117 protein-coding genes (2 of these 117 cut by a window edge) are annotated in these 115,343 nt (G+C 66.3%); 72 read left to right on the top strand and 45 right to left on the bottom strand.

Translation table 11 applies throughout. The annotated features are described in order from the left end of the window. Positions 1-493 carry the start of a zinc-dependent alcohol dehydrogenase gene (locus L1080_RS24385; protein WP_250766000.1) on the bottom strand. The gene continues 656 nt to the left of window position 1, outside the view, so 493 of the gene's 1,149 nt are visible here — the first part of the coding sequence; its start codon is at positions 491-493; its stop codon lies beyond the left edge, outside the window. A gap of 243 nt (positions 494-736) precedes the next feature. On the opposite strand from L1080_RS24385, the gene L1080_RS24380 reads away from it, so the two are divergent. The 10 genes from L1080_RS24380 (at position 737) to L1080_RS24335 (ending at position 11,498) form a co-directional block, all read left to right on the top strand. Further along, on the top strand, positions 737-2,119 hold the full coding sequence (locus L1080_RS24380; protein WP_308202102.1) for an MFS transporter: 1,383 nt from the start codon (positions 737-739) through the stop codon (positions 2,117-2,119). Continuing rightward, positions 2,116-3,624: an aldehyde dehydrogenase gene (locus L1080_RS24375; RefSeq protein WP_250765995.1), complete on the top strand. Its 1,509-nt coding sequence runs from the start codon at positions 2,116-2,118 to the stop codon at positions 3,622-3,624. The genes L1080_RS24380 and L1080_RS24375 overlap by 4 nt, the downstream gene beginning before the upstream one ends. Positions 3,625-3,799: 175 nt before the next feature. Beyond that, positions 3,800-4,729 (top strand): VOC family protein, encoded by a 930-nt coding sequence (locus L1080_RS24370; RefSeq protein ID WP_109325875.1) that lies wholly within the window; start codon positions 3,800-3,802, stop codon positions 4,727-4,729. Next, positions 4,726-5,508 (top strand): alpha/beta fold hydrolase, encoded by a 783-nt coding sequence (locus L1080_RS24365; protein WP_250765994.1) that lies wholly within the window; start codon positions 4,726-4,728, stop codon positions 5,506-5,508. The genes L1080_RS24370 and L1080_RS24365 overlap by 4 nt, the downstream gene beginning before the upstream one ends. A 14-nt stretch (positions 5,509-5,522) precedes the next feature. Next, positions 5,523-6,029, top strand: coding sequence for a cupin domain-containing protein (locus tag L1080_RS24360; RefSeq protein WP_109325877.1), 507 nt, complete (start codon positions 5,523-5,525; stop codon positions 6,027-6,029). A 2-nt stretch (positions 6,030-6,031) separates the two neighbouring features. Then, on the top strand, positions 6,032-6,781 hold the full coding sequence (locus L1080_RS24355) for a 3-oxoacyl-ACP reductase family protein (protein WP_250765992.1): 750 nt from the start codon (positions 6,032-6,034) through the stop codon (positions 6,779-6,781). 16 nt (positions 6,782-6,797) lie between these two features. After that, complete coding sequence (locus L1080_RS24350) at positions 6,798-7,580, top strand: SDR family oxidoreductase (RefSeq protein ID WP_109325879.1); 783 nt, start codon at positions 6,798-6,800, stop codon at positions 7,578-7,580. Next, positions 7,573-9,222 (top strand): thiamine pyrophosphate-binding protein, encoded by a 1,650-nt coding sequence (locus L1080_RS24345; RefSeq protein WP_250765987.1) that lies wholly within the window; start codon positions 7,573-7,575, stop codon positions 9,220-9,222. Before L1080_RS24350 ends, L1080_RS24345 begins: the two co-directional genes overlap by 8 nt. Next, positions 9,219-10,349 carry an FAD-dependent monooxygenase gene (locus L1080_RS24340; RefSeq protein WP_250765985.1) on the top strand — a complete coding sequence of 377 codons (1,131 nt, stop codon included), beginning with the start codon at positions 9,219-9,221 and terminating at the stop codon, positions 10,347-10,349. The genes L1080_RS24345 and L1080_RS24340 overlap by 4 nt, the downstream gene beginning before the upstream one ends. Beyond that, positions 10,350-11,498, top strand: coding sequence for an MBL fold metallo-hydrolase (locus L1080_RS24335; RefSeq protein ID WP_250765981.1), 1,149 nt, complete (start codon positions 10,350-10,352; stop codon positions 11,496-11,498). A 25-nt stretch (positions 11,499-11,523) separates the two neighbouring features. Here L1080_RS24335 and L1080_RS24330 read toward each other — a convergent pair whose 3' ends face one another. Beyond that, positions 11,524-12,273: an IclR family transcriptional regulator gene (locus tag L1080_RS24330; RefSeq protein WP_250765979.1), complete on the bottom strand. Its 750-nt coding sequence runs from the start codon at positions 12,271-12,273 to the stop codon at positions 11,524-11,526. A gap of 292 nt (positions 12,274-12,565) precedes the next feature. On the opposite strand from L1080_RS24330, the gene L1080_RS24325 reads away from it, so the two are divergent. From L1080_RS24325 to L1080_RS24260, 14 genes are all read left to right on the top strand, one after another. Continuing rightward, on the top strand, positions 12,566-13,600 hold the full coding sequence (locus L1080_RS24325; protein WP_250765977.1) for an NrtA/SsuA/CpmA family ABC transporter substrate-binding protein: 1,035 nt from the start codon (positions 12,566-12,568) through the stop codon (positions 13,598-13,600). A gap of 5 nt (positions 13,601-13,605) precedes the next feature. Continuing rightward, a complete protein-coding gene (locus tag L1080_RS24320; protein WP_250765974.1) occupies positions 13,606-14,457 on the top strand; it encodes an ABC transporter permease in 852 nt (283 codons plus the stop codon). After that, complete coding sequence (locus L1080_RS24315) at positions 14,454-15,260, top strand: ABC transporter ATP-binding protein (RefSeq protein ID WP_109334792.1); 807 nt, start codon at positions 14,454-14,456, stop codon at positions 15,258-15,260. The genes L1080_RS24320 and L1080_RS24315 overlap by 4 nt, the downstream gene beginning before the upstream one ends. Then, positions 15,257-16,300 (top strand): ABC transporter substrate-binding protein, encoded by a 1,044-nt coding sequence (locus tag L1080_RS24310; RefSeq protein ID WP_250765964.1) that lies wholly within the window; start codon positions 15,257-15,259, stop codon positions 16,298-16,300. Before L1080_RS24315 ends, L1080_RS24310 begins: the two co-directional genes overlap by 4 nt. Further along, on the top strand, positions 16,297-17,397 hold the full coding sequence (locus tag L1080_RS24305; RefSeq protein WP_250765961.1) for an LLM class flavin-dependent oxidoreductase: 1,101 nt from the start codon (positions 16,297-16,299) through the stop codon (positions 17,395-17,397). Before L1080_RS24310 ends, L1080_RS24305 begins: the two co-directional genes overlap by 4 nt. Continuing rightward, positions 17,394-18,548 (top strand): LLM class flavin-dependent oxidoreductase, encoded by a 1,155-nt coding sequence (locus L1080_RS24300; RefSeq protein WP_250765958.1) that lies wholly within the window; start codon positions 17,394-17,396, stop codon positions 18,546-18,548. The genes L1080_RS24305 and L1080_RS24300 overlap by 4 nt, the downstream gene beginning before the upstream one ends. Beyond that, a complete protein-coding gene (locus L1080_RS24295) occupies positions 18,545-19,252 on the top strand; it encodes a class II aldolase/adducin family protein (RefSeq protein ID WP_250765955.1) in 708 nt (235 codons plus the stop codon). The genes L1080_RS24300 and L1080_RS24295 overlap by 4 nt, the downstream gene beginning before the upstream one ends. Before the next feature lie 40 nt (positions 19,253-19,292). Continuing rightward, a complete protein-coding gene (locus L1080_RS24290; RefSeq protein WP_250765953.1) occupies positions 19,293-20,234 on the top strand; it encodes an ABC transporter substrate-binding protein in 942 nt (313 codons plus the stop codon). Between the two features lie 111 nt (positions 20,235-20,345). Beyond that, positions 20,346-21,080: an oxygen-binding di-iron domain-containing protein gene (locus L1080_RS24285; protein WP_250765919.1), complete on the top strand. Its 735-nt coding sequence runs from the start codon at positions 20,346-20,348 to the stop codon at positions 21,078-21,080. 132 nt (positions 21,081-21,212) lie between these two features. Next, on the top strand, positions 21,213-23,354 hold the full coding sequence (locus tag L1080_RS24280) for a catalase (protein ID WP_250765917.1): 2,142 nt from the start codon (positions 21,213-21,215) through the stop codon (positions 23,352-23,354). A 141-nt stretch (positions 23,355-23,495) separates the two neighbouring features. Then, positions 23,496-24,455 (top strand): PDR/VanB family oxidoreductase, encoded by a 960-nt coding sequence (locus L1080_RS24275; protein WP_250765915.1) that lies wholly within the window; start codon positions 23,496-23,498, stop codon positions 24,453-24,455. Positions 24,456-24,467: 12 nt separating this feature from the next. Beyond that, a complete protein-coding gene (locus L1080_RS24270; protein ID WP_159918720.1) occupies positions 24,468-24,683 on the top strand; it encodes a recombinase-like helix-turn-helix domain-containing protein in 216 nt (71 codons plus the stop codon). Positions 24,684-24,685: 2 nt separating this feature from the next. Then, a complete protein-coding gene (locus L1080_RS24265; protein ID WP_159918721.1) occupies positions 24,686-25,717 on the top strand; it encodes an aromatic ring-hydroxylating oxygenase subunit alpha in 1,032 nt (343 codons plus the stop codon). Between the two features lie 42 nt (positions 25,718-25,759). Beyond that, entirely contained in the window at positions 25,760-26,425 is a 666-nt protein-coding gene (locus tag L1080_RS24260) for a TetR/AcrR family transcriptional regulator (protein WP_250765912.1), read from the top strand. A 36-nt stretch (positions 26,426-26,461) separates the two neighbouring features. Here the strand turns inward: L1080_RS24260 and L1080_RS24255 are convergent, their stop codons facing one another. Both L1080_RS24255 and L1080_RS24250 read right to left on the bottom strand, forming a co-directional pair. Then, positions 26,462-26,989 (bottom strand): MarR family winged helix-turn-helix transcriptional regulator, encoded by a 528-nt coding sequence (locus tag L1080_RS24255; RefSeq protein WP_250765910.1) that lies wholly within the window; start codon positions 26,987-26,989, stop codon positions 26,462-26,464. 138 nt (positions 26,990-27,127) lie between these two features. Further along, positions 27,128-27,493 carry a RidA family protein gene (locus L1080_RS24250; RefSeq protein WP_109325915.1) on the bottom strand — a complete coding sequence of 122 codons (366 nt, stop codon included), beginning with the start codon at positions 27,491-27,493 and terminating at the stop codon, positions 27,128-27,130. A gap of 102 nt (positions 27,494-27,595) precedes the next feature. Here L1080_RS24250 and L1080_RS24245 point away from each other — a divergent pair, with 102 nt between their 5' ends. Together L1080_RS24245 and L1080_RS24240 are read left to right on the top strand one after the other, a co-directional pair. Further along, positions 27,596-28,240, top strand: coding sequence for a UdgX family uracil-DNA binding protein (locus L1080_RS24245; protein ID WP_250765908.1), 645 nt, complete (start codon positions 27,596-27,598; stop codon positions 28,238-28,240). A gap of 111 nt (positions 28,241-28,351) precedes the next feature. Beyond that, a complete protein-coding gene (locus L1080_RS24240) occupies positions 28,352-29,269 on the top strand; it encodes an NADP-dependent oxidoreductase (protein ID WP_374432773.1) in 918 nt (305 codons plus the stop codon). A 32-nt stretch (positions 29,270-29,301) separates the two neighbouring features. Here the strand turns inward: L1080_RS24240 and L1080_RS24235 are convergent, their stop codons facing one another. From L1080_RS24235 to L1080_RS24215, 5 genes are read right to left on the bottom strand one after another with little or no spacing between them, the layout of a single operon-like run. After that, positions 29,302-30,240, bottom strand: coding sequence for a CopD family protein (locus tag L1080_RS24235; RefSeq protein WP_250765906.1), 939 nt, complete (start codon positions 30,238-30,240; stop codon positions 29,302-29,304). A 5-nt stretch (positions 30,241-30,245) separates the two neighbouring features. Further along, entirely contained in the window at positions 30,246-30,770 is a 525-nt protein-coding gene (locus L1080_RS24230; protein ID WP_250765904.1) for a copper resistance CopC family protein, read from the bottom strand. Beyond that, on the bottom strand, positions 30,767-31,432 hold the full coding sequence (locus L1080_RS24225) for a YcnI family copper-binding membrane protein (protein ID WP_159918727.1): 666 nt from the start codon (positions 31,430-31,432) through the stop codon (positions 30,767-30,769). Before L1080_RS24225 ends, L1080_RS24230 begins: the two co-directional genes overlap by 4 nt. Before the next feature lie 45 nt (positions 31,433-31,477). Further along, positions 31,478-31,996, bottom strand: a complete 519-nt coding sequence (locus L1080_RS24220) for a hypothetical protein (RefSeq protein ID WP_250765902.1) — start codon at positions 31,994-31,996, stop codon at positions 31,478-31,480. Positions 31,997-32,015: 19 nt separating this feature from the next. After that, positions 32,016-32,669 (bottom strand): DUF6474 family protein, encoded by a 654-nt coding sequence (locus L1080_RS24215; RefSeq protein ID WP_159918729.1) that lies wholly within the window; start codon positions 32,667-32,669, stop codon positions 32,016-32,018. Positions 32,670-32,831: 162 nt separating this feature from the next. Between L1080_RS24215 and L1080_RS24210 the strand changes: the two genes are divergently transcribed. Continuing rightward, positions 32,832-34,388: a TM0106 family RecB-like putative nuclease gene (locus tag L1080_RS24210; protein WP_250765900.1), complete on the top strand. Its 1,557-nt coding sequence runs from the start codon at positions 32,832-32,834 to the stop codon at positions 34,386-34,388. A gap of 37 nt (positions 34,389-34,425) precedes the next feature. Continuing rightward, a complete protein-coding gene (locus tag L1080_RS24205) occupies positions 34,426-35,100 on the top strand; it encodes a YoaK family protein (protein WP_250765898.1) in 675 nt (224 codons plus the stop codon). A gap of 76 nt (positions 35,101-35,176) precedes the next feature. On the opposite strand, the gene L1080_RS24200 is transcribed toward L1080_RS24205, so the two are convergent. Both L1080_RS24200 and L1080_RS24195 read right to left on the bottom strand, forming a co-directional pair. Then, positions 35,177-36,790 (bottom strand): AMP-binding protein, encoded by a 1,614-nt coding sequence (locus L1080_RS24200; RefSeq protein ID WP_250765896.1) that lies wholly within the window; start codon positions 36,788-36,790, stop codon positions 35,177-35,179. 86 nt (positions 36,791-36,876) lie between these two features. After that, the gene (locus L1080_RS24195; protein WP_159918733.1) at positions 36,877-38,421 is read right to left on the bottom strand and encodes a flavin-containing monooxygenase; all 1,545 of its coding nucleotides are present in this window, start codon (positions 38,419-38,421) and stop codon (positions 36,877-36,879) included. 70 nt (positions 38,422-38,491) lie between these two features. Between L1080_RS24195 and L1080_RS24190 the strand changes: the two genes are divergently transcribed. The 3 genes from L1080_RS24190 (at position 38,492) to L1080_RS24180 (ending at position 41,672) form a co-directional block, all read left to right on the top strand. Beyond that, positions 38,492-39,508, top strand: coding sequence for an AraC family transcriptional regulator (locus L1080_RS24190; RefSeq protein ID WP_250765894.1), 1,017 nt, complete (start codon positions 38,492-38,494; stop codon positions 39,506-39,508). Between the two features lie 144 nt (positions 39,509-39,652). Then, positions 39,653-40,528 (top strand): SDR family NAD(P)-dependent oxidoreductase, encoded by an 876-nt coding sequence (locus L1080_RS24185; RefSeq protein WP_159918735.1) that lies wholly within the window; start codon positions 39,653-39,655, stop codon positions 40,526-40,528. A gap of 34 nt (positions 40,529-40,562) precedes the next feature. Next, positions 40,563-41,672: an alcohol dehydrogenase catalytic domain-containing protein gene (locus L1080_RS24180; RefSeq protein WP_250765892.1), complete on the top strand. Its 1,110-nt coding sequence runs from the start codon at positions 40,563-40,565 to the stop codon at positions 41,670-41,672. Positions 41,673-41,740: 68 nt separating this feature from the next. Here the strand turns inward: L1080_RS24180 and L1080_RS24175 are convergent, their stop codons facing one another. Next, the gene (locus L1080_RS24175) at positions 41,741-42,199 is read right to left on the bottom strand and encodes an acyl-CoA thioesterase (RefSeq protein ID WP_250765891.1); all 459 of its coding nucleotides are present in this window, start codon (positions 42,197-42,199) and stop codon (positions 41,741-41,743) included. 104 nt (positions 42,200-42,303) lie between these two features. Between L1080_RS24175 and L1080_RS24170 the strand changes: the two genes are divergently transcribed. From L1080_RS24170 to L1080_RS24115, 12 genes are all read left to right on the top strand, one after another. Beyond that, on the top strand, positions 42,304-42,900 hold the full coding sequence (locus tag L1080_RS24170; RefSeq protein WP_250765889.1) for a QsdR family transcriptional regulator: 597 nt from the start codon (positions 42,304-42,306) through the stop codon (positions 42,898-42,900). After that, positions 42,897-44,036, top strand: coding sequence for a serine hydrolase domain-containing protein (locus L1080_RS24165; RefSeq protein WP_250765876.1), 1,140 nt, complete (start codon positions 42,897-42,899; stop codon positions 44,034-44,036). Before L1080_RS24170 ends, L1080_RS24165 begins: the two co-directional genes overlap by 4 nt. A gap of 87 nt (positions 44,037-44,123) precedes the next feature. Further along, the gene (locus tag L1080_RS24160) at positions 44,124-44,891 is read left to right on the top strand and encodes an MlaE family ABC transporter permease (protein ID WP_159918740.1); all 768 of its coding nucleotides are present in this window, start codon (positions 44,124-44,126) and stop codon (positions 44,889-44,891) included. After that, complete coding sequence (locus L1080_RS24155; RefSeq protein ID WP_159918741.1) at positions 44,892-45,755, top strand: MlaE family ABC transporter permease; 864 nt, start codon at positions 44,892-44,894, stop codon at positions 45,753-45,755. Next, on the top strand, positions 45,752-46,936 hold the full coding sequence (locus L1080_RS24150; protein WP_250765873.1) for an MCE family protein: 1,185 nt from the start codon (positions 45,752-45,754) through the stop codon (positions 46,934-46,936). The genes L1080_RS24155 and L1080_RS24150 overlap by 4 nt, the downstream gene beginning before the upstream one ends. Further along, the gene (locus L1080_RS24145; RefSeq protein ID WP_250765870.1) at positions 46,933-47,946 is read left to right on the top strand and encodes an MCE family protein; all 1,014 of its coding nucleotides are present in this window, start codon (positions 46,933-46,935) and stop codon (positions 47,944-47,946) included. The genes L1080_RS24150 and L1080_RS24145 overlap by 4 nt, the downstream gene beginning before the upstream one ends. Then, positions 47,943-48,965, top strand: a complete 1,023-nt coding sequence (locus tag L1080_RS24140) for an MCE family protein (protein ID WP_284707356.1) — start codon at positions 47,943-47,945, stop codon at positions 48,963-48,965. Before L1080_RS24145 ends, L1080_RS24140 begins: the two co-directional genes overlap by 4 nt. Further along, positions 48,962-50,158, top strand: a complete 1,197-nt coding sequence (locus L1080_RS24135; RefSeq protein ID WP_250765865.1) for an MCE family protein — start codon at positions 48,962-48,964, stop codon at positions 50,156-50,158. The genes L1080_RS24140 and L1080_RS24135 overlap by 4 nt, the downstream gene beginning before the upstream one ends. Then, a complete protein-coding gene (locus tag L1080_RS24130; protein WP_250765863.1) occupies positions 50,155-51,291 on the top strand; it encodes an MCE family protein in 1,137 nt (378 codons plus the stop codon). Before L1080_RS24135 ends, L1080_RS24130 begins: the two co-directional genes overlap by 4 nt. Then, a complete protein-coding gene (locus L1080_RS24125; RefSeq protein ID WP_250765861.1) occupies positions 51,291-52,502 on the top strand; it encodes an MCE family protein in 1,212 nt (403 codons plus the stop codon). The genes L1080_RS24130 and L1080_RS24125 overlap by 1 nt, the downstream gene beginning before the upstream one ends. 13 nt (positions 52,503-52,515) lie before the next feature. After that, positions 52,516-53,028 (top strand): hypothetical protein, encoded by a 513-nt coding sequence (locus L1080_RS24120; protein WP_250765859.1) that lies wholly within the window; start codon positions 52,516-52,518, stop codon positions 53,026-53,028. Next, a complete protein-coding gene (locus tag L1080_RS24115; protein ID WP_250765857.1) occupies positions 53,025-53,540 on the top strand; it encodes a hypothetical protein in 516 nt (171 codons plus the stop codon). The genes L1080_RS24120 and L1080_RS24115 overlap by 4 nt, the downstream gene beginning before the upstream one ends. Before the next feature lie 222 nt (positions 53,541-53,762). Here L1080_RS24115 and L1080_RS24110 read toward each other — a convergent pair whose 3' ends face one another. From L1080_RS24110 to L1080_RS24080, 7 genes are all read right to left on the bottom strand, one after another. Beyond that, entirely contained in the window at positions 53,763-54,515 is a 753-nt protein-coding gene (locus L1080_RS24110; protein ID WP_250765855.1) for a hypothetical protein, read from the bottom strand. A gap of 31 nt (positions 54,516-54,546) precedes the next feature. Next, entirely contained in the window at positions 54,547-56,832 is a 2,286-nt protein-coding gene (locus L1080_RS24105) for a TPR repeat region-containing protein (protein ID WP_250765852.1), read from the bottom strand. Beyond that, positions 56,829-57,164, bottom strand: coding sequence for a hypothetical protein (locus L1080_RS24100; protein WP_159918752.1), 336 nt, complete (start codon positions 57,162-57,164; stop codon positions 56,829-56,831). Before L1080_RS24100 ends, L1080_RS24105 begins: the two co-directional genes overlap by 4 nt. Before the next feature lie 53 nt (positions 57,165-57,217). Next, the gene (locus L1080_RS24095; protein WP_159918753.1) at positions 57,218-57,847 is read right to left on the bottom strand and encodes a class I SAM-dependent methyltransferase; all 630 of its coding nucleotides are present in this window, start codon (positions 57,845-57,847) and stop codon (positions 57,218-57,220) included. 86 nt (positions 57,848-57,933) lie between these two features. Further along, positions 57,934-58,701 (bottom strand): SDR family NAD(P)-dependent oxidoreductase, encoded by a 768-nt coding sequence (locus L1080_RS24090; protein WP_159918754.1) that lies wholly within the window; start codon positions 58,699-58,701, stop codon positions 57,934-57,936. 102 nt (positions 58,702-58,803) lie between these two features. Continuing rightward, positions 58,804-59,289: an LppA family lipoprotein gene (locus tag L1080_RS24085; RefSeq protein WP_250765849.1), complete on the bottom strand. Its 486-nt coding sequence runs from the start codon at positions 59,287-59,289 to the stop codon at positions 58,804-58,806. Positions 59,290-59,411: 122 nt separating this feature from the next. Continuing rightward, entirely contained in the window at positions 59,412-61,052 is a 1,641-nt protein-coding gene (locus L1080_RS24080) for an alpha/beta hydrolase (protein ID WP_250765847.1), read from the bottom strand. Between the two features lie 98 nt (positions 61,053-61,150). On the opposite strand from L1080_RS24080, the gene L1080_RS24075 reads away from it, so the two are divergent. From L1080_RS24075 to L1080_RS24065, 3 genes are all read left to right on the top strand, one after another. Then, on the top strand, positions 61,151-61,441 hold the full coding sequence (locus L1080_RS24075; protein ID WP_250765844.1) for a type VII secretion target: 291 nt from the start codon (positions 61,151-61,153) through the stop codon (positions 61,439-61,441). Positions 61,442-61,558: 117 nt separating this feature from the next. Beyond that, positions 61,559-62,149, top strand: coding sequence for a dihydrofolate reductase family protein (locus L1080_RS24070; RefSeq protein WP_159918758.1), 591 nt, complete (start codon positions 61,559-61,561; stop codon positions 62,147-62,149). Positions 62,150-62,207: 58 nt separating this feature from the next. Continuing rightward, positions 62,208-62,561 carry a hypothetical protein gene (locus L1080_RS24065; RefSeq protein WP_159918759.1) on the top strand — a complete coding sequence of 118 codons (354 nt, stop codon included), beginning with the start codon at positions 62,208-62,210 and terminating at the stop codon, positions 62,559-62,561. Positions 62,562-62,570: 9 nt separating this feature from the next. Here L1080_RS24065 and L1080_RS24060 read toward each other — a convergent pair whose 3' ends face one another. The 5 genes from L1080_RS24060 to L1080_RS24040 all read right to left on the bottom strand — a co-directional run bounded on the left by L1080_RS24060 (position 62,571) and on the right by L1080_RS24040 (position 67,659). Then, positions 62,571-62,918, bottom strand: a complete 348-nt coding sequence (locus L1080_RS24060; protein ID WP_159918760.1) for a UBP-type zinc finger domain-containing protein — start codon at positions 62,916-62,918, stop codon at positions 62,571-62,573. Then, a complete protein-coding gene (locus L1080_RS24055; protein WP_250765841.1) occupies positions 62,911-64,359 on the bottom strand; it encodes an ATP-binding protein in 1,449 nt (482 codons plus the stop codon). Before L1080_RS24055 ends, L1080_RS24060 begins: the two co-directional genes overlap by 8 nt. A gap of 13 nt (positions 64,360-64,372) precedes the next feature. Continuing rightward, positions 64,373-66,049: an NAD(P)/FAD-dependent oxidoreductase gene (locus L1080_RS24050; RefSeq protein WP_250765838.1), complete on the bottom strand. Its 1,677-nt coding sequence runs from the start codon at positions 66,047-66,049 to the stop codon at positions 64,373-64,375. A 99-nt stretch (positions 66,050-66,148) separates the two neighbouring features. Then, positions 66,149-66,847: a TMEM165/GDT1 family protein gene (locus tag L1080_RS24045; RefSeq protein WP_250765835.1), complete on the bottom strand. Its 699-nt coding sequence runs from the start codon at positions 66,845-66,847 to the stop codon at positions 66,149-66,151. A gap of 284 nt (positions 66,848-67,131) precedes the next feature. Then, positions 67,132-67,659 (bottom strand): peptidase, encoded by a 528-nt coding sequence (locus tag L1080_RS24040; protein ID WP_109325944.1) that lies wholly within the window; start codon positions 67,657-67,659, stop codon positions 67,132-67,134. A 216-nt stretch (positions 67,660-67,875) separates the two neighbouring features. On the opposite strand from L1080_RS24040, the gene L1080_RS24035 reads away from it, so the two are divergent. Then, a complete protein-coding gene (locus tag L1080_RS24035; protein WP_250765832.1) occupies positions 67,876-69,240 on the top strand; it encodes a YhgE/Pip domain-containing protein in 1,365 nt (454 codons plus the stop codon). Here the strand turns inward: L1080_RS24035 and L1080_RS24030 are convergent. After that, positions 69,225-70,661, bottom strand: coding sequence for an amidase (locus L1080_RS24030; RefSeq protein WP_250765829.1), 1,437 nt, complete (start codon positions 70,659-70,661; stop codon positions 69,225-69,227). The genes L1080_RS24035 and L1080_RS24030 overlap by 16 nt on opposite strands. 124 nt (positions 70,662-70,785) lie before the next feature. After that, positions 70,786-71,409, bottom strand: a complete 624-nt coding sequence (locus tag L1080_RS24025) for a superoxide dismutase (protein WP_109334800.1) — start codon at positions 71,407-71,409, stop codon at positions 70,786-70,788. Between the two features lie 255 nt (positions 71,410-71,664). Here L1080_RS24025 and L1080_RS24020 point away from each other — a divergent pair, with 255 nt between their 5' ends. Together L1080_RS24020 and msrA are read left to right on the top strand one after the other, a co-directional pair. Beyond that, a complete protein-coding gene (locus tag L1080_RS24020; protein ID WP_159918766.1) occupies positions 71,665-72,858 on the top strand; it encodes an acyltransferase family protein in 1,194 nt (397 codons plus the stop codon). Continuing rightward, complete coding sequence (msrA, locus tag L1080_RS24015) at positions 72,818-73,528, top strand: peptide-methionine (S)-S-oxide reductase MsrA (protein ID WP_250765826.1); 711 nt, start codon at positions 72,818-72,820, stop codon at positions 73,526-73,528. Before L1080_RS24020 ends, msrA begins: the two co-directional genes overlap by 41 nt. A gap of 1 nt (position 73,529) precedes the next feature. Here msrA and L1080_RS24010 read toward each other — a convergent pair whose 3' ends face one another. Both L1080_RS24010 and L1080_RS24005 read right to left on the bottom strand, forming a co-directional pair. Continuing rightward, the gene (locus tag L1080_RS24010) at positions 73,530-73,997 is read right to left on the bottom strand and encodes an anthrone oxygenase family protein (protein ID WP_250765823.1); all 468 of its coding nucleotides are present in this window, start codon (positions 73,995-73,997) and stop codon (positions 73,530-73,532) included. Then, the gene (locus L1080_RS24005) at positions 73,997-74,827 is read right to left on the bottom strand and encodes a Rossmann-fold NAD(P)-binding domain-containing protein (RefSeq protein ID WP_250765821.1); all 831 of its coding nucleotides are present in this window, start codon (positions 74,825-74,827) and stop codon (positions 73,997-73,999) included. Before L1080_RS24005 ends, L1080_RS24010 begins: the two co-directional genes overlap by 1 nt. Before the next feature lie 82 nt (positions 74,828-74,909). Here L1080_RS24005 and L1080_RS24000 point away from each other — a divergent pair, with 82 nt between their 5' ends. Both L1080_RS24000 and L1080_RS23995 read left to right on the top strand, forming a co-directional pair. After that, positions 74,910-75,881, top strand: a complete 972-nt coding sequence (locus L1080_RS24000; RefSeq protein WP_250765818.1) for an AraC family transcriptional regulator — start codon at positions 74,910-74,912, stop codon at positions 75,879-75,881. A gap of 100 nt (positions 75,882-75,981) precedes the next feature. Beyond that, positions 75,982-76,575 (top strand): Rv1733c family protein, encoded by a 594-nt coding sequence (locus tag L1080_RS23995; protein WP_250765815.1) that lies wholly within the window; start codon positions 75,982-75,984, stop codon positions 76,573-76,575. Positions 76,576-76,587: 12 nt separating this feature from the next. Here the strand turns inward: L1080_RS23995 and L1080_RS23990 are convergent, their stop codons facing one another. Further along, positions 76,588-77,079, bottom strand: a complete 492-nt coding sequence (locus L1080_RS23990; protein WP_109325958.1) for a metallophosphoesterase family protein — start codon at positions 77,077-77,079, stop codon at positions 76,588-76,590. Positions 77,080-77,107: 28 nt separating this feature from the next. Further along, positions 77,108-78,037 carry an LLM class F420-dependent oxidoreductase gene (locus L1080_RS23985; protein WP_250765812.1) on the bottom strand — a complete coding sequence of 310 codons (930 nt, stop codon included), beginning with the start codon at positions 78,035-78,037 and terminating at the stop codon, positions 77,108-77,110. A gap of 41 nt (positions 78,038-78,078) precedes the next feature. Here L1080_RS23985 and L1080_RS23980 point away from each other — a divergent pair, with 41 nt between their 5' ends. Continuing rightward, positions 78,079-78,948, top strand: a complete 870-nt coding sequence (locus tag L1080_RS23980) for a S49 family peptidase (RefSeq protein WP_250765809.1) — start codon at positions 78,079-78,081, stop codon at positions 78,946-78,948. Between the two features lie 17 nt (positions 78,949-78,965). Here the strand turns inward: L1080_RS23980 and L1080_RS23975 are convergent, their stop codons facing one another. Further along, on the bottom strand, positions 78,966-80,753 hold the full coding sequence (locus L1080_RS23975) for an immunoglobulin domain-containing family protein (RefSeq protein WP_250765806.1): 1,788 nt from the start codon (positions 80,751-80,753) through the stop codon (positions 78,966-78,968). Between the two features lie 462 nt (positions 80,754-81,215). On the opposite strand from L1080_RS23975, the gene L1080_RS23970 reads away from it, so the two are divergent. From L1080_RS23970 to L1080_RS23960, 3 genes are read left to right on the top strand one after another with little or no spacing between them, the layout of a single operon-like run. Continuing rightward, positions 81,216-82,187, top strand: a complete 972-nt coding sequence (locus tag L1080_RS23970) for a DUF4328 domain-containing protein (RefSeq protein ID WP_250765803.1) — start codon at positions 81,216-81,218, stop codon at positions 82,185-82,187. Beyond that, the gene (locus L1080_RS23965; protein WP_250765801.1) at positions 82,184-82,945 is read left to right on the top strand and encodes a glycerophosphodiester phosphodiesterase; all 762 of its coding nucleotides are present in this window, start codon (positions 82,184-82,186) and stop codon (positions 82,943-82,945) included. The genes L1080_RS23970 and L1080_RS23965 overlap by 4 nt, the downstream gene beginning before the upstream one ends. 33 nt (positions 82,946-82,978) lie before the next feature. Further along, entirely contained in the window at positions 82,979-83,893 is a 915-nt protein-coding gene (locus tag L1080_RS23960) for a DUF5926 family protein (RefSeq protein ID WP_250765798.1), read from the top strand. Between the two features lie 68 nt (positions 83,894-83,961). Here L1080_RS23960 and L1080_RS23955 read toward each other — a convergent pair whose 3' ends face one another. The 5 genes from L1080_RS23955 to L1080_RS23935 form a co-directional block, all read right to left on the bottom strand. Then, positions 83,962-84,507, bottom strand: a complete 546-nt coding sequence (locus L1080_RS23955; protein ID WP_159918778.1) for a ferritin — start codon at positions 84,505-84,507, stop codon at positions 83,962-83,964. A gap of 144 nt (positions 84,508-84,651) precedes the next feature. Beyond that, positions 84,652-85,203: a ferritin gene (locus tag L1080_RS23950; protein WP_159918779.1), complete on the bottom strand. Its 552-nt coding sequence runs from the start codon at positions 85,201-85,203 to the stop codon at positions 84,652-84,654. 24 nt (positions 85,204-85,227) lie between these two features. Further along, entirely contained in the window at positions 85,228-86,451 is a 1,224-nt protein-coding gene (locus tag L1080_RS23945) for an LCP family protein (RefSeq protein ID WP_268962533.1), read from the bottom strand. A gap of 264 nt (positions 86,452-86,715) precedes the next feature. Further along, a complete protein-coding gene (locus L1080_RS23940) occupies positions 86,716-87,528 on the bottom strand; it encodes a CPBP family intramembrane glutamic endopeptidase (RefSeq protein WP_250765795.1) in 813 nt (270 codons plus the stop codon). 37 nt (positions 87,529-87,565) lie between these two features. Next, a complete protein-coding gene (locus L1080_RS23935; RefSeq protein WP_250765792.1) occupies positions 87,566-88,330 on the bottom strand; it encodes a DUF2470 domain-containing protein in 765 nt (254 codons plus the stop codon). A 93-nt stretch (positions 88,331-88,423) separates the two neighbouring features. On the opposite strand from L1080_RS23935, the gene L1080_RS23930 reads away from it, so the two are divergent. From L1080_RS23930 to L1080_RS23915, 4 genes are all read left to right on the top strand, one after another. Further along, complete coding sequence (locus tag L1080_RS23930; RefSeq protein WP_250765790.1) at positions 88,424-89,125, top strand: hypothetical protein; 702 nt, start codon at positions 88,424-88,426, stop codon at positions 89,123-89,125. 53 nt (positions 89,126-89,178) lie between these two features. After that, positions 89,179-90,096, top strand: coding sequence for a prephenate dehydratase (gene pheA, locus L1080_RS23925; RefSeq protein WP_250765778.1), 918 nt, complete (start codon positions 89,179-89,181; stop codon positions 90,094-90,096). Continuing rightward, positions 90,093-90,764, top strand: a complete 672-nt coding sequence (locus tag L1080_RS23920; RefSeq protein ID WP_250765775.1) for a histidine phosphatase family protein — start codon at positions 90,093-90,095, stop codon at positions 90,762-90,764. Before pheA ends, L1080_RS23920 begins: the two co-directional genes overlap by 4 nt. A gap of 64 nt (positions 90,765-90,828) precedes the next feature. Continuing rightward, a complete protein-coding gene (locus tag L1080_RS23915; RefSeq protein WP_250765772.1) occupies positions 90,829-92,223 on the top strand; it encodes a lipase maturation factor family protein in 1,395 nt (464 codons plus the stop codon). A gap of 17 nt (positions 92,224-92,240) precedes the next feature. Here L1080_RS23915 and L1080_RS23910 read toward each other — a convergent pair whose 3' ends face one another. From L1080_RS23910 to L1080_RS23890, 5 genes are all read right to left on the bottom strand, one after another. After that, entirely contained in the window at positions 92,241-92,990 is a 750-nt protein-coding gene (locus tag L1080_RS23910) for an ESX secretion-associated protein EspG (RefSeq protein WP_250765769.1), read from the bottom strand. 38 nt (positions 92,991-93,028) lie between these two features. Next, entirely contained in the window at positions 93,029-94,234 is a 1,206-nt protein-coding gene (locus L1080_RS23905) for a PPE family protein (protein WP_250765703.1), read from the bottom strand. 34 nt (positions 94,235-94,268) lie between these two features. Further along, positions 94,269-94,574 (bottom strand): PE family protein, encoded by a 306-nt coding sequence (locus tag L1080_RS23900; protein ID WP_159918788.1) that lies wholly within the window; start codon positions 94,572-94,574, stop codon positions 94,269-94,271. A 151-nt stretch (positions 94,575-94,725) separates the two neighbouring features. Further along, positions 94,726-95,076 (bottom strand): metallopeptidase family protein, encoded by a 351-nt coding sequence (locus L1080_RS23895; protein WP_109326000.1) that lies wholly within the window; start codon positions 95,074-95,076, stop codon positions 94,726-94,728. Between the two features lies 1 nt (position 95,077). Beyond that, positions 95,078-96,184 (bottom strand): septum formation family protein, encoded by a 1,107-nt coding sequence (locus L1080_RS23890; RefSeq protein ID WP_250765700.1) that lies wholly within the window; start codon positions 96,182-96,184, stop codon positions 95,078-95,080. A gap of 82 nt (positions 96,185-96,266) precedes the next feature. Here L1080_RS23890 and L1080_RS23885 point away from each other — a divergent pair, with 82 nt between their 5' ends. The 5 genes from L1080_RS23885 (at position 96,267) to L1080_RS23865 (ending at position 100,111) form a co-directional block, all read left to right on the top strand. Continuing rightward, positions 96,267-96,686: an ankyrin repeat domain-containing protein gene (locus L1080_RS23885; protein WP_250765697.1), complete on the top strand. Its 420-nt coding sequence runs from the start codon at positions 96,267-96,269 to the stop codon at positions 96,684-96,686. Between the two features lie 33 nt (positions 96,687-96,719). Beyond that, positions 96,720-97,976 carry a serine--tRNA ligase gene (gene serS, locus L1080_RS23880; RefSeq protein WP_250765694.1) on the top strand — a complete coding sequence of 419 codons (1,257 nt, stop codon included), beginning with the start codon at positions 96,720-96,722 and terminating at the stop codon, positions 97,974-97,976. Positions 97,977-98,070: 94 nt separating this feature from the next. After that, on the top strand, positions 98,071-98,253 hold the full coding sequence (locus tag L1080_RS23875; RefSeq protein ID WP_159918792.1) for a (2Fe-2S)-binding protein: 183 nt from the start codon (positions 98,071-98,073) through the stop codon (positions 98,251-98,253). A gap of 77 nt (positions 98,254-98,330) precedes the next feature. Beyond that, positions 98,331-98,816 (top strand): bacterioferritin, encoded by a 486-nt coding sequence (bfr, locus tag L1080_RS23870; protein ID WP_109326014.1) that lies wholly within the window; start codon positions 98,331-98,333, stop codon positions 98,814-98,816. Positions 98,817-98,926: 110 nt separating this feature from the next. Beyond that, on the top strand, positions 98,927-100,111 hold the full coding sequence (locus L1080_RS23865; protein WP_250765691.1) for an MFS transporter: 1,185 nt from the start codon (positions 98,927-98,929) through the stop codon (positions 100,109-100,111). A gap of 51 nt (positions 100,112-100,162) precedes the next feature. Here L1080_RS23865 and L1080_RS23860 read toward each other — a convergent pair whose 3' ends face one another. Both L1080_RS23860 and L1080_RS23855 read right to left on the bottom strand, forming a co-directional pair. Beyond that, positions 100,163-101,743 (bottom strand): Rieske 2Fe-2S domain-containing protein, encoded by a 1,581-nt coding sequence (locus tag L1080_RS23860; protein WP_250765688.1) that lies wholly within the window; start codon positions 101,741-101,743, stop codon positions 100,163-100,165. Positions 101,744-101,854: 111 nt separating this feature from the next. Then, positions 101,855-102,733, bottom strand: coding sequence for a hypothetical protein (locus L1080_RS23855; RefSeq protein ID WP_250766537.1), 879 nt, complete (start codon positions 102,731-102,733; stop codon positions 101,855-101,857). Between the two features lie 90 nt (positions 102,734-102,823). On the opposite strand from L1080_RS23855, the gene L1080_RS23850 reads away from it, so the two are divergent. Next, positions 102,824-103,579, top strand: a complete 756-nt coding sequence (locus L1080_RS23850; protein ID WP_250765685.1) for a lysophospholipid acyltransferase family protein — start codon at positions 102,824-102,826, stop codon at positions 103,577-103,579. A 244-nt stretch (positions 103,580-103,823) separates the two neighbouring features. Beyond that, positions 103,824-104,645 carry an HAD family hydrolase gene (locus tag L1080_RS23845; RefSeq protein ID WP_250765681.1) on the top strand — a complete coding sequence of 274 codons (822 nt, stop codon included), beginning with the start codon at positions 103,824-103,826 and terminating at the stop codon, positions 104,643-104,645. A gap of 33 nt (positions 104,646-104,678) precedes the next feature. Here L1080_RS23845 and L1080_RS23840 read toward each other — a convergent pair whose 3' ends face one another. Further along, positions 104,679-106,829, bottom strand: a complete 2,151-nt coding sequence (locus L1080_RS23840) for an N-acetylmuramoyl-L-alanine amidase (protein WP_250765674.1) — start codon at positions 106,827-106,829, stop codon at positions 104,679-104,681. Positions 106,830-107,066: 237 nt separating this feature from the next. Here L1080_RS23840 and L1080_RS23835 point away from each other — a divergent pair, with 237 nt between their 5' ends. Then, positions 107,067-108,629 (top strand): SpoIID/LytB domain-containing protein, encoded by a 1,563-nt coding sequence (locus tag L1080_RS23835; protein ID WP_250765670.1) that lies wholly within the window; start codon positions 107,067-107,069, stop codon positions 108,627-108,629. On the opposite strand, the gene L1080_RS23830 is transcribed toward L1080_RS23835, so the two are convergent. Then, positions 108,626-109,735, bottom strand: a complete 1,110-nt coding sequence (locus L1080_RS23830) for a glycosyltransferase (RefSeq protein ID WP_159918799.1) — start codon at positions 109,733-109,735, stop codon at positions 108,626-108,628. The two genes, L1080_RS23835 and L1080_RS23830, sit on opposite strands and share 4 nt — an antisense overlap. Positions 109,736-109,882: 147 nt before the next feature. On the opposite strand from L1080_RS23830, the gene glf reads away from it, so the two are divergent. The 5 genes in view from glf to zomB are tightly spaced (at most 1 nt apart) and all read left to right on the top strand, a layout consistent with a single transcriptional unit that may run on beyond the window. Further along, complete coding sequence (gene glf / locus L1080_RS23825) at positions 109,883-111,130, top strand: UDP-galactopyranose mutase (protein WP_374432658.1); 1,248 nt, start codon at positions 109,883-109,885, stop codon at positions 111,128-111,130. Then, positions 111,127-113,043 carry a glycosyltransferase gene (locus L1080_RS23820; RefSeq protein ID WP_250765666.1) on the top strand — a complete coding sequence of 639 codons (1,917 nt, stop codon included), beginning with the start codon at positions 111,127-111,129 and terminating at the stop codon, positions 113,041-113,043. The genes glf and L1080_RS23820 overlap by 4 nt, the downstream gene beginning before the upstream one ends. Beyond that, positions 113,024-113,542 (top strand): phosphatase PAP2 family protein, encoded by a 519-nt coding sequence (locus L1080_RS23815; RefSeq protein WP_109326028.1) that lies wholly within the window; start codon positions 113,024-113,026, stop codon positions 113,540-113,542. Before L1080_RS23820 ends, L1080_RS23815 begins: the two co-directional genes overlap by 20 nt. Further along, on the top strand, positions 113,539-114,444 hold the full coding sequence (locus L1080_RS23810) for a decaprenyl-phosphate phosphoribosyltransferase (RefSeq protein ID WP_109326037.1): 906 nt from the start codon (positions 113,539-113,541) through the stop codon (positions 114,442-114,444). The genes L1080_RS23815 and L1080_RS23810 overlap by 4 nt, the downstream gene beginning before the upstream one ends. A 1-nt stretch (position 114,445) precedes the next feature. Further along, a protein-coding gene (zomB, locus tag L1080_RS23805) for a flagellar motor control protein ZomB (RefSeq protein WP_308202101.1) crosses the window boundary here: on the top strand, positions 114,446-115,343 show its beginning. Its footprint extends 1,019 nt past the window's final position; the window shows 898 of its 1,917 coding nt (coding positions 1-898); the start codon lies at positions 114,446-114,448; its stop codon lies off the right edge, out of view.

Here is a 115,343-nt window from a genome sequence, read left to right as displayed (position 1 = left end):
TGGCGAGGGCGTCGGTGAGGAGTAGCGCGTCCTCGTCGTCCATCCATTCGGGGATTTTGGCGGGGCCCACGTCGGCGAACGGCACGCGCACGAACTCCGCTTGTCCACCGTCGTAGCCACCGCACGTGTGGGAGTACCCGTAGATGCCGCCCACGGCGGTGGCGTTCGGGTTCACGTTGTGACAGTTCGAGTAGAGGCCGCGTGCGCAGAAGTAACACGAACCGCAGTACACGTTGAACGGGACCATCACCCGGTCGCCGCGCTGCAGGTTCTGTACCGACGGGCCGACCTCCTCGACGACGCCGATGAACTCGTGGCCGAACGTCATGCCGACCCGGGTGTCGGGCATCATGCCGTGGTACAGATGCAGGTCCGATCCGCAGATCGCCGCCAATGCCACCCGCACGATCGCGTCGTTGGGGTGCTCGATGGGCGGGACTGCCTTTTCTTCGACGCGGACCTTGTACGGCCCCCGATACACCATCGCTCGCATCACGCCTCCTCGTCCGCGCCGATAACCTTGTTGAGACCCCGACAGCGGGAGCAAGTACCCGAGTCGGCCCGAACAAAACACGGACGTGGCGCGGCGGGGCGGCCCAGCGTTCACGGTGGGTGAATGGATGTGAACAACATGTTTCTTCTAAAGTCAAGGGTTGACGGATGTCTTGTGCGTGAGATTACATCTTAGCGGTAAGCCTTTGAGGGCTTAAGTAAATGCCTCGACACAACCCTGAGGATGCTCATGACGACGGTATCGCCCGCCATGGCTGCCACAGCTGAGATGATCAGCGCCCGACTCGAACGCCTGCCCATGAGCAGGTGGCACGTCAAGGCGCGCGTCATCGTCGGAGCTGTCACGTTCTTCGACGGCTTCGACCAGCTGATGATCGCCTACTCGCTTCCCGTTCTCACTCCCAAGTGGAACCTCACTCCGTCCTCGATCGCCTGGGTCATTGCGATCGGCGGTATCGGCATGCTGGTCGGCGCACTCGCCGGCGGCTGGTTCGCCGACCGCGTCGGACGTCTCAACGTCATCATCGCCTCACTCGCCCTGTATGCGGTGATGAGTCTCGGGATGGCGTTCACCGACAGCCTGATGCTGTTCCTCGTCTTCCGATTCGTGCAGGGTATCGGCCTCGGCGCCGAAGTCCCGGTGGCCGCAAGCTACATCGGGGAGATCACCAAGGCCCACAAACGTGGACGCTTCGTCCTCCTCTACGAGGTCATCTTCCCTGTCGGCCTCGTCATGTCGGCCGTCGTGTCGGCCTGGGTGGTGCCGAACTTCGGCTACAAGATCCTGTTCGCCCTCGGCGCGCTGCCCATCCTTCTGCTGCCGTTGCTGTGGAAACTCCCCGAATCGCCGCGCTGGCTGGCTTCCCGCGGACGCTTCGAAGACGCGAACAAGGCGATGACGCAGATCGAACGTGAGATCACCGACAAGTACGGCAAGACTCTGCCTACCCCGCAACCGCTGCCCGCTGTCGCGGTCGACGTCCGCCGCGGCCGGTTCATCGAAGCCTTCCAGGGCGTCTACCTGCGCCGCACGCTGATGCTCGCCGCGATCTGGGGATGCGCCTACTTCGTCAACTACGGCATCGCCTCCTGGCTGCCGTCGCTCTACCACTCCGCGTTCGACGTCAGCGTCGACACGGCGCTGCACTACAGCATCGTCACCAGCGTCGCCGGTCTGCTCGGCTGTGTCCTCGTCGCGTTCCTCATCGACAACCTCGGACGCCGCATCTGCATCACCGCATCGATGGTCCTGTGCTCGTCGCTGCTGTTCCTGCTGGCCGCGACCGGTGCGGACACCGCAACCAAGGTGCTGTTCTGGTCCGCCGGATCCGCCCTGTTCGTCTTCGCCGTCAACATGGCGCTGTACGTCTACACCGCCGAGCTGTATCCCACCCGGATGCGGGCCATCGGCTGCGCCATCGGCGGCGCGAGCGGTCGCCTCGGCATCATCGTCGGACCGCTGGTCGTCGGCGGCATCCTCGGCGGCGGCGGCTCCCTCACCATGGTCTTCGGAATGTTCGCGGTCGTCGCCCTGATCGGTGCCCTCGTGGTCGGCTTCTTCGCCGTCGAAACCCGCGAGAAGACCCTCGAGGAGATTTCACAGTGACCGCTCTCGACTTCCGTGAGGCGACGCTACCGTTCGCGCCGATCGCCGATCGCATCTTCGTCGCCGGAACCTGGCGGCAGGGGACCGGGCCGGCCTTCGAGGTCACCGACCCGTCCACCGGCGAGGTCCTGCAGGTCGTGCACCAGGCCACGACCACCGACGTCGACGAGGCGGTCCGTCGGGGTCGCGCCGCCGCCGAGGACCCGGCCTGGCGCAGCCTGCTGCCGCATCAGCGGGCGAAGTTCCTACACCGCATCGCCGACGCGATCGAGGCGAACACATCCCGGCTGGCACTGTTGCAGAGCTACAACACGGGCAAGACCGTCGCGGAAACTACTGCGCTGGTCGGCAGTGCCGCGGGTACGTTCCGGTACTTCGCTGCGGTCCTCGAGACCGCCGACGAAGACCTGACCACGCCGCGGGGCAACTACCTCACGATGAGCGTTCACGAACCCATCGGCGTGATCGGTGCCATCGCACCCTGGAACTCGCCGGTGGCCAGCGACGCCCAGAAGATCGCGCCCGCCCTCGCCGCGGGCAACGCCGTCGTCCTCAAGCCCGCCGAGTGGACACCGCTGGTGTCGCTGGAACTGGCTCGAATCCTCGACGACAGCGGTCTGCCCGCCGGACTGCTGTCGGTGCTCCCGGGCAAGGGCTCGGTGGTCGGTGACGCGATCGTCCACCACCCCGGTATCGGGAAAGTGACGTTCACCGGCGGCACCAACACCGGCCGCGCCATCGCCCATGCCGCGGCCGAGAAGTTGATGCCCGTATCGCTCGAGCTGGGCGGTAAGTCGCCGACCATCGTGCTGGACGACGCCGACATCGACGCGGCCGTCAACGGGGTGATGTACGGGATCTTCTCGTCGACCGGGCAGAGCTGCATCGCCGGGTCTCGGTTGTTCGTCGACCGCCGGATCTACGAGGAGTTCCTCGCGAAACTGGTGGCCAAGACGCAGCGACTGCGACTCGGTCCCGGCCGCGACCCCGACACCCAGGTGGGGCCGATGGTCCACCGCAAGCACCGCGACAGCGTCGCCGCATACGTCGACCTCGCTCGCGAAGAGGGCGGACGGGTGCTGTGCGGCGGGGCGATCCCCGACGACGAACGGCTCCGTGACGGCGCGTACTACCTGCCGACGATCATCGACGGGCTCCCCAACACGTCACGCACGTGCCAGGAGGAGATCTTCGGGCCGGTGCTGGTGGTCCTGCCGTTCGACGGCGAGGCCGACCTCGTCGAGCAGGCGAACGACTCGGTGTTCGGGCTGGCGTCGGGAATCTGGACCGGCGACTATCGCCGGGCCTGGAAACTCGCCCGCCGACTACAAGCCGGGACCGTGTGGATCAACACCTACAAACAGTTCAGCATCTCCACGCCGTTCGGCGGCGTCAAGGAAAGCGGGCTGGGAGTCGAGAAGGGGCGCAGCGGTATCGCCGCCTACTCGCGGCAGAAGAGCATCTACTGGGGCCTCGACGAAGAACCCAACCCGTGGGCTGATTGAGCGACCCGCTCGTGGGCAAACTGAGCGACCCGCTCGTGGGCTGACTGAAGCTTGCTCGTGGGCTGATTGAGCGACCCGCTCGTAGATAGGGCCTACAGAAAAATCTCCCGCCAGCTCTGTACGCCCTAATACTTTAGCGCTAAGATATTGAGACCTAAGCAACTGGAGGCACGCGATGAATCAACCCATAGCCCGGCTGCGGTGCCTGCGCTCCGTGGAGCTGCGGACGCAGGCCAGCACGGAATCCACCGAGTTCTATTCGGAGGTCTGGGGCCTTCGCGTTGTCGATCAGGGCGCGACCGGCGCCTGGCTGCGGGGAACCGGTGAGCACCACCACGCGCTGCAGCTCACCCAGGCCGAGCGGAACGGCCTCGGCCGCATCACCTTCGCAGTCGCCACACCCGCAGAGGTCGACGAGGCCGCCCGCCGGCTCGAGTCCTGGGGTGTGCCGATCGTCAGCGGGCCGGGCCCCGTCGACGACCTCGGTGGTGGATACGGTGTGAGCCTCGTCGACCCCGAGGGTCGCGTCGTCGAACTGCTCGCCGATGCGCTGGCGGTCCCGAAGCTCGGCCGGGAGGACGCCGTCCCGGTGGGCGTCACCCACGTGGTCCTCAACACCGTCGACATCGATGCCGCGGTGAAGTTCTACTGCGACGTCCTGGGCATGCGGGTCTCCGACTGGTCCGAGCACCAGATGGCGTTCCTTCGCTGCAACACCGACCATCACAGCATCGCGTTCAATCAGGCCGAGTGGACGTCGGTGAATCACGTCGCCTACGAGATGCCCACCGTCGACCACTTCATGCGCGGCATCGGGCGGCTCCGGCACCACGGCACCGTGCCGCTGTGGGGTCCCGGCAAGCATGGCCCCGGCGACAACACCTTCTCGTACTTCGCCGACCCGGCGGGGCTGGTGTGCGAGTACACCTCCGGCATCGCGCAGGTCGACGAGGACCGGTGGCTCTGCAAGGTGTGGCGACGGGTGCCGGAACTCTCCGACCTGTGGGGCACCGCGGGCCCGCCGTCCAAGCAGGTCCGCGATCACATGGCCGGTATCCCCGACCCCGGCGCGTTCGAGCGGTTCGACCTCGGGCGGGCGTCGTGACGCACGTCGTCGAATCCGGTTCCGGCCCCGCACTGCTGATGCTGCACGGCATCGGTGGCAGTGCAGACAGTTTCGCGCCGCAGTTCGACGAACTGTCGGACTCGCTGCGACTGCTCGCCTGGGACGCTCCCGGGTACGGCCGCAGTGAGGACCCGGGCCGTCCGTTCGACCTCGACGACTACGCCGACGCAGCGGCCGACGTGATCCGCGACCGCTGCGGTGACGCCGGAGCGCACGTCCTGGGCATGTCGTGGGGCGGGGTGATCGCGACCCGCATGGCCCTGCGTCATCCCGACCTCGTGCGCAGCCTCCTGCTCGGCAGCTCGACCGTAGGTTCGGGGGCCGACGACGAGGCTGCCGGCCGGATGCGGACCCGGGCTGCAACGCTCGCTCAGCAAGGCGCCGAAGCCTTTGCGGCGGAACGTGCCCCACGCCTGGTGTCCGGAACGGCCGGCGCCGAACTGACAGCGAAGGCCACGGCGATCATGGCCGCGTCGATCCGGCTCCCCGGCTACGGGTACGCCGCCGACTCCATGGCAGCCACCGATCACACCGCCGATCTCGCGAAGATCGACATCCCGACACTGGTCCTGAGTGGAGACGAGGACACCGTGACGGGAATTCCTGCGAGCCAGGTGCTGGCCGGCGGTATTCCGGGCGCCGTCTTCGTGACCGTCAGGGGCGGAGGACATCTCGCGAACCAGGAGCGACCGGACGCGTTCAACGCCTGGGTCGAATCCTTCATTTTCATCACCGAACGCCTACGCAACCACCTCTAGAGAAGGAGCACGACATGACACTCGACTACGGCACCGCCGACCTGAAGGAATTCACCGATTCGCTGATCCTGACCCGTGGCTCCCGCCACGAGGACTGGGACACCCTCGGGTTCCAGGCCAAGGCCGGTGACCAGTTCAAGCGCGCACAGATCCGCTACGTCGGTTCCGGAGCCACCGGGAACCACGACAACGACAACCGGACCATCCCGTCGCGCGGATTCACCTTCTCCAACATGCTCCTTCCCCCCGGCGCCGAGGGCCCCGAGCACACCCACCACGACGCCGAAGAGGCTTTCTTCGTCCTCGAGGGTGAGGTGGAGGTCGGTGTTCACCGCGACGGCAAGGTGGAGAAGCGCACCCTCGGTTACCGCGACATGATCGTCGTCCCGGCCGGGGTTCCGCGCAGCCTGAAGAACAACGGCGACAAGGACGCCCTGTTCTGCGTCATCATCGGCGCGCAGAAGCCGCAGATCCCGACGTACCCCGAGACGTCGGCCATGCACGGTGTGACACGGGACTGATCGTGAATCTCGACGGGAAATCCATCGTCGTCACCGGTGCCGGGCGCGGCCTCGGTCTGGCCATCGCCCGCCGGCTCGGTGAGGACGGCGCCGACCTGTGGCTCGCCGACATTCGCGAGGACTGGGGAGAGTCGGCGGTGGAGAGCCTGCGCGCCGACGGCGTGAAGGCACAGTTCGTTCACGTCGATCTGCGCGACGCCGAATCCGTCTCCGCGATGGCGGCCACCGTCACCTCCGGTGGCCCTCTGTACGGGCTCGTCAACAACGCGGCCCTCGCGGATGGAGTGGGCGGCAAGCCGATTCACGAACTCGATATCGACGAGTGGGACAAGGTGCTGGGCGTCAACCTGCGCGGCACCTTCCTCGTGAGCAGGGCGATCATTCCCGCCATCATCGGGAACGGAGGCGGACGAGTCGTCACCATCGGCTCCGACGCCGCCTTGTACGGCTCACCCCGTCTCGCGCACTATATCGCCTCCAAGGGTGGGGTGGCCGCTCTCACCCGGGCCATGTCACGCGACCTCGGCCCGCACGGCATCACCGTCAACACCGTCTCGCCCGGTCTGACCGAAAGCGAATCGGCGCAGAAGGTTCCGGAACACCGGCACGAGCTGTACCGGCTCAACCGGGCACTCGAGCGGCCGCAGCAGCCGTCCGATCTGGTCGGTGCCGTCGCGTTCCTGATGGGGCCCGAGGCGTCGTACATCACCGGTCAGCAACTCGTCGTCAACGGCGGATTCGTCCTGCACTAGAGAAGGGGACCACGTCGTGGACCTGCAACTGAAAGACCGCACCTACCTGGTGACCGGCGGAAGCTCGGGAGTCGGGCTCGCCACCGTCGCGATGCTGCTCGAGGAAGGTGCCAACGTCGTCACCTGCGCGCGGGACCGCGACCGGCTCGACTCCGTCATCGCACCCCTGCCCGGCAGCGACCGCGTCCTTACCGCGTCCTGCGACGTCCGGGACCCGGCCGCGGTCGCCGCACTCGTCGAGGCGGGGGTCGAGCGGTTCGGCGGACTCGACGGTCTGGTCAACAACGCAGGCAAGTCCCGCATGGTCCCGCGCGGCGAGGCAACCCTCGACGACTGGCGCGACGAACTCGACCTCAAGTTCTCCAGCGTCCTCAACACCGTCGAGGCGGCCTTGCCACTGCTGCGCAAGTCCGACGCCGCGGCCATCGTCAACATCTCGGCGGTGCTCGCGCGGCAGCCCGAGCCGCGGCTGGTCACCACCAGCGCCGCCCGGGCCGGACTGCTGAACCTCAGCAAGTCGCTGTCGCTGGAACTCGCCGCCGACGGCATCCGTGTCAACTCGGTGTCGCTGGGACTGGTCGACACCGGCCAGTGGCGGCGCCGCTACGAGGAATCCGGCACCGACGCCACCTTCGCCGAATGGGAGGCGGAGATCGCCCAGGACCGCGGCATCGGACTCGGCCGGTTCGGCCGCGCCGACGAGGTGGCGGCAATGATCGTGACCCTGCTGTCTCCCCGCTCGTCCTATGTGACGGGCACCAGCCTCGACGTCTGCGGAGGCGTCGCCCGTTATGTCTGAGAGGAACACCATGTCTGTGGGTAATGGGGGCGACCTGCTCGTCCAGGTGCTGCGCGAGGCCGGTGTCGACACCGTGTTCGGCATCGTGAGCGTCCACAATCAGCCATTGGTGCAGGCGGTCAGCAAGCACCTGCGGTTCGTGCCGGTCCGGCACGAGGCCACCGCGGTCAGCGCGGCCGACGGGTATGCCCGGGCCACAGGCGGACTCGGCTGCGCCCTGACGAGCACCGGCACCGGTGCCGGCAACGCGGCCGGCTCGCTGATCGAATCGCTGAGTGCCGGAACGTCGGTGCTGCATGTGACGGGCAACGTCGAGAGCCGGTACCTCGGCTCGGGTCGCGGGTTCATCCACGAGACCAAGGATCAGCTGGGGATGCTGACGGCGACGTCGAAGCATGCCGCCACCATCCTCGACACCGACAGTGCGGCAAAGACGCTGCGGGAGGCGGTCGCCCAGGCTCTGGCAACGCCCGGCGGCCCGGCGAGCATCGAGTGGCCGATCGACCTGCAGTACGCCGAGCACGACATCGACGTTATGGAGGCGGCGCAGGAGAGCCCCCGGACTCCCGACGCCGACGAACTCGCTGCGGCACTGTCGTTGCTGGCTGCGGCCGAGCGCCCCGTCATCTGGGCCGGCGGCGGCGTCGCACGAGCCGGTGCCGAGCTAACTGAACTGGTGGAGCGGTGGGGAGTCCCGTTACTCACCAGCAACTCCGGTCGTGGAGCCGTGCCCGAGGACCATCCGCTGTGCATCGGCAACTACGGCAACACGCCGGTGGGCCGGGAACTCCTCCAGAACGCCGACCTGCTGCTGTCGCTGGGAACCCACTTCCGGTCCAACGAGACCGGCGACTACTCCATGCCCGTCCCCGCCGTGCACGTGCAGGTCGACGTCGATGCCACCGCGCTCGGCCGCGTGTATCCCGCGCAGGCCGGTGTAACCGCCGACATCGGAACATTCCTTCGGACACTCACCGATCTGGCTCCGGTCGACGCCGCCTGGACCGAACGTGCCCGCACCACCCGCGAACTCGTCCGCAGCAAGCAGCGCGCCGGACTCGGAGATCACGCAGTACTGTGCGACGCCGTGCGTGCCGCGTTCCCACAGGATTCTGTCATCGCCCGCGACGTCACCATTGCGTCGAGTTCCTGGGGTAACCGGCTGCTCCCGATGTTCGACCCCAAGTCCAACGTTTTCCCCCGCGGCGGCGGCATCGGGCAGGGCCTGGGCATGGCAATCGGTTCCGCACTGGCCGACGAAACCCGGCCCACCCTGGCGCTCGTCGGCGACGGCGGCCTGGCCGTCCACTTCGGCGAGATCCTCACCATGGCGCAGGAGAAGCCGTGGCTGGTGCTGCTCGTGTTCAACGACGGCGGCTACGGCGTGCTCCGCAACATGCAGAAGGGCGGAGGTGACGACACCTACGCGGTCGACCTCGTCACGCCCGACTTCCCGCTGCTCGCCCAGTCGATCGGGGTGCCGTACCTGCGGATCGGCGGTGCCGAAGAGGCCCACGCCGTGCTCGAGGACGCCGTCTCGCGGCAGGCGCCGGTGATCGTCGAGGTGGACCTCGCCGCGTACGGCGACATGCCCGCACCGTTCACGCCGCCCGTCACGGTGCCCGGAAAGGCTGCACAGTGACTACGGTCGCCGTCTGCGGCGGCGGCATCGGCGGCCTCGCCACGGCGATCGCCCTCCACAAGTTTGGTCTCGACGTCACGGTCTACGAGCAGACGAGGCAGTTCGCCCGCGTCGGCGCCGACATCAACCTCACCCCGAACGCGGTCCGCGCACTCGACGGACTGGGCGTGGGTGCGGAAATCCGCGAGTCCGCGGCCCGGCCCCAGTTCCGGCTCAGCCGAACCTGGGACACCGGAGTCGAAACCTCACGGCTACCGATGGGTGATACAGCGGAACAGCAGTACGGTGCACCGCAGTTGACGATGCACCGCGGCGACCTCATGACCGCCCTCGAGAATCGGCTGCCCTCAGGTGTCGTGGAAATGGGCCGGCGGGTCAGCGGCGTCGGTGACGGTCGCATCGAATTCACCGACGGCAGTACGGTTTCCGCAGACGTGATCGTGGGTGCCGACGGTATCCACTCCGCGGTCCGGACCGCTCTCCTCGGGCGGGACCAGCCGACGTTCACCGGAGTCGTGGCATTCCGTGCCGTCGTCCCCACCGAACGCGTCGGCGAACTCCCGAACCTCGACTGCTTCACCAAGTGGTGGGGACCGGATCCATCGACGCAGATCGTCACCTTCCCCCTCAACCAAGGCAAGGACATCTTCGTCTTCGCCACCTGCGGTCAGGAGGAGTGGACCGAGGAATCCTGGACCACCCCGGGCTCGGTCACCGAGCTGCGGGACCTCTACCGCGGCTTCCACCCCGACGCACGAGCCCTGCTCGACGCCTGCGACGACGTCCTGAAATCCGCTCTCTACGTGCGTGACCCGCTGGAGTCGTGGACGGACGGAACCTCGGTGCTCCTCGGCGACGCGGCACATCCGATGATGCCATTCATGGCACAGGGCGCCGGCATGGCCATCGAAGACGCCGTGGTACTGGCCCGCTGCCTCGGCATGTTCGACGAACCCACGGCCGCGCTGCAGACCTATCAGCACACCCGCCTGCAGCGCACCTCACGCATCCAGCGCGGCTCCCGGTCCAACGAATGGCTCAAAGTCGCAGGCAACGGCGACTGGGTATACGAGTACGACGCCTGGCGGGTGCCGCTCGAGTCGGCCACCGTGCGGGCAGGAGCGTGAATGGAAACATCACGACGGCACCAGATTTCCAGACGAGGTGCACTGGCTCTGCTCGGCTCCGCTGCGGCGGCCGTCGCAGCGACGAGTTGTGCGTCCCACACCTCGGACGCGCAGCCGAGTGGTGCGACGCCACCGGACGCCTACGAGCTGTCCGGTGACGTCGACGGATACACGACGAAGCTGATTCTGCTGGGAACAGCGGCGGGTCCCATTGCGGTACCCGGGCGTAGCGGCACAGCCAGCGTGCTCGTCGTCGGGGACAGGCCGTATCTCATCGATGCGGGTCCGTGGTCGAGTCGAAAGTTGATTCAGGCAGGTATCGATGCGGATTCTCTGGGTGGAGTGTTCATCACACACATGCACAGCGATCACATTGCCGACCTGTTCAACGTCTTCTGGCTTCCGGGCGGCACTCCGTCGTACACCTTCCGCAACGTCGTGCCGGTGTACGGTCCCGGGTCGGCGGGAAAGCTGCCCGTCCCGCGTGGTGGCGCGAGCATTCCCGTCCAGAGTCCCGGTGCGCCGGCTCCCGGCCTGACTCAGCTGTTCTCCGGAGTGCTCGACGCGTACGCCTACGACATCAACATTCGCAATGCCGAGAAGGGTGCGCAGTCCGACTACGGGCAGCGGCTCACCCTGCACGACGTATTGCCCCCGGTGTCGGCGGGTGCGTCCGCCGACAACACGTCGCCGGACATGGAGCCGTTCCCCGTATTCGAAGACGACCGGGTGCGTGTCACCGCGACGTTGGTGCCACACGGGCCCGTCTTCCCGTCGTACGCGTACCGTTTCGACACCGAGGACGGAGCGGTGACGTTCTCCGGTGATACCGCGAAGTCACTCAACGTGGTTCGGCTCGCGACGGGATCCGACATCCTGGTCCACGAGGTGATCGACGTCGATTTCTACGCCGCCACCTCCGGTCCCGCCCTCGTCGAGCACATGATTCACGCACATACCACCGCTCAGGACGTAGGACGTGTCGCGACCGAAGCAGGAGTCCGCCAGGTGGTGCTCTCGCACATCGGACCGGGCGACCCCCGTCAGGTCACCGACGATCAATGGACCAGCGGCGTGTCATCGACGTATTCCGGCACTGTGACCGTCGGGCACGATCTGGTGCAGGTCGGCGTCGGGCAGCGCCGCTGAGCGATTCTTGTCTGCCCCTGCCCTCTCACAAGAGGACGGCGGCGATCTCCCCGGCTGTGACGCGGGCGAGTTCCACGAAGAACGGTATGCGCTGGTCGATCATGAGTTCGGTGGGTCCGCGCAATCCGAGAGCGAACCGGACGACTCCATTGGAGTCGCGAATCGGCAACCCGATGGTGCGGAAGTCGGGGGTCAGCTCCTCGTCGTTGAAACCGTATCCACGCTCACGAGTGCGGTGCAGTTCCTCTCGAATACCGGCGACGTCCGTGATCGCGCGGGACGTGGTGGCCGCCCGCGGTAGCGAGGCGAGTTCGGCGTCGTCGGTGTCCGACCACGCGAGGAACACCTTACCCAAGGCGCTGGCGTGCAGGGGAAGCCGAACACCCTGCAGCACATGCCCGTCGCTTTCCCGCCACCGGCTGAAGCCCAAGAGCACGACGTCGTGACCGTGCCGCATGGCCAGTGAGGCGGACGCCCCCGTGGTGGCCGCCAACTGCTCGAGATAGGGCTCGGACAGATAGATGCGGTGCTGCCGGTAAGAGATCTGACCGTACGCGGCCAGGGCACTTCCCAGGCGGTACCGGCCCGACGTCGCATCCTTGTCGAGAAAGCCGGCATCGACCAGGGACTGGAGCAGCCGATGGGTGGTGCTCACCGCGAGGTCCTGGCGTTTGGCGATCTCCGAGACGCCCAGCTCCTCACCCCCACCGAAACAGGAGAGCATCGTCAGGGCCCGCGACACCGTCCGAACTCCCACAGCACGTGAGTCGGTCACCAAAGGTCCTTTCGTCGAGCAATGCGACCGTGCGCCTTTCTGGTTGTCCCAGCTACCAGAAAGGCGCACGGGCCGGAACGGCGTCCGGCGCAGAAGGCACCATACTTTCCGTCTGCCGGAAAACGGTGGGGCCCGCATGTGCCGAATCCCCAGCGCACGCCGGTGAACTGGGTTTCCGGAACTTGTCAAGGTTTCCGATCTGTAGAAAACAAACAGGAGGAAATTTGGGGTGGGGGACATAGCGTCAACGGTCGTCACACCTGACGATTCATCCGTTGAAGGAGTTCACCACATGTCCCGCTTACGCCGACTGCCACGAGCCGCCGCCGCGCTCGCCATGATCCCGCTGGCCGGGTTGGCGGTGGCGTGTGGGTCTTCCGAGGAGCCCGGAGGAGCCAGTGCCGGTGCGGACGTCACTCTGAAGGTCTTCGATCCGGGCAACTCGGGCGCCATCGCTGTCGGAAAGCGCGACGGAACCTACGATGATGCCCTTGCATCACTCGGTGCGAAGATCGAATGGGTCAAGACCACACCCGGATTCAGTTCCAACCTCAAACTTTTCAACACCGGTGAACTCGACATCCAGACCGGCGCGTACAGCCCGGTGGTGGGGGCGCTGTCCAAGGATGTGGGCGTGCGGATCTTCGCGACCTCCGACCCGTACAACAAGGATCAGGCAGGCATCATCGCCCGCCCCGAATCCGGGATCACGACCGTCGCGGATCTCGCCGGAAAGCGGATCGCGGTGAACCCTGCCGGTAAGGGCGAGTACATCACCCTCAAGGCGCTGACCGAGGCGGGCGTTCCCATCGACTCCGTCGAGCGGGTGCCGCTGCAGCAGGCCGACGCCGCGTCGGCGTTCTCCACCGGGCAGGTCGACGCCTGGGCGTCGTTCCTGATCCCGTACCAGGAGGCGAAGGCGAAGGGGGCGGTCGAAATCGTCACCGAGGCGAGCATCGGCTCGGTGGACAGCACCATCATCGCCGGCCGTACCGAGGTGCTCGAGGAACATCCCGAGGTGGTCGCGAAATTCCTCGAAGTGACGCAGCAGCTCACGGAGAAGCAGCGCCAAGACCCTGCGTCGTTCGAGAACGTCTTCGAGAAAACCGGGCCGCGCGCGCTCTCGGGTCAGCGACTCGACGACGCGATCGAGCTGGGCGGCCGCATCACCAACTTCCGGTACCCGACGGCCGCCGATGCCGCCGACCTGGAGTCCATCGCGGCGTTGTTCGCCGAGAACGGAGTCATCCAGCGGCCGCTGAAGGGCAGTGACGTCATCTTCGATCTCCCTGCCGCACTCGGCAGCGCGTCGGCCGAGGGCAAGTGAGTTCGGTGGTGACCCTGACGGAACCCGCGCGCGACACGGCACCGGGAACCCTGACACTGGAGACACCCCGCTATCGCCGCACCCGGGAACGGCCCCGGTGGATCTCGATTCCCCTCCGATTCCTCGTCCCCGCGCTGCTCGTGGCCGGGTGGTGGATCGGGTCTTCCACCGGCATCCTCAGCCCCGAGATCCTCGCCGGACCGCCTGCGGTGTGGCAGGCCTTCGCGGAGCTGTACGAGTCGGGCCAGCTACTCGACTTCGGGATCGCGTCGCTGCAACGCGCTGCGCTGGGTGTGGGCTGCGGTGTCGTCATCGGGCTCGTGCTCGGAGTGCTGTCCGGACTCTCCGCGCTCGGTGAGGAGCTCATCGACTCCACGATGCAGATCAACCGGGCGGTGCCGTTCCTGGCGCTCGTTCCGCTGTTCATCGCGTGGTTCGGCATCGACGAGACGTTCAAGGTCGTCCTCATCACCGTGGCGACCCTTGCTCCGATGTACGCGTACACCTACCTCGGAGTGCGCGGCGTCGACCGCAAGATGGTCGAGGCCGCCCGCGGGTTCGGGCTCACCGGCTGGCGGCTGGTGTTCGGCGCAATCCTGCCGACCGCACTGCCAGGAGTGCTGATGGGGTTGCGTATCTGCCTGTCACTCAGCATCACCGGGCTCATCGCCGCCGAACAGGTGGGCACCCGCGAAGGCATCGGGTACCTCGTCACCCTCGCGCAGGAATACAACCGCACCGACTACATGGTTCTGTGCATCGTGTTGTATGCGGGTCTCGGGTTGATCTTCGACGCCGTCGTCCGGGTGATCGAGAAGTTCGCGATGCCGTGGCGGCAACTGTCGGCGACCCGATGAACACCACCGAGGCGCCGTTGCCGCCGCTCGCCCCCCGCGAACGCACCGCGACCACCGCAGCGGAACGACGAGCCGGGTCCCCCCTTGCCGTGTCGCTGAAGGGTGTGCGGAAGTCGTTCGGCGACAAGCACGTACTCGCCGGAATCGACCTCGAGATCACCCGCGGCGAGTTCGTGGTCCTGCTCGGCCCGAGCGGTACCGGCAAGACGACACTCCTGCGACTGCTCTCGGGGCTCGAGCCACCGGACAGCGGCGACGTTCTGGTACCGCGGCAACGCACGGTGGTGTACCAGGAACCGCGTCTGATCCCCTCCAAGCGTGTCCTGGCGAATGTGTCGGTCGGGCAACGTCGGTCACGCGTCACCCGCGAAAACGCCCAGCGTGCGCTGGCCGAGGTCAATCTCGGCGACAAACAGCGAGCCTGGCCCGCCACCCTGTCCGGCGGCGAAGCACAACGGGTCGCGCTCGCCCGTGCCCTGGTCCGCGAACCGGAACTGCTGCTGCTCGACGAACCCTTCGCCGCGCTCGACGCGCTGACCCGGTTACAGATGCAGGACCTCGTCGGCGACCTGGTGGCCCGGCACCGCCCGGCCGTTCTGCTCGTCACGCACGACGTCGACGAAGCGGTGCGCTTGGCCGACCGGGTGCTGATCCTCGACAACGGCGGCTTCGCGGTGGACGTCGACATCGATCTCCCGCGTCCGCGGGACAGAAACGATCCCGACTCGCTCCGCTACCGCGCGACCTTCCTCGCCCAACTGGGAGTGGGACGCCATTCCCCACCAGATAAGGACAACTCATGACTGTGACGACCGGACCTGCGCTCGACACCCTCTGGTACACCCGCTGCCCGGTACCCACGGCGAGCGGCCTCGCGAACAATCTCGGCTGGCTCGGTCGGACCGCGGACGCCGCCGGAGTCGAATTCGGTGTCCTGCAGGATGCTGGTCCCGAACTGGCCGTGCGACATTTCGATCACCGACTGCCGGGCCTCATCCGGGAAGGCGGCAACGTGCCGGCCCTCGCCGCACGCGCCGAAGGTTCACCGACCCGGCTGATCGGACTCACCTGGATCGACGAGGCGCAGGCGATTCTCGTGCGCCCGGAGTCCGGTATCCGCGCGGCCGCCGAGCTGGCCGGGCTGCGGGTCGGCATCCCCGCCTGGGCCGCCGACCGGGCGCGGAGCTTCCCGCGTGCGATGGCACTGCACGGTGTCGCCTCCGCGCTGCGCCTCGGCGGGCTGTCCTTCGCGGACGTAAAGCTGGTGGAGGTCGCGACGACGGTGGCTCCGCAGGTGCGCACCGCCAATCCCGACCGCAACACCACCTGGGGCATCGAATCACTGCTGGCGGGTGATGTCGATGCCGTGTACGTCAAGGGCGCCCGCGCCCAGGACGTGGCTCGGCAGCACGGGCTGGTCGTCGCGGTCGACCTCGATTCCACTGCCTCGCTGCGAGATCGGGTGAACAACGGAACCCCACGCCCGGTCACCGTGCACGCCGACCTCCTCGAACACCGCCCCGACATCGTGATCGGCTTCCTCGCCGAGAGCCTGCGTGCCGCGAACTGGGCGGTGGCGAACGTGGAACAGGTACGTGCCGTCTTCCAGATCGAGACACAGTCCGGGCCGGAAGGCGTCGTCGCGGCGTACGGCGAGAACTTCCACGAAGGGCTCCACCTGAACCTGTCCGAGGAGCGGGTCGACCTTCTCGGCGTCCAGAAGCAGTTCCTGTACGCCCACGGCTTCCTCGCCAGCGATTTCGACCTCGAATCCTGGGTGGCGCGCGAACCCCTCGAGCAGGCCAAGGCACAGCTCGCCGCGGAGAAGGAGCCCACGACGTGACGGATTTCTACTGGGAGTTGCCGTCCCGCGGTGACGGGCGCCGGGTCGCATCCGAGCTGAACACTCGCGGCGGCTTCGGGGCCGATCGTCCGGCGACGGTCGCCACCGACCTGCGTCCGGGCAAGCTCGGGCCCTTCGACGAACTCGCCCAGGTGATCCACGCCGCGGAACTGTCGGGAGTCGACGGAGTGATCGCTCCCTACGACCCGTCGGGTGAAGAATCCTGGGTGGTGGCCGCAGCGGCACTGCGGCAGACCCGGCACGTGCGGGTCGCGGTCGAATTCCATCCCGCATTCGGCACTCCGGTGTACGCGGCGAAGATGTCCGCGACCCTGCAGAGGCTTTCCAGTGGACGGCTCGAGTGGCGACTGAAGGTCGAGACCGACCCGGCCGACGCCCGCGCCCGCGGCGACCAGGTGACCGGTCGAGACCGTTACGCTCGTGCGGACGAGTTCCTGACCGTGGCGCGCGGTGTCTGGAACGACAGCGAAGTTCTTCCGGGCGGATTCGGCGGCACCGGATACGAGTTCGCCGGGAATCACTACGACGTGATCGACGGCGGATTCCGCGGCATCCTCTCCGGGCTTCCCTTCCCCGTCGTGCACCTCACCGGGAATTCGGACGAGGCTGTGACGTTGTCTGCGAAACACGGTGACGTCCACCAATTCGTGCTGACCGACACTGGGTACGAGACGTCCGCGCGCACCCTGGCCGACCGTGCACTCGAGCAGGGCAGGTCGGTGCGAAAGCTGTTGCGGCTGCCGATCATCGCGCGTGAGACGACGGACGAGGCGTGGGCGCGCGTCGAACGGCTGTGGCGGGAGGCGCACCCGGACGGTGTGAGCGGCGACAGCCGCGCTCTCGCACGCGAGAACTCCCAGTGGTCGGGGTTCGACCGCCTCGGCTACGACCAGCCCATCGGCCTGATCGGCAGCTATGAGGACGTGGCCCGCGAGTTGTCGTCGTTCCGGCATATCGACGGCTTCGTCCTCACCGGCCGACCACACATCGAGGAACTTCACCGGGCGGGCGAACACCTGCTCCATCTCGTCGACCCCGCCGGACGCACCCTCGCCGGTCAGGAGGCACACGCATGAGTATCGACTTCTACTGGCGCATAGGCATGGAGGGCGACCACGCGTCACTGCGCACGCCGCGGCGCTACAACCGTGGCGACGCGGGCGGATACGGTCCCGGCAACATCGCGCCGGCGATCCGGAACGGTGAACTCGACGGCTACGGGTACATCGACCACATGGCGGCCGTCGCGAAAGCGTCCGAGTCTGCCGGCTTTCTCGGCGGTCTCCTGCCGTCGTTCCCCATGACGGACGATCCGTGGGCCACCGCGGCCGCGCTGGCCGCCGAGACCACCACATACCGATTCATGGTCGCCTTCCAGCCCGGGTTCCTCCACCCCCTGCAAGCGGCGAGGATGTCGGCGAGCCTGCAGCGGGCCACCGGTGGGCGACTGGTCTACAACATCATCAGCGGCGGTGGCGGCGCCCCGCAACTGTGGTGGGGTGACAAGGTCGATCACGACGACCGCTACACCCGGACCTCGGAGTTCCTCGACGTGCTCCGGGGCGTGTGGGACGGACGTCCGTTCGATTTCGACGGCCGCTTCTTCCGCACGGAAGGCGCCGCCCTCCCGCCCGGCCTCGCCGGCCAACCGTTTCCCGAGGTGTACTTCTCCGGTTCCTCCGGCGCCGCGGTGGCTGCCGCGGGACGGCACGCGGACTACTACCTCTCCTGGCTCGAGCCGTACGCCGACCTGCGAGCCAAGTTCGACGGTGTGCGTGAGCATTCCGCGAAGCTCGGCCGCACACCGAAGTTCGCGGTGCGCATCGACGTCGTCGCTCGTCACACCGAGGAGGCCGCCTGGGCCGAGATCGAGAAGGGCTGGGCGTTCGTCGACAAGGGTGCCGCCGACCGTGCGGCGCAGGGTGATTCCGTCGGTGCGGCCCGCATCAAGGGGTGGGTGCCCGAACACATCACCGGGTATCGCGATCTCGAAGTCCAGCCGAACGTGTGGTGTGGGTTCAGCCTCATCCGCGGCGGCCCGGCGTTCGGACTGGTCGGCAGCTACGAGCAGGTCGCCGAACGTCTCGACGAACTGCGTGAGCTCGGCGTGGACGCCTTCATCCTGGCCGGCAACCCTCACCTCGAGGAGGCATACCGCGTCGGTGAAGAAGTTCTTCCCCTCCTGCAACGCCAACCACTTCCCACTTTCGGACAGGACACACCATGACTACAACCGAGAATCGCGTGAACTCCGACGTCACCACCTTCGTGGAGGCAGCGCGGCGCGACGCAGACAAGGCCTTCGCCGTATTCCGGAGCACCGGTACCGTGTCGGCCAACGGCACCGTCAATTTCGTCGAACGGGTCCCGGGCACCGAGATCGCCGTCGCGTTGAACGATCCCGGCCCGTGGGCTGATGATCCCCACGTGTCACCGGTCGTGGCGACCTTCGACGGGGACGTGCTGTCGGGTAACGGTTCCGCCGGATTCGTCACCGGTTACGCCGCCGTCTTCCGGCAGCATCCCGAGATCACCAGCGTCGTCCACATTCACACACCGTGGCTCGGCGGCTGGGCGCAAACCCATCGCACCTTGCCGATCCGGTATGCGGCGTCACAGCGACTGACGCTCTCGCGTGAGATTCCGCCGCACATTGATCGTTCGCAGTCGGCGGGCGACTTCATCCTCGAACGCCTGCAGGACGACCCGGACCTCGTGGCCATCTTCGAGGCCAACGGCGGTGTCAACGTGATCGGCCGCAGCGGCCTGCTCGAGCTCGCAAAATTCGTCGTTCTCCTCGAAGAGGGCGCACAATTCCAGGCCATCGCCGAATCTCTCGGCGGTTCGGTCGAATTCGACCCCTCGAACCTCGCCGTGCAGTGGGGACGCTCGGGCCTCGCCGACGAGGCCCGCCGACGCGGCCTCCTCTGATGTCCTCACTTTCCTCAACCGAACAGAACAGGTAACGGCCATGACAGTCCGTGTCGGATACTTCCCGCACAACAACTCGCTCTTCGTGCTGCGGCACACCGGAATTCTCGAGCGTCGGCTACCCGACGTCGAATGGGTGGATCTGCGCGCCCTTCCGTCGAAGCCGCCCGTCGATCCCACCAACGCCCTTCCGACCCTGCATTCCGACTGGCTGTTCGAGGACGGCGGATACGACGTCATCGGCACCGGCTTCACCCCGCCGATCACCGGCCTGGCGCACGACCGCGACCTCGTCTACATCGGCATCTCCGGGCCCCGCATCGAAAATGGCCGCCTCGTCGTGAAGGCGGAGTCCGGCATCGACGCTGTCGAGGATCTTCGCGGAAAGCGCGTCGGCATCGCACACGGCTCATGGCAGACGACGCTGCTCCTGTTCGCGCTCGACCGGGCAGGGCTCACCTGGTCCGACATCGTGCCCGTCGACACCGACGTGCGCGGAGGCGGCGCCGAACTCGTCAGCGGAACCATCGATGCGTGGGTCGGCGCATACCCGGGGCTGGCGGAGATCGAAGCCGAGCACGCACTGCGCACGCTCGTCGAAACGGACGGACTCTTCAGCCACCCCTCGCTGTGGTTCACCCGCCGCGACTTCGCGGAGAACAACGCCGAACAGCTGCGGGCCGTCGTCGAGGCGCTGCAGGAGTCGGACGCCTGGATCGAGGCACACCCGCGCGAAGCGGCGCAGTTCTTCGTCGACGACGTCGAGCGGCGCGGCGGCACCGCCAGTCTCGATGCTTGGGAAGCGGCGCTACGCGGCCGGCCCTTCGGCATCCACCCGGTGACCGACGAGTTCCTGGACGAACAGCAGCGCGCCGCCGACCTCCTGCTGGCCAACGGACTCCTCCCACGGTCGATCCGGGTCCGCGACGCCGTGGTCCCGGAGATCGGCGAGTTGGTCACCGCCGATCGCGCCGCCGTGTAGGCGGGGCTCCGGGCACGCAACTCGGCGAGTCGTGCCGATTCCCTTGTCTCCGCGAACGGGGAGGGGGAGGGTGGTGTTCCAGGACACCGTCACCCCTTGCGGAGGCCGGACATGGACACCACGATCACCGAGATCGCACCCGACATCTACCGCATGTCGACGTACATCGACGACGCGAACCTGATCATGAACCAGTTCCTCGTCGACGGTGAGGAGCCGCTCCTCTTCCACACCGGACAGCGGTTCCTCTTCCCGTCGGCATCCGAGGCGGTCGCGCGGCTGATCCCACTCGACCGATTGCGATGGATCACGTTCGGCCACGTCGAGGCCGACGAGTGCGGCGCGATGAACTCGTGGCTCGGGGTGGCGCCGCACGCCGAGGTCGCGCACGGGGCGATGGGCTGCTTCGTGCAGGTGAACGACCTGGCCGACCGTATGCCGCGGCCCCTCGACGACGGCGACGTCCTCGAGACGGGGACGCGGCGGGTGCGTCACATCGACACTCCGCATGTCCCGCACGGTTGGGATGCGGGACTGATGTTCGAGGAGACGACGTCGACCCTGTTCTGCGGAGATCTGTTTACCGCGTTCGGTCATCATCCCGCCCTGACCGAAGAGGAGTTGCTCGGTCCGGCGCTGGAGGGTGAGGACAACGGGAGGGCGACGTGCCTGACACCGGCGCTCGAACCGACCATCCGCGCACTGGCGGATCTCGAACCCCGAACCCTGGCACCCATGCATGCACCGGCCTTCACCGGCGACTGCGTCCAGGCGCTGCACGACCTCGCTTCCGCCTACGAGCAACGGTTCGAAGCCGAACGCGAACGGTACGTCGGCCGGCACTGACCCCCGCGTCCCACGGGTGCGACCAGGGGATGGGTTGCGCTGCTCCCGTCTGGGCACTCTGCCTCGAGAGCGGCGCCGTACAACAGCGATGCGGCACCGGCCTTGCTCGAGCGACAGCGAAGGGGAACTTACGTGTCCGAGAAGAAGCCGCTGATCCCAGGAACACCCGGATCGGGAACACCGTCGGTCGACGAGCCGACCGAGCCCAAAGAGCCGCTTCCACCGAAATCCGATCAGCGGTCGCCTGCATTGCGGACCGCGACGGGTGAGCCCGTCAAGGGTGCGGAGACGGCGAGGGGACAGAAGGGCGAGTACCTCACGACCGCGCAGGGTGCGCGTCTGTACGACACCGACCACTCGCTCAAAGCGGGGAAGCGGGGACCGACCCTCCTTCAGGATCACCATCTGCGGGAAAAGATCACCCACTTCGATCACGAACGGATTCCCGAGCGGGTTGTCCACGCCCGGGGCGCTGCTGCGCACGGTGTGTTCCGCGGCTACGGCGCCGCCGAGCCGATCAGTAAGGCCGCCTTCCTCGGCAAGGACGTCGAAACTCCCGTCTTCGTCCGGTTCTCGACTGTTCTCGGCTCGCGTGGTTCGGCAGACGCCGTCCGGGACACCCGCGGTTTCGCCACCAAGTTCTACACCAGCGAGGGCACCTTCGACCTGGTGGGAAACAACATTCCGGTCTTCTTCATCCAGGACGGAATCAAGTTCCCGGACATCATTCACGCGGGCAAACCGCATCCCGACCGCGAAATTCCGCAGGCCCAGAGCGCCCACGACACGTTCTGGGACTTCGTGTCCCTCCACACCGAGGCGACGGCGCACACGCTGTGGAACATGTCCGACCGGGGCATCCCGCGGTCGTATCGGATGATGGAAGGCTTCGGCGTCAACACCTTCCGCATGATCAATGCAGACGGCGAAAGCACTCTGGTGAAGTTCCACTGGAAGCCGAAGCTTGGCGTGCACTCGCTGGTCTGGGAGGAAGCGCAGATCATCAACGGCATGGACCCCGACTTCCATCGACGCGATCTGGCCGATGCGATCGAAGCCGGTGCCTACCCGCAGTGGGAACTGGGAATCCAGGCGTTCCCGGACACTCCCGACCAGATGTTCGACGGAATCGACCTCCTCGACCCCACCAAGATCGTGCCGGAAGAATTGGCTCCGGTGCAGCCGATCGGCGTCATGACGTTGACCGCGAACCCGACCAACTTCTTCGCCGAGACGGAGCAGGTGGCGTTCCATCCCGGCCACCTCGTTCCCGGCATCGACGTGACCGACGATCCGCTGCTGCAGGCCCGGTTGTTCTCGTATCTCGATACACAGATCAGTCGCCTCGGTGGCCCGAACTTCGGGCAGATACCGATCAACCGTCCCCACACCGAGGTCAACGACATGCTGCGCGACGGCATGCACCAGACCGGAGTCCATCCCGGGGTCGCGCCGTACCGGCCCAATTCGCTCGACGGGGGATGCCCGTTCCTGGCCGGAGCGGACACCAGTGCCTTCGTCGAGGTGCCGGTGCCGATGCCGGAGTCGACGAAACTCCGGGGCGCCCCCGCAAGTTACGACGACCACTTCTCGCAGGCCCGGCTCTTCTACGCCAGCCTCACCGACATCGAACGCGCCCACGTCGCGCAGGCGTACACGTTCGAACTCGGGAAGTGCTACGAGCAGGCCATCAAGGAGCGGACACTCCGCGTTCTCGCCGAGATCGATACCGGCCTGTGTGCGGAGGTTGCTGCCGGGCTCGGACTCCCGGCCCCCGAGCCGACCGTCGCCCACGAGGCGCCGCCGATCGTCAGTCCCGCGCTGTCCCAGGTGGGCGCCGAGTGGCCGGTCGACGGCCGGATCATCGGCATCGTCGCGGACGAGACGTCGGACCTGGCCGAGGTGGCCGCCGCCGTGAAGACGATCGATGCGGGCGGGATGGTTCCGCTGGTCATCGGACCCCACGGCGGTGAACTCGGGTCGGGGAAGGAGGCGGTACCGGTGTCGCGCACGTTCCTGACGATGCGTTCGGTGGAATTCGACGCGATCCTCCTCGCCGCATCCCCGTCCGATCCCCGGCTTCTGGTGCTCGTCTCCGAGGCATTCCGCCACTGCAAGGCGATCGGCGGGTGGCCTGCCGGCCGCGATCTGCTCGTCAGCGCCGGCATCTCGGCCGATGCCCCCGGAATCGTCGTGGCGGACGAGACCGAGGGGCTGCTCGACGGCATGACGACGCTGATGCGGTCGCACCGGGTATGGGAGCGGACCGTCTGATCGACAGCAATACCAGGTGACCCGGCCCCACGGCCGGGTCACCGTTCGTTCGTAGGAACGAAATTCCTGCAACTGTGGCGCACGATACATCTTAGTGCTAAATTATTGAGCACTAAGGAAATGCCGAGTGCAGGAGTATCGATGACAACAGACGCAGACACCATCCCCATGATGGTCCGTCAGATGCGGGTCGAGTCCTCGGGCGTCGTCTCGCTCCGCCTCGAACGGCCCGACGGCGGGGCAGTCCACGAGTGGACCCCGGGTGCCCATCTGGATCTGCACCTGAGCGGCGGCACCGTGCGGCAGTACTCCCTCTGCGGCGATCCCGACGACAAGACCGGATACCGAGTCGCGGTCCTGCACGAGGCGCACGGTCGCGGCGGGTCCCGGCACATTCACGAGACGCTGCGTCCCGGCGACACCGTCCACGTGAGCCCACCGCGCAACAACTTCGAATTCCTTCCCTCTCCCCGCTACCTGTTCGTCGCCGGTGGAATCGGCATCACACCGCTCCTCGCGATGATCGGCGAAGCCACACGGATGGGCGCCGACTGGGAACTGCACTACGGCGGACGCTCCCGCGCGTCGATGGCGTTCCTCGATGAACTGTCCGCGCACGGCGAACGGGTGCAGGTCGTCACCGAAGACGTGGACGGCATCCTCGACCTGAACGCTCTCCTCGGCGAGGTTCGCCAGGACACCCTCGTCTACGCGTGCGGACCCGAAGGCCTGCTCGCCGCCATCGAGAACGTCGCCTCCGGGTGGCCCGAAGGGTCCATTCAGCTCGAACGTTTCAAAGCCAAGGAAATACCCGCCGACACGCTGGCCGGTGACCGACCGGTCCGGGTCGTCTGCGAGCGGTCGGGCATCTCCACCACCGTCGCCGCCGACAGGACCGTCCTCGACGCGCTCGAGGAAGCCGGTGTCGACGTCCCCAACTCGTGCCGGGAAGGCATCTGCGGTACCTGCGAAACCCGTGTCCTGTGCGGCACCCCCGATCACCGTGACTCGCTGCTCTCGAGCGCCGAGCAGGAGTCCGGGGCAACCATGATGATCTGCGTTTCCCGCGCCCGCTCCGACGAGCTCGTGCTGGACCTCTAGAAGGGAAGAACCATGAGTCTTTACCTGCAACCACGGCAGGCCGGCACCGCGGGCCCCACTCCGTACGAGCTCAAGCTTGCCGGTGCCATCGAAGAGGTCTTCGGTACCGGTGTGCACCACCTCGAGGGATTGGTGAAGGGGCTGAACGACCTCGGTATCTGCAGCCCGAGTGGGGAACCGTGGACCCCCGACACGTTCACGGACGAGATGCGACGGATGGCGGCCTGAACATGGTGAATCGACTGAACAAGACGGCACTGACCGGCGACGAAATCTTCGCCACCGGCATGCGGAACCAATGGCACGCGGTCTGTCCCTCGGACTTCGTCGCGCGCGGCGACATGAAGAAGGTGCGACGCCTCGGCGAGGACTGGCTTCTGTTTCGTCAGTCCGACGGAAGCCTCCGCATGCTCGCCGACAGGTGCCCGCACCGCGGAGCACCGCTGTCGCAGGGACAGCACCTCGGTGACCGGGTCGCCTGCAAATATCACGGGGTCCAGGTCGACGGCGGCGGAACCGTCGTATCCGTGCCGGGAATGCCCGGGTGCAATCTCGAGGGCAAGCGGCTCGTCACCAGCCTCCCGGTGCGTGAGGTGGCCGGCGCCGTCCTGGCATGGTTCGGCACCGATCCGGACGCCGAACCGGGTCCCCTCGAACTCCCCGAACGCCTCGTGGACGACGGTATTTCCCGTTTCCTCTGCTACGCGGAATGGAAGGCGCCCTGGCGCTTCACCCTCGAGAACCTGCTCGATCCGATGCACGGCGCGTTCCTGCACCGCGAGTCGCATTCGATGTTCGGCGGGGAAACGTCCGCCAAGTTCCGGATCCGGGAAACCGATCGCGGGTTCTTCTTCGAGAAGACCGACCAGCGGGGCGTGAACTTCGACTGGGTCGAATTCTGCCGGACCGGAGTCGACTGGGTCGACCTGGAAATCCCGTACCCGCCCACCGCAGGCCCCGGCGGATCGTTCGGCATCGTCGGAATGGGAACGCCCATCGACGCCGAGACCACCGCCGTCTTCTTCTGGCGGTACCGCCGGGTGGAGGGCTGGGAGCGCGACGTCTGGCGCTTCCTCTACCGCACGAAACTCGAGGAGCGGCACTGGGCGGTTCTCGAACAGGACCGGGTCATGCTCGAGGCGATGGCCGCCGACGCCGACCAGGCCGAGAACCTCTACCAGCACGACCTCGGGGTCATCCGCCTGCGCCGTCTCTACCGGAGCCAGGCCGCAGCGCAGGCGGAGGCGCTCGCCGGAGCGTAAGGTCGCGCGGGTTGACTTGAATGAACTGTCAACCAAGAATGTGTGACGGCCGACACGTCGGGAGCCGGCCGGTACGAGGAGGCGCGAGCGGTGCACGAAAACGACGGCGTTGCGGATCGGTGTGCGTTGATCGAGGCGGCGGGTCGTTGCTTCGCGGAGCTCGGATACGACAAGACCACGGAGGCGGTCATCGCGGAGAGCGCCGGCCGGTCGGTGACGGACTTCCGTCGGCACTTCCGGTCCACGAAAGATGCATTTCATGCGGTTGCCGCCGCCGTGTTCGAGAAGTTCCTCGAAGCGCAGCGCACCGCGGTGCCGCCGGACGCCGACCCTCGTACCGTGCTGGGCGCGGCCACTGCCGCATTCATCGACACCGTCTACAGCGTCGGCCGGCTCTTCACCGTCATCGAAGCCCGGGCCGCCGTCGACCCCGTGGTCGGCGAGCAGCTGTCGCAGGCGCACACCCGGATCCTGGCCCGGTACACCCGCTTCATCGAGGGGCTGGACGAGGCCGGGATCGCACGGCCCTGCGCCGAGGCGGCCCAGCTCGCCCGCAAGCTGTCGGATGCGCAGTGGCGGGGAGCGGCCCACCTGATCGGCGCCTCCCCGGACGAGCAACGTCGGTTCATCGTCGAGATGACGGCCGCAGCCGAACGCTTCATCGGATTCGACTGCGACACCGAACTCGTCGAGAGGCCGGCCTGCTGAACCAGGTCCCCAGGTGAGGGACGTCTGGTTGTCTCCCTAGGTGAGGGGCGTCTGGTTGTCGACGATCGAATGTTCGAGTTTGCGGAGCAGTTCCGCGAGGGACGCCTGATCCGTCGCGGACATACCACTGAGGATTCGTGCCTCGTTCGCGAAGTGTGCCTCCGCCACCTTCTCGATCACCCGAAGGCCCTCGTCGGTGAGCTGTGCGTACACGATCCGGCGGTCTTCGGCGTCCCGCTCACGCTCGACGAGACCCGCCTTCTCCAGCCGGTCGACCCGGAGGGTCACACCCCCGGTGGTCACGAGAGCGGACTCCGCCAACTGGCCGGACGTCATCCGGTAGGGCGGACCCGAACGCCGCAGTGCGGCGAGCACATCGAACGACGCCATGTTGATGCCGTGCTCTTCGAACACGACAGCCAGCGAGGCCTGGTACCGCAGGTACGAACGGTGCAAGCGGCCCAGAACTTTCAGTGGACTCACATCCAGTTCAGGCCACTGGTGTGCCCACTGATCGACGATGTCGTCGACGGCGTCACGGTCGGGAACCGGGCGTTGCGTCACCGGGGCGCCTCCTGAACTTTGTGGTCCTGAACTGTTGAGTCCCAAGGTATCGGATTGCCGGGAGGAGGGGACGCGCCGCGGGTCCCCGTCCGGTGTGTCGAGGACGGGGACCCGCGGTCGTCTGTTCGGGGGAGTCGCTCAGCGGCCACCGACTGCGGCGACGGCATCGATCTCGGCGATCGCGCCGTACGGGAGGCTGCTCACCTCGAGGAAGGTGCGGGCCGGGCGCGGTTCGTCGAAGATGCGCTCGAACTGCCGGTTGGCCTCTTCGCGCAGGGTCAGGTCGGTGACGTAGTAGGTCAGCTTCACGACGTCCTGAAGCTGTCCACCCACGGTGGCGAGGCGATCGACCATCCGGTCCACGGCGGCGTCGAGAGCTTCGGTGCGCCCGGGTACGGCAACGCCCTCGGCGTCGACGGACAGGGCGCCCGAAACGAAGGCCAAACCTCCCGCGACCACGGCCGGGCTGTAGGGGTGATGGGCGGAGACTTCAGTCATGGACATGGGGACTCGCTTTCGAAGTAGGCGTCGACTCAGTATATCTTAGCGCTAAACTAATTGGCAGGCCCGGCGAATGAATACCCCGCCCGCGGGTACTCGACCCGCATGCCACGAGCCACGAAACAGTCGGCAGCGGCGTTCGTGCCCGATACCGTCGACCTCGACGCGTTGTCGGACGCCGCCGGCGGATGCCGCGGCTGCGATCTCTACCGCGACGCCGAGCAGACCGTCTTCGGCGCCGGCAAGCGCTCCGCCCGGATGATGCTCATCGGCGAACAACCGGGTGATCAGGAGGACCGCGCGGGGCAACCGTTCGTCGGGCCCGCGGGCAAGCTGCTGAACAAGGCCCTCGAAGCGGCAGGCATCGACCGGGATCTCACCTACGTCACCAACGCGGTCAAGCACTTCAAGTACGTACCCGCCGAACGCGGTCAGCGCCGCATCCACAAGAAGCCGAACCGCACCGAGATCGTGGCGTGCAGGCCGTGGCTCGTCGCCGAGCTGCACGCGGTAGAGCCCGATGTCCTGGTGTGCCTCGGCGCCACCGCCGCCCAGGCGCTGCTCGGACCGTCGTTTCGGCTCACCGAGCACCGCGGGGAGCGGCTGCATCTCGACGGTGAAGTGGACGTCGCCGGCGATCCCGACGTCTTCGTCACCATCCACCCGTCCGCCGTCCTGCGCGGACCGGATCGGGACGAGGCGTTCTCCGGACTCGTCGAGGACTTGAAGAAGGCAGCCCTTGCCCTGTAAGGCCCTGCCGTGAGTACTTATTAACAACCCGTTGTCGATAAGTACTCACAGGGGTAGGCGAGGGACCGCCCCGCAAGACAACATGGGGTTATGACGAATCCGAAGCAGACCATGAAGGCCGTCTCCTATTCCTCCTACGGTGGTCCCGACGTACTCGAAGTGGTTGACGTTCCCATTCCGGAACCCACGGGGAATCAGGTGCGCCTCGCTGTCCGCGCCGCCGGGGTGAACCCGATCGACTGGAAGGTGCGGTCGGGTTCGATGGCCGAGGTGATGTCGGTGCAGTTCCCGAAAGTTCCAGGCAGTGAGGTGGCCGGCGTCGTCGATGCCGTCGGTCCGTCTGCGACCGGGGCTGTGGTCGGGGACGAAATGTTCGGCTGGTCCGACACCGGCGGTTACGCCGACTACGTGCTCGCCAGCGTCATCGTCCCCAAACCGCGCGAATTGAGCTGGACGGACGCCGTCACGATTCCCGTGGCCGGGGAAGCCGCCGATCGCGGACTGCGGCTGCTCGACCTGCGTGAGGGCGAGACACTTCTGGTGAACGGGGCGTCGGGAACAGTCGGAACCCTGGCCGTGCAATTGGCCCGGCAACGAGGAGTCACGGTGATCGGCACCGCCAGCGAACGCCACCATGACGCACTCCGCGCACTGGACGTCGTCCCGACGACGTACGGTGACGGCTTGGCCCAGCGGGTGCGTGAACTCGCACCGCAGGGTGTCGACGCCGTCCTCGATGCCGGAGTCGGGGGGCTGCCGGCCGCTATCGAGCTGCGCGGCGGTACCGAGCGGATCGTGACGTTGTCCGACGGGGCGGCCTTCGAGCTCGGTATCACCTTCTCCTCCGGCACCTCTGACGACTGGAGCGCCGAAATCCTGCGACGCCTCGGTAGTGCGGCCGCGGCCGGCGCACTGGCACTGCCACCCGCTCGCACCTTTGCCCTCGCCGGTGCTGCGGACGCCCACCGTGAGGGTGAGAAGGGCGGCAGCCGGGGGAAGCTCGTTCTGACCCCTGTGAGTACTTATTAACAACGGGTTGTTAATAAGTACTCACAGGGGGGTCAGGCAGTGGTGGCGAGGGCGGCGGCGAGACCGAAGGCCACCGCCATCGCCACCACCTCGACTGCGGCGCGCCGCAAGGAGTCGTCTGCGCTCATCCGATGCGCGGAGGCTCGGCCGACCCAGGTGCGGCGCCACCACCACCCCAGTGCGAGCAGTGCCGCGAGCACCACGGCCTTGGCGACCACGATGCGGCCGTAGCCGGTGTCGGTCAGGGCCGACACCCCGCCCAGTCGGACAGCAGCGTCCACGACACCGGTCAGGGTGAGCAGACACACGCACCACACCGCGACGTCCGAGTACCGGGGCAGCCACCTCGACCAGTCCCCCCGTGAGCGCATCGTCATCGCCAAGGCGGCCAGCAGACCGAACCAGGTGGCGGCTGCCAGGGCGTGAACGGCGTCGAGCACCGAACCGAGGACCTGCTGCGACATGTGCCCGGTGACCGGGCGCGCGACGATGGCGAAGGCCGTCACGACAGCGACCGCAACGGGAAGACGAGCCCCGGGATGCCGGAACGCGAACAGCGACCATGCGGTGACTGCGGCCGTGCACGCGAAGACGGCGAGGTCGATACGTCCGGCACTGATGTCGGTGACGTAGGAACCGAACCGGCCGACCGTCAATCCGGACAGCGGGAGGGCGTCGGCTTCCGCCGCCGTCATGGCGAACACGACCGCCTCGGCGGCCATCCACGATCCGGCCACGGCCGTCAGCAGTCGCCAGAAGTTGGGGTCCTGCACGAGGGGTCGGCTGTCCGTCCGGCCCCACCACCCGAGTGCGGCCAGTCCCAGGACCACCGACCCGAGGATCAGGCACAGAGCCCGCACAGCGCTCGACGGGCTGGGGTCTTCCGGTCGAGCCAGCGCCCACCCACCGGCAACACCCACGAGCGAGGTGGGCACGGCGAACAGCAGCCACCACTGTCGCGCCGTGACCACCGTTCTCAGTTCCGCTCGCGCGGTGTGCGGAGCGCGAACCACAGCCCGGCACCGAACACGAGCACACCCGCACCGACGAACGGCCACAACGGGATGCCTCCGGAGCCCGAATCACCTGAGCTGTCGGCGGCGGCGCCCGGTGTGCCCGACCCCGCCTGGGTGAGCGTGAACGTTCGGGTTCCGCTCACCGGATGTCCGTCGGCGGAGGTGATGCGGAAGGCGATGGTGTAGTCACCGGCCTGGCCAAGTTCACCGAGCTCCGCGCTCACGGTGGCCCCTTCGACCGAGGGGTCGCCTTTGGTCCACAGGTTGCCGTCCGGGCCCACCACGGTGAGCGAAGCGAACGACTCCTGCAGCGCCTCGTTGAACGTGACACTCACCCGTTCGGGCGCTGCCGCGATCTGTGCACCGTTCTCCGGGTTGGAACTGAGCACCACCGAGTGGGCCGCGGCGGAGCCGACACCGAGCATGCTCGCCAGCATCGCCAGCAGTCCGACGGCGATCACCTTGGCCGAGGTGCGCGCCGTCATGAGCGACGACTTCGAACCAGTGCGCCGAGGCCGAGGGCCGCACCCAGCGCGCCGAGGACGAGTCCGACGCCACCCAACCAACGGGCGGTGTCGTCGGTTCCCGCGGCCGCCACCTCGTGGTCATCGGCCGACGAGGACACGGCGTCGTGGCTGCCGTCTTCCCCGCTGGAGGCCGCGAGGGTGAGTGTGGGTGCCGGCTTGTCCGGTTCGGCACCGTCCGGGCCGGCGGGTTGATCCCAGTTGACGACGTTGCCGTCGCTGTAGGTCTGTGCTGCCGGGAACGACACCTCGTCCTGTTCGGGCAGAGGTCCGGCCGACAGCACGAATTGCTGGAATTGGCCGGGTGCCACCCCGACACCGGGATCGGCCGTCCACGTCACCGAGGTCGCGAGCTTGGATCCCGGGTCCTTGGCGACGACGGCCGTCCAGCCCGGCAGCGGTTCGGTGCGAGCGGATTTGAGGCCCGGAAGTGTCACGGTGAGCGCGGTGGTGGAAGCCGTTTCGGATTCGGTGGGCACCCGGAACGTCAGGACGGAGTAGCCGCCCTGTTCGGCGCCCGGAGCCGCGACCGTCACGTGTGCGACGGCAACACCGGCCGTGAGCAACATGGCACCACCGGCGGCGCCGGCCGTGAAAAGAGCACGCGAAACTAGGGAGTTCATCGAAAGTAGGTCCTTACTGGTCTGAAGGCGAAGTGAGATGAAGGTTCAGACCAGAACAGGGGGACCGCGACGGGAGATGCTCGCTCGGAGCAGTGCGTCGACGGGATTTCTGCGGGGGACGGGGTGAGGGAGGGCAACGGCGACCGCGACGGGTCGAGGCTCCCCGCGTAACACCACCCGCCATACGTGGACCAGCGAACGGTAGAGCCGTTCGGCGCTGGCAATGAGCAACGCGCAGACGACGGTGGCGGCTGCGTGCGCCAGCAGCATCGGTGCAGCGGGGAGAACTGCGTGCACGTGTGCTGTGGCTGCGAGTGTGAGGTGGCCGGCGACCTGTCCGAAACCGAGCGCGCCGAGAAGGGCCGAGTTGCTGTGGAAACGCGGCGGCAGGTTCGCGGTGATCGCGCCCACGCCGCTACAGGCGAGGAGCAGCAACGTCAGTGCTGCCGATGCGGGAAATCCGCCCCCACCCGCGCCGTGCGCCGCGACCGCGAGACCGGCCGAAAGCGCACCGACGGCCGCGCCTCTGAGGGTGGCGGTCGCGTCGGAGCGGGCGGGGGACATGAAAGTGCGTCGAAGTCGGTCAGCGCACGCCGAGGCGGGCGAGGAGATCCGCTTCGACACCGTCGAGTTCGGACGAGATGGCCTGGTGAGCGGCCTTCCGGCGAGCCTGGGGCATCTGCTCTGCCGCGCGGACGGCGGTATTCAGATCACCGAGGCGCTCGCGGATTGCGCCGGCGAACTTCTGCGTCTCGGCGTCGTCAGGCTTCTGACCGAGAATCTCGGTGGTGGAGCTTTCGGCACCGGCGATGCGGGCGCTGAGCTTGGCGCCGTGACCGGTGAAGTTGGCGAGCTGGTCGATGCCGACGCCCATCCGATCGGCGCGCCTGGCGTCGATCTGGCCGCGCACGACGGTTGCGGCGCGGTAGACGATGGGAAGCAGCACGGGCGTGAGGAGCCGCGCGACACCGAGATACTTGCGAACGGAGGCCACGGTGAAGCCCTTCTGGGCGGCCGCCTTCTCCTGAGCTTTGAGGGTAGCGATTTGAGCCTTCTCGATTTTCTTCTGTGATTTCAGTTCGGCAGCTTCGAGCTTGCGCGCGGACTTGAACGCGGCCTTGTCCCGCCTGCGTTCGTTGCGTGCCTTCAGCTTCGCTTCCACTCCCGCCTTGTGCTTGAGTGCCTTCGCTTCTGCCTTACGGGTGGCTCGGGACTTACGTTTCTTCAACAACCCCATCGAAAAGACCCCTTTTCCTGGTGTTTCAGCGCAGCCCACGCTACCAACTGCATCCGGTGCTTCGGGATCAGCCTAGGGGAGCACATAATCTTCGTCATCGTGTGTTCCCATATCGGTCAGCAAACAGAACCCGGCGCCTCTCCCGGACAGGTGCCCGGGCCGGTGATCGATGCCAGCGCACTGACGCGGTGCCGTCACCGTGTGCATCTCGACGCCGCCTTCCCCGCCGCCCTGGCCGCTGCGCCGGAGGACATCGGTGTCCGACAGCGACAGGATGCGGCTGCCGCCCGTCGCGAAGACATTCGTCGGCTTCTCGTCGAGCACGATCCCGAGCGGTGGGTAGTGATCGACGCCGAACACAGCATGCGCACTCGTGCCGAAGACACGGTGGCCGCGTGCAGGGCAGGCGCGGACCGGATCTGGGGCGCCGTGCTGCCGCTCGAACGGGACACCGGCCGCAAAGCCCGTTGCGAGATTCTCATCCGGGACACGGACCGCGGCGGGTACATCCCCGTGATCGTCGTCAACCACAAGGTCACCGATCCCGGTCGGGGCGCGACGACGTCCGGCATGTTCGAGTGGGAGCCACGCGAGGATCCGAGCAGGAAGCCCCGCAGCCAGGTCCGCGACCAGATGCGTGTGGCACAGGTGTACCGGATGCTCGAGCGGCACGGGTTGGCCAGTCCGGCCCGCCTGGCCGGGGCGATCGGATACGGCTCCGACGTGATCTTCGTGCACGATCTCAGCACCATCCTCGCCGACTACGACGAGCGTTTCGCCGACCGACTGTCCGTGGCGCGGGGGGAATCGGCGACGGTACCGTCCCGGATCGGCGAATGCCGATCGTGCCCCTGGTGGCCCGGATGCGAAGAACAGTTGACGCTGACGCACGACGTGAGCCTGGTGGCCACCGGGTCGCGGGCCGACATGCTGCGCGAGGCCGGTTGTCACACCATCGACGACCTTGCCGCCTGGGACCGCGAACCTCTCGAGGACTGGCCGCACGGTGCATTCGAGGACGCTGTGGTGACGGCAAAAGCCTGGCTGGCGGGTGCGCCACTGGTTCGGCGCTTTCCGCAGATCCGGGTGACCCGCGCCGACATCGAGATCGACGTCGACATGGAGAGCTACCAGGAACACGGTGCCTACCTGTGGGGAACGCTGCTCAACATGGACGGGGTGTCGGTATATCGACCGTTCGTCAGCTGGGACCCCGTACCGACACAGGACGAGGCGCGGTCGTTCGCCGAGTTCTGGACGTGGCTGATGGCCGAACGGGAGGCGGCAGCCCTGAGCGGCAAGACGTTCGCCGCCTACTGCTATTCACGTGCGGCCGAGGACAAGTGGTTGCTCGATTCGGCCCGCCGATTCGCCGGAGTCCCGGGCATCCCCACCGAGGCCGAGATCCGCGAGTTCATCGACAGCCCGCAATGGGTCGACATCTACCAAGCGGTCAGCGATCAATTCATCTGCCCGGGCGGCAAAGGACTGAAGAAGATCGCTCCCGTCGCAGGTTTCAGGTGGCGTGACGCCGACGCCGGCGGTGAGGCGTCGATGAGTTGGTACCGCGAAGCCGTCGGCTACGACGGTGAACCCGACCTCACCCAGCGCGAGCGGCTCCTGCAATACAACGAAGACGATGTGATCGCCACGAAAGTGCTGCGGGAGTGGATGTCGGATCGGGCCGAGAAGGAGATCCCGCTCGCGTCGGACCTCTAGGCTGCAAGGCAGGGGCCGATTCGGTAGGGGTGGTCAGGTGGAAGTGCCGAAGACATCCACGACGCTGCGGTTCGCTCTGCTGCTCACCGCCGCCGGCGGCTTCCTCGACGCCTACACCTACATCAGCCGCGGCGGAGTTTTCGCGAACGCCCAGACCGGCAACGTCATCCTCATGGCCATCGACCTGTCGGAGCGGCACTTCCACGCCGCACGGGCACACCTGTGGCCGATCCTCGCGTTCATCGTGGGTGTCGCATTCGCACACCTGCTCAAAGGCGAACTCGCCCACAGCGTCTTCGATCACCCCATCCGGATCGCCATGGTCGCGCAGATCGTCGTTCTCGTCGCGGTCGCCTTCGTTCCCGCGAACGTCCCCAACGCGGCGGTGACCGTACCCATCTCTTTCGTGGCGGCCATGCAGTTCGGTCTGTTCCGCACCATCGGCTCGCTGTCGTACATTGCTGTCGCCACCACGGGCAACCTCATGCGCTTCACCGAGTCGGCGTACGCCGGATACATCGAGAAGGTCCCCGAATCGCTCCAGCACACGCGGGTGTACGCCGCCATCGTCGGCAGCTTCGCCGGTGGAGCCGTCCTCGGGGCGTTCGCCACCCGCTACTTCGGCGGAGCCGCCGCCTGGATCCCCGCTGCCCTCCTGTGCGGAGCACTCGTGCTGTTCTACATCGACGACCGGCGACGCCGCCGACTGTGAGCGAGTGACGCGCAGAGTGCCGCAGTCGCTCCTGACACTGCTCGAGGAACGTGTCCTGTATACCCGCCGTACCGGATCAGTGTGCGAGTGATCGCAGGTCTTTACGAAGTATCTTGCCCGCAGCGGACTTCGGAATCCGATCGATGAATTCGACGGCCCGCACTTTCTTGTGGGGTGCCACCTGTGCGGCGACGAAGTCGATCACCTCGCCGGCGGTGAGTTCGGTGCCGGGCCGGGTGACGATGAACGCCTTGGGGATTTCCTCCCCGGTGTCCTCTTCGATCACGCCGACGACTGCGGTATCGGCGATTCGGGGATGGCTGAGCAGCAGTGCCTCGAGTTCGGCGGGCGGTACCTGATAGCCCTTGTACTTGATGAGCTCCTTGAGTCGATCGACGATATAGACGCATCCGGCAGCGTCGACCTGTGCGAGGTCGCCGGTGTGAAGGTATCCCTCCGCATCGATGGTCTCGGTGGTGGCCTGGTCGTTGCCGAGGTAGCCGAGCATCACATTCGGACCCTTGACCCACAGCTCGCCGGGCTCCGAGAGTCCTTCCTCCGGGATCGTGATCTCAGCACAGGTGGTGGGGTCGACGATCTTGTTTTCGGTGCTGGGAACCGGCCACCCCGACGAGGCCAGCGGGGGCTGGTCCTGTCCGAAAGCGGACGCGTCGGTCGGCATCATATGACTGACCGGGGAGAGTTCACTCATCCCGTAGCCCTGCAGCATCTGTACGTCGAGTCGCTCGGCGACTGCGGTACCCAATGTGTCGTCGAGCGGTGCCGCGCCTGACACGATAGTCCTCAACGAGGAGAGGTCGTAGTTGTCGACGATGGGGTCCTTGGCCAGCGCGACCGCGACCGGCGGCGCGATGTAGGCGCCGGTGACCTTGTGATTCTGGATGTTCTCCAGGAACTCGACGAGGTCGAACCTGGGCATGATTACCAAGCGTGTGCGGTTGTACAGTGCGCCGTTCAGCAGCACTGTCATCCCGTAGATATGGAAGAACGGCAGCACTGCGATCACGACGTCGTCGGGGTGCTGGCCTTGCAGAGGCCGAATCTGGGCGAGGTTGGCAACCAGGTTTCGATGGCTCAGGGCAACGCCTTTCGGATTGCCTGTGGTGCCGGAGCTGTACGGCAGGGCGGCGATATGGGTGGCCGGATCGAACGTGACCTGCGGAGCGGGAAGCTGTGGCCGGAGGAGGTCGATGGCGTTGGGGTGGCCGGTGTCGGCTTCTCCCGTCCAGTCCAGAACGATCAGCTTGTCGTCGGTGATGCCGACCTGCTTCGCCGCGGTGTGGGCCTGCTCGAGCATCGCTGAGATCGTCACCAACATCTTCGCCTTGGAATCGGTGAGCTGCTTGGCGATCTCTGGTGCGGTGAACAGTGCGTTGATGGTCGTCGCGGTTCCGCCGGCACGCAGGATGCCGTGGAAAACGGTGGCGAACGCAGGAATGTTCGGCAGCAGGACGCCGACGACGTCGCCGACGCCGACGCCGCGGGCGGCGAGTGACCCGGCTGCGGCATCGATCTGGCCGATCAGCTGCCGGTAATTCGTCTCGGTTCCCGATGTCGGATCGACAAGTGCGACGCGATCGAGGTCCTCATCGGAGATCGAGCCGAACAGGAGGTCGTAGACGCTCAGATCAGGAATCTCGACGTCGGGAAAGGGACTTGCGAAACTCACGGAATAACTCCTTCGGGGTTGCGCGTGACCGACTTCTGCTGGTGGCCGGTCGCACGAGGGACAGTGTGTGCTGTCGGCGGGATGGGTCAGTGACTGTGTCGACTACGGGCGCTGACGAGGTCGGTTTGAGTGTGCGTCTGACGGGTTGCGGTGCGGGGCGTCGTCTCGAGTGTCGCGGTGAGGTCGGTACGCATCGTGGTCAGCCAGTCCAGGAGGTAGTTCTGCCGGACCTTCCATGGCCTGCGGTCACCTTGCCGGGGGAAGTCGCCGATGGAGCGCTGTACGTAGCCGGCGGCCAGCTCGAGCAGGGGACGTTCGCGCAGGCCGGGATCCGCCTTGGGGGCCACGGCGGCGAGCTGGTGCCGGTCCATGTGGTTGAGGATCTTGCAAACCAATCGGGAGGTGAGGTCTCCGCGCAGCGTCCAGGAGGCGTTGGTGTAGCCGATGCACAGGGCGAAGTTCGGCACAGCGGTGATCATGGCACCCTGCCAGACGAATTGGGATGGGAGGTCGACAGGCCGGCCGTCGATGTGCAGCTTCACCCCTCCGAAGGCCTTGAGCCGCAGTCCGGTTGCGGTGATCACGATATCGGCGTCGAGGACCCTGCCGGAGCGGAGCCGAATGCCTTCGGGGACGAAGGTATCGATGCGATCGGTGACGACCTCGGCGGCACCCGAAGTGATCGCCTTGAACAGATCGGCACTGGGGACAGCGCACAGCCGCTGATCCCACGGGTTGTAACTGGGAGTGAAGTGTTCCGCGACGAGCTGCGGGTCGCCGAGGATACGGGTGCTCGTCTTGGTGAGCAGTGCGCGTGCTGCTTTCGGGCGGCGACGGCAGAATTGGTAGAACGCTGTGCCCAGGAGGATGTTCTTGCTGCGGATGAGGCGATGAGCCGTGGCGGCGGGCAGGACGGCTCGCAACCGGTCGGCGGTCTTGTCGCGACTGGGAACCGCGCTGATCCACGTCGGTGAGCGTTGCAGCATCGTCACATGGGCGGCATCGGTGGCCATGGACGGCACCAGGGTCACGGCGGTCGCCCCGCTGCCGATCACGACCACCTTCTTGCCGGTGTAGTTGAGATCCTTCGGCCAGAATTGGGGGTGGACCACGGTGCCGGTGAAGCTGTCACTGCCCGGAAACCACGGAGCATGGCCATTCTCGTAGTCGTAGTAGCCGGCACAGGAGTACAGGAAGTTGCAGGTCAGTGTGGTGCGCGTGGTGGCCCCGTCGTGGGCACGCTTCTCGACGGTCAACGTCCACAAGGCGGTGTCCGTGGAGTAGTCCGCGACCACGACCTTGGTGCTGTAGCGGATGTGGCGGTCGATACCGAACTCGGTGGCGGTGTCCCGGATGTAGCGCAGGATCGACGATCCATCGGCGATCGACTTGGCGTCGCGCCACGGCCGAAACGGATAACCGAGGGTGAACATGTCCGAATCCGAGCGAATACCGGGATAGCGGAACAAATCCCACGTGCCACCCATGGCGGTGCGGGCCTCGAGAACGGCATAGGACTTGGTCGGGCACTCGGTCTGCAACCGGTACGCGGCACCGACACCGGACAAGCCGGCACCGACGATCACCACATCGACATGGTCGGAAGGGGTGGGGCGAGGGGCGTCTGTCATGGCTCCCAGTATTCGCAGCGCCGCTCCCGCAATCTTGATTTGAGACGACAGAAATTTGATACTGGGCGACATGTCGACGATCCGCTCCGCGGCGCTACGGGGGTTCCGCGCCACGGTGGCCGAACTTGGCGGTGATGCGGACGAGCTTGCCCGGCTGGCGGGATTGCCACCGGTCGCCCTCGACAGCGACGACATGCTTGTCGCCGATCTTGCGGTCGTCCGGATCCTCGAATCCGCTGCCCGCGTACTCGACTGCCCGGATCTGGGTTTGCGGGTAGCCGCCCGCCAGGACCTGGGAATGCTGGGTCCGCTGGCTTTGGCGATCCGCAATGCGCCGACCGTCGCCGATGCCATCGAATGCACGTCCCGGTACCTGTTCTTGCATGCCCGGGGGATGAGCATCGCGATGGAGGCCGACCCGAACGGGGCGCGCGGGGTCCTCGCGTTGCGTTACGAGGTCTCGCCGGACGGATTGCCTGTCTCGGTTCAAGGCGTCGACCTCGGGCTCGGATTCGTCCACCGGACCATCGAGTCTCTGATGGGTGGGAGGTACGGCCTTCGCTCGGTGGATCTGCCGTATCGCCCTGCCGCCCCGATCGACCGCTACGAGAACTTTTTTGGCGCACCCGTGCGTATCGCGCGTCCGGCCGCGCTGTTGCGGGTGCCGCGCAGCATCACGACCCATCCGCTCCTCGGGGCGGACGAGGCTTTGATGCGGCTGGCGTTGACCTTCCTTGCCAGGCAGGCTCCTTCGCACCCCGCGCCCGGCACCGCGACGCAAGTGCAGGCGGCGGTACTGCAATCGCTGGGCACCACACCTCCGGAGATCGGTGTCGTCGCGAGGCTTCTCGCCATGCATCCCCGCACGTTGCAACGCCGCCTCGCCGCAGAGGGAACGTCGTTTGCCGCCATTCTCGACGAGGTCCGCCGCAAGCAGACACGGCGCTACCTCACCACCACGGACATGCCGATGAGCCAGATCGCCGCCCTGGTCGGATTGACCGAGCAATCGACGCTGACCCGTTGCTGCCGGCGCTGGTGGAACGCCACACCGCGCGAGGTCCGCCGCGGCGCCCTGACACGCTGAACGCGGTGTTCTGGCGTGCCGTGCTTTCGGGTTGTGACACTGTCGCGCCGGGCTAAATAGTTGTCGTCTTCGATCAAGTACGGATGGGTGCTCGGCAACACACTGGGAGGCCAGGGCACCATCAGCACCGTCGAAGGAGAACCGATGTCACTTCCCCCTTACAAGTTCACGGGGGCCACCGCACTGCTCACCGGAGCCGCGAGTGGCATGGGTGAACAGATGGCATACGGGCTGGCCGAACGCGGCAGCAATCTGATTCTGCTCGACCGGGACGCCGACCGACTTGCTGTCGTCGCCCAGGTCATACGGAAGGCTCACCCGGACCGCGAGGTCGACACGCACGTCGTCGATCTCGCCGACCTCGATGCTATTGCGGCGGCGACCGCGGCGATCCTGACCCGACATCGCCGGATCAGCCTGTTGATCAACAACGCCGGTGTGGGCCTCGGAGGTGAGTTCCAGGACCTCACGGCCGAGGAGTTCCAGTGGGTCCAAGACATCAACTTCCGCGCCCCGGTCACCTTGACCCGGCTGCTGCTCCCGACCCTGCTCGCCTCGCCGGGCAGCCACATCGTCAACGTCTCGAGCCTGTTCGGGCTCATCGCACCAGCCGGTCAAAGCGCCTACGCCGCCAGCAAGTTCGCTCTCCGCGGGTTCAGCGAAGCGCTCCGCCACGAACTTGCCGAAGAGGGGGCCGGCGTCACCACCGTCCACCCCGGTGGTATCCGCACCAGAATCGCCGAAACCGCCCGTGTCGCCGGATCGGCCACCGAAGGACAGGCACGAGCGGCCAAGACGAACTTCGCCAAACTTCTCACGTACCCGGCCGACAAGGCTGCCGAGCAGATCCTCGACGGCATCACCCGTCGTAAACCCCGTGTACTGATCGCACCCTCCGCGGTCACGGCCGATCTCGTAGTCCGGTTGTTTCCCAGCTCGTACCTGGCGGTGCTACAGCGGCTGCGCCCCCGACGCCGCGTGCAGCCGCCGACCGGAACCCCTGCGCTGGACAGCATCTGATGCAGCGCGCGCACCGTCCGGACGGAACATCGGCATGAAGATCAAGGGCGCGGTACTCGAGCACAGCGGCTTGCCTCGACCGTACGCAGAGTCTCGACCGCTTGTCATCGAGGAGCTCGACCTCGACCCGCCCGGGCCGGGCGAAGTCCTCGTTCGTATCGAAGCAGCCGGCATCTGCCATTCTGACCTGTCTGTCGTCGGCGGCAACCGCCGCCGGCCCGTGCCTCTGCTGCTCGGACACGAAGCCGCCGGACGCATACAGCGCCTCGGCCCGGCCGTCGACGACGTCGCGATCGGACAGCGGGTGGTCATGACCTTTCTCCCGCGATGCGGATCCTGTACTTCGTGCGACACCAATGGGCGCCTGCCCTGTTCCGCGGGCAGTGCAGCGAACAACGAAGCCGCCCTGCTCGGCGGCGGGACACGGCTGCGTCGCGGCGGGACGGTCGTCAATCATCACCTCGGGGTATCCGGATTCGCGACGCACGCGGTGGTCAACCGACGCTCGGTCGTTCCTCTCGACGACGACGTACCGGCCGACGTTGCTGCGGTACTGGGTTGCGCGGTACTGACCGGCGGCGGCGCGGTGATCAACGCCGGCCGCCCGCGGCCGGGTGACGCGGTGATGATCGTGGGTTTGGGCGGGGTGGGAATGGCCGCCCTGCTCACTGCGCTCGCGCTGGGCAACGGCGAGGTGATCGGTGTCGATGCACTACCCGACAAGCTCGACCATGCGCGCGCGGCCGGGGCCACCGCGTACTCACCGCAACAGGCGGCCGAATTCAATATCACCGCCCCGCTCGTGGTCGAGGCGGCAGGCAACGCCCGCGCCTTCGAAACCGCGGTGGCGGCCACCGCACCCGGCGGGACCACTGTCACGGTCGGACTGCCAGGACCCGAGACACGCGCCGCCATCGCACCGTTGGATCTGGTCTCCGGAGCGCGCACGATCACCGGAAGCTATCTCGGTTCGGCTGTGCCCGAGCGTGATATCCCCCTCTACGCGCAGATGTGGCGCGAGGGCGTGCTCCCCGTCGAGCGGCTCATCACATCGCGGATTCGACTGTCCGACATCAATTCGGCCATGGATCGCTTGGCCGACGGCGAAGCGGTCCGACAGATCGTCATCTTCGATCGGGATTGACGGCCCCCGCGAGCGCGACCGCCACCGCTGTGGACGTAGGTGCGCCGGCCGGTGATCCGCGCGTGAGGTCAGGCGGGCGTCATGACCAACTGTGCTGCCGCAGCACGGATCTCGGGTGGGATGGTGACGGGCGTGCGGGTCTGCGCGTCTACGTACACGTGGACGAACCGGCCCACCGCCGCGAGGGTCGACTCCGCACCCGACACCCGGAAGATGGCCAACGAGTACACGATGCTGCGATTGCCGAGCTTCTCGATCTTCACGCCCACCTGTAGCAGGTCGGGGAACGTGAGCTCGCGGACGTAGGTGCAGCGTGTCTCCGCGACGACGCCGATCGCCGGCAGCGTCCGGATGTCGAGGCCCGTCGTCGCCATCAACCACCCGTTGACCGCGGTATCGAAGTACGAGTAGTACGTCACGTTGTTGACGTGGCCGTAGTGGTCGTTGTCCTCCCACCGGGTCGGAACCGGCCACAGGACAGGAAAGTCGGCGGTGGTGGGAAGTGGCAGGGCGGTGTCGTGTGTCATCGGCACCACGATAACGGCACCGCGGAGCGGACCCGAGGACAGATTTCTTAGATAGATGCAATGAATGCTTGATTCATTGCACGATTCATGATTATATTGCAGGCATGAGTGTTCCCCGTCACAGCAGCGCCGGATACGAACAGGCCGTCGACGCCGCGCGCCGCAAATTCCTCGCGGGCGACCGGCTGGACATGCAGAAACTTGCGGCTGAACTCGGGGTCAACCCGTCAACGCTGTTCCGTTGGGTCGGCAATCGCGACCAGCTGCTCGCAACGGTGCTGTGGTCACTCGCCGAACCGACCTACCGCGCCGCGATGGCGGCGACCACCCGCAGCGGTGCCGCCCGGATCGCCGACGCGGCGGCCATGTTCGACCAGGCGCTCATCGACGCGCCCTACTTCCGGGCCTTCCTCCGCCGCGAACCCGAACACGCACTGCGCCTGCTCACGACGAAAGCAAGCCCGGTCCAACAGGAAATTGTCGCCGCCACAGAACGTTTGGTGCAGCAGGAGATGGACCGCGGGAACCTCGTCCATCCGATGTCTGCGCACGACCTCGCATACCTCATCGCACGCATCTCCGAAGCATTCGTCTACGCCGACATCATCACCGGGGAAAGCCCCGACGCCGCGAAGGCCGCCGTAGCGGTCGCAGCGCTGCTCGGCGATGCCACCTACGTACCGAAAGGACTCCCGTCATGACCGTCTCCGGGCACTGTAACCCCGAATTCCACGACCTACGAGCCGAATTCGAGAAGAACATCTCCTCGGAAGAGGAGCTGGGCGCGTCGATAGTGGTCGACGTCGACGGCGAAATTGCGGTCGACCTTTGGGGCGGGTTCTGCGACAGCGGACGAACCCGGCCGTGGAACGCGGACACCATCACGAACGTGTGGTCGTCGACGAAGACGGTCACGAGTCTGGCGGTGCTGATGCTGGTCGACCGGGGCCTGCTCGATGTCCGCGCACCGGTCGCGCAGTACTGGCCCGAGTTCGCCGCCAACGGGAAAGACCGGATCGAGCTCCGCCATCTGCTTTCACACACCTCCGGTGTAGCCGGCTGGGAGCCGCCGTTCGGCCTCGACGACCTCTATGACTGGGAGCTGGCGAGTTCGCATCTGGCTGCCCAGGCTCCCTGGTGGGAGCCGGGCACCGCATCCGGATACCACGCACAGAACTACGGCCAGTTGCTCGGCGAGGTGGTCCGCCGGGTCTCCGGGAAGTCCCTCGCCCAGTTCGTTGCCGATGAGATCGCCGCACCGCTGGGAGCCGATTTCCAGATCGGTGCCCGCGAATCGGATTGGCCGCGGATCGCCGATGTCGTTCCGCCGCCGCCACTTCCCGTCGACCTCACCGTATTGCCTGAGGACAACCTGACGCGCAAGTCCCTCGGCACCCCTCCGCTGGATGCGGCCGCCGCGAACACCGCGGCGTGGCGGCGTGCCGATCTCGGGGCCTACAACGGCCACGGCAACGCCCGCTCGCTCGCCCGGATCATGTCCGCCATTTCCCGCGGGGGGACAGTCGACGGCGTCACGTTGTTGACGCCGGATACGATCGATCTGATCTTCGAAGAGCAGTCCAACGGCGTCGACGTCGTTCTCGGATCTCCGTTGCGCTTCGGCATCGGTTACGGCCTGCCCCACACGGTCACCGTCCCGTACATCCCGGACGAGCAAATCTGCTTCTGGGGCGGCTGGGGTGGATCAATGGTCGTCATGGACCTCGACCGCCGGATGACCGTCACCTACGCGATGAACAAGATGGGGCCCGGTCTCATCGGTTCACCGCGCAGCGAAGCGTACCTGCGCACGGTCTATCGGACGGTCGACGCCTGATCGTCGTCCTCAGCGGATCCACCAGCTGCTGCAGGGCCGTGCCCGCAGCACGGCACCCATGATCGATTCGACAGTTGGAGGAACACTTTGCGAGCCACAGTGCGAGAACCCGTGCGTTCTCTGGGCGTGTTCTTCCATCTGTCGATCGATACGTTCCGTGGCATCGCAACGTGGCCGTTTCAGCACCGGGAGTTTCTCGACCAGTGCTGGTTCATCGTGCGGGTGTCGCTGGTGCCGACATTGCTTGTCGCACTTCCGTTCACCGCGCTGATCAGCTTCACGTTCAACATCCTCGCCGCGGAATTCGGTGCATCCGATGTCGCGGGCGCCGGGGCCACACTCGGCGCGGTGACTCAGGTCGGCCCGGTGGTGACGGTTCTCGTCGTCGCCGGTGCAGGTGCGACCGCGATCTGCGCCGATCTCGGATCGCGGACCATCCGTGAGGAGATCGACGCCCTCGAGGTCCTCGGCATCGACCCCATCGTGCGTTTGGTGGCGCCGCGAGTGCTGGCCTCGACAGTGGTCGCTGTGCTGCTCAATGCCCTGGTGTGTGCGATCGGAATTGCGGGAGGATTCTTCTTCTCGGTGTACTTCCAGAACGTCACTCCCGGTGCGTTCGTCGACGGGATCCCGCTGCTGACCGGGGTGCCGGAGCTGGTGATCTCCGAGATCAAGGCAGGGGCGTTCGGCCTCATCGCCGGGCTCGTCGCGTGCTATCGCGGTCTGACCGTGAAGGGCGGACCCAAGGGGGTCGGCCAAGCAGTGAACGAGACGGTCGTCTACGCCTTCATGGCGTTGTTCTTCGTCAATATCGCCCTGACGGCGATCGGTATCAAGATGACAGCAGGTAGCTGAATGGCACAGGCGTTACCCCGCTTCACCTCGCGACCGGCACGGATCGCAGTTCTTCGTGCACAGTCCACCAAGCGTGCCGTCGACGAGATCGGCAGGCAAGCGATCTTCTACCGGACAGCGATCATCGAAATCCCCATCGCGCTCGCCCGTCACCGCCGGGAAACGCTGCGGCTGCTCGCCGAGGTCGCACTCGGTTCCGGCGCCCTGGCCGTGATCGGCGGCACTGTCGCCATCGTCGGATTCTTGACTATGTCGGCAGGGGCTGTCGTAGCGCTGCAAGGCTATACGACACTCGGTGACATCGGGGTGGAAGCGCTGACCGGGTTCCTGGCCGCATACGTCAACGTCCGGATCGCCGCTCCGGTGATCGCGGGCGTGGGCCTCGCCGCCACGATCGGCGCCGGAGCGACAGCCCAAATCGGTGCAATGCGCATTTCGGACGAGGTCGACGCGCTCGAGGTGATGGGTGTTCGATCGATCCCCTACCTGGCGTCCTCACGGATCATCGCCGGCATGATCGCGATCGTCCCCGTGTACGCAGTTGCGGTCATCGCCTCGTTTTTGGCGAGCCGGACGGCGACTGTCGTCGTGTACGGGCAGTCGGGCGGTGTCTACGACCACTATTTCTCCACCTTCCTGGTCCCCACCGACCTGCTGTGGTCGTTCCTGCAGGTCATCCTGATGGGACTGGTGGTGATGCTTATTCACACCTACTTCGGGTACACCGCCGCCGGTGGTCCGGCGGGAGTGGGTGAGGCGGTCGGCCGGGCGGTCCGTGCATCGCTCGCGGCGGTGGTATTCGTGACACTGGCCGTGTCCCTCGCCGTGTACGGCACGTCCGACAGCTTCAACTTCGCCGGATGATCAGGCGATCGCGCAGAGGGCCGCGTGTCCCTCATGTCACCACGGCAGGAATCGCCTTCGTCAGTTGTCTCGCACTGGTCGCCGCACTCGTCGCCGCGCAGTTCCGGGGTGAATTCGTCAACAGTGTGCAGGTGATTTTGCTGGCGCCGCGGTCGGGGCTCAACCTCGAACCAGGCGCCCGGGTGAAGCTGCTCGATGTGCAGGTAGGCCGGGTGGGGACGGTCCGGGAAGAATCGGGATTCGCGTCGATCGAGCTCGACCTCTCACCGGAGCGAGCACGGTCGATTCCGGCGAACATCGGCGCGACGATCGCCAGCACCACCGTGTTCGGCGCGAAGTTCGTCTCGCTCACGCTACCGAAAGACCCTGCCTCGCAGCCCCTTGCGAACGGTGACACCATCGACAACCGAGGAGTCACCACGGAAGTCAACACGCTGTTCGAGCGCCTGACCACCGTCCTGCACGCAGTCGCACCGGAAAACCTGAACGCCACCCTGACCGCGATCTCCGATGCGCTGCGCGGCCGCGGCGAGCAGGTCGGTCACACTATCGACCAGGCCAACACCTACCTGACCGAATTGCGGCCGAGTCTGGACGCACTGCAGGCCGACCTGGATGCCACAGCAGAGGTGACGAACCTCTATGCCGACGCAGCACCGGGGATCGTCGAAACGCTGCGGTCGTTGACGACGACCGGATCCACGGTCATCCAGAATGCCGCCGGGCTGGATCGGTTTCTTCTGGCGGCAATCGGATTCGGACGAACCGGCGGCGACACGCTCGACGCGAACAGAGAGGCCACCGAAACGCTGTTGCGGTCCGTTCGTCCGACCGTCGAACTGCTCGACGAATACTCAACCGGACTGCCGTGCTTCTTTCAGGGCCTCGACCAGGCGCGCGCGGACATCGAATCCGTGGTCGGCGGCGCCGTGCCGGGGGTCAACATCAGTGCCACCCTGCTGCCAGGCGAGATGCCGTACCGCTACCCGCAGGATCTGCCGAAAGTCGCCGCGAGCGGCGGTCCGCGGTGCGGTGCACTGCCCGACCTGGATATCACCGACGGACCGGCGAAGTACCTCGCAACCGACACAGGCGTCAATCCCTACCTACCCAACGGCCGGCCGGCCGGCCTCAATGTCCTGGACTTCATGCTCTACGGCGTCCCCGGGGGAGTGCGATGAGGAACGCTCTGAAATTCGGCAGTTTCGCGCTCGTGATGCTGATGGTGCTCGCGCTTTTGGTATTGGTACTGGGCCAGATCCGCCTCGACCCCAGAACCGAGTACCACGCCGAGTTCGCCGAGGTGTCCGGCCTCGCCGAGGGTGATGTCGTGCGTCTCGCTGGTGTCGACGTCGGCCGGGTGCACGCGGTCGAATTGCACGGCAGGAACGTGGCTGTCGAGTTCGACGTCGCCCGCGGTGTTGCCGTCACCAGTGACGCACGGCTACAGGTGCGCTACGCGAATTTGCTCGGGGATCGCTACCTCGAGCTCGCCAACGGCGACCGCGTCGACGAGGCGATGCCCGTGGGCGGCACCTTTCCCCTCACACAGACCGAGGCGGCCCTCGATATCGATTCGCTTCTCGGAGGGCTGGCCCCGCTGACGCGGTCCCTCGAACCCGATCAGATCGATCGCTTGACCGGTGAATTGATCCGTGTCCTGCAAGGGCAGGGCGGAACGATCACCTCAATCCTGCACGAGATCGCCGTCCTCACCAGCACACTCGCCGACCGCGACGCGCTCATCGGGTCCGTCATCACCAACCTGGGTACGGTGCTGGGCACAATCGGCGACGACAGTGACGCTTTCACGCGGGTGATCGACCACCTGCAGCAGCTGGTCGCGGCAGTGGCCGAGCGGAACACGCCGATCGCGGACGCCCTCGTGCACGTCGATTCCGCGTCGGCGACGCTGACGGACCTTCTCGTCGCCGATCGGCCGGCCATTGCCGCAGACATCGCACAGACGAACCGCGCGGCCACGCTCCTCGACGACGGCAGCGCCCAAGTCGAGGCCGTGCTGAGCGCGCTGCCGGAGGCATATCAGCGACTGACCCGACTGGGCGCGTACGGCAGCTTCTTCAACTTTTACCTCTGCGCGGTCACGGTGAAGGTCGACGGCCCCGGTGGTGCACCGATCGTCACGAAACTCGTGCAACAGAAACAAGGCAGGTGTGTGACACCGCAATGAGACGCTATGAGAACCGAAACACGGCCCGCACAGGCGTTGTCGGCGCAATCCTGATACTGATGGTCGTCGCCACTGTCTCGAATTACGACCGGTTACCAATGCTGAACTCCGACCGGGAGATTCGAGCGATCTTTGCCGACGCCGGCGGCCTGAAAGCGGGGGACCGCGTCGAATTCGCGGGTGTGAACGTGGGGTCGGTGCGCGACATCGTGCTGCGCGGCACCGACGTCGAAGTGACGATGAGCGTCGAGGGCGATCTCCCACTCGGTGCCACCCCGAGTGCACAGACCAAGACACGGACCGTGCTCGGGCGTAAGGCTGCCGTTCTGATTCCCAGCGCCGACGACCACCGATTCGACTACGACACCGTCATTCCGCTCGAACGTACCCGGTCGCCGTACGACCTGCCCACCGAACTCGGCCGGCTCACCGACAACGTCGCGGGCATCGACACCGAGCAACTCTCGGACGCGCTCCGCACCTCGTCGGGGGTGCTCGAGAAGACCTCGCCGGAGCTGAAGGACGCACTCGAGGGGGTCGCGCGACTGTCGGACAGTGTCGGATCCCGCGACGAGGTCCTCGGGCAGTTGTTCGCCGACGGTTCGAAGGTCACCGGTGTGCTGGCCGAACGCAGCAGGCAGATCAACACCCTGGTCGTCGACGGCAACCGTGTCCTCGCCGAACTCGATGCGCGGCGATTCGCGATCGGAAAGTTGTCACACTCCTTGTCGGCGGTCTCGCATCAGGTGAGCGGGCTCGTCGCCGACAACCGTGACCAGCTTGCCCCGACGCTGGCGCGGCTGAACAGTGCGCTCGAACTGCTCGAACGGAACAAGACGTCGATCGACGCGGCGCTGCCCGGCCTCGTCAAGTACGTCGGGACGCTCGGCGAAGCCGTCGGCAGCGGACCGTTCTTCGACGCCTACGTCGGCAACTTGATTCCCGGCCAGTTCATTCAGCCGTTCATCGACGCGGCGCTCGGTGACGGCCGAGCGCTTCAATCGGAGGTTCCGCGATGAGATTTCGGCGAAAGACATTGGTGGCCATCGCTATTTCGGGCGTCCTCGTAGCGCTCGCAGTCCTGAGCTACGTGATCGTTCCGCGACTCACCGACCGGGCGATCGTGGCGCATTTTCCCGCGGCCGTCGGCCTGTACCCGGGCGACGACGTGCGGATCCTCGGCGTGACGGTCGGCACGGTGGACCGCATCGAGCCTGAGGGGACCCGCGTCGCCGTACACCTCACCCTCGATCGGCGGTGGAAACTGCCCGCCGACGCGCATGCCGTCGTCGTGTCGCCGACACTCGTCACCGCCCGATTCGTGCAGCTGACCCCGGCCTACGTCGACGGGCCCGAGCTACCCGACGGAGGAACGATCCCCGAAGAACGGACAGCCGTGCCTGTCGAATGGGACAAGATCAAAGAGCAGCTGACCCGGCTGAGCACGACATTGGGTCCGCAACCCGGCGAGCCCGGAACCCTCGGGGAATTCGTCTCCGACGCAGCGGGCAATCTGCGCGGAAACGGTGCCACGTTCAACGACACTCTGGCGAACCTGGCTCAGGCGACCACCACGCTCTCCGACGGGCGGACCGATCTCTTTGCTGTCGTACGCAACCTATCGGTACTGGTCGACGCGCTTTCGCAAAGCCATGCCCAGATCGTGGCGTTCGAGAACCATCTTGCGTCCGTCTCGGAGCTGGTCGCGACGAGCGAGACACCGCTCGGTGACGCACTCGCCGATCTCGACGCCGCGATCACCGACGTACAGACTTTCCTGGGCGAGAACAGAGCAGGGGTGAGCCACGCGGTCGACAAACTCGGCGCCGCCACGCAGGTCCTCACCGACCGCCGCCGCGACCTCGAACAGATACTCCACGTGTCCCCGACGGTGCTAGCGAACCTCGAGAACATCTACCAGCCCGCACAGAACTCGCTGACCGGGGCGCCCGCGCTGACGAACTTCGCCAACCCGACCCAGTTCATCTGCTCGGCCATCGCCGCCGCCGGTGAACAGGGCGCCGAGGAAGCAACGAACCTCTGCATCCAGTACCTCGGACCGCTGCTGAAGACGATCGCGTTCAACTATGCCCCCATCGGCGCGGTCGTCGGGAACTCCGTCGGCGCGCTGCCCGACCAGATCGACTACAGCGAACCCGGTCTGCCCGGACTCATGCTGCCCCCACTCCCGCTGCCGGGAGGCGCACGATGAACGCATGTGCACGCCTGGTGGGTGTCCTCGGCGCCGCGTCGATCCTCACGGGGTGCGGGTGGACGGGCATCAATCAATTGCCCCTACCCGGATCCGTCGGCACCGGCGATGGTTCCTGGTCGCTCGCCCTCGAAATGCCCGACGTCTCCACCCTCACCGAAAACGCGCGGGTTCGCGTCAGTGATGTGACGGTCGGGACGGTCCGCTCGATCGAAGTCGAGGACGACCACGCCCTCGTCACGGTCTCACTCGGGCCCGATGTCGAATTGCCGGACGGCACCACAGCCAAGATCGGGGCGACAAGTCTGCTCGGCTCGGCACACGTCGAACTTCTCACACCCGACTCGGCCTCAGCGACACCACTGCTCAACGACGGTGACCGGATCCCACTCGACCGCGCCGACGCGTATCCGACCACCGAGCAGACACTGTCGACGGTGTCGTACCTCCTGACCGGTGGCGGTGTCGGCAAACTCGCCGAGATCAATCGCGAAGTCGGTCAGGCCCTGTCCGGTCGTGAGGACACGGTACGGAGCCTGCTCGCCAATCTGCGGGAGGTCACCGACCGACTCAACCGACAGCGCGACGAGATCGTGGCCGCCCTCGACGGACTCGACCGCTTCTCGGCCATCGTCGCGAACGACCGCGACACACTCGATCACGCCCTCCAGACGCTGGATCCAGCATTGGCGACCCTGAACGACCAACGCGAGAACCTCCTCGGTGCGGTCGACGCCATCGGCCGGTTCTCCCGGTCCGCCGACGAACTCGTCACCACGAGCCGACAAGACCTCGACGCCGACCTGCGCGCACTGGAACCCGCACTGCGCGGGCTGGCCGACTCCGGCCCCGCGTTGACCTCCTCACTGTCTCTGCTCGCGACCCTGCCGTTCCCGATGAACACCTACCGCAACGCGGTGCAGGGCGATTTCGCGAATCTGTTCCTGAATCTGGATCTGACCACTGCTCGGCTCGACCGAGGATGGCTGACCGGGACACCGGCAGCCGGACAGCTCGCCTCGCTCGGCGGCATCATCGGCCAGCTTCCGCCCCTCCCGCCGATCGACGGCAACCCACTGATCACGCCGCTCGACCTGGGAAACACCCGTCCGGCCGACCAAGGGGGCAACTGATGCTGTTATCGCGACTCGTCAGGTGCCAGCTGATTGCCTTTGCGGTGATCACCGTCCTTGCTCTCGCATGGATCGCAATGAAGTACCTACAGGTGCCGACGATGCTCGGAGTCGGTCGCCACACCGTCGAACTCGTATTGCCCTCCGGTGGAGGGCTTTACGCGAAATCGAATGTCACCTATCGCGGCATACACGTCGGTGTCGTCGACAACCTGCGCGTCGACGGCGACTCGGTCGTCGCCACCATGTTCCTCGACGGCGCCGTCGACATCCCCGAGACGGACATCGTCGCCGAGGTGCACAGCCGGTCGGCCATCGGCGAGCAGTACATAGAACTGCTGCCGCAAAACGATTCCGGCCCCTACCTCGAGGACGGAGATACGATCATCGGCGGTCGATTGCCGACCCCCACATCAGAGTTGATCGACACACTCGACGTCGCCCTCACCGATGTGCCGCGCGAGGATCTGCGCACGCTGATCGACGAGAGCGGTGCCGCGTTCCGCAACTCCGGCACCGATCTCCAGCGGATACTCGACGGCACCAACGCCTTCCTCGACGACGGGGTACGCAACCTCGGCCCGACGCGGTCACTGATCGACGGGGCGGGTCCGCTGCTCGCCACCCAGACCGCGACAGCGGATGCCATTCACGCGTGGTCGGGTTATCTGAGCTCCATCACTCGATCGGTCGCCGAGAAGGACGGATCTGTGCGGAGCTTGATCGACCACGGTGGTCCCGCAGGGGAGGAAGGTGCCGCCCTGTTCGCGGACATCGGGTCGACGCTTCCCCGCGCACTCGGCAACCTCAATTCCGTTGCCGACGTCCTGCGGATCTACAACATGAGCGTCGAACAGGTCCTCGTCATCTATCCCGCGATCGCCGCGGCGATTCAAAGCGTGGTGGCCGGATCCGAACCGGGAATGGCCAACCTCGATTTCAATTTGGGTGTCAACGCGCCGCCGCCGTGCACCACGGGCTTCCTCCCACCCGGCGAACGGCGCTCACCAGCCGATTCCGAACCGATCCCGCTGCAGACACTCGCATACTGTGCGGTCCCGCAGAACGATCCTTCTGTGGTCCGCGGTGCCCGCAACCTGCCCTGCATAGAGGCCCCGGGTAGACGCGCACCCACCGTCGAGCAATGCAGAGACGCCGGCCTCTACGCCCCCCTCGGCGAGAACACCCCCCTTGAGACGGGAGAAAACTGAGATGGCACACCGTATGAGAACCCTGCTGGACGCGATGCGCCGCACCGACCGCTTGATCGCCGCGACCGTCGGCTTCGCGATCGTCGCGGCCGTGTTCGCCGGACTAGCGGTGACGTCACTGCGCGACCACCGCGCCCTCGAGCGTCAACGCATCGAGGACGTGGAGATTCTCGACGCCGCCCGCTCCGGGGTGCTCGCCATGATCTCGATCCGCGACACCTCGGCCCCAGACGACGTCAAGAAGGTCCTCGACCAGTCGACCGGTGCATTCCAGAAGGACTTCGAGGCGAGATCGGCGTCCTTCGTGTCGGTCGTGCAGGAAGCCAAGGTCGTCACGACCGGCGACGTGCTCGCCCAGGGAATCGAATCGCGCGAGGACGGCACGGCAACAGTACTGGTGTACGCGACGTCGTCGGTCACCAACGCCGCCGGCGCCGAGAACGAAACCCGAACCTGGCGCCTACGCGTCACGCTGACCGACGACAGTAGCCGATACAAAATGTCGAACGTGGAGTTTGTGGCATGAAATTTCCAGTATTACAGAAGATTCGGCGGGGTAGGCGGGCCGTACTCGCATCGTGTATGTGCGCGGCGCTCGTCGGGGTCGCCGGCTGGGCATATCTTTCGTTCCTCGTCGCTCCGCGCGATGCGGCGATCGGTCAGACGCAGCAGCAAGTTGCCGTCGATGCAGCCGCCGACGCAGCAGTCGCGATTCTCAGTTACGGACCAGACACCGTCGACGCAGACCTCGATCACGCACACGACCTACTCACCGGCCCGTTCGCCGACTACTACGGCACCTTTACCCGCGACGTCGTGATACCCGCCGCCAAGGAGAAGAAGATCGACACCTCCGCGACCGTCGTAGGCAAAGCGATCACCGACTTCTCCCAAGACCGGGCGAACGTCTTGGTTTTCCTCAACCAGTCCACGACAACAGCCGACACCGCCCAACCGACCACCACGAGCACGGCCGTTCGCATCGAAATGGAACGCCACGCCGACACGTGGCTGGTCACGAAATTCGACCCTGCATAGTTCGGAGTATTCGATGATCATCGACCTGGTCGACCCGATTCAGCACCTCGTTGAAGCGATTGCGTACCTGCTGTTTCGAGGCCACTTGCCGAACTGAACCGCGGATCCTGACTGGCTGATTCCATCACATGCAGACGCCCAAACCATCGCGGCAACCGCGACAGCCCTGGGAGGCAACCGGTGCACCCCCGCTGCTCGCCGAGAAGGCGACGGCGGGCTCGCCTACTCCGGTGTCGCGGGACCGATCCACTCCGGATACTGCACGGCCACCGGCATGGTGGGAGGTTCGAATCCGGGTGGGGGGACGACGACCCCGGACGCGTTTTGCGTAAAACCCGGGAGTTGTCGCAGCCACCAATCGATGCAACCCTGCGGCATCTCGTCTCCCTTCATCGGTCGCAGGTAACGGAGCTTGGTGATTTTCCAGCCGTCGAACACGTTCCACAACGGCGGTCGGTTGGCGCGGGGGTCGTGTCGGGCGGGGTCGGTATCGGGAATGCCGGGTAGGCCGTCCTCGCCGATCCGCTCGAGTTCGATACGGTAAGCGAGGTTGAGACCTTCGACACTGAGATTCACGCCGGGGTCGGCATGCAGGTTGTAGCTACATACGGTCGCCCCGATACCTGTGGCCGTCTCGGCATAGCCGGTGATGTGGAGGAAGTTGGTAAGGGCGATTTGCTCGTCCTTTCCTGGTTCGGCCGAGGTGAAAAAGTCTTCCTTGTCGGCGTTGCTTCGTCGTGTGGGGCCACCGACCGCTTCGGGATAGCCCGGAAAGGAGCGGGACTGCCCGACGAACCTTGTGTAGTCAGCGGACTCGTACGTCGCCCGCACCAGCTCTGGACCTCGCTGCAACAGTTCGATGCCCGGGTCGGCGGACCATACGTTGCTGTAGAGAACTGCGGAACTCTGTTCGACCGGTCGGGGCTCTTCTCCGCCTTCGGATCCGCAGCCTGCGGCGAGGACTGTCGCAGCCATGACGGTCCCCGCCAATCGAACACTCCTGCTTCTAACCGTCATTTCGCACCACGTCTTCGTAGCCATTGCGAATTCTTTCACCATTGCCATCCGTGGGCTCACCGAGACGGCTGAACATCGTTTGGAATCCGTCCTTGAACAGCGTGCGAGATTCTGGCGCAGATTGAACATCCTCCCAGCTCCGGAGACCACCCGAAGTATCGAATGCCCACGGGAAGTCGATGCGAAAATCCCCTGGAAGTTCAGGCGTCGATTGGAGGATGTTGTAGTAATCGCGGTAGAAGTCGGGGGCTTCGAGGGCGACTGACGGTGCCGGACCGGGTGCCTTGCCGATGATGGCGTCCTTCAGGGGGTCGCCGCCCGCGTCGATCATGGTGTTGATGTATTCACCGCCCGGGAGTCTGTCTATTCCGAGGCCTCCGAGACTCGTCAGGGCGCCGTACGCCGCTGCTTTGCGGTCGTAGATGGCTTGCGCCTGTTCGGCTTTGTCGTTGTAGCTGTCCTCGGTCGAGAGGAGTAGTCCTCTGTCCATGAGGCCGTGGATTCGACCCGCTGTGGAGAGGTCGCCACCGGAGAGGGGCGCCGAGGGGTCGTGCGCGTACCGACCCTCTGCGGCGAGGATTTCCTGCATCGACGACTGGGTGAAATGTGTTCCTGCTTCCGGGTCGGTGTTGAGGACCGCGAAAACGTTCGATGAGCCGCCGAAGTGGTTGTTGTCGGCGGGATCTGCCCAGGTGCCGATATCGAATCCGGGTGTCTCGGGCCTCCCGGCACCGGCGAGGTCTCCGACATACGGGCTCATGCTGTGGGACACGGTCCGAAGCAGGTCCGGGTTGACCTGCCCGACGGATTGGCCTTCGGTACCGGGAATGTTCCTCAGCGTGTCCCAGTCGGTGCTCATGTTTTCCGCGACGGCCGACATGATGCTCCCGGTGCGGGTGGCGGTGGCGACGTCCGCCGGGTTGTTCGGGTCTTCGACGACTGCATCCTGGGCCCCGAACTCGAAGAGCGTCGAGGCTGCCTGCCCGTTGTCGGACCAATTGTGAAGCAACACATCGCGAACCAGTCCTTGACCGGTGTCGGGATGAGTGACCGCATTCTCGACGGCGATCTTGTCGTCCGCGACTGCCGCGAAGATACCTTCGGTGATGGCCGTGTTCTCGGTGCCGCGGCCGTCGACGGTGAAGTACTCGAACTTGTGATTGGGGTTCTGTTCGTGCGCGACCTGGGCGTCGAGGTACTGGCGACCTACGTCGAGTAGGTGCTGATCGAGGCCGCTGCCGACCTGGTACTGCGGATCACCGGCCTCGACGATCTTCGCGATGGCCTGATTGTCCGCGACACCGTTGAGTTCGACGCTGGAGGCGCCCGAGGAACCCACCATCTTGAAGTCTCGGATGACGAGGTCGTCGCGGGTAAGCGATTCCCGCATCTTGTCCGGCAGCAGGGCTCCGCCGCCTTTGGTCGGCACCTCGGAGTCGCCGGTGACGGTGGCGGTGACTTTCTCGTTCGAGATGAGCTGGAGCGAGTTCGCGAGAGAGCGTTGGGCGTCGGGCGGCAGCTTCTCCATGATGTGCTGGATCTCTTGCGGACTTTTCCCGTCGAGCGACCGGCTCACCTGGTTCAGGTACTCCATCTGGGACGCGGGGATGGTAGCGGCATTTCCGCTGTTCACTGCATCGAGCTGTGCGGGCGTCAGGGCACCCGCCTCGCCCAGCCTCCGGACCTGCTCCGGGGTCAACCCGCCCGGGTCGGATACGAGGTCGGCCGCATCGGTGCGACCCTGGTCTGCACCGAGTGCGGCGGCGGACGTGAAGGCCGCCCGCAGGCCGTCACGCGCCGTGTTGAGGGCGTCCCGGACAGTTCTGTCGGCATTCACTGTCGCTGTCGCTGCGTCGGAGAGGTCGCGCTGCCAAGCGGCCATGTCGTTCGCTCGGTCGGTGTCCGCCTCGGAATTGACCGGATCCGTCACGACCAGGTCGTCGGATACGCGGAACTGGGCTGCTTCTGCGCCGACGATCGCCATCCGGGCGCGTTGCAATGGCGCATCCACTTCGTGGAAACCCTGCTTCGCCCGGTTGGCGAGCGCCTCGAGGTGATCGACGAGGGCGAGGGCGGTCTTCTTGTCGGCATTCGCCCGACCCTGGGCGGCCTCTGCGGTTTTGCCCTCCCAGTATGAGTCGTTCACCTTCGTGACGCCGTCGACGTAACGGCCGAACAGGTCCTCGACCTTGACGCCGAGCGCAATCCACGCGTCACCGACCTCGGTCAGCATCGACGGATCCCACGATTCGAGCTGTGTGCGGGTGACGGTCATCCTTCTGCGTTCCAGTCACCCGTGGCGTCTGTGTACGCAGCGACGAATCGGTCGGCGGACGCGTCGTCCTGATCCCGGTATTCCCGGGCGACGTTGATCATCACGTCACCGGTTTCGCCGAGACGCTCCTCGAGAGCGGGAACGAGGGATCCCTCGATGAGGTCGCCCGAGATGCTGCACGCCTCGAGGACGGAACTCATGACGCCGCCCGGGCTCGACATGAAAGGGCCTGCCGCGGGGCCGACTCGTAAACTGCCTGCCTCCCCGGCCAGGCCGCGCAATACTGCGCCCAGCTTTTCGAGCTGGTCCAAATCAGCTTTCAACGTCCCCACAAAGGCCCCCTTCGACTGCCGGCCACTTCGGCCGACTCCCCCCACCGTCAGCGTTAGAGCCTAGCGGGCGGTGCGGCCGCGTACCCGAGGGAGTAGGCGCCGACCACCTTGGGAGTGGACTTCTCGTAGAAGACGTCGAGTTCCCGAATGTCGAAACCGGCGTCGGTGAGCAGGGCAGGGATGTCGCGGGTGAGGTGGCAACCACCGGCCACGGTCTTCTGGATGGGCTCCAGCCGGTGCTGCCACTTCTGGACCCCGGCGTCGGGGGCGAGGCCGTGCTCGACGAAATGCAGGGTTCCGCCCGGCCTCAGCACTCGGCGCACCTCACGCAGTGCGGCGTCGATATCGGGAATGGTGCACATCGTCCAGGTGGACAATGCACTGTCGAAGCTGTTGTCCAGGAACGGGAGCGACTGACCGTCCACACCGGCGCGGTCGACAGTTACCGGGGACCCGCTCAGCCTTTTCGCGGCCAGCTTCCAGCCGAGATCGGCTGGTTCGACGGCGCTCACGGAATCGAGATCCGGTGGATAGAACGGGACGTTGAGGCCGGAACCGAAGCCGATCTCCACAACGCGCCCGTGCAGTCCGGCGCAGACCCGCCGGCGCGTCGGCTCCGTGAATTTCACTCCACAGCTGATGTCGACGAGCCGCGGAACGATCCGATCAGTGTAGAAACCCATGCCGTCCTCCCATCAGGGCGCTTCGCGCCCCGTGCGCCCTTCTGGTAGCTGGAGCAACCAAAAAGGCGCACGGGCGGCGGAGCCGCCTACCGCGGGGCCATACGCAGCGCACCATCCATACGAATGGTCTCACCGTTGAGGTAGTCGTGTTCGACAATCATCTGAGCGAGCTGCGCGTATTCGGCGGGCTGGCCGAGGCGTGAGGGGAACGGGACCCCGGCCTCGAGTCCCTTGCGGTACTCGTCGGTGACGCCGGCGAGCATCGGGGTGTCGATGATGCCGGGGGCGATGGTGTTGACGCGGATGCCGAACTGGGCGAGGTCGCGGGCGGCGGGGACGGTCATGCCGTGCACGCCACCCTTGGACGCGGAGTAGGCGATCTGGCCGATCTGGCCCTCGAACGCGGCGACGGACGCGGTGTTGATGATGACGCCGCGCTGCCCGGACTCGTCGACGGTGTCGGTCTTGGAGATGGCGTCGGCGGCCAGTCGCATGACGTTGAACGTGCCGAGCAGGTTGACGGTGATGACGGTGCGGAACAGTTCGAGGTCGTGGGGGCCCTTCTTCGACAGGATGCGGCCCGCCCAGCCGACACCGGCACAGTTGACCACGATGCGCAGCGGCAGTCCCGATTCGACGATCTTCTCGACTGCGGCCTGGACCTCGTCGCCGCTGGTGACGTCGGTGGCGAGGAGGGTCACGCCGTCCGGGACGGTGTCGCCGGCCCGCTCGATGGACTGCTGCAGGTCCAGTCCGAAGACGGTGGCTCCGGCGTCGACGAGACGCTTGGCGGTGGCGGCACCGAGGCCCGACGCTGCTCCCGTGACCAGTGCGGCGGTTCCCTGAATATCCACTGTTCGAATCCTTCTCTCCGGCGACCCGAGTTGGTCAACCCTGGTGACCTGCACCATAACGCGGCCAGCTCATGGCAGCAGAGGCAAGGTGTGCCCGACCGGCTACCCCGTGGAATTCCCGAACTCCGCTCGCAGGTAGCGGCACCCTGTTCGGCCGCTGACGAGGGCGGCTCGCGCTGTGCCGAGACGAATTTCGTTGCCGTCACCGCTGTGGAGTCGCACGTTATGGTCTCCCGGTCGATCTGCCCGTACCTCGATGTCCGCGAATCCATGTGCCGACGCGATGTCTCGAGCCGCCTGGAGCACCGCCGGCCACTCGGCGTCGGGGATGGGACTCGTCGAGTACATGTCGGGAAGAAAGACCGACATCCCGTCGGCACTCGCAAACGGCACTGAGCAGCTTCCCTGAGTCCGGTCGCCCGCCGACACCCAGCGAAGCGTGGGCACGATGGCTGCGGCGGCGTCAGCGATCTGGTGCGCCACGCTCGCGACCGTCGCTTCCGTGTCCTCGAGCGGAGGCCACTGGCGCATCCGCCCCTCGGCGGCCGCGATGTCGGCGGCAGTGCCGTTGTACGGGTTGTCTGTCATTGCACTCCTACAGCTTGTGACGGCAGCACATCCTGTGACGAGAGCACATCCTGTGACGGCCGTCAGAAAAATTCCCACGGCAATTGCGGCGGCCCGGTGAGCCGGGCGACGGCCGTCGGCAATCACCGAACTACCCTCTCCGGCAGCCCGGCCACGATTGCCGACATGTTGTACTCGGACATGGTTCCCCGGTGCGGATACTCGCTGTGCCCCAGAGCGCCGTCGCGAAAAATTCCGTCCGGGCTCATTCCCTCGTCGACCGAGAGTTGGTCGAAACTCACTGTGCCCGGATCGGGACCGAACCTGTGCGTCTTGCCTACCTCGGTGACGAATCGGTCGTCGGCGGCTTCCATCACGTATCCGTGCCCGTCGCGCAGCCCGAGGTCGGACTCGTCATCGGCGTTGACGCCGGGAGAACCGTAGAACACTGCGTCATCGACCGGCTGGCCGGGACCGGGATCCTGGAGTGCCAGGCCAGTCGTGTAGGAACCATACGAATGTCCGAGTGCGGTGAGGTGCGGATCCGGTTGTCGAGAGGCGACATTCACCCCTTCGTAGAAGGCGGCGAGCTTGACCGCTCCGGCAGCGGCCCGGTCGCTCTGTGTCACGTCCAGCATGCCTCGAACCGTGTCGAAAGTCCCCGGTCCCATCGTCTGCGGCGGCTCGTATCCCAACCACGCAATCGTCGCGACCGTCTCGTCGTGCCGGCCCTGAAGACGCAACTGCTCGACGCTGGTGTCTCCCAACGAACGTGCCTCGCCGACCATTCCCTCGAACGAGTCGACGATGGTGGTGTTCAGTCCGGGCGTCGTCACCGAAATGTGCTCGGCGGTATCGGGGTCACCCACCGCGAAGGCCGCCATGCCTCGCTCTCCAGATTTCAGGTCGAGCAGCATCAGCCGGCCGTCCGGATTCTTCGCGACGACCTGCTCGAGTATGCGCAGATCTTTCAGCTTCTGTTCGCTGTACCACAGCGCCGCATCGTCATTGGTGAATGCGCCCCCGAACGGAGCGTCGTCGATAATCGACTGCAACCGGTCGCGTTCTGCTGTCAACCGGACCCGTTCGTCGTCGAACTGGTTGACGTTCGCCTGATGCCGCGCCGCAGAGGGGAGGCCGTCACTGCTTCCGACCCACTCGGGATGGCGCTCGAGCATTTCCCTGCGTTGCGACTCCGGCATTGCGTCCCAATACTTCCGGTTCTCCAGCGGCGAGGCGTTCTGCGGTGGCGCCGGGGCAGACAGTCTGCCCTGCTGATCGCCGGCTTCGAAGTCTCCGGCGCCCCGATCTCCGATGCCACCGCTCATAGCGTGTGTGAGCACGTGGGCTGCGTCGGCGTCGATGTCCTCGGCCTGAAGGATCAGCGCCCGCGCACTCGCCTCGAGGTCGGCCCGGGCTGTGAACTCGTGCTGCCGCCATTCGGAAGATCTCGGCGCATCGGTGACCGCGCCGGCATCGGACACAACGAACGCATAGTCGTCGGCCGTAGCCATCAGCGCGGCGACCTCGAGTTGGACGTGCAGAATAGCGTCGAACGTGTCCGCCGTGACCCGCCGGACCGCGCCGATCACCGCACTCTCGTCGGCGAGGTCCTGCACTGCCACCTGAAAAGCACGTCGTGCTGCGTGCGCGGCTTCGCCCTCCCAACCGCGCAGATCACCGAGTTCGGTAATCCGCCGTCGCACATCGTCGATGGCGGTGATGCGTGCCGACAGAGCCTGTTCCAACTGTTCGAGCGCGACGGTGTCCCACTCACGAATCATCTTCAGATCCACGGTCCCCCCCGGGTGCCACTGTGCACGTAAGGTAGCGGAGCACGGCCTGATTCGTAAAGGGGGATGTCGTGGGGGAGGGGCAAACAGTGAACGTCGATGTCGTGGAACTGCGTGTCGCAGCAGGGCAGATGGAGGGGATGTTCACCGAGGCGAATACGGCGCTCGCGGCCATCGATGGCGTGATCGCCCGGTCATCTGCGGCGTGGGCTGCCACGTCGCGGGCGGCTTTCCCGCAGTTCTGCGCTTATCTCGATACGCGGCGAGAGGCGCTTCTCGGCGACCTCGCCAGAATTGCCGACAACCTCGCCGGTACAGCCGCTCGCTATGACGGGCAGGACAGGGCCACTACCGACGCCGTGTCGCGCCTCCTCCCCTGAGTGCGGAGAAAAGCCCGGACACTGTTCTGTTCGTGGTTACAGTGGGCGCGATGAGTTTCGAACGGCTCGATGGTCTATCCCTTCGCCATCCCGTAACGAAAAAGAGGAGTGAGTCCCGTGCGCGTTGTGATCATGGACTTCATCAGTTTGGACGGTGTCGTGCAGGCGCCCGGCGGCCCTGAGGAGGACACCGACGGTGGTTTCGCCCACGGCGGCTGGTCACATCCGTTCTTCGATCCGGAGGCGATGGGCACCGCTTTCGACGACGCGTTGAGCGGGGCAAAGGCGTTGCTGTTCGGGCGGCGCACGTGGCAGACGATGGCCGCGGCGTGGCCGGAGCGGGCAGGCGACCCGTTCGCCGACCAGATGAACGCCATCCCGAAGTATGTGGTCTCCTCGACACTCGGCGACGACGAGCTGACCTGGGAGAACACCACGCGCATTCCCGGTGACGAGGCTGTCGCGGAAATCCGGAAGCTGCGGGAGAGTGGCGACGGCTCGCTGCTGGTGATGGGAAGCGCCACACTGGCGCGGACCCTCCTGAGCGAGGGCCTGTTCGACGAACTGCGGCTCATGATCGAGCCGGTGATCCTCGGCGGCGGCAAGTCGATCTTCCCCGAGAACGGCGGGCTCCGGACTCTCGAGCTGGTCTCCTCGGTCACGAGCAACACGGGCGTGCACGTGTGCACCTACCGGCCTGTGGAGTAGCCGGGTAGGTTGTCTTCGCGTGCGCACGGGAGGCGCAGGCAAAACGGTGGGGGGACGGATGACCGGGAATCAGATGGAAGTCGATCGCGAGGCGCTGCTGCGCTGCATCGCGGCGTGTGACGCCCTGGCGTCGGACATGGCGGAGTTGCGACTGCGGGCGTACCGGGAACTCGCGCCCGACAACTTCGGTTTGGGCGAAACGCATCTGTGGTCGGCCGCGGCGCTGGCAGAGCGCTTTCGGGCGACGGCCGTGGGCGGTTCGGGTGTGGCGGACGAGAACACCGCGGTCGGTGTTCTCGCCGCGCACGAACGCCACGCCGCGGCGATGAAGGCGACGTTCGAGGCGACGCTTGCCCGCTACGACGAACAGGACGCCGCGACCGCGGCACAAGTGAACGGTGCCGGTCTCTAGCTCGGCAGATCAGTGGATGTGTTTCTGCCAGTCCTGCGGCACGCGGTCGGCGGGGCCCGGAATGGTCTGCTCGAGCGGATGATGCTGCGGTGCAGCCAGTTCGGGGCCTTGGAACACTTGATCGGTGGCATAGTTCCAGAACCACGATTCGCCGGGCTCGAAGCTTTGCACCACCGGGTGACCGGTGTCGGCGGCGTGCCGGCTGGCGTGCTGCGCCGGTGAGGAGTCACAGCATCCGACGTGTCCGCACAGTGCGCAGCGCCGCAGGTGCACCCACCACCCACCGGCGGCGTCGCATTCGACGCACCCGGTACCGCTCGGTGCGACGCTCGTGTCGATGCCTTCCACTTCACCCATGCGAGTCTCCTTCCATCGCTGTCACTTCCGGCTCGATCGGGATGCGAACCTGGAAGCGGGTATCGCCCGGCTCGGAGTGCACGCGGAGATCGCCGCGGTGTTTCTTCACCACGATGCGCCAGGAGATGTCGAGGCCCAGGCCGGTGCCTTCTCCGACGGGCTTCGTGGTGAAGAAGGGTTCGAAGATGCGCGAGCGGATCTCTTCCGGCACACCGGGACCGGTGTCGCCGATCTCGATGAGCGCCATGTCGCCGTCTCGGCGGGTGCGGACGGTGAGAGTGCCGTGCCCCTGCATCGCGGCGACGGCATTGTCGATGAGGTTCGTCCACACCTGGTTGAGTTCCGCCGCATAGGCAGGAACCTGAGGCAGGGAAGAGTCGTAGTCCTTCACCACCGCGACCGAGTCGCCGATCTTGCGTCCCAGCATCACCAGCGAACTGTCGAGCAACTCGCGAAGGTCGACGCGCTGGTACGGGGCGCGGTCCATCTGGGAGTACTGCTTCGCTGCATTCACCAGAGTCGACACCCGGGCGGTCGAATCGGCGATCTCGTTCATCAGAAGCTCTGTCTCGATGGTGTAGTTGAGCCACCGGATCGTGCTCTCGACCACCGCGTCGTCGTCGACGCTCGCCACGATCCGCTCGAGCCAGGGGATGTCGAGGCCTGCCTGCACGAACGTGGGAGCGAGGTCCCAGCCGCCCGAGACGCCATGCGTGTCGAACCAGTCGCCGAGCTGGTCTTCACGATCCGCGGCTTCCAACGGTGTGAGTGTAGGGGCTTTCGCCACCAATTCAGCCGCTTCCTCCTGTAACCGGATCAGTGTCGCGAGTGCCTGCCGGTCGTACACCCCGGACGCGATGACACCGAGCTTCTGCCGCATGTGCGACACCCGGTCGCGGAGCGAGGCCGTCGCCCGGACTGCGGCGGCCGCCGGGTTGTTGAGCTCGTGCGTCAATCCTGCAGACAGTGAGCCGAGGGCGAGGAGCCGCTCGCGCTGGTCGACGATCTGACGGGAATTCTCACTGCCGAAGAACAGCCCTTCGAGGAGGTGAACTGCCATCGGGAACCACTCGTGCATCAGGGCACCGAAGCGGTCGGCGTCCAAAACGAAGAACCGGGACGGCCTGGTGACCCGCAACGATGTCGTGTACGTCTGAGGTGCGCGATCGCCGAGATACGACTGCCACGCCCCGGCATACACGCCGCGCTGAGAGGTTCGGTTGACCTCGATCTCCTCGCCCCCGGACAACTTGCCGAGGACCAGTTCGCCGTCCATCAGCACGTAGAAGCAGGTCGCGGCATCGCCCTCGGCGAAGACGGGACCCGGTTCGATCAGCTCGACGCGACCGCTTGCGCACAGCTCGCCGAGCTGGCGATCGTCGAGTTTCTCGAACAGGAAGAGCGTTCTCAGTTCCTCCGGGGAACAGGAAAGTGTGGTCACGGTCGGCCCCCGATCACGGTTGTCCGATGTAGCGGTGCACGAGCATGACAGCCATCGCCCCTTCACCGACTGCCGACACCACCCGTTTGGCCGACTCCGACCGAACGTCGCCCGCGGCGAAGATTCCGGGGACGCTGGTTTCGAGGTGGTGCGGAAGCCGGTCGAGTGGCCAGCCGCTCGGCGCCTTCCCGTCCACGACGAGATCCGGGCCGGACACCACGAATCCGTGCTCGTCGCGAATCACCACACCGTCGAGCCACTCGGTGCGCGGGGCGGCACCGATGAACAGGAAGAGGAACCCGGCATCGACGGTCTCCTCGTTCCCGCCCGCATTGTCGCGCAGCCGGATCCTCTCGAGGTGGCCGTCGCCTTCCACTCCGACCACCTCGGTGCACGGCCGGACGCGTATTCGCGGGTTCTGCTGAATCTGCTGGATCAGGTAATACGACATCGAGTCTTCGAGCGACTTCGCCCGGACCACGATCGTGACGGTGCGCGCGCCCCGCGCCAGGTACATCGCGGCCTGCCCGGCAGAGTTGGCGCCGCCCACGATGTACACGTCCTGATCCGCGCAGCGGGCCGCCTCGGTGACGGCCGACCCGTAGAAGACCCCACGTCCGGTGAGCTCGTCGATCCCGGGCGCGGGGTGGCGCCGATAGGAGACCCCGGTGGCCAGAATCACGGTGTGCGCGTCGATGGTGTGGCCGTCGGCGAATCGCACCGTGCGCGCCGAGCCGTTCACCTCGAGAGCCACCACGTCGCGCGTGGTGATCAGCTCGGCCCCGAATCGAGTTGCCTGGCGACGGGCGCGGTCGGCCAGCTGGGCGCCGGACACGCCGTCGGGGAATCCGAGGTAGTTCTCGATGCGGCTGCTCTGACCTGCCTGCCCGCCGGTTGCCGTCCGCTCGACGAGCGCGGTGCGCAAGCCTTCGGAGGCGCCGTAGACCGCGGCGCCCAGCCCGGCGGGACCGCCGCCGACGACGACGAGATCGTAGAAGTTCTCCGACGGTGACGTCCGCAACCCCAGCCGATTGCCCAGCTCGGTGTCGGCCGGCTCGACCAGGACGTCACCGTCCGGGCAGATGACGACAGGCAACCGCAGTCCGTCGGCGCCTGCGGCGGCGAGGAGTCGCTCGCCTTCCGGTTCGTCCGACATGTACCAGCGATACGAGAGTTGGTTGCGTGCGAGGAACTCGCGCACCTCCGACGACCGGGCCGCCCAGCGGTGGCCGATCACCTTGGTTTCCTCCACCGGGTGCCGCTCCGACGACGCCCAGGCGTCGAGCAGCGCGTCGACCACCGGATATAGCTTCTCCTCCGGCGGATCCCAAGGTTTGAGCAGGTAGTAGTCGAGGTCGATCACGTTGATCGCCTCGATCGCCGCATCGGTGTCCGCGTATGCGGTGAGCAGCACGCGGCGGGCCACCGGGTAGAGGTCCATGGCCTTCTCGAGGAACTCGATTCCGCTCATGGCCGGCATGCGGTAATCGGCGAGAATGACCGCAACGGGGTCGCCGCGCAGTTTCAGCTCGCGTAGCGCTTCCAGTGCGGATTCGCCGGACTCGGCGCGGATGATGCGGTACTTCTCGCCGTACCGGCGCCGCAAGTCCCGCGCGACGGCGCGAGACACTCCGGGATCGTCGTCGACTGTGAGAAGCGCGGGTTTGGCGCTCGCAACGGGCTGGTTCACACACGCCTCTCGTCTGCGGAGAACATAGAGCAACTTTCGCGTCGAGTATCGCCCGGACTGCGTGAACTTGTCGACTCGCTGGGAGGCACCGGACTGCGGTCAGTGCAGCAACTCCTGATCCTTCACCGGAGCATGCGTCCGGCGACGGGACCACACGGCACGACCCGCTGCGACAGCGACGGCGGTGACGACGACGGCGCCGGCCGCGAGTGGGCCCGCCGCGCTGCCCGGGAGCAAACCTGCCAGCAGCAACCAGGCCCCGAAGGCGAAGAACGACACCGCAGCACCGATGCGGATGACTCTCTCCGGCAGGTGCTTGCCCAGGACTGCGCCGAGCAGGATGGCCAGGGCGTCGGCCGCCACCATGCCGACAGTCGAGCCGATCCACACGCCGACCGTGTCGTGGTCGGTGGCGAGGGTGATGGTGGCGAGCATCGTCTTGTCGCCCAGTTCGGCGAGGAAGAACGCGGATGTCACCGCCAGAAACGCGGAGCGGGCGGTGCGGCCGGCCTTGAGTTGCTCCTCGTCGGTGAGGCGGTCACCGCGCAATGTCCACGCACCGAAGATCAGGAACGCGATCCCACCGACCACACTGATCGCGCCGGTCGGAAGAGCGACTCCGAGGCTGTGACCCACGGCGACCGACACCAGATGCACCACCGCCGTCGCGACCGTGATGCCCGAGATCACCACCCACCACCGGTAGCGCAGCGCGAACGTCATCGCCATCAGCTGGGATTTGTCACCCAGCTCGGCGACGAAGATCACCCCGAAACTCAGCAGCACGGCGGCCAGCACAACATCCTCCTCCAGTAGTCGGTCGGAGGATTGACAGGTGGGTCCCCCGGCGTGGCAGGCGCTGACGCGCCCACTCGGCCGAAGGTCTCGCCCACCGGCACCGAGAGACGTCACGGTGCCGGTTCGCCAGGCCGGGTCCGGTGACTCGCGTCACAGTACCGATATGTCGACACTGGCGATTGGGGGCTACTCCCCTTCGCTGACCTTCACGCTAGCGGGGCGGATTCGAAAACGCAAAGGCGACAATAAGTTTGGGCAACCTCGTCGTGGAATTTCGGGAACCCTCACGATGCCAGCAGCATCGCCAAAACAGCGGTGTCGGGATCACTGATCGGGTCGATGCCGACTCGGCTGACCATGGAGGTGACCGTGCCGTCCGCCTCCGCCTCCACCCACGCCGCCCGGTGGTCGAGACCCAGGTGAGGCAGGCCGGGTAGCAGGACGCAACCGGATGCCGCGCCTGCACATTCCGGCAACGACGGCGTGGTCTCCGACGGTGGGTGCAGCATCATCAACGCCGGTGGCTGATGGTCCGCGAACCGCCCGGGAGCGAGCGCGAACTCACCGAGGACGGTGCCCTCGGCAACCACGAGGCCGACGGTCTCGGGCTCCGGTTCCTCCGGCAGATCCTCGCGGGCGCCGAACACCGTCGTGGTGTGCAGAAGCCCCGGAATGCACGCCACCCGAACGGCGAGGGCAAGCAGCTGCGCCCATTCCTTGGTGGTGTCGGGCCAACGCCCCGAAATGACGAATCCGCGCAAAGTACCTGCGGCCTGGAAGGGCGAGATGCCGATGTAGCCGTCCCTGTTCATCTCTGCCTCCTCGGTGTGAATGACGTGCTGGAAACATGCCTCGTGCGCACACCTCGTTGGGTACTTGAAGAATGCACCGAACAATGCCTGGCACACAAGTGCACACGAGTGCTAACGCACAGGAGTGCTCATCGGGCGGCAGGCGGCGCTCGTTCCTCAGAGAACCCTCAGAAAGCCCACAACTCCCCGCTATCAGAGCCCCCTACCCTCACCGGAATGACGTCTGAGCGCCCAGGGAAATCCGTCGGCCACCACGCCGCAACCGACACGATGCGACAGTTCTTCACGCCCCGCCGCACCGCCTCACTCGGCCTGACCGCGCTCGTCGCCGTCTCCGCGGCCGGCCTCGGCGCCCTGTTTCTCGGTGACGCGCCCGACAGCCGGACGGTGGCGATCGTGAACGCGGATGCGGGTGCCACGGTCGAGGGGGAGGCAGTGCGGGCCGGCGAATCGCTGATCGAGAATCTCGAAGCGAATCAGGATTTCGACTGGCGGGTGGTGTCGGCCGACGAGGCGGAGACCGGCAACTATTTCGCCACAGTCACCGTGCCCGAGGATTTCAGTGCCGCCGTGTCGTCGATCTGGGGTCCGAAACCGCGGCAGGCCACCCTCGGCCTCGACGTGGAGGGCTCCGACGAGGTGGCATCCCTCACACTGTCCGAGGTGGTGTCTTCTCAGGTCGGGGCCGATGGTGTCGCCGACCTGCTGGCCGACATGTCGAAGTCGCGGACTACCTTTCAGCAGGCGGGGATGGCCGCCGGACTTCTCGCGGCGGGCACATCCGCGGCGGACGATGCGGCACAGCAACTCACCGCAGGCGCCGACACGCTGCTGCCCTACCTCGAGACGGCGCGATCGGGCGCAGTGCAACTCCTCGGCGTGGCGGATCAGGTAGCGAGTGTGGTCGACGAGACGGCCGGAACAGCGAACGACCTGGCAGATCGGCTGAGCGCGCTGGGACTGACCTTGGGTGAAGCGAACGACAGTGCCGTGCAGATGCGCACGAGAATCGATGCGGCGATCCGCGTTCTCGCGGCCACTCCCGTCGCGCCCGAAGTGGTTCCGGTCCTACAGCAGGTGAGTGCGGACCTGGGATTGCTTTCAGGCCAGCTGACTTCGGTCCCGGGGCTTCTGGGTGAGCAAGTCGGCCCCGACACCGACCTGGGTGAACTCGTCCGGGTGGCGATGGGACAGCTGAACGACGCAAGTGCCGAACTGAGCAGTGGCGCGCGCCAACTGAACGACGGCATCGTCCCGATCGCTGATCAGGCTCCCGAGCTGCTGGCCGGTGCCACCACGCAGATCGTCGACGGCTTCGCGAAATTGAAGGCACTGTCGGGGCAGCTGTCGACCGATCTCAATGCCGGGGTGGCCGCCATGCCTGCCCGGTCCGGGGCGCAGCAGACGCAGTTGGCGACCGTTCTCGCGGACCCGGTCGCGGTGTCGCGCAGCGTCAGTGCGCCGACCCCGATCCTGACCGCCGGTCACCTGGCCGTCGGATTCGGGTGCACGACGGTGCTACTCGCCGGCATTGTTGTGTGGATGAGCCTGCGAAGAGATAACTTTCAGCGCGCATCCTGAATGCGTCGCCAGGGAGTTGCCTGCTCCAACTCGAACGCCAACTCGAGCAGGGTGCGCTCGTCCCCGTGGTTCGCGGAGAAATGTGAGGCGAGTGGAAGCCCCTGCGACGTCTCGTGCAGCGGCAGCGAGATGGCAGGGCTGCCGGATGCGTTGTTGAGCGGCGTGAACGCCGTGTAGGCGATGAGCTTGTCGAACAGTTCCTCGAAACCTTGTTTGGGGGAGAGGTATCCGAGTTCGGGTGTCGTGTGTGCGAGGGCGGGTGAGAGCACCACGTCGTACGTCTGGAACACCCGGGCGTACTCGCGGTACGTACGACGCAGCCGGTACAGCATCTGGGGTGTTCTGGCCATTTTCTTCCGGTACATCGCAGCCAGCCCGCGTGTCAGGTTGTCGGTAGCGGCTCGATCGAAATCCGGCCCGAGCATCCGCTTGCCGTTGTTGGAAATGACGAACGCGAGGAATCCCCAGTAGGTGCAGAAATCGTCGACGAAGGACTGGTTCACCGGCATCGGTGCTTCCTCGACGTGATGTCCCAGCTCGGCGAGTAGGTCGGCGGTGGCGTGAACCGACTTTCGCGTTTCGTCGTCGGTGGGAGACGTGGTGACGGAATCGACGACCACGCCGATGCGGAGCCTGGTGGTGCTGGGCCCCTCCACCAATCGGATGGGCGGCAGCGTCGGATTGCGGTAGTAGCGTTCGGCCGCGGCCATCCACCGAGCGGTATCGCGGACCGACCGGGTGACGACGCCCTGCGAGATGATCCTGACGGGCAGCGTCTTGTCCATGGCATCGGGCACCGTGCGACCCCGGGACGGTTTGAGGCCGACGAGCCCGCAGGCCGCGGCGGGAATGCGGATTGAGCCGCCGCCGTCGTTCGCGTGGGCGATCGGAATCACCCCGGACGCGACGAGCGCGGCTGAACCGCCGGACGAGGCGCCAGGGGAGTACGCGAGGTTCCACGGGTTGTGCACCGGTTCTGCATCCATGAATTCCGTCGAGGCACTGAACCCGAACTCCGGTAGCCGGCTCTTTCCGAGCGAGACGATCCCGGTCGAGAGGTACTGCGCCACGAAGTCGCTGTCGGCCCGGGCCGGAGTGGCGGTGAACGCTGAACTGCCGTGCTGGGTGGGCTGGCCGGCGACGTCGACATTGTCTTTGATGACCGTCGGCACCCCGGCGAACACGCCTTCGTGGGGGCGTCCCGATTCTGTCAGGGCGCGGTCGAAGTCGGGGAACGCCAGCCCGCACAGTAAAGGTTCGACCGACTCGGCGCGGGCGATTGCCGCTTCGGTCACCTCACGGACCGAGACTTCCTTGGACGCGATCCGCTCCGCGATACCGGTGGCGTCCAGATCGCCGAGCGCATCGTCGCGGAAGGCGTGGACGGCGGAGTCGTTGCGTGGCGTGCTGTTGTCGGTCACGGATCAAGGCTATTGGACGCACGGCCAACTTGGACGAATTCCGGAGTGGCGAGGGCGCCGGAACGGCACGAGCGCACAGAAATGCCCGGAGGCGTTCTGTGCGCTCGTGAGAGAAGAGAGGAGATCAGCCGATGAGGCCGGCACCCTGGGTGCGGGCGCGGGTGAAGCGTTCCTCGGCGTCTGCCCAGTTCACGATGTTCCACCAAGCCTTGACGTAGTCGGGCTTGACGTTCTGGTAGTCGAGGTAGAAGGCGTGCTCCCACATGTCGAGCATGACCACGGGGATCAGCGCGGCGGTGATGTTGCCGTGCTGGTCGGTCATCTGCTCGATGACCAGTCGCTGGCCGATGGTGTCATACCCGAGCAGTGCCCAACCGGAACCCTGCAGGGTGGTCGCGACACCGGTGAAGTGAGCCTGGAACTTGTCGAACGAACCGAACTGGTCGTCGATCGCGGCGGCCAGCTCGCCGGTGGGCTTGTCGCCACCGTTGGGCGAGAGGTTCTTCCAGAAGATGGAGTGGTTGGTGTGTCCACCGAGGTTGAAGGCCAGGTTGCGGGAGAGCAGCAGCGCCTTGTCGGCGATGGTGCCGTCTTCGCGGGCTTCGGCCATCTTCTCGAGGGCGGTGTTGGCGCCCTTGACGTAGGTAGCGTGGTGCTTGTCGTGGTGCAGCTCCATGATCTTGCCGGAGATGTGCGGCTCGAGGGCTGCGTAGTCGTAGGGGAGTTCCGGCAGCGTGTATTCAGACACGAGGGTCCCTTCTTTGCGGGCGTGTGGCCCTGATTCTTCCGGGTGCGAACGCCGCGTGAGCATGCGTCACGCACCCGCCTTTTCCAATCGTTCTCGGGTATATACCCAATCTCATTGGTACACCGTGCGCAACACCGGGGCACAGGGGGCGATTCCCTCACAGTAAAGTTCGGCTACCCGAAAAAAATCTGACACGGCAGATCCGGCGGTCGTGAAAATTCGTCTGCCCGGTGAACGGAACCTTAAGCTGTCGCGGTGCCTTTGCTGATACCTGTTGCAGATTCACACGCGGCCGCACCGCGCGTGGAGCTCACGGGCGCGAATCTGCTGCGTTTCTTCGCGGTGCTGACCGTCATTTATTCGCACATCTCGTTCTATCTGATCGACGATCTCGGAACGGGATGGTGGTTCATCGACGTCGTCTATCAGATATTCATCGAACGGGCCGGACTGAATCAGCATTTGTCTTTTCTCGGTGTCGCCGTATTCATGATGCTGACCGGGGTGTTGATCACCCGTTCGGCTATTCGTCACCCGCCCGGGCGATTCCTGTTCAACCGGCTCGGGCGCATCCTGCCCGCATTCTGGGTGGCGATTCTCGCCGCCGTCGTCCTGGTACGCCTGGGAATCAACGGCATGTTCAGTGGACAGGACGGAATCTCCAACGTCGACGCCCTCCTGAGCTTTCTGCTCGGCGGATTCTTTCTCAAACCGGAAGTCGCGGTACTCGGCGTCACGTGGACCCTGGCCGTGCAGATTCTCTTCTATGTCGCCTGCGTCGCCGCGCGGCCGGTCCTACGCGCCACGCCCATTGCGATGCCTCTCGCCGGCGCCGCGATCTGCTCGCTGATCCTGCTGTACAACCTGTACGTGCCGCAGCCCTTCACGGTGCCGATGCTGTCCAAGATCGCCGCGACGTTGCCCGCCGTGTTCCTCGGTCAACTCATCTACCTCGGCTGGGCCAGGCTCGCGGAGCCACGATGGATCATCATCGCCGGGCTCGCCCAGGTGAACGTCATCCACCTCGCCACCGACTTCCGGGTGTACTGGGCAGGGGAACACTACCTGTGGACATTCGCCGTCGTCACCGCGTGCGTCGTGCTCGTCGGCCGGTACGACGGACCGGCCGCCCACTGGGCCGTCGTCCGCTGGACGGCGACGCGCAGCTACGCGATCTACCTCGTCCATACACTCGTTCTGTACCGGGTGTACGAGCACACCGTCGGCCATTTCGGCGCGACCGGCGCCATCGTCGTCTTCCTCCTGGTGACCGCGCTGATCTCGGAGGCGCTGTACCGATGGGTGGAATTGCCTGCCTCGCGGTGGGTCGCCGCGCGCATTCCGGACCCGGGTGAAACGACGACATCGGTCGAGGAGACGCCTGCGACTGCACGCGTAGCATCGAGTCATGTCTTGGTACGACGAGCTGCTGGGTCGGGCAACCGCTAAGTCGACGATGGTCACCGCCGAGGGTGCGCTCCCCGGCCGGGATCGGCCGATGCCGGTTCCGGCGACGCACTTCGTGAACGGTCATCCGCTGCAGCCGCCGTTCCCCGAAGGAATGCAGACCGCGGTGCTGGGGATGGGATGTTTCTGGGGCGCCGAGAAAGAGTTCTGGCAGCTCGACGGCGTGTACACGACCGCTGTCGGATACGCAGGTGGCTATACCCCGAATCCCACCTACGAGGAGACCTGCTCCGGTCGGACCGGGCACACCGAGGTCGTGCTCGTGGTGTTCGATCCGCACGTCATCTCCTACGCCGAAATCCTCAAGGAGTTCTGGGAGAATCACGATCCCACCCAGGGCATGCGGCAGGGCAACGACCAGGGCACGCAGTACCGGTCCGCGATCTACACGATGAACGAGTCGCAGGTCGAGATCGCGGAAGCGACGGCCGAGGCTTTCGAAAAACGCCTCGCCGAAGCCGGTTACGGGGCAATCACCACAGAGATCGCCCCGCTCACCCAGTTCTTCTACGCGGAGGACTACCACCAGCAGTACCTCGCCAAGAACCCCGGCGGCTACTGCCCGGTGCACGCCACCGGAGTCAGCTGCCCCGTCGGAGTGCTGAAGCAGGACGAGGTCCCCTCTCAGACGGATGTGCTTCCGCCGTCGTAGCTCAGGTTCCGGTCGCCGCCCACACGAGCACCGCCGAGGCCGACAGTGCGCTGACCGTGCGCACGTGGTTCCACGCAGTCCACCCGGGCACGTAGTTTCCCCAGACGTCGGCTGCGTCGTTCCCACCGGGATCGACCGCGTCCAGCGCGTTGTTGCGCGGGACGTGATAGACCACCGTCAACACGATCCCGGTGAGATAGAGAACGCACGCGACCACTGCGTAGCTCGCCGACGCGTCGTGCCGGACCACCGTCGCCACCGCCAGCGCGATCGAGGTCACCGCGGTACCGAACAACGCGGTCATGAAGAAAACATTCGGCGCTGCACGGTTGATCGCCTGCATGGCCGCGATGCCCTGTCTCGGTTCGAGGCGGCTCAGCGCCGGCATGATGAACGTCGAGAACGCGAACATCACACCGCCGATCAACCCCGCCCCCACAGCCGTGACGATCAGCAGGGAACGCACCATCACCTCTCCTTCCACACGCCCGCTGCCGCCGCGGCGCGGGCGTAGTCGGCGAAGTCCTTCGGTGCCCGTCCGAGAGCCCGCTCCACACCGTCGGTGAGATATGCATTCCGCCCGTCGAGAACGTCCTCGAACAGGTAGGTGAGCAGACCGATCGCATCGGGGGCCAACCCCGCCGCGGCCAGCAGTGACGCATAGTCCGCCGAAGTGGTGGTGACATAGCGGAAGTCGCGCCCCGTTGCCTCCGAGATTGCGCCGACGGCGTCGGCGAACGACATCAAGCAGGGGCCGGTCACCTCGTACAACTCGCCCGCGTGCCCGTCCTCGGTCAGGGCGGCGACGGCGATGTCGGCGAGATCGTCGGCGTCGACGAAGGGTTCGAGGACGTCGCCGACGGGCAGAGTGAGAGTTCCGGTGCGCAACGCGTCGGCCATAAAACTTTCACTGAAGTTCTGGCTGAACCAACTCGAGCGGAGGATGGTCCACTCCACGCCCGACTTCTGCACCACCTGTTCGCTCCGCTCCGCCTCCCGTTCGCCCCGGCCGGACAGCAGAACCAGCCTTTGCGCTCCGGCCGCCACCGCAGTCTCGGTGAATTTCTCGACCACCTCGGCGGCCCCCGGCACGGCGAGGTCTGGGTAGTAGGCGATGTACACCGAGGTGATGCCCTCGAGCGCGGGCGTCCACGTGTCTTCGTCGTCCCAGTCGAAGGGTGGGTGGCCGGATCGTGAACCACTGCGGGCGGACGCTCCCGCGGCGGCGAGTCCGCGGAGAACGTGACCGCCGATCTTGCCGGTGCCGGTCAGGACGAGGGTGGAGGTTGTCGTTGTCATGCGTTCCAGTCAAGACGGAAGTGGTGAGACTATCCATGGTCGAGAAGCGCTCATCCATACGCCAGCGTCTACGATCGCGTCCATGGATCCCCTCGCCGGTCTCATCAGCGGTCCCCGGGCCACCGGAGCCTTCGTGCTCCGCTCGATCATGGAACCACCGTGGTCGCTGCAGATCGACGACCGTGCACCGCTCAGTCTCGTGGCCGTGGGCCGCGGCGAGGCGTGGATCTCCCCCCATGCCGGTGAACCCATCCGGTTGACCGAGGGGGATATCGCGGTCGTGCGTGGACCGGAACGCTACGTCGTCGCGGATGACCCGGCGAGGTCGCCGCGCGTCGTCATCAATCCCGACCAGAGCTGCACGACGCTGCACGGGGAACCGCTCGCCGAATCGATGGATCTGGGCGTCCGGACGTGGGGAAACAATCCCAGCGGCCGCACCGTGCTGTTGACCGGAACGTATACGACTCCCGGCGAAATCAGCCGCCGCCTGCTGTCGGCGCTGCCCCCGCTGGTAGTGCAATGCCGCACCGACTGGGACTCCCGACTGGTCACCCTTCTGCACGACGAGGTGGTGCGCGACGAGCCCGGCCAGGAAGCGGTTCTCGACCGGTTGCTCGATCTACTGCTCATCGCCGTGCTGCGTGCATGGTTCGCCCGGCCTGCGGTCGAGGCGCCGTCGTGGGTGCGGGCACAGACCGATCCGGTGGTCGGCAAGGCGATGCGCATCCTGCAGAACAATCCGGCGCAACCGTGGACCGTCGCTTCGCTTGCCGCCGAGACCGGGATGTCCCGGGCTGCCCTTGCCCGCAGGTTCACCGAACTGGTCGGGGAGCCGCCGATGACCTACTTGGCCCACTGGCGGCTTGCTCTGGCCGCCGACCTGCTCCGCGAGCCCGACGCCACCGTGGCCGCGGTTGCGCAGCGAGTCGGGTACGGCAGCGGTTTCGCGCTGAGTGCGGCATTCAAGCGAGTACGGGGCATGAGCCCCAAAGAACATCGGGAACTGGCCCTATGCGGACGAACCCCGGGAGGAGTATCAGTGGAGGTGTAATACCACACAGTGCCCAAGCACACACCTCGATGACTTGATCTTGTTTGCGAAGCGTACGACCCTGGAAGCAGGAGATTGTCGGCGAGAGGACCGGAACGACATGTGGAAGAACTCTCGAGCGGGAGGGCTGCCGCTGCGGCCCGGCTCCGCCCGGCGCAACCCTCTGATGCGACGTTCCGACCGCATCGAGAACCTTCTCACGCTTGCAGTGATCGTGCTCGCCTTTGCGATGCTTCCGCTCGCCATCTTCGCGGGTGCGAAGACCGCCGCCAGTCAAGAAGTGCTGGCTGAGCAGCAGACCTCCGAGTTCCGGACCGTCACCGCGACCACCCTCGCCGACTCCACAGGCGTGACGATGTCCTCCGACGTCGCACCGTCCGGAGTCGACACCGCCCCGGCCAAGTGGACGTGGGGTGACCAGAGCCGCCGCGCCGACATCACCGTCGATCCCGCCACTCCCGCGGGCACCGAGGAACAGATCTGGGTCGACGGCGAAGGGAACCTGACCACCCAGCCGATGTCGGCGTCTGCCGCACGAGTGGCCGGAGTGATTGCCGGCCTGTTCACCTGGTTCGTGGTGATGATGATCGCGATGTCCGGATTCCTCATCACCCGGGCGTCCCTCAACCGTGCCCGCGACGCCCAGTGGGACCGCGACCTCCGGCAGTTCCTGGACTCGACCACCCGCCACTGACCGGGCTGCCTGTCACAGTCGGTGCAGTTCGACCTCGCGCAGTTCCCCGTCCCGAACCTCGGCCGTCATGTACGTGCAGAACGGCTGACGACGGCGATCCGTGGGTGACCCAGGATTGAGCAGGCGCAGACCCGTGTCGGAGACCGTGTCCCACGGAATGTGACTGTGCCCGAACACGAGAACGTCGGTGTCGGGGTAGGCGGCGGACATCCGCTTGTCCCGGCCGGTGGACGCCCCGGTCTCGTGCACGACAGTGAAGCGGACCCCCTCCAGTGTCACCTCAGCCGTCTCGGGCATCCGCGCGCGCAGGTCGTCGCCGTCGTTGTTTCCCCAGCAGGCGACGAGCCGGGTGGACCGTTCCTCGAGGGCATCGAACAGCGCCACGTCCACCCAGTCTCCGGCGTGAATGACCACATCGGCCTTGTCGACCTCCTCCCAGACGAGGGCGGGAAGATCCCGCGCACGCTTGGGTACATGGGTGTCGGCAAGTAGCAGCAACCTCATACCTTGATTGTGCTGTAGTTGTCCTGGTTCAGCTCAGCTGCGGAAGTACCTCGCTCGCGACCAGTTCGAGGTGGTCGAGGTCGCTCAGGTCGAGGGTCTGCAGGTAGATGCGCTGTGATCCCGCTTCGGTGTAGCGGCCGATCTTGTCGACCAGTTCGGCGGGCGACCCGGCGAGTCCGTTCTCCCGCAGTTCGCTCACCTCACGCCCGATGTTCGAGGCCCGTCGGGACACTTCCTCCTCGGTGCGGCCACAGCACAACACCAGCGCGTTGGAGTACACCAACTCGGTGGGGTCGCGGTCGATGGCCTTGCACGCGAGATGGACTCGCTCGATGATGTCGCGCGTGTCCTCGATGGAGGCGAAGGGGACGTTGAACTCGTCGGCGTACTTCGCGGCCAGAGCCGGCGTCTTCTTCTTGCCCGCACCGCCGATCACGACGGGTGGGCCCTGCGGCTGTCGAGGTTTGGGAAGGGCAGGTGAGTTCTCGATCTGGAAGTGCTTCCCGCTGTACGAGAAGGACTCACCACGAGGTGTGCGCCACAGTCCGGTGATCACCGCCAGCGACTCCTCGAGTCGTTCGAAACGCTCTTTCAGAACAGGGAACGGGATGCCGTATGCCTTGTGCTCTTCCTCGAACCAGCCGGCGCCGATCCCGAGGTCGACGCGTCCACCACTCATGTCGTCGACCTGCGCCACCGAGATGGCCAACGGTCCCGGATGGCGGAACGTCGCGGAGGTGACGAGGGTGCCCAGCCGGATGGTGGAGGTCTCCCGGGCCAGAGCGGCCAAGGTGATCCACGCGTCCGTCGGGCCGGGCAAGCCCTCGCTGTTCATCGCAAGGTAGTGATCGGAGCGGAAAAACGCGCCATAGCCGAATTGTTCGGCGGCCTGCGCCACGGCCAGAAGGTCGGTGTAGGTAGCGCCCTGCTGAGGTTCGGTGAAGATTCGCAACTCCATGGCAGCCACTTTGCCCGATGCGTCGTCGGTACGCTGAATTCATGGCCAAGAAGATCCCGCTCTCCCTGCCGAAACCGCTGGCCGACAGGTTGCCCGACGCGCTCGGTGGCGGCGGTGCGGGCGTGGTCCCGGTGGTGCGCCTGCACGGAATGATCGCGTCGGGAGGCGCCGGTTTCGGGCGGGTCCTGAGCGCGGAGTCGGTCGAGGAACCGCTTCGCCGCGCCTTCACCTCACACGGCGCCAAGGCCGTGGCACTCCTCATCAACAGTCCCGGTGGTTCGCCGACGCAGAGTGAGTACATCGGCGCCCGCATTCGGCAGCTCGCGTCCGAGCACGAACTGCCGGTGCTCGCGTTCTGTGAAGATGTCGCGGCGTCCGGCGGATATTGGCTCGCGTGTGCCGCCGACGAAATTTATGCCACCGCGACGTCGGTGGTCGGTTCCGTCGGCGTGATCTCGGCGGGGTTCGGATTCTCCGAACTGATCGACCGCATGGGCATCGAGCGACGGCTGCACTCCGCAGGTGAGGCGAAGGCCCGCCTCGACCCGTTCTTCGCCGAGAAGTCGGAGGACGTGCGGTGGCTCGAGCAGATCCAGGAGGGCATCCACGACGAGTTTCGGAACTGGGTGATCGAACGCCGCGGTGACAAGCTGAAGGCGACCGAGGAAGAGCTGTTCAACGGCGAAGTGTGGCTGGGCCGACGGGCCGTCGAACTCGGCGTCGTGGACGGAATCGGCACCCTACGCGAGGTGGTGGAGAAGCGATTCCCCGACGCCACCATCGAACTGACGGGCCCGCGCCGCTCACTTTTCGCGAAACTCGGTCTGCCCGCCGCCGGATGGGACGACGCCGTGGCAGCCGTGGTCGGGGCGGCGAGGGCCCGTGTCGCCTGGTCCCGGTACGGCCTCTGATCTCCCGGGACGCCCGGCTACTTCGGTACGACGACCCCGACCGGGCCCACACCCACACACACCGACAGGTCAGGAGTCAGCGTCTTCACCCGCAGACTCTGCCCGCCGCCCGTGAGGCGCACGTACACCGAGTTGAGTCCGCGGTGCACCGGCACCCGCACGGGATCACCGACCTCCATGGCCACGGAAAGCTCACCGTCCGCACTGGCGAGATAGTTCAGCTGGGCCGTCCACTCCCATCCCGTCAGCGGGCCGTCGAGAGCGACTGGGACGAAGCTGCGCTTGTCTACCAGATGCCCGCAGTCCGGTACCGTCCCCGGCTCGAGCGACCGCACCCACGTCACCTGCGCATCGACCAACATCCCGGAGTCGTCGAGCATCCGTAGCCGGTCGGTGCTGTCGGCGAATGCCGGACGGTCCGGGAGGGGCGCGAAGACCCGGCTGACGAGATTGTTCGGATACGCCACCGGAAGCAGCACCCAGATCGACACCGGTTGTTCGAGCAGGGCTGCGTCTTGATGCTCGGCCAGGGACGCACGGGCCGTGGTCAGGTAGTCGGTGGTGGGGTTCTCCGCCCAGCTCCGCGTGAACGTGTACGTCGACCACAGGCTGCCGACCACGAACGCGCCGACCACGGTCGCCGCCACGACCGGCCGGGTGAGGAACGGGACCGGGACGGGCCCCCGTGCGGGTGCCCGCACGATCAGCGCGGTACCGATCGCCAGCACGACCGCCGTGTCGGTGAAATAACGCAGAGTCTGGGCCAGCTCGTAGGTGGTGTCGGCTCCCCACCGGGTGACCACCATCGCGGCCACCGACAGCAAGAAATAACCGGCAGTGAGAATCCACACCGCACCGATGCGACGCTTCGATCGCATCGTCGCGACCACCACCGCGAGAAGAACCAGCCAGCTCACCACCACGAGAGCCGGGGACGGAGACGCCCACGGCGGACTCGGAATCCAGCGGTCCCACGTCCACGGTCCCCCGAGCAGCGTCGGCACCAGACCCAGTGAGGTTGCGTGGTGGAACAACTGGAACGCCCGAGACGGTCCTGCCCACTCGAACTGCGACTCCACGGTGAACAGGTAGAGCGCCGCCCACCCACCGAGCACCACTCCCGAACCGATCCACAGGGGAGCGCCGCGCCGCAGTGTGGACCACAGCGGTCGAGGAGCGCCGTCGACGTGCGCGAGCAACGCCACGGTCGCGAACGCCACAAAAGGCACCACCACAGACTTCTCGAAGAAGAGCAACCCCGCGACGGTGACGAGGATGGCGGAGATCGCGTATCTGCGTCGTCCCGTCCGGCACAGCTCCAGTGCGTCACCCGCCACCCAGGCAAGCGCGATCTGCAGAGGTAGTGCGTTGAGCGCCGCCGCCCACCACGCGAACGCGGGCACCGTCAACGGCGTGAACAGGTACAGCGCCAGAGGGATCAGCACCGCGGGCCGCAGTCCCAGAATTTTGCGCAACAACCGGAAGACCGCGTAGGACGCCGCCGCCTGAAGCGCGATCATCGTGATCATCGGCAGGATCCACTGGTAAGGCGCGATTCGTGTCGCGATACCGGCGACCAGGAAGGCGCCGGGCATCAAGTGACCGTCGTGGTCGTAGACAAGAAGGTCGGCTGACAGGAGCGGCAGGCTCCCGCCCCGCCCATTGAGGATCAGATCGTCCCAGTAGAAGTCGCTGCGAGCTGCCACCCACGACCGGACGAGTAGCGATACGGCGATGAGGCCCAGAGCCAGGTGGAGGACGCGGGCGGGTCCGAGCTGCCACCGCGATCCGACGTCGTCCGTCATCGTTTTCCGAGATTACAGATCGAGTGGAACCAAATGGCGCCGGGCTGCGTCAGATCAGGTGTCGGGGAAAATCTGCCCCGGCACGCGGCGGGGGAGAAAGACGGTCGGTCCGGAGTTTTCGGGTTGCTTCGCGGGCCACCCGGCATGGAGGGGTAATTCCGGGCCGCGCCGTCGCCCAGCCGAATCGCATCGTTCACCGACCTGCGGTGTCAAGTTCATCCACGGTTGTGGACCGTTCATGTCGAGGCTGTCAACAACGGAGATTGTCCACGCCTTCTGACCAGGAATTGCGCGGTGTGAGCAGTGTTCATAACTGTGGATGAACCTGTGGAAACTGTGGATAACTCGAGAATCCTCGTGGCGCAGCTCACAAAATTGGTGGGAAAAGGACGAATCGGTCGCTGCCCGACCCCAACAGGTGGGTCGTGACAGAATCGGAACTGTGAAGTGGGTGCGGACGGCATGAGCGTCATTCAGGTGTGCGCACGATGCGCCGGCCGGTGGCCAGTTCTCGGTGCCCCGGCACAGTGGTGTCCTCGCTGTCACGGCGTGCTGCTCGCACCGATCCGAACGGAGCAGCAGCTTTCTCCCGATCAGCGTGGCTTCCGTTGGGTGGCGCGATCACCGCTCCGGCGTGGGGGGCTGGCCGCTGATCCTCCTGCGCCCAGTCCGACACCCCGCTACACCGACGTTCCGCGTTGGGGACTTCACGACCACGTCGATGCGTCTCGTGGGGGGAGGAACTGGCCGGAAGCCCTCGCCGACAAGGCCGCCACCTTCCTGATCGTCACCGCCGGCCTGTACGCGCTGGCCGTGCCGGCCGAACTGGGTCGCTACGCCGTCCTCGTCTGGAATAGGACCCGTTTGGTCGACCCGACCGTGCTCGCCGTCTCGGACGTCGCCGTCTTCGTCACCCAAGCCGGTGGAATGCTCTTCGCACTGCTGTCCGGTATCGGTGGCGTGTGCTGGCTGCTGCGGATCCGCCGCCGCACATTCGCCCGGGAGCGAAGGTCGGATCCGCGTTCCGCCGGTGAACTGATCGTCGGCTGCGCCGTCCCCGGCCTCAATCTGGTGATGCCTGGTGTGTTCCTACTCGAGGTCATCCGGCGAGATCCCCGAGCTGTCACGCTCGTGCGCGCCTGGTGGGCCATGTGGGTCTTCGGTGTCGTCCTCCTCGTCTTCAACTGGTTCTGGCGGTCCCGTCCCGGGTTGCAGGCCATGGCCGACGGCGTCCTCCTGTCTGCGTTCACCGCAATGGTCGCGGCGGCCACCGCGCTGCTCGCCCTGCTGGTCCTGCGCAGACTCGAGGGCCGCACTCTGAAGGGGACGAAGGAAGCGGTCACCCGTTGGGTGATTGCCACCGATCCGCCGTCCGAATCGGAACCACCGGCGAAGAACTCGGGAACACCTGATCAGGAAGCGCTCGCCTCGTGAGCCCCGATCGGCGCGGACCGCTCGTCGTCGCGCATCGTGGTGCATCCGCGGCCAAGCCCGAACACACCCTCGCCGCGTACGAACTCGCGCTGAGAGAGGGTGCCGACGGGCTCGAATGCGATGTGCGGCTCACGAAGGACGGCCACCTCGTGTGCGTCCACGATCGCACCATCGATCGCACCTCCGACGGCGTAGGCGTCGTCAGTGAGATGACGCGCGACGAGCTGGCCCAATACAACTACGGCACCGCGGAAGAGCCTGCCGATCTTCTCGAATTGAGTGCGCTCATCGAGCTCGCTCTCGACTCGGCGAGGCCCGTCAAGGTGTTCATCGAAACCAAGCATCCCGTCAGGTTCGGCGGGCTCGTGGAGAGCAAGGTCCTGGCCGAGTTGCAGCGGTTCGGCATCGCGTCCCCGCCGTCGGCCGACCACTCGCGCGCCGTCGTGATGTCGTTCTCGGCCGGAGCCGTGTGGCGGATCCGGAGATCGGCGCCGATGCTCCCGACCGTGCTGCTGGGGGAGTCGGCCCGCTATCTCGGCGGAGGAGCGGCGACGACGGTCGGCGCCACCGCGGTGGGTCCCTCGGTCAAGACCCTGCACGAGCACCCCGACATGGTCGACAAGGCCGCGGCCGCAGGACGGGCCACCTACTGCTGGACCGTCGACGATCGAACCGATGTCGCTCTGTGTCGCGAACTCGGTGTCAGCTGGGTGGCTACCAACCACCCCGGGCGCACCAAGAATTGGCTGGCCTCCTGACCGAGCCTCTTCCGGCGTGTAGGTTTTGGCGTCGTGGCAAAGAAGAGCAAGAGAAACAGTGGACCGAAGCCCGACAGTGCCCGCGCCGAGAAGCTTGCGCAGCGGAAGGCGGAACGGGAAAGTGCCGCCGCGGCCGTGACGCGCCCCTTCGAAGGCCTCGCCGCGGAATGCGACCTCGTCGCGCTGCGTGAATTCGTCCCCTCGGCAACAGCACCGCTGCCGGTGAAGGACTCCTCGCGCCCGGTGACGTTGGCGACCGTCCTGCCGGGTGCCGTGGCGGCGCTCGTCCGTGACGAAGGCGAGGACGCCACCGGGTTCGTCGGTGTGCAGGTCCAGGCACACTCTGCGGACCTCGGTGCCGACTTGGCGGCCTCCGTCGTGTGGGTTCGAGACGCCGCGGCCGGAGAATCGCTGGCCTCCGCCAACCCCGGTGCCGACACCCCCGCACCGGCCGAGGTGATCGACGCGGACGCTCTGCTCGACATCACGGTGCACCAGGATTTCAACTGGTGGATCCCCGCAGGGGTGGAACCGGCACCCGAGGTCGCGACCACGGTGCAGCACGCCAACGCGGCAATCATGCCGTCCGCGCGGGTCGAAGCCGAAGGCGTCGTGGCAGCGTGGTGGGTGGATGCGGGGGAGAAGGCCCACATCCGCTGGGTGCGTCCCGAAAACGAGGACGACCTGATGCTGGCGCTGGCGCGGGTCCACGCCACCGGCGGGCTGCACCTGGGTGAAGGGTCGCGCTATGCCGGCTCTTTCCGGACGCACGGCCTTCTCGTTCCGGTCTTCGACCTGGATCGAGAGAAGCACCCCAACGAGTGGGCAGCCGCCACGGTCGAGCTCGGTGACCGACTCGCGCAGGCGCTAGCCGTCGATGCTCCGCTCACCACCGACGAGCGTCGCGCCCGCGACGGCCTCCGTGGTCGCCAGGTCACGTTGCGCTAGGCCCTCCGGGCCCGTGAGTGGTTGAGGAGTGCAGAGACTCGCTAACCACTCACGGGCGGCGGAGCCGCCTAGATGGCGCCGCCGGCAGCGGCAGGCGCTCCGGCGGTGTCGTCGACGACGCTCATCTCGCGAGCGACGAAATCCTCCAGATGGAACAGGTTGGCGCCCGCGCGGTCGGCGATGGCGAGCAGGGTGGTCATGCTGGCGACCTCCTCGACCTGTTCCTTGAGGAACCACTGCATGAACTGCTCGCCGAGGTAGTCGCCCTCTTCGCGGGCGGTGCTCGCGAGCTGCACGATCTGCTCGGTGACCGTCTTCTCCTGCGTCAGAGCCAGCGCGATCGGCTCACGCGCATTCTCGAAGTTGCCCTTCGCGGCGTCGACACCCGACAGCTCCACGTTGATTCCGCGATCCAGGAAGTACTGGATGATCATCATCGCGTGATTGCGTTCCTCGACGGCCTGCTTGTAGAAGTGCTTGGCCAACTGAGGAAGGTCCGCATTATCGAAATAGACGGCAGTCGCGGTGTACTGGTGTGACGCGTTGAATTCGTTGCGAATCTGGTCGTGCAGCAGGGCGTGGAATTTTGTCTTGTGCGCGTCAACGGAAGTCATGAGACACACGATATAGCTGGTCAGACGGCATTGTCATGCAAGTTCTGCCTAATTATGGCAAGGGTTCCCAAACTTAATGCGGCCTAATTCGGCGCGAATTCCGCCGAATTATGGCGCACCGTTTCGGGTTTATCCGGGGTGCCTTCAGGCTCCGCTACCTGCGGTCTTGGGAGCGGTCGAATCGGCGCGCGGGGCGGCGTTCATCTCCCGGGCAACGAAGTCTTCGATGTTGAACACATCGTTGCCTGCGCGGTCGACGATGGTCAGCAGGGTGTTCATGCCTGCAGTTTCCTCGACCTGCTCCTTGAGGAACCATTGCATGAACTGCTCGCCGAGGTAGTCCCCGTTGTGGCGGGCGGTGCGGGCGAGTCTGGTGATCTGCTCGGTGACCGCTTCTTCCTGTTTCAGCGCCAGTTCCACCGGTGCCCGCACGGAGTCGAAATCCGTGATCACGTCGTCGATACCCGGAACGGTCACGGGGACGTGATTGTCGAGGAGGTACTGGATCATCATCATCGCGTGGCGGTGTTCCTCGGTGGCCTGCGTATAGAAGCGCCTCGCCAGCTGCGGGAGATGGTGGGAATCGAAGTAGACGGCCACCGCGATGTATTGCTGTGACGCCGTGAATTCGTTGCGGATCTGCTGTTGCAACAGGTGGTGGAATTCACTGGGCTTCGTAGGCGCCGACTGTGTCATGCGGCTCAGTTTACGGATGCGGCGTCACTGGCCCGTGGTGACCAGTTCGGCGGGAACCTGCCGATCCTCGGCGAGAGCGCCGAAGAACTGCGAGGCCCGTTCGTCATCCCACACCAGCACGTTCCCCGAACCGTCGACATCCTCGAATCCGGCCACCGGGACCGTGGTGGTGACCATGTCACCGCGCACGGCCCAGGCGAGCATTGCAAGGTTCCAGATGTGATCGCCCTCGTCGACGCGCAACGATTTGGCTGTGTCGGTGATCAGCGGCCAAACCCGGAACGGGTTCAACCACGTTGCCGGGCTTGTGGCTTTCGCCATCAGCGCGGCCATGAACTTCCGCTGGTGGTTCATACGGTCGATGTCGGCGAGCGCCGTTGCGCGAGTGCGGACGAATCCGAGGGCGTCCGAGCCGGACAGCTCCTGGCAGCCGGGCGCCAGATTGATGCCGGCGAGGGGATCGTCGATGGGGGCATCCAGGCACATCTCGACACCACCGATGGCGTCGACGATCCCGGCGAAACCGCCGAACCCGATCTCGGCGTAGTGGTCGATGTGCAGCCCGGACGCTTCCTCGACCGTCTGCACCAGCAATTGCGGGCCACCGAATGCGAACGACGCGTTGATCTTGTCCTCGCCGTAGCCCGGTATGGACACGTAGGAGTCGCGGGGGATGCTCACCATGGTCGCCGGCCCGCCACTGCTCGGAAGGTGCATCACGATGATGGTGTCGGTGCGGTCGGGACCGCTGTTGCCGCCGGTCGACAACTCCTGCTCCTGTTCCGGTGTCAGCCCGGTGCGGCTGTCCGACCCGACCAGCAGCCAGTTGGTGCCGGGGGTGTCGCCGACCCGGCCGTCGTAATCGGCGAGGGCGTCGACCCGGTTCAGGGAGGTATCCAGGTAGTAAGTCATGCCGGCGAGGGCAAGAACCAACACCAGGAAGAGGATGCCGATGCGACTGCCCCAGTTTCGCCGGCGTCTGGGTCTGCGTTGACGCGGTGGTTCGGGGTTGCGGGGAGGCGCGAGCGGGGGCGGCGGGTTGCGAGGGGGGCGCTGATCCGGGACATACGCCTGTCGGTACTGCGGCGCCTCGCGATACTGCGGTGGCTCACGATAGGGCTGCGGCGTCTGGGTGGGCGCGTAGCCGTCCGGGCGAGGAGGCGCGGACCGCGACAATCGCGGTTCGGGCGCCTGCGACCACGCCTGCTGCGGGGCGGGTGGGGTGCCTCGCCCGTCTCGCCGGATCACCTGGGTTCCTTCCGGAGGCGGACCTGCGGGGCCGGGGCGGGGCGCCGGGTGCCGGGGTCGCGGCGGCGGCGGTCCCGGAGATCCTCGTGGCGGAACGCGAGGAGGCGGAGGCGGGGCGGAACCGTGCGGGCCGGGAGGTGGGGTCCGGCGGTTCGGCGACTGCGGCGCGGGTCCGCCGCCCTGCGTCCGCCGAGGCGGGCGGGGCGGCAGCGGTGGATAGGGTGCGTCGCCGGTCACCCGCACGACTTTACTGGTCTCGAAGGATTACGGAATCCAGCCGACGTGGCCACGCAGGGCCGCGTAGCCGACGAAAGCCACCGAGTCGATGGTGGCGTGCGCGATCACGAGTGGCCACAGCCGGCCGGTCTTCTGCCAGTACCGGCCGAACACCACACCCATCGCCACATTGCCCAGCCCGCCGCCGAAGCCCTGGTAGAGGTGGTAGGTGCCACGCAGCAGGGCCGACGCGAGCAGGGACGAGTTCTCGCTCCACCCCAGTTGCCGCAGTCGGGTGACGAGATAGGCGACGACCAGTACCTCCTCGGCCCCCGAGTTGGCGATCGCCCAGAGGACGAGGACGGGAAGCCGCCACCAATGGTCACCGATCGTGCTGGGGACGACGGTCAGGTTGGCGCCCACCGCGCGCGCCAGCAGGTAGAAGCCGAGGCCGGGGAGCCCGATCAGCGCAGCCAGCCCGACACCCTGTACAGCGTCGGGACGCCACCGGATCCGCCCCAGCCCCACCGAGGCGAGGCTGATGCCGCCACGCCACAGGAGATACAGACCCAGCGCCGCCCAGGACAGCAGTTTCACGACACCGAGCAGCTGCCGTGCCGCATCGATGAACTGGTTCTCCGCGCGCGCGATGTTCAGCGCGACCGCTTGGTCGGCAAGGTCACCGGGCGTCAGCAGGGACTCGGTCAGCGACAGCAATCCCGACAACCCGCTGGTCCCGAAGGTGACGAGCAGGACGATCGTGATTTCGATCCACAGCCCGCGGCGTTCCCTCGCCGGCACCACCGGCATCTCGGGTGATGCGGGGCGTAACCAGGAGTCGAGCGTTGTCCGCGAGATCACGCGGCAACGCTAGCGCGCGGGTCCGTGGTTTTGCCGATCAGCCGCGGGCGCGCAGACCGTTGACGAAGGGGCATCCGACGAGCAGTCGTATCGCCCGGCTCAGCGACAGGGCGTCGTCCACCGGATTCGCGAACGGCATCCAGATATCGCGGTCACCGTTGTCGCTCTCGACGCGCAACCGCAACCCGTAGCGGTCGATACCGAGCGGTCGGATGCGTCCCTGCCTCATGTGCGGCGGAAGCTTGCGGGAGAGCAGGTCGATGAGGTCGGTGTGATCCTCGTCGAGGTGCTGAAGCCAGGCCGTTTCCATTTCCCAGAACGGGTCGGGCCTGGCCGCGAGCAGTTCGGGAAGGGAGACGGGTTCGGCGCCGGTCGAGTCGGCGACGACGGCAGACTCGAGCCGTAGCTGCAACAGCGTGGCGTCGTGCCCGACGTCGAGGAGCCCGGGATGCGGGTATTCGGAGGCGACCTCGTCCGCGAGTGCGCGGGTGTGCGCCTCGCACAGGGAGTGGAGGGTGCCCCGTAGCCAGACGAGTGATCGCACGGGTTCGCGGAGTGGAAGCGGTGAGTTGTCGGTCAGCTCCAGGACCGCGGGGATTCCGCCGCCACCGGCCAGCCAGGACAGGGTGGCTGCCGCCGAGTCGGTCGGCACCGCGACGACGACGTCTCCGCCGGCGCGCAGGTGGTGGACGGACGTGACCGTAGGAGCGCTGCCCTCGACAGCGAGTACTGCCTCCTGGGTCCGTGCGCACGAACTACGCACACGCTCGGCGGTGGTCGGTCCGGTAGTCGTGACGGGCATGGAGCCTCCTTCGGGAGCAGCGGTACTGAGGTAAACCTAACCTAATGTGACGTGCGTCGGTTGGCAAGACCACCGCAGGATTACGGTGTGAAGGTGGCAATTCCTCTTTCCCTCGGAGTTCCGCGTTCGCGCGGACCGCAGTCGCTGCTCGAAGGCCTGCTCAGCGCGGCACCCACCACCGCAGTATCCGCAGACCCCGCGGACACGATCGGCGGAACAGTCGGGCCCCGGGTGGTTCTTGCATCCACTCTGATCGGCTGCCACGGCACCGACGCGGGCCGCATCATCGTCGGCCTCGACATCGACCCCGCCGAGCTGCGTACCCGAGAACAGGCGTCCTACGAGGCGGTCCGATTCCACCTCGAGTGCCCTGCGGCGCAGCTCGGCGACGCACTCGCGTTGCGACTGCCCTCGCCGCTCGCCGTGTTCGTCGGTGACGGCGACCTCGGGCTCGCAGAATCGGCGCAGCAACTCGCGGATGCCGGACGCATCCCCGGCCTGGGCAGTGGATTCTCCATCGGTGAGGTGGCCGATTTTCTGGCGGTCCTCGCCCATGCGGATGTCGGATACGTGGCCAGAGCGCGTGACGCCGCCGAGGTGCTCGCCCTGTTGTCCGGCACCGTCGCGTCGCTGCGCGGAGACAACGTTCGGTCGGCTCTCGCCGACCCGACCGCGGAGAAGCTTGCGGCCCTCGGTCCGGAGGCGGCCGAGGCAGTCCGGGAAGTGCTGCTGGGCATCGAGGTGAGCGATCCCGTCCGGGTGAGTCGCGAACTCGCCGCCGCCGGGTTGCGATAAAGATTCACCGCATAGCGCCGGGCCGTCAACTCTCGGTGCGTAATCTCATAGGCGTGCCAAAGATCGCGTACTTCGGACCCTCGGGAACCTTCACGGAAATGGCGCTCGCCGAACTCGAGGGGGCGGGCGCCTTCGACGGGCCGGTCGAACGCGTCGCCGCGTCCAGCCCCCCGGCCACGCTCGAGCTGGTACGCGACGGTGTGGTCGACGGTGCCGTCGTCCCCATCGAGAGCTCTGTCGAGGGGGCTGTGGTGCCCACTCTGGACTCCCTGGCCCTGGGCGAACGGCTACAGATCGTCGCGGAGACCGAACTGGACGTGGCGTTCGAAATTCTGGGTCGACCCGGCATCGATCGCCTCGACCAGGTGCGGACCGTGCGCGCATATCCCGTCGCCGCCGGCCAGGTGCGGACCTGGCTGGAGAAGAACTGCCCCGACGCCGAGATTCAGACCGCTTCGTCCAATGCGGGTGCGGCCGAGGACGTCTCGCACGGTCTCGCCGACGCCGCGGTATCGACCGCGCTGGCCGGCAGGCGTCTCGGATTGCACGCACTGGCCAGCAGTGTCGCGGACGTCGCCGGCGCGCGGACGCGGTTCGTGCTCGTCACCGCCCCGACTCGGGTACCGCCGCGCACCGGTAGCGACCGGAGCTCCGCCGTTCTGCAGCCCGACAACGAACCCGGATCGCTCGTCAGCGTTCTCTCCGAGTTCGCCACTCGCGGAATCGACCTCATCCGCATCGAATCCCGGCCCGTTCGCACCGAACCCGGCTCCTACCGGTTCTTCGTCGACTGCATCGGTCACCTCGACGATCCGCTGGTCGCCGAGGCGTTCCGCGCGCTGCACCGCAAGTCGACCGTGCGCTTCCTCGGCTCGTGGCCGGCCGCGAACCCGAGTGGTCCGCCCCCGCCGTCCGACGGAGACGCGGCGGACTGGATCGAACGAATCCGTCAGGGAGACAGGGAACTGTGAGCGGCAAGCTGATTCTGGTACGGCACGGACAGACCGAGGCCAACGTCGAACGCCGACTCGACACCCGGCTGCCCGGTGCACCGCTGACACCGGAGGGGCAGGCGCAGGCCGACGCTCTCGGGGCCCGGCTCGCGGCCCGTGCGTCGCTCGCTGCGCTCGTCAACTCGGAGGCCCTGCGCGCCCGGCAGACAGCGGGTGCGGTCGAACGTGCCACCGGGCTTTCCGCCCAGACCCGCGAGGGGTTGTACGAGGCGCAGGCGGGTGAACTCGAGGATCGCCGTGACGATGAATCGCACGCCCTGTTCATGAAGACTTTCCACCTGTGGCACGCGGGTGAGCTGGGAGCCCGCGTACCCGGTGGCGAATCCGCTCACGACATCCTCGACCGCTACGTGCCGGTCGTCGATGCCCTGCGCGCGGAGTATCTCGACGATCCCGACCGATCGGGAGATGTCGTCCTCGTCAGCCACGGCGCCGCGATCCGCCTCGTCGCCGCACAGCTGGCGGATGTTCCCGGGCTGTTCGCCGCCAATAACCACCTCGCGAACACGGAGTCGGTCGAGTTGGTACCGACCCTCGGCGGAGGCTGGGAATGTGTGCGGTGGGGAACGATCGAGCCGCCGTTCGAACATCGCGTGATTCCCGGGGCCGACGACCCGATGGGATGAATGCGTTGCGGACTTCCACCCGCTGCGCGACGATGGAGAAAACCGTCCTCGAGGAGTGACGGCAATGGAATGGTTCGTAGCCGAAGACTATTCCCTCGGGCGGCTGCTCGTCACCGAGGGGCTCGCGGCGATCTACCTTGTCGCCTTCCTGGGCGCGGTGCATCAGTTCAGGCCGCTCGTCGGAAGTGACGGCATGATGCCGATTCCGCGGTTCCTGAGGGCCGTCCCCTTCGCACGTGCACCGAGTGTCTTTCACTTCCATTACTCGGATCGGTTCTTCGCGGCAGTTGCCTGGACCGGCGCCGGGTTGGCACTCGCGACTCTGCTGGGTGCGACGCAATTCATGCCGCTTGCCGCCTGCATGCTGGTGTGGTTGGTGCTGTGGATTCTCTATCTGTCGATCGTCAACGTCTCGCAGATCTGGTACAGCTTCGGATGGGAGTCGCTACTCCTCGAAGCCGGATTTCTGGCGATTTTCTCCGGTAACTCCTCCGTCGGTCCGCCGATTCTGGTGCTGATCGCGGTGCGGTGGTTATTGTTCCGGCTCGAGTTCGGCGCCGGACTGATCAAGATGCGCGGCGACAAATGCTGGCGTGACCTCACCTGCCTCTACTATCACCACGAAACCCAGCCGATGCCCGGACCGCTCAGCTGGTACTTCCACAGAATGCCGAAAAGACTTCACCGGCTCGAGGTGTTGGGAAATCATTTCGCGCAATTAGTGATGCCGTTCGGGCTGTTTGCGCCCCAGCCGGTGGCGGCGATCGCCGCGGCCGTCATGATCGTCACTCAACTATGGCTGGTGGCGAGCGGTAACTTCTCCTGGCTGAATTGGATCACGATCGTGCTGGCCCTGTCGGTCATCCCGGACAGCGTGTTCGAGATGCTTGTGCCGGTATCGCTCCCGGAGGGAAGTTCGTCGGCGCCGCTGTATTTCGTCGTCCTGGTGGTCGCCGTGACAGCGTTGGTGGTGGTGCTGAGTTACTGGCCGATCCGCAACATGATCTCGCACGGTCAGCGGATGAATGCGTCGTTCAACTCGTGGCATCTGGTGAACACCTACGGCGCCTTCGGCAGCGTCACCAAGGTTCGGTACGAAGTGATCGTGGAGGGGACATCCGACTCGGCGATCACCGCGCAGTCCGAATGGAAGGAATACGAGTTCAAAGGAAAACCGGGCGATGTGAATCGCCGGCCACGGCAGTTCGCGCCGTACCATCTGCGGCTCGATTGGTTGTTCTGGTTCATTCCGATCTCGCCGGGCTACGCCGATCCATGGTTTCCCGCCTTCGTGGAGCGGCTGCTGAGGAACGACCGCGACACGCTGAAACTGCTGCGCCACAATCCTTTCCCCGACGCCCCACCTCAACATGTGCGTGCGCGTCTGTACCGCTACCGGTTCACCACGTGGAAGGAGCGCCGCGAGACGGGGGCGTGGTGGAAGCGTGAACCGGTGTAACTCAGTGCAATCTGAACTCAGTGCAATCTGTCGGCCAGGAACTCGAGGGCCTGGCGCAGACGTTGTGGTGTACCCGGGCTCAGGGAAGACCAGGCGACGCCGTGCGCGGACACGCTGGACGTGCCGACGATTCGCCCCTTGTGCGTGTCGAATACGGTGACGGGACCACCGACGGGGTCGTACTGCCCGTCGCCGTACACGATTCCCACGATTTCGGCGTAGGTGTTGCAGGTTGCCATCGCGGTGCCCACCGCGGTGGCGTCGGGCGGCGCGACACCGAGTGCGGTGAGGCCGGCAGCGAGAGCTTTACCGTCGCCCCCCGCGTCGAACACCTCACCGAGTTGGGCAGTGGGTGCGTTGACCACGCCGAAGTCCATCGGCTCGGCGGTGCCGAGGGCAGCGATGACCGGCGCGAAGACGTCGAAGCCGGCGTCCTGCACCACGTAGGTGTCGCCGGCGCGCATGGTGAGCACCGACATGGTGTCGCCCCGGGAAACACACAACCGCGAGATGGTTCCGTCGACGTACCAGCGCAGAGCAATTTCCCACCGCGGGCGGGCAAGAACTCGCAGTCCCGAAGCAAGCTCGGCGCGAACCTCACCGCCCGGGAGGAGGTCCCGGGCGGTGAGGCCGGCGACGGCGTCGTGAAATGCTTTGCCCCTGGCTTCGTACGAGTCGTACCGCGGGCCGGCGTCGAGCACCACCGGCAGGACGTCGAGCGCGAGCCGGTCCACGAGGACATCCATCTCGTCGAGGCTCAGGGTCACCGCTGGCAGGGTCGGTCCCGCCTGGGTGCCCAGGTCTATCAACGTCCGCTCTCCGGGTGGTCGGGGTTGGCGCCGATCACCGAAGGAATGACCGTACGTCCGTCGGCGAAGTGCTCGAAGTTCTTCAGATAATCGGGGGTGTCCCGTTCTTCGTCGTCCTGCGAACCGGCCGTACCCGCGCCGCGCCCGCCCATCATGGGTCCGCTACCCGTTGCTCCACGTGCCGCGGTAGCGGGATTCATGTCGGTCCGGACGTCTCCGATCACTGCGCCGGGTGTGGCCGCGGGCGCTCCGGGCCGAGCACCCTGGCCCAGGGCATCTGTCTTTCCCCAGCCCTCGGGAAGAGTCGCACCGCCGGCTCCCGTCCCGGCGCCGAGCGCACCGGCCGACGTCCGTGCAGCCGCCGTCGACGTGGAAGCTGCGCCGCCACCGCTGTACGAGCCACCCGACAGCATCGGCGCACCAGCCATCATCGGGGTGGCCGCCGAGCTGGTGGCTGCGGACAGCGCCGCCCCACCGATGTTGCTCGCCGCAGACGTGGCGGTGGACACGGTGGTACCGGCGATACTGCCGACCTGCGATGCGGCGGTGGTGACCGCGGGATTCTGACCGGCCGCCATCAGCGCGGCAGCAGCGGCCCGTGTCGGGTCGAAGTTGCCGTCCTGCGGGACATCCTCGAAGGTTCCGACCTCTTTGGAATCGGCTTTGGTGACGATGCGCGGGGGCTGCTTGTACGTGCGTTTGAGCGCGAGGATGTTGGATGCGGCCTCGTACCCCTCCATCACGAGCCCTGCCCGGATGTCCATCGCCCGGTCGGCGGCCTCGGCGACTGCCGCGGAGCCGTTGAGGGCACCGCCCGTCGAGTAGGCGGTGGCCTTCGCGGTCTTGACTGCCACGATCTCGGGAATGCTGGGCATGATGAGCGCGGCCGTCGTGTATGCGCCCGCCTCGAGTCCGGCCTTGACGGCGGTGTCTGCCGCCAGTTCGGCGCACTCGGCCGTCCATACCGTGAACGGCGTGATCTTGGCGAGTGCGGCCACGGCCGATACGCCCTGCCAGCCGGCGGCAAGCTCGGCCATCACCCGAACGAGCGTGAGGTTGGCGTCGACGAAGCTGGTGGACAGCGCAGTCCACGCAGCGCTCGCCACGCTGAGCGGCACAGGGCCTGCGCCCGCGATGAGCGTGGTGGAGTTGACGGTGGCCCCGCGGGGCAACCAGATGACACCTGTCAGTCCCATGGTCATGTGCGATTCTCCTACTGGTCTCGAGGCGTTCCGGTCACATGCCCGCAGCGAGCGACGCGCCCAGGGCAAGGTCCTCGGCGGCGTACAGAGCGGCTTGGGTGCGGAGCGTGTTCGCGGTCTCCCGCATCTCGAGAATTCCTTGTGCGACAGCAGGAGTGAACGTTCCTGCGACCGTGTTGAAGTAACCGGCGGCATGGAGGGAGACTTCTTCGCTCCCCGACGGGAGTACCCGGATTGCTGCGGAGTTCAGTGCGACCGAAGCCTCGAGGCGCGCGGCGAGCGCGTCGAGTTCCACGGCGGCGGCGACAAGAGCTTCGGGTGCGACGTGCAGAGCTGGCATTGCGTCGAACTCCTTCTGACCTAGGCGGGTGCGGAAGGCAGCTGCCCCCCGGCAAGCGAACTGCATGGTGCAGCGTCCCTACTTCCTTGGACGCTGCCACGCGCTCTTCGGTTCCCCCCGATCCCGAGAAAAAAATTCCCGGGAAAACCGTTCATCCCCAGCCGAGCTCGTGCAAGCGATCTTCTTCTATCCCGAAGTAGTGTGCAACCTCGTGGATCACGGTGACGGCCACTTCGTGAACGACTTCCTCCTCCGAACTGCACATTTCGAGGAGGGCGTCGCGGTAGATGGTAATCGTATCGGGTAGCGAACCGCCGTAATGACTGTCCCGTTCGGTCAGCGCTATTCCGTGATACAGCCCGAGAAGATGCGGATCGTCCTCGTTGCGGTCGTCGACGAGGACGACGACGTTGTCGATTGCGGTCGCGAGTTGAGGCGGAATCAGATCGAGCGCGTCCCCGACCAATTCCTCGAATCGGTCGGGCGTCATCAGAACCGGCACGTCAGGGCCCGGGAACCGGAGCTGCACCGGGAAGCGGCGTCGGCATCGACCTGCCCTCCGGAGTAGGCGGTGGCGGTACCGGCGCCGCGCCGTTGATCAGGATGTCGCCCTTGGCGGACCCGGTGATGGTCGAGAAGCCGCCGGTGTCGGTCTCCTTGCCCACCGAACAGTTGATGCGCCTGCTGCCCGCCAGCCAGCTGTCGAGTTCCAGGTTGTCCCAGAACAGGGTGAGGGTCTTGTTCCGCAACGCGTCCGCCGAGCCGAGAAATTCGTTGGACGCCTGGGTGCACACGCCCTCGAGGTACTTGTCCTGGTCTTCGACCGACGGCATCGAACCCGGGAACTGGGTGCCGAGGTCGACCACGGAGATCACCTCGTACGCGTGAGGCTGCACGCAGTCGACGGGATCGGTGGGGACATTCTGATTGATGCCGATGCAGGTGCCGGGATCCCAGACATTCGATTGGTCCTGCTCGGCCACCCGCCCACTGAAAGGCAGCAAAGTGCCTGCGGTGCCGGAGAATTGGAGACCGCACCGCAAGGTGCGCTCCCCGGCGGTCCAGCCTGCCTCGCTGGGGAACATGAGACCGACGCTGAACTTCCCGTAAGGGTCGAAACGCGCACCCAGGTAGGTCTCGACGGCAGGCACGCAGTGCTCGTCCCGCAGCTCGGCGAACCGCAGGGCGCCCGGGTAACGCGACCCCGGCCCGAACTCTGCGCCCGGGTAGACACTGAGGTCCAGTGGGGCCGCCACCTCGAAACGGTGCTCCTCGGCGCAGTCGACCTTCGCGACGTCCTTGCGATCCTCTTTCGGGTCGTTCGACGGTGTCCAGTCGAGGCAGTCGCCGGCGATCGCCGATGCGAAAGCCTCCCCTTCCACCGACGCGGTGGCCTGGGGCCCGGGATCGCCCGAGTGGGTGGGAAGATTCTCGCTGCGGTCGAACCCACCTGCGATCGCGAAGGTCGCGATCGCCGCGACCACGGCGCCGATCGCGACAGCAGCGAGCGCGCGACGCGTCGTGGTCGCGGACATGGTGCGGGGTGCCTTGGTCGGTTGCCCGGCGTTCCCGGGCTGCGGTTCGGCACCGTTCGGCTGATCTGAGGACATCGTTTTCCATCATGCCCGTTCCGGTGCGAGAAGCAGAACAACTCCTTCGATCAGGTTCGCGGCGGGGGTAGCTTCGAGTGCCATGAACGACCATTCGCAGCCCTCCGCCGAACCTGTGGATCCGGAACTCCAGGAACTCGCGGGCCGGGTGTTCGATGCCGCACGCGCGGGCGACGCAGTGGCGTTGGCCACGTACATCGACGCCGGGGTCCCGGTGAACCTCACCAACCAGAACGGCGACACCCTCGTCATGCTGGCCGCCTACCACGGCCATGCCGAGGCGGTCCAGGCTCTGATCGACCGCGGTGCCGACGTCAACCGACTCAACGACAAGGGTCAGTCACCGCTGGCAGGGGCGTTGTTCAAGGGTGAGGACGGGGTGGTGCGCACCCTCGTCGCGGGCGGTGCCGACCCCACAGCTGGGCACCCCACCGCGGTGGACGCCGCGCGCATGTTCGGCCGGGAAGATCTCCTGAGCCTGCTGGAACCGAAACCCGAATGAGCGCTCCGGAGGCGCCCGGTAGGGTTTGACACCGTGATTGACCTGAAGTTCCTCCGCGAGAACCCCGACGCCGTCCGCGAGTCGCAGCGCACCCGCGGTGAAGATCCTGCGTTGGTCGACGCGCTGCTCGAGGCCGATGCGTCCCGTCGCGCCGCGGTACTCGCCGGTGACACTCTGCGCGCCGAGCAGAAGGCCTTCGGTAAGAAGGTGGGCCAGGCGTCCCCCGAGGAACGGCCCGCGCTGCTCGAGGGGTCCAAGGAACTCGCGGCCAAGGTCAAGCAGGCCGAGGCGGAGCAGCACGAGGCGCAGGCCGCGCTCGATGCCGCGCACCGGGCGATCTCCAACATCGTCCAGGACGGCGCCCCGGCCGGTGGCGAGGACGACTTCGTCACCCTGGACACGGTCGGCGATGTCCCCACGTTCGACTTCGAGCCCAAGGACCACCTCGAGCTGGGCGAGTCGCTGGGACTGATCGACATGGAACGCGGCGCGAAGGTGTCCGGCGCCCGGTTCTACTTCCTCACCGGGTTCGGCGCCATGTTGCAACTCGGAATGCTGCAGCTCGCCGCGCAGAAGGCAATGGCCAACGGGTTCCAGATGATGATTCCCCCTGTGCTGGTGCGCCCCGAGATCATGGCGGGCACCGGATTCCTCGGCGCCCACTCGGACGAGATCTACCACCTCGCCGACGACGACCTCTACCTCGTCGGAACCTCCGAGGTCCCGCTCGCCGGATACCACTCGGGCGAGATCCTCGATCTTTCCGCAGGCCCGAGGCGGTACGCGGGCTGGTCGACCTGCTTCCGCCGGGAAGCAGGCAGCTACGGCAAGGACACCCGCGGAATCATCCGGGTCCACCAGTTCGACAAGGTGGAGATGTTCACCTACTGCAAGCCCGAGGATGCCGACGCCGAGCATCAGCGTCTGCTGTCCTGGGAGCGCGATATGCTGGCTGCAATCGACGTCCCCTACCGGGTGATCGACGTCGCCGGGGGCGATCTGGGTTCCTCGGCTGCCCGCAAGTTCGATTGCGAGGCGTGGGTGCCCACCCAGCAGGCGTACCGCGAGCTCACGTCCACCTCGAACTGCACGACGTTCCAGGCGCGGCGCCTCGGTGTGCGGTACCGCGACGAGAACGGGAAGCCGCAGACTGCCGCCACCCTGAACGGCACGTTGGCCACCACGCGGTGGATCGTGGCGATCCTGGAGAACCACCAGCAGTCCGATGGGACGGTACGAGTGCCGGAGGCGCTGGTGCCCTTCGTCGGTACGGACGTATTGAAGCCGTAAAAAAATACTGTCCGTTATGCAAGGCTACCCTTGCATCTCCGCCCGAATGATGTAACCCTTACCTAATCAGATAGTTCGCGTAAGGGAGAGCCACATGTTCGTGTGCATCTGCAAGGCCGTCACCGAAACCGAGGTGCACGAGCATGTGCACGACGGTGCCGACACTGCAGATGCCATCGGTGAGCGATGTGGAGCCGGATGGGGGTGTGGAACCTGCGTCAACCGCCTCGAAGAAATTCTCTGTGCGTACGCGGAGCGTAATCGCACAGCTGCCTGACAACTGACACCACGATCCGCTGCGGAGAGTGGTCGAGCCTGATACGGTCGCATTAGTCCCGGCGACCGGAGGTTGTCATGCGCGGTAACGACGAGGTAATCGCTCTTCTCAACGAACAGTTGACGAGTGAGTTGACGGCAATCAACCAGTATTTCCTGCACTCGAAGATGCAGGCCAACTGGGGTTTCACCAAACTGGCGGCCAAGACGCGTGCCGAATCCATCGAAGAGATGATTCACGCCGAGATCTTGACCGACCGCATCCTCTTTCTCGAGGCGCTACCGAACTATCAGAAGCTGCTTCCGCTGCGCATCGGACAGGACCTGCGAGAGCAGTTCCACTCCGACCTCGCGGTCGAGCTCGAGGTGGTCGAACGCCTGCGCCCCGGAATTCAGATGTGCCGGGAGAAGGGCGACGCGACGTCGGCGAAGCTGCTCGAAGGCATCCTCGCGGAAGAAGAGGAGCACATCGACTATCTGGAGACTCAGATCGAGTTGATGGACAAGATGGGCGACCAGCTGTACATGGCCCAGCTCGTTGATCAGCCACCGACGGCCGGGTAGTCGATCGACGAAAACCGCGCGACTCGCTGGGCGCTCTGTGTAAAAATAGGCGCGTGAGATACCCCGCCGCTCAGCCTTGACCCAGCTCCCAGCGATCGCTCACCGTCCGCGTGGTCGGTTACACCGCCACTCGTGACCTCATTCCGCTTTTCGGTCTCTACGACCTGCTGTTCGCCGACCACGGCCTCAGCGTCGGGCAGATTTCGTCGCTACTCGTCATCTGGTCCGTCGTATCGTTTGTCGCCGAGGTGCCGTCGGGCGCCTGGGCCGACACCGTGTCCCGGCGTGGACTGCTCGTCTTCGCCTCCGCCCTGTACACCGCGGGATTTACCGTGTGGGTGGTGGCGCCGTCGTATGCAGGCTTCGCAGCCGGATTCGTGCTGTGGGGCATCAGTGGTGCCATCCAGTCCGGAACGTTCGAGGCACTGCTGTACGACGAACTTGCCTCGCGGGGGAAATCGGAGAGCTTCGCCCGGCTCCTCGGCTACGCCAACTCCGGCGCCATGGCGAGCAACCTCGTCGCCACGCTGACCGCCGCGCCGCTCTTCGTTCTTGGCGGTTACACACTGGTCGGATGGGCCAGTGTCGCTGCGACGGTGGTGCACGGAGGCTTCGCACTACTGCTTCCCGCTGCGCCGAGAGCAGCCGACGCGGACGAAACACGGGAAGTGGCAGACGGGCGCGGACTGCTGTCCCGCTACGCCGGGATGCTCCGGGCCGGCGTCGGGGAGGTGTCGCACGACACGGTGCTCCGCCGAGGCGTGGTGCTGTCGTCGGTACTCGTCGGATTTCTCGCCTTCGACGAGTACTTCGGCCTGCTCGCCCGCGACGGTGGCACCCCGACGGCGGCGGTGCCGTTGCTGGTGGCCATCACCGTCGCCGGCCAAGTGGTGGGTACCGCGGCGGCCGGCCGGACGGCGTCGATGCGAGCGGTGACGATGAGCCGTGTCATCGCAGCGGGTGCCGTATTGCTCGGTGTCGGAGCCCTTCTGGGTGGTGTCGCCGGGTTCGCGGCAATCGGCGTGGGCTACGGCATCCTCGGCAATGCCATGATCGTGTCGGAAGCTCGTGTGCAGGACGCGATCACCGGTCCGGCGCGGGCCACCGTCACCTCGGTGTCGGGGCTGTTCGGCGAGATCACCGCACTTCTGATCTACGTGGGTTTCGCTGTCGGTTCGACGTGGTTCTCGGTCACCACACTCGTTGCCGCACTGGCTGTTCCGGTGCTGCTGTCGGCGGTCCTGGTGCGCCGGTGGCTGCCACCGGTTCGGCCGGACACACCCACCGTCGGGTGAATGTACCTTTCGACGCCTCAGATGCGCCGAAAGGTACATTCGCCCGAGCGGTCAGAGCTTGCTGGACCGCAACTCGTGGCCCTTCGACGTCTTGCAGCGACCCGACTCGAGGTCCCACTGCCAGCCGTGCAGGTTGCAGGTGAGATTGGTGCCGTCGACGACGCCGAACTTGGACAGGTCGGCCTTGAGGTGCGGGCAGCGACGCTGAATCTCGTAGCCGCCGAGCTCGATCGACGCCGAGTCGTCGTGGGCTTCTGCGAACCAGCCGTCGGCGTAGGCGATGCGCTCGTCGGTGAGGCACTTGAAGAACGTGTACAGGAACTCGTTGTATCCGCCGACCCGCCACGCCTCGAAGCGGGTGGACAGGAAGATGGTGTTCACCCAGTCGGGTTCGTCGTCCCGGAGCACGGTGCGGACCAGTTCGGGCGCAATACGGAAGCCGTAGCGGTATTTGCCGTCCTTCTCCCCGCGCGGACGGACGATGCGCTGCGGGAAGTCGAGGACGACGGTCTCGTCACCCATCACCAGACCGACCGGGTAGCCGATACCGTCGCAGATCAGGTCGGACTGCTTCATGATCGGCTCGAACTTGGCCTTGAGCGCCTCGAACAACGGTTCGCCCTCGGCCGGGGCCCAACCCGACTTCTCGGCGGCCAGGACCGGAGCCATCCGCTGCGCCATGTCCTCGATGTACCCGGCCTTGTCGGCGAAGATCTTGTCGACCTCGGCATCGGGAATGGGGTGCGTCAGGGTGAGCGCACTGCCCTTCACATCCGCGGTGGACCCCGGGATCATCAATATCCCGCCGTCGTTGCCGTGAATTTTCATCTGCTCGAGGAACGTGATCTGGTCGGGGAAGATGTTTCCCTCGTCGCCGCGGTCGTCGTTGAGGTAACGCAGCTCGTCGTCCAGGAACACCGGCGGACCTGCCGAGGGCACCACCCAGGTGGCGTCGACCTGCTCGATGTAACTGCGACACCGATCCATGCCGCGCTGACGCTTCTGCTTGCCGAAGTTGGCCTTCGTCTTGGTGGGAATGTCGTAGACCATCGGGTACCAGATGGCGCCCGAGTACTGCAGCAGGTGGATGTCGATCTTGCCGAACTCGTCGTGCAGGACGTCCATGTCGACGGGCCGGGCGTCGTTCATGTTGAAGCACGTCGTCTCGCCGTCGGACACCACGAGACCGGAGTCGCCGATCGGTCCGTCGGCGGGCGCCCGCAAGGCGATGATCATGATGTCCAGGTCTCCCGGCGCGAGCGGGGCCTGCGGAGCGACCTCGATTCCTGCCCCGTTGATCCTGTGCTTGACCGAATCCTCGGTCTCGAAGAATTTATGGAATCCGAGTGCCTCGAGTTCCCGTTTGAGGTCCGGCACCGGATAGTCGGGGAGCAGAACGATGGCGTCCTTGTTGACGTGCTTGCTCAGGTTCTCCGGATCGAAGTGGTCCTTGTGCAGGTGCGATACGTACAGGTAGTCGCAGTTGCCGAGGGCGTCCCAGTCGAGCTGGGTGTTGTCCGGGAACGGGAACCACGCCCCGAAGTACGCGGGGTTCACCCAGGGGTCGCACAGGATCGATCCTGCCTCGGTTTGGATGTGAAATCCGGCGTGGCCGACGCTGGTGACCTGCACTGGTATGCCTCCTGAAGAGCTGAGCGACTGTTCCAGGGTAGGCGGCTGCGCCACCTGTGCGCCTTTCCGGTAGCCCCAACAACCAAAAAGGCGCACGGGCGGCGGAGCCGCCTACGTCACTTCGCCCAGGCAGTAGCCGTCCTGGCCGATCGACAAGGTGACCTGCTTGGTCTTCGTCACACCCGAGACATCGGTGACCGGGACCGTGACGTTCACGTAGTCGCCGCGGACCGGTGTGGTGGTCATGTCGTCTGCCGCGAACGCTGTGGTGCCGGCCAGAACGTCGGGGCCCTGTTTCAGCGGTGGCTGTCCGCCGTTCCCCGACCCGGACGGGTCCCACGGACTGAACCCGGGGCAGATCAGGGGATAGGCGGCCTCGGTGTCGGCCGGGCTCACCGGTCGTCCCGCCTCCCGCGACAGGAACCTCGCCACCGCGTGTTCGGCGTCCGCCGGGGTGTAGACGTCGGCCGTCCCGGCGGGATGGACGTGCGGGCAGGCGTACCCCGACGCGATTTCGCTCCGCTTGACCGACACGGTGGTGCCGCCACCTGTCCACGACACGGAGAACTGCCCGTCGACACCGGGTTGCGCGAGGGCCCGCAGCACTGCGCCGGTGTCCTCGTACTGTTCGGCCATCTGAGCCGGCGGCAGCGTCCAGCAGGTCGAGGCGAGCCCCTCGGGATCCGTGACGAGGTCGAGAGCCCAGGCGCGGACGGCGTCGGCGGCCTCGGGATTGCCGGGGACCTCACCGACAAGCACCTGCGGGGCCGGCCGGGCCGGGGTGGGAGGCACGGTGCCGGGACTGTCGGCGGTGGAGGTGGGGGCAGCCGCGACTTCTGCCGCCGCGACTTCTGAAGTCGCAACGTCTGCCTCCGCGGCGTCCACGGGGATGCCGGACTGGGAATCGCAGGCCGCCGCTGAGGCGAGGATCCCGACCACGAGGGCGAATGTGTGTGCGGGCGCGAACGCCCCCCTGCCCGTGCGGCCCATTTCCTTCACACGCCCTCCTGCCGACTCCCCGCCGAGCGTCCGTTCCCGACTGCGGGCCAGATCGCCGATACCCGGCTACGCTAGCCGATTGTGGAACCCGTCTATCGAACCGTCATCGGCATTGCCCGCACCGTATTCGCCTTCGAGGGGCTGAAGTTCACGGTCAAGGGCGATCAGCACATTCCCGCGACGGGTGGGGCGGTGATCGCGATCAATCACACCGGCTACATGGACTTCACCTATGCGGGACTCCCTGCGCGCAGGGTGAAGCGGTACATCCGCTTCATGGCGAAGAAGGAAGTGTTCGACAACAAGATTTCGGGCCCGATCATGCGGGCCCTCAAACACATTCCCGTCGACCGCGGGGCCGGCTCGGATTCGTATCGGGCTGCCGTCGACCGGCTGCGCCGCGGGGAGCTGGTCGGCGTCTATCCCGAGGCCACGATCAGTCGCAGCTTCGAGATCAAGGAATTCAAGTCGGGCGCCGCACGGATGGCGATCGAGGCCGACGTGCCCATCATCCCGATCGTGATCTGGGGTGCGCAGCGCGTGTGGACCAAGGGTTTCCCGAAGCGCCTCGGGCGAACCAACACCCCCATCTCGATTGCTGTCGGTGAGCCCGTCGCGCCGTTCGAGCCCGCCGCCGAATTGACGAAGAAACTCCACACCACCATGCAGGAAATGCTCGCCGACCTGCAGAAGGATTACGACCATCCCGCGGGCGCCTACTGGGTGCCCGCGCGACTCGGCGGCAGCGCGCCGACGCTGGAAGAGGCCGACAAGTTGGACGCCGCCGACGTCGAGAAGAGGGCGCAGGCTCGACAGGAACGGGAGTCCGGGAGCTAGATCGGGTGGAACTGTCTTTGTCGAGACGCTGCACACGCGGATGAAGGCATCCTGCATCACGTGCAGAGTGGCTTCGAGCATCCGGCCGGGGCGTATCGGGTCCCGAGACGTCTCGGTGGCCGTGCCCCGACGATCGAGGAAGCCACCGAGATGGACCACCGCGAGACCGAGCTGCGACACCACCGGTAGCCCGCGCCCGGCGGCCGCTCGGCACGGGGAAGAACAGTGCAGGCAGAATGACCGGGTGAGCCCAGACCGACCGACCCTTGTAGCGTCCGATGTCGACGGCACCCTGATCGGGCCCGACGAACGGGTCAGTGCCCGCACCCGTGACGCCGTGCAGTCGGTGGTGGCGTCGGGAACCCCCTTCGTCCTCGCCACCGGCCGCCCGCCGCGGTGGATCCATCCCGTGGTGGAGGGCCTGGGTTATGCGCCCCTCGCCGTCTGCGCCAACGGCGCCGTCATCTACGACGCCGACAGTGACCGAGTCCTCAGCGCCGCGACGCTCGACGTGGACACCCTCACCTGGTTGTCGGAGATCGCTCTGGAGATGTTGCCGGGTGCGGGGCTGGCGGCGGAACGTGTGGGCGTCAGCGCTCACGACGCCGCCACACCCCAGTTCGTGAGCTCTCCCGGCTATCAGCATGCGTGGCTCAACCCGGACAACACCGAGATGTCCGAGGACGAGGTTCTGGCAGCGCCGGCCGTCAAGCTGCTGATCAGAGTGCCCGGAATGTCGAGCCAGGCGATGGTCGACGTCTTGCGGCCTCACCTCGGCGCCCGCGCGGACCTCACCTTTTCGACGGACAACGGTCTGATCGAGCTGTCGGCGTCGGGGATCAGCAAGGCGTCCGGCCTCGCGGTCGTGATGGAGGAGCTCGGGGTCACGGCGTCGGGGATCGTCGCGTTCGGTGACATGCCCAACGACATTCCGATGCTGAACCTCGCGGGTCGAGGAGTGGCCGTGGAGAACGCGCATCCGGACGCCAAGGCGGCTGCCGACGAGGTCACCGCCACCAACTCGGACGACGGTGTGGCAAAAGTACTCGAGCGCTGGTGGTCGTAGACCACCAGCGCCCGAGAGGGTGATGCAGTTCCGTCAGCCCACCGGAGCTGGTGCCGGAGCCGGAGCCGGAGCGGCCGGCGCAGGCTCGACCGGTGCAGGTGCAGGTGCGGCCGGAGCAGGTGCCGGGGGTAGCTGTGCCGGATCCGCGGGCGGTGCGGCGGGCGGTGCGGCGGGCGCCGCGGCGTCGACCCGGGCGCCGTCGCGGTACGCCTCCGCGTAGGCGTCGTTGTAGGTCTTCAACACCTTGGTAACGATGCCGGTGAGCTCGTTGAAGATGAGCGAGCCGTTCTCGAAATCGGTTCGCAGCCCACCCGGGATCGGGTATTCGTCCGAGGTCGGCAATCCCAGCTCGCCGTTGTCGGCGCCCAGGTTCTGCCAGGTCTTGAAGATCTGTCCGAGAACCGACCACACACCCCCGTTGGGTGACGTGTAGATGGCTCCGTTGGTGAACTTCGCACCCTGGTTGCCGGCCTTCGCCTGCAGCAGTCCGGTGACGGCCTGCCCGAGGGGGCCGGTGTCACCGCCTTCGGCCACCCACTTCTGTGCGACGGGGGAGGGGTCCGTCAGCCGGAGAATTTCGTTGACCAGGGACGGAATGCCTGCCCCGAGGTTCGCGCTCGCATCGGTTCCCGGCGCGGACGCGGGCGGGGTCTCTCCCGGGGGAGGTCCCGAGGCGAGTGATGCGCTGTCGCCGCCGCCACCGGTATTCGCGGCCGCGATCTGACGGATCTCGTCCATGTGCGAGTACCCGGCATCACCGGGGCAGGAGGTGTTGCCGACGTCGCGGTGCGCGAAGATCACCGGCAGGTCGACGGCCTCACCCTGTGCATACGGCGTGAACTCGGTGCCTTCCGAGTACATCGTGGTCTGGCCGAGCGGATCGAGTCCCGCCTTGGCGAGCTTCCATCCGAGGAACTTGCCGACGGAGTCGATCGTCGCCTGCGGCGGATCCTCGGACGAGAAGTCACCCATCATCGCGATGCCCATGGTGTTCTCGTTGAACCCGCCTGCGTGCGCTCCTTGAACCGGACGGTCCAGGCCACCGGCGCGACCTTCGAAGATTTGCCCGTACTTGTCGACCAGCACGTTGTAGCCGACGTCGCACCAGCCCAGCGTCTGCGCGTGATACGCGTAGATCGCCCGGACGATTTCGGCTGACTCGGCCTTGGAGTAGTCGTTGGCGCCGGCGGTGTGGTGCACCGTCGCACCACCGATGAAGTCGTCGTACGTCGGTTCGTCGCAGCGGATCGACTCGTCGGCGCCCCACTGGGAGCGGGTGATCACCTTGGGTCCGGAACCGCCGATCGGTGCCGCGATGTCACTCAGGGCTCCGTCGCCCGGTCCGCTGCCCGGCTCGATGAGCACGGCGGTGACGTCGTCGGCACCGGTCTGGGCCGGCTGCTGGCGCAGCGGCCTGTCGACGGAAGCGGGTCTGTACCCCAGCGGCGCAGCACCCGCGGGCGCCGCTGCAGCCGGAGGTGCAGGTGCAGGCTGCGGCGCGACCGGAGCGGGTACCGGCTCGGCGGCGGATGCCGGCGCAGACGTGGGCGTCAGGATCTGGATGGCCTTCGTCAACCCGACATACACCGGTTCGGTGGCCACCGTGCCGTTCGATGCCGTGCTGTCGGTGCGCCGCGTGTCGATCATGTCGGGGGAGAACCAGTCGCCCCAGGTTCCGTCGGCTCGCAGGGCGCGGACCTTCGACTCCGCGGACGCCACGGTCTCGGAGGTGAGCGCCACCATGCTGAACGGGGTGTCCCGGGTGATTTCCTTGACGATGGCTCCCGGCTGCTGGTCGGCAGGCGGCAGGATCGCCGGGTCGGAGACATCACCGGGAGCGGGAAGCTTCAGGGGGATCTGCAGGTTCGGGATCTGAATTCCGGCCGGCAGGGGGAGATTGCTCGGAATCTGGATGTACGGCGGGATCTTCACGTTGCGCAGATCGCCGATATTGACGTCGGGCAGGTTCAGCCCCGTGAGTTCCTTCAGCGGAATCACGATGTCGGGAATCTGGGAGAGCACTACCTGGGCGATCTCCGTGGACACCGCGGAGGCAGAGGTCTCGTTGGTGGAGCGGACGTCGGAGGGGGCGCTGCTGATGCCGTAGACCGCAACGGGACTTGCGACAGCCAGAGCAGCGACAGCCCCGAGGACGATCGAGGGCTTCGGTCGGCGGTGCGGCAAGGGGACTCTCCTCAGTTGTAGTTTCCTGCGAGCAGGCCTCGCTCATCTGCAACTTGTGATGCCGATGTGACCTGTGTGACTGATGTTGCCAACTCGAATCACTCTTGCCACACTAGTCACACAGGTCCATAACGCTCAACCTTACATTGAGACTTTATCCCGAATTCTTCGGACCCGCCGGAGCAAGGCACTCACCGCGCTTCGGAGCTCGTTGTTTCAGCGATGAGGAGTGCATTGATGTCCAAGACCGAATTCGGGATCCGCGCAGGGAGAACTGCCTGGACACGGAAAAGGCGGTACATCGCGGGACGTCCCGTTCGGCGCGGATGGACGTCGTCGGTGGCGCGCGTGTCGGCGCTCGGTATCGCTCCTCTCCTCGTGGTGGGCGCTGCGGGCATGGCGGTCCATTTCCGCTCGGCCGAGCCGGAGATCCGGGAGTCGGTCGCCTCGGACACTCCGTTCACGCTCTCCGGACACGGCAACGGGCACGGTCGCGGGATGGGCCAGTGGGGCGCCTACGGATACGCGAAGGACCAGGGATGGGCAGCCGAGCGCATCCTCGCCCACTACTACGGCGGAACCACCCTCGGCACGCTCGCTGACGCCCAGATCAGCGTGCGACTCCAGGGCCGCGACGATCAGGCACTCGACGTGTATTCCGCCGTCGGTGCGGTCGTGGCGGGTAAGCCCGTCGGGCCGGGTGAAGCCGTGCATCTCACGCCGACGGCGGGCGGTGGCGCCAACGTCGTCGTGACCCGGGGCTGCGCCGGGGAGGTGTTGTGGCAGGACGTCACGGACCACCCGTGGGTGGACCCGGTCGATCTCGGGCCCGACCGCCCGCCGAACGAGCACCTCACCTTCTGTGCCGGCGACACGCCGTACCGCGGTGCGCTCGGTGTCGCGCTGGACGGCGCAGCCGTGCGCACGGTCAACGTCCTGGGCATGGAGGACTACCTGCTCGGGGTCGTGCCCGTCGAGGCGAAGGCCGAGTGGGCCGATACCGGCGGTGCGGAAGCCCTTCGGGCACAGGCGGTTGCCGCACGCTCGTACGCTGCCGCCGAGAGTCGTGAGGCCTACGCGCGGACCTGCGACACCCAGAGTTGCCAGGTCTATGGCGGCTCCGCGGTGGAGGATCCTCGCACCACGGATGCCGTGCGTTCGACTCAGGGCATGATCCTCGTCAGCGACAACAAGGCCGTTACCGCCGAATTTTCCTCGTCGACAGGCGGATTCACGGCTGGTGGCGAGTTCCCGGCTGTCGAGGACCAGGGCGACACCGCGTCGCCGCACCACGATTGGACGGTCACGCTGACGGCCGGCGATATCGCGACCGCGTTTGGAGTGGGCGAACTCCACACCTTCGAAGTGGTGACACGCAACAACTTCGGCGTCGACGGGGGTCGGGTCACCGGCGTGAAGGTAGTCGGTTCTGCCGGTACCACGGAGGTGACGGGGGCGCAGGCGCGGGCCAAGCTGAAACTGAAGTCCGACTGGTTCACGGTCGGCGAGGGGGTCGGGATACCGGGAGTGCCGCCGGTGCCGGGCGAACCCGACCCGAGTCTGGCCGACGACGACACCGTCGGCACCAACCCGGGATCGCCGATCGCCGAGAAGTACAAGGAACTGGGCGGAGTGAACAGCACGCTCGGCGCACCGGTCGGCCCGGAGATGATGCTGCCGTCCGAGGCGGGCAAGTTCCGGATGTATCAGAACGGAACCATCATCTGGACGGAGAAGTTGGGTGCGCAGGTGATCGACGCGAGTGTGCTCCGGGACTGGATCCCGACCGGCGGCAGCTAGCGGTCGTCCCCGAGCACTGCGAGCATGCCGTCGACGGATTCGGCCCAGCCGAAATCCTCGGCCCGGCGCCTGGCGGACGCCCGCCGAGTGTTCGCGGGAATCTCGAGGACGCTGCTGACCGCCTCCGCGAAGGCCGAGCCGCGGTTGCTCGCCAGGGCGCCGCACCCCGGTGTGATGATCTCGGCCAGCGCCGAGGACTGTGACGCAACTACCGGGGTGCCCGCTGCCAGCGACTCCAGCGCCGACAGGCAGAACGTTTCGTGCGGGCCGGGCGCCAGCGACACGTCGGCCGAGGCGAACAGGGCGGCGAGCCGCGACTTGTCGCTGATGAACCCGGTGAAGTGGACCGGGAGTCCGCGTGCCCGGGACTTCAGTGCTTCGCGCCGGGGTCCGTCACCGGCGATGACGAGGCGGGTGTCGTGCCCTTCGCGCCGAAGTAGGCGGACCGCCTCGATGCTCCGCTCCACCTGTTTCTCCACCGACAGGCGGCCACAGTGCAGGAGGAAGCGCTGTGCCGGCCCGGCGTAGGAGTCGCGCATGCCCTGATCATGTTTGCCGGGATGGAACATCGCCAGATCCACCCCCAGCGGCACCCGGTGCAGATTGGGTGCCCCGATCCGGAGGAACTCCTCGCTCGCGAAGTCCGTCGTGCAGACGACGGCGTCGTAGTTGCGCGCCATGCGGCGGTTCGCGGCATCGGCCCACCCGGTGGCGAGACGACGCGGTGCGAACTGGCCGAGAAGTCGGTCGAGACGCTCGTGTGAGACGACAACACTGCGAATGCCGCGGTCGCGGGCCCATCCGCCGAAACCACGCAACGTCAGCCGATCGGACACCTCGAGGACGTCGGGTCGCAGTCCTCGCACGACGTCGGCCACGCGCCGCGGATTGACGATGCGATAGCCGCCCGTCGCCGGGATCACCGGGGCCGCCCGGGTGATCCGCAGAACCCCACCCGGCAGAACCTCCTCACTGTCCCGCTGACCTGGGACGACAAGGATCACTTCGTGGCCGCGCTCGGCGTAGCCACGCCCCCAGTTGTGCAGGGCAGTGCGGAGCCCGCCCGACCGCGGTCCGTAGAAGTTGGCCAACTGGACGATGCGCACCCGATCATTGAGCTGGATCGGCGCGACGGCGCGAACAACGAGGTCCGCAGAAGCGGTGAATAGCGGGAGAACTCCTCGTGCATGGCGAGGGTGTCCGTGCACCCCGTGGCCGCGCACGGGGGGCCGAGTCGCTTACCCTGGTTCACCGTGACCGCTGCAAACCCAGAGACCACTGCCCCCGCGAAGGCCGAGACGGAGCGCGACAGCGCGGCCGGATACGACCTCATCGTCGTCGGCTCCGGATTCTTCGGACTGACCATCGCCGAGCGTGCAGCAACACAGCTGGGCAAGCGTGTGCTGGTGCTCGACCGCCGCCACCACCTGGGCGGAAACGCCTACTCGGAGGCCGAGCCGGAGACCGGCATCGAGATCCACAAGTACGGCGCACACCTGTTCCACACCTCGAACAAGCGCGTGTGGGACTACGTCACCCAGTTCACCGAATTCACCAACTACCAGCACCGGGTGTTCGCCCTGCACAAGGGGCAGGCGTACCAGTTCCCGATGGGCCTCGGCCTGGTGTCGCAGTTCTTCGGCCGCTTCTTCACCCCTGAGGAGGCGCGGAAGCTGATCGCCGAGCAGTCCAGCGAGATCGACCCTGCGGAAGCGTCCAACCTCGAGGAAAAGGCGATCTCCCTGATCGGACGCCCGCTGTACGAGGCCTTCGTCCGGGACTACACCGCCAAGCAGTGGCAGACGGACCCCAAGAACCTGCCTGCGGGCAACATCACTCGACTACCCGTGCGGTACACGTTCGACAACCGCTACTTCAACGACACGTACGAGGGCCTGCCCGTCGACGGTTACACGGCGTGGCTCGAGAACATGGCGAAGGACCCGAAGATCGAGGTCCGGTTGGAAACGGATTACTTCGACGTCCGTGACGAGCTGCGGGCCGCGAACCCGGACGCCCCCGTCGTCTACACGGGCCCCCTCGACCGGTACTTCGACTACTCGGAGGGGGAGCTGGGCTGGCGCACGCTCGACTTCGAGACCGAGGTCCTCGAGACCGGCGACTTCCAGGGAACACCGGTGATGAACTACAACGACGCCGACGTGCCCTTCACCCGCATCCACGAGTTCCGCCACTTCCACCCGGAGCGGGATTATCCGAAGGACAAGACGGTGATCATGCGCGAGTACTCGCGCTTCGCCGAGAGTGCGGACGAGCCGTACTACCCGATCAACACCCGCGAGGACCGCGAGAAACTCGCCGCATACCGGGACCGGGCCAAGGCGGAGATGGCCGAGAAGAAGGTGTTGTTCGGCGGACGCCTCGGCACCTACCAGTACCTGGACATGCACATGGCGATCGCGAGCGCGCTGTCGATGTTCGACAACTCCCTTCGACCGCATTTCGAATCCGGTGCGGAACTCGTGGGGGACTCCGAATGAGCGCCCGCCACCTGCTCGAGGCCGAGAAGGGGACCGAGGACCCGTCGTTGCTGGGCAAGTCGTTGCTGCAGCGCATTCTCGTGCCCCGGCCGGGGGAGCCCCTCGACGTGCGCACCCTCTACGTGGAGGAGGCGAAGACCAACAGTCGTCGCGCCCACCCGCTGTCGCGGACGTCGCTGTCGGTCGCTGCGGAGTCCGAGGCCTCGTTCTGCACCTATTTCAATGCCTTCCCGGCGAGCTACTGGCGTCGCTGGACCATCCTGAAGTCGGTGGTGCTGCGGCTGGATCTGTCCGGCCACGGCCGCGTCGACGTGTACCGCTCGAAGGCCGACTCGTCCCGCATCCACGTCGAGGGACGCGAGTTTCTCGACGGCGACGCCGCGATGGAGTTCGAGATCGAGTTGGCGCCTTTCGAGGACGGCGGCTGGATCTGGTTCGACATCACCTCCGACACCGAGGTCGTGCTCGAGAGCGCCGGCTGGTTCGCGCCGATCGATGCGCCGGGCGAGGGCACCGTGGCCGTGGGCATCCCCACGTTCAACCGGCCCACCGACTGTGTGAAGGCGTTGGAAGCGCTCGCGTCCGACGAGCTGGTGCTCGATGTGGTCAAGGCCGTCATCGTCCCGGATCAGGGCACGCGCAAGGTCGTGGACGAGCCCGGGTACGAAGAGGCCGCCGCCGCTCTCGGTGAACGCCTCGTCATTCACGACCAGGCCAATCTGGGTGGCTCGGGCGGCTACAGCCGCATCATGTACGAGGCCCTGAAGACCACCGACTGCCAGCACATCCTCTTCATGGACGACGACATCGAGATCGAGCCCGACTCGATTCTGCGTGCGCTCGCGATGTCCCGGTTCGCCAAGTCCCCCATGCTGGTGGGTGGCCAGATGCTCAACCTTCAGGAGCGTAGCCACCTGCACACGATGGGCGAAGTGGTCGATCGCAGCATTTTCATGTGGACCGCCGCGCCCAACGTCGAATACGACCACGACTTCTCCAAGTACCCGCTCAGCGACCGCGAGAATTCGAAGAAGCTGCACCGCCGCATCGACGTCGACTTCAACGGCTGGTGGATGTGCATGATCCCCCGCCAGGCGGCCGAGGAACTCGGCCAGCCGCTCCCGCTCTTCATCAAGTGGGACGACGCCGAGTACGGGCTGCGTGCCCGCGCGGCGGGTTACCCCACCATCACCATGCCCGGTGCCGCCATCTGGCACATGGCGTGGAGTGACAAGGACGACGCCATCGACTGGCAGGCGTACTTCCACCTGCGGAACCGGCTCGTCGTCGCTGCCCTGCACATGCCGGGCAGCGTCCGCGGCCTCGTGGTCAACAGCGTGAAGGCCACCATCAAGCACCTGCTGTGCCTCGAATACTCGACCGTGGCCATTCAGAACCAGGCCATCGCCGACTTCCTCCAGGGACCCGAGCACATCTTCGAGTTGCTGCCCACCGCGCTGGGCAACGTCCATGCGATGCGCAAGGAATTCCCGGACGCCGTTGTCTTGCCGTCGTCGACCAGCCTGCCGCTGCCCTCCGGGGCCGAGGTCGGCGCCGTCGGTCTGCCCACCAACCCGCTGGCGAAAATGGTGCGCCTCGGCAAGGGCCTGGTTCACAACGTCAAGCCCGCGCACACGGAACACCACGAGCGGCCGCAGCTCAATGTCCCGACGCTGGACGCACGCTGGTTCCTCCTCTCACAGGTGGACGGCGTCACGGTCACCACCGCCGACGGCAGAGGAGTCGTCTACCGCAAGCGCAACCCCAAGCAGGCCCTCGCGCTGCTGAAGGAAGCCCTGCGGCTACGCCGTGAACTGGCTCAGCGGTTCCCCGATCTCAAACGTGAGTACCAGGACGCTGTTCCTGCCCTGACCAGCAAGGAGAGGTGGGAACGTGTCTTCGGCATCTCGTGAGGTGAAGATTCTGCGGTCCGTGCAGTCGACGATCGCGGGCAAGCCGGGGGTCGTCGCCACCGCCCGTGGGATGTCTCACTTCGGTGAGCACGCCTTCGGCTGGGTGGCCGTCGCCGGGATCGGCGCCGCGCTCGACAAGCCCCGCCGGCGTCAATGGGCGGGAGTCGCTGTCGGCGCGGTGGGCGCCCACGCGGCGTCGATCGCGATCAAGCGCGTGGTCCGCCGGCCTCGGCCGGTCGACCCGTCCATCCAGGTCAACGTGTCGACACCGAGCAAACTGAGCTTCCCGTCCTCGCACGCCACGTCCACGACGGCGGCTGCTGTGCTGCTCGGCCGACTCACCGGGCTACCCTTGCCTGCGTTGTTGGTACCGCCGATGCTGCTCTCCCGGCTCGTTCTGGGAGTGCATTACCCGACCGATGTGCTCGCCGGATCTGCCCTGGGGGCCGCGTCTGCGGCTGCGGTACTCAAGGCCGAGCAGAAGTTTGGAGAAAAATGAGCGAGGAACCGGCAGTCGTCACCGGACCCCCGACATCCCTGGCCACAGGCATCGTCCGGGCAGTTCGCCCCCGCCAGTGGGTGAAGAACGTCCTGGTGCTGGCAGCTCCCATCGCGGCAGGAACGGCCACGGAGCCCGACGTCCTGCTGCCGGTCGCGCTCGCATTCGTGGTGTTCTGCATGGCAGCATCCGGCATCTACCTCGTCAACGACGCAATGGATGTCGAAGCGGACCGCGCACACCCCACCAAGCGATTCCGTCCCATCGCGGCCGGCGTACTCCCGGTCAACCTGGCGTTTGCCATGGCGGTCGTCCTCCTGGTCGGTGCCATCGCCCTGTCGTTCCTGGCCAACTGGCAGCTCGCCGTCGTGATGGCCGTGTACATCGGTATCCAGCTGGCGTACTGCTTCGGCCTCAAACATCAGGCCGTACTGGACATCTGCATCGTCTCGTCCGGCTTTTTGCTGCGCGCCATCGCCGGCGGTGTAGCCGCCGAGATCGCGTTGTCGCAGTGGTTCCTGCTGGTCATGGCGTTCGGTTCGTTGTTCATGGCCGCCGGTAAGCGGTACGCGGAACTGCAGCTCGCAGAGAACACCGGGGCGAAGATCCGCAAGTCGCTCGAGAACTACACCACTACCTACCTGCGCTTCGTCTGGACGCTCAGCGCCACGGCCGTGGTGCTCTGCTACGGACTGTGGGCCTTCCAGCAGGATGACCTGAAGAACACGAACTGGTACGCCATCTCCATGGTGCCGTTCACCATCGCGATCCTCCGCTACGCGGTCGACGTCGACGGTGGCGAGGCAGGAGAGCCCGAGGAGATCGCTCTGGGCGACCGCGTGCTCCAACTCCTCGCCATCGCCTGGATCGGAGTGGTGGGTGTCGCTGTCTACCTCGTCTGACGTGGTAGGAGGCACCGAACACTCGGATGCCGCCGCGGAGCAGACCGAACGCCACCGGAAGGCCATCCTCTCGAGGGTGGTCTTCCTCGGGGGTGTGGCCATCTCGGCTCTCCTGATGTTCTGGGGAGCCTGGGAACGTCGGTGGATCGCCGACGACGGTTTGATCGTCCTGCGCACCGTGCGCAACCTGCTCGCGGGCAACGGTCCCGTCTTCAACGCAGGCGAGCGCGTCGAGGCGAACACCAGTACCGCCTGGACCTACATCGTCTACGCTTTCGGCTGGCTCACCCAGAGCCGGCTCGAGTACGTGGTTCTCACGATTGCCCTGGTTCTGTCCACGGCAGCCATCGTGCTCGCCATGCTGGGCACGGCCCGGCTCTACCGCGGTGGATCGTTCGGCTCGGGCGGGACGCTGTTCCTCCTGCCTGCCGGTGTGCTGGTCTACATCGCGGTTCCGCCTGCCCGCGACTTCGCCACGTCCGGCCTCGAAAGTTGCCTGGTCATCTTCTGGATCGCGCTGCTGTGGCTGCTGCTGATCCGCTGGAGTCAGGCTGCTGCACCCTCCACGGGATCTGTGCTGATCCTCGCGTTCGTCGCGGGAATGGGCCCGCTGGTGCGACCCGAACTGGCTATTCTGGGCGCCCTGTCGCTGGCCATGATCTTCCTCGCACCCGGACTGACCTGGGTGGCGCGCACCGTCATGGTGTTCGTGGCCGGCATCGTGCCGGTCGGGTACCAGATCTGGCGGATGGGCTACTACGCGCTCCCGTATCCCAACACCGCGGTGTCGAAGGACGCCGGTGGCGCCAAGTGGTCGCAGGGGTTCGCGTATCTGTGGAATCTTGTCGGCCCGTACCTTCTGTGGCTCCCGCTGCTGTTCCTTCTCGTCGGCGCGGTTC

The organism is Rhodococcus sp. MSC1_016 (assembly GCF_023667485.2).
Lineage (GTDB): Bacteria > Actinomycetota > Actinomycetes > Mycobacteriales > Mycobacteriaceae > Rhodococcus_F > Rhodococcus_F oxybenzonivorans.
This window is presented reverse-complemented; position numbering and strand designations above follow the sequence as displayed.

Bases quoted from the DNA above. Each gene is read 5' to 3' on its own strand.
- L1080_RS24380 (WP_308202102.1), top strand. From the start codon at position 737: ATGCTCATGACGACGGTATCGCCCGCCATGGCTGCCACAGCTGAGATG.
- L1080_RS24370 (WP_109325875.1), top strand. From the start codon at position 3,800: ATGAATCAACCCATAGCCCGGCTGCGGTGCCTGCGCTCCGTGGAGCTG.
- L1080_RS24360 (WP_109325877.1), top strand. From the start codon at position 5,523: ATGACACTCGACTACGGCACCGCCGACCTGAAGGAATTCACCGATTCG.
- L1080_RS24345 (WP_250765987.1), top strand. From the start codon at position 7,573: ATGTCTGAGAGGAACACCATGTCTGTGGGTAATGGGGGCGACCTGCTC.
- L1080_RS24335 (WP_250765981.1), top strand. From the start codon at position 10,350: ATGGAAACATCACGACGGCACCAGATTTCCAGACGAGGTGCACTGGCT.
- L1080_RS24325 (WP_250765977.1), top strand. From the start codon at position 12,566: ATGTCCCGCTTACGCCGACTGCCACGAGCCGCCGCCGCGCTCGCCATG.
- L1080_RS24315 (WP_109334792.1), top strand. From the start codon at position 14,454: ATGAACACCACCGAGGCGCCGTTGCCGCCGCTCGCCCCCCGCGAACGC.
- L1080_RS24310 (WP_250765964.1), top strand. From the start codon at position 15,257: ATGACTGTGACGACCGGACCTGCGCTCGACACCCTCTGGTACACCCGC.
- L1080_RS24300 (WP_250765958.1), top strand. From the start codon at position 17,394: ATGAGTATCGACTTCTACTGGCGCATAGGCATGGAGGGCGACCACGCG.
- L1080_RS24295 (WP_250765955.1), top strand. From the start codon at position 18,545: ATGACTACAACCGAGAATCGCGTGAACTCCGACGTCACCACCTTCGTG.
- L1080_RS24290 (WP_250765953.1), top strand. From the start codon at position 19,293: ATGACAGTCCGTGTCGGATACTTCCCGCACAACAACTCGCTCTTCGTG.
- L1080_RS24285 (WP_250765919.1), top strand. From the start codon at position 20,346: ATGGACACCACGATCACCGAGATCGCACCCGACATCTACCGCATGTCG.
- L1080_RS24275 (WP_250765915.1), top strand. From the start codon at position 23,496: ATGACAACAGACGCAGACACCATCCCCATGATGGTCCGTCAGATGCGG.
- L1080_RS24270 (WP_159918720.1), top strand. From the start codon at position 24,468: ATGAGTCTTTACCTGCAACCACGGCAGGCCGGCACCGCGGGCCCCACT.
- L1080_RS24265 (WP_159918721.1), top strand. From the start codon at position 24,686: ATGGTGAATCGACTGAACAAGACGGCACTGACCGGCGACGAAATCTTC.
- L1080_RS24250 (WP_109325915.1), bottom strand. From the start codon at position 27,493: ATGTCCATGACTGAAGTCTCCGCCCATCACCCCTACAGCCCGGCCGTG.
- L1080_RS24245 (WP_250765908.1), top strand. From the start codon at position 27,596: ATGCCACGAGCCACGAAACAGTCGGCAGCGGCGTTCGTGCCCGATACC.
- L1080_RS24240 (WP_374432773.1), top strand. From the start codon at position 28,352: ATGAAGGCCGTCTCCTATTCCTCCTACGGTGGTCCCGACGTACTCGAA.
- L1080_RS24230 (WP_250765904.1), bottom strand. From the start codon at position 30,770: ATGACGGCGCGCACCTCGGCCAAGGTGATCGCCGTCGGACTGCTGGCG.
- L1080_RS24225 (WP_159918727.1), bottom strand. From the start codon at position 31,432: ATGAACTCCCTAGTTTCGCGTGCTCTTTTCACGGCCGGCGCCGCCGGT.
- L1080_RS24220 (WP_250765902.1), bottom strand. From the start codon at position 31,996: ATGTCCCCCGCCCGCTCCGACGCGACCGCCACCCTCAGAGGCGCGGCC.
- L1080_RS24215 (WP_159918729.1), bottom strand. From the start codon at position 32,669: ATGGGGTTGTTGAAGAAACGTAAGTCCCGAGCCACCCGTAAGGCAGAA.
- L1080_RS24195 (WP_159918733.1), bottom strand. From the start codon at position 38,421: ATGACAGACGCCCCTCGCCCCACCCCTTCCGACCATGTCGATGTGGTG.
- L1080_RS24190 (WP_250765894.1), top strand. From the start codon at position 38,492: ATGTCGACGATCCGCTCCGCGGCGCTACGGGGGTTCCGCGCCACGGTG.
- L1080_RS24185 (WP_159918735.1), top strand. From the start codon at position 39,653: ATGTCACTTCCCCCTTACAAGTTCACGGGGGCCACCGCACTGCTCACC.
- L1080_RS24180 (WP_250765892.1), top strand. From the start codon at position 40,563: ATGAAGATCAAGGGCGCGGTACTCGAGCACAGCGGCTTGCCTCGACCG.
- L1080_RS24175 (WP_250765891.1), bottom strand. From the start codon at position 42,199: ATGACACACGACACCGCCCTGCCACTTCCCACCACCGCCGACTTTCCT.
- L1080_RS24170 (WP_250765889.1), top strand. From the start codon at position 42,304: ATGAGTGTTCCCCGTCACAGCAGCGCCGGATACGAACAGGCCGTCGAC.
- L1080_RS24165 (WP_250765876.1), top strand. From the start codon at position 42,897: ATGACCGTCTCCGGGCACTGTAACCCCGAATTCCACGACCTACGAGCC.
- L1080_RS24155 (WP_159918741.1), top strand. From the start codon at position 44,892: ATGGCACAGGCGTTACCCCGCTTCACCTCGCGACCGGCACGGATCGCA.
- L1080_RS24150 (WP_250765873.1), top strand. From the start codon at position 45,752: ATGATCAGGCGATCGCGCAGAGGGCCGCGTGTCCCTCATGTCACCACG.
- L1080_RS24145 (WP_250765870.1), top strand. From the start codon at position 46,933: ATGAGGAACGCTCTGAAATTCGGCAGTTTCGCGCTCGTGATGCTGATG.
- L1080_RS24140 (WP_284707356.1), top strand. From the start codon at position 47,943: ATGAGACGCTATGAGAACCGAAACACGGCCCGCACAGGCGTTGTCGGC.
- L1080_RS24135 (WP_250765865.1), top strand. From the start codon at position 48,962: ATGAGATTTCGGCGAAAGACATTGGTGGCCATCGCTATTTCGGGCGTC.
- L1080_RS24130 (WP_250765863.1), top strand. From the start codon at position 50,155: ATGAACGCATGTGCACGCCTGGTGGGTGTCCTCGGCGCCGCGTCGATC.
- L1080_RS24125 (WP_250765861.1), top strand. From the start codon at position 51,291: ATGCTGTTATCGCGACTCGTCAGGTGCCAGCTGATTGCCTTTGCGGTG.
- L1080_RS24120 (WP_250765859.1), top strand. From the start codon at position 52,516: ATGAGAACCCTGCTGGACGCGATGCGCCGCACCGACCGCTTGATCGCC.
- L1080_RS24115 (WP_250765857.1), top strand. From the start codon at position 53,025: ATGAAATTTCCAGTATTACAGAAGATTCGGCGGGGTAGGCGGGCCGTA.
- L1080_RS24110 (WP_250765855.1), bottom strand. From the start codon at position 54,515: ATGGCTGCGACAGTCCTCGCCGCAGGCTGCGGATCCGAAGGCGGAGAA.
- L1080_RS24105 (WP_250765852.1), bottom strand. From the start codon at position 56,832: ATGACCGTCACCCGCACACAGCTCGAATCGTGGGATCCGTCGATGCTG.
- L1080_RS24095 (WP_159918753.1), bottom strand. From the start codon at position 57,847: ATGGGTTTCTACACTGATCGGATCGTTCCGCGGCTCGTCGACATCAGC.
- L1080_RS24085 (WP_250765849.1), bottom strand. From the start codon at position 59,289: ATGACAGACAACCCGTACAACGGCACTGCCGCCGACATCGCGGCCGCC.
- L1080_RS24080 (WP_250765847.1), bottom strand. From the start codon at position 61,052: ATGATTCGTGAGTGGGACACCGTCGCGCTCGAACAGTTGGAACAGGCT.
- L1080_RS24065 (WP_159918759.1), top strand. From the start codon at position 62,208: ATGACCGGGAATCAGATGGAAGTCGATCGCGAGGCGCTGCTGCGCTGC.
- L1080_RS24060 (WP_159918760.1), bottom strand. From the start codon at position 62,918: ATGGGTGAAGTGGAAGGCATCGACACGAGCGTCGCACCGAGCGGTACC.
- L1080_RS24040 (WP_109325944.1), bottom strand. From the start codon at position 67,659: ATGAACAGGGACGGCTACATCGGCATCTCGCCCTTCCAGGCCGCAGGT.
- L1080_RS24035 (WP_250765832.1), top strand. From the start codon at position 67,876: ATGACGTCTGAGCGCCCAGGGAAATCCGTCGGCCACCACGCCGCAACC.
- msrA (WP_250765826.1), top strand. From the start codon at position 72,818: ATGTCTTGGTACGACGAGCTGCTGGGTCGGGCAACCGCTAAGTCGACG.
- L1080_RS24010 (WP_250765823.1), bottom strand. From the start codon at position 73,997: ATGGTGCGTTCCCTGCTGATCGTCACGGCTGTGGGGGCGGGGTTGATC.
- L1080_RS24005 (WP_250765821.1), bottom strand. From the start codon at position 74,827: ATGACAACGACAACCTCCACCCTCGTCCTGACCGGCACCGGCAAGATC.
- L1080_RS24000 (WP_250765818.1), top strand. From the start codon at position 74,910: ATGGATCCCCTCGCCGGTCTCATCAGCGGTCCCCGGGCCACCGGAGCC.
- L1080_RS23995 (WP_250765815.1), top strand. From the start codon at position 75,982: ATGTGGAAGAACTCTCGAGCGGGAGGGCTGCCGCTGCGGCCCGGCTCC.
- L1080_RS23990 (WP_109325958.1), bottom strand. From the start codon at position 77,079: ATGAGGTTGCTGCTACTTGCCGACACCCATGTACCCAAGCGTGCGCGG.
- L1080_RS23985 (WP_250765812.1), bottom strand. From the start codon at position 78,037: ATGGAGTTGCGAATCTTCACCGAACCTCAGCAGGGCGCTACCTACACC.
- L1080_RS23980 (WP_250765809.1), top strand. From the start codon at position 78,079: ATGGCCAAGAAGATCCCGCTCTCCCTGCCGAAACCGCTGGCCGACAGG.
- L1080_RS23975 (WP_250765806.1), bottom strand. From the start codon at position 80,753: ATGACGGACGACGTCGGATCGCGGTGGCAGCTCGGACCCGCCCGCGTC.
- L1080_RS23970 (WP_250765803.1), top strand. From the start codon at position 81,216: ATGAGCGTCATTCAGGTGTGCGCACGATGCGCCGGCCGGTGGCCAGTT.
- L1080_RS23955 (WP_159918778.1), bottom strand. From the start codon at position 84,507: ATGACTTCCGTTGACGCGCACAAGACAAAATTCCACGCCCTGCTGCAC.
- L1080_RS23950 (WP_159918779.1), bottom strand. From the start codon at position 85,203: ATGACACAGTCGGCGCCTACGAAGCCCAGTGAATTCCACCACCTGTTG.
- L1080_RS23935 (WP_250765792.1), bottom strand. From the start codon at position 88,330: ATGCCCGTCACGACTACCGGACCGACCACCGCCGAGCGTGTGCGTAGT.
- L1080_RS23915 (WP_250765772.1), top strand. From the start codon at position 90,829: ATGGAATGGTTCGTAGCCGAAGACTATTCCCTCGGGCGGCTGCTCGTC.
- L1080_RS23905 (WP_250765703.1), bottom strand. From the start codon at position 94,234: ATGACCATGGGACTGACAGGTGTCATCTGGTTGCCCCGCGGGGCCACC.
- L1080_RS23900 (WP_159918788.1), bottom strand. From the start codon at position 94,574: ATGCCAGCTCTGCACGTCGCACCCGAAGCTCTTGTCGCCGCCGCCGTG.
- L1080_RS23890 (WP_250765700.1), bottom strand. From the start codon at position 96,184: ATGTCCTCAGATCAGCCGAACGGTGCCGAACCGCAGCCCGGGAACGCC.
- L1080_RS23885 (WP_250765697.1), top strand. From the start codon at position 96,267: ATGAACGACCATTCGCAGCCCTCCGCCGAACCTGTGGATCCGGAACTC.
- L1080_RS23875 (WP_159918792.1), top strand. From the start codon at position 98,071: ATGTTCGTGTGCATCTGCAAGGCCGTCACCGAAACCGAGGTGCACGAG.
- bfr (WP_109326014.1), top strand. From the start codon at position 98,331: ATGCGCGGTAACGACGAGGTAATCGCTCTTCTCAACGAACAGTTGACG.
- L1080_RS23855 (WP_250766537.1), bottom strand. From the start codon at position 102,733: ATGGGCCGCACGGGCAGGGGGGCGTTCGCGCCCGCACACACATTCGCC.
- L1080_RS23835 (WP_250765670.1), top strand. From the start codon at position 107,067: ATGTCCAAGACCGAATTCGGGATCCGCGCAGGGAGAACTGCCTGGACA.
- L1080_RS23820 (WP_250765666.1), top strand. From the start codon at position 111,127: ATGAGCGCCCGCCACCTGCTCGAGGCCGAGAAGGGGACCGAGGACCCG.
- L1080_RS23810 (WP_109326037.1), top strand. From the start codon at position 113,539: ATGAGCGAGGAACCGGCAGTCGTCACCGGACCCCCGACATCCCTGGCC.